The organism is Bacillus sp. FSL K6-0138, assembly GCF_037982765.1.
Lineage (GTDB): Bacteria > Bacillota > Bacilli > Bacillales > Bacillaceae > Bacillus > Bacillus glycinifermentans.
The window spans coordinates 331,129-446,471 of the sequence record NZ_CP150286.1 but is presented as its reverse complement, the minus strand read 5'-3'; the positions used below and the strand labels follow the sequence as shown (position 1 = coordinate 446,471).

Below are 115,343 nucleotides of genomic sequence, written 5' to 3'. Positions count from 1 at the left end.
GATGATCGCCTGAAAGGCCTTGTCTGTCGTGTTTACGAGCAGCCTGGCAAAAGCAATCCGTTCCGTTTCATAGCTGTCCAAAACGGCTTCACCGGCCCGTCTGTGAAACACCGAGGCCAGCTTCCAGGCTAAATTAACGGCGTCACCGATGCCTGTATTCATTCCCTGGCCGCCGACCGGACTATGAATATGGCCCGCATCCCCCAAAATAAAAATGCGTCCTTTGCGGAATTTTTCAGCCACCCGATGATGAACGCGGTATGTTGAAAACCAGTTCACACCGTGCACCTTGACTTTCAGCAGCCTTTCTATGAAAGGAGCAATATCTTCAAATGCAACCCTTCCCCGGCCTTCCTGAACGGACGGCACGATCCCGATGAACCGGTTCAATCCAGTGTTCCTGACGGGGAAAACGATACAAAATTCATCTTCACCAAGGCACACATTCAAATCTGTAGTTGAAGCAGCTTCGCCCGACGCTTCCGCATCGGCAACATAAAAGGTATGATCATACGTGCCTCCCTGAAAATCCAAGCCGCGCCGAACGGTGCTGTGTGCGCCGTCGCACCCCAACAGATAAGAGGTCTCAACGATTTCCGTCTGATCTTTTTTCTTTAGCTCCACCGCAACATACCCGCCTTTATCAACAAAAGAAACGAGTTCTGTCTCCCATTCGACTCCGATTCCTTCCGCTTTAAGCTTTTCAAGCAGAAAGCGTTCGTGTTCATCCTGCGGAAAACTGAGTGCAAAAGGATAAGGGCTTAAACCTTCCCCGATATCCCCAAGCTTGAAATGCCCTTTTTCTTTCCCCTTCCTGCGAATGTGGACCCGGTTGACCGTGATGCCTTTTTTGACCGCTTCATCGGCAATATCAAGCTGGCGGTAAAATTCAAGCGTGCGGGCATGAACAACCATAGCCCGGGACGTCCGGCCCGGTCCTGAATTCTTATCGATGATGCGAAACGGCACACCCTGCCTTGCAAGACAGAGCGCGAGCACCAATCCCGTCGGTCCTGCTCCGATGATCAAAATTGAATTCATTGGCGACCATCCCTTTTGATTACAGATTTTCTTTTATCACCAGCCCGGGAGACAGGTTGGACTCCAGATCGGCGATGATATCCACGGCGCTATTATACGGAGGATCAATCTGCAGCATTTTGCGCAAAACGGCTTTCATCCCTGCGGAAATACAAAGCTCCTCTTCCCAGCTTTTTTCTTCCTTTGTCTTTGGTATATACCCTGAATACAGAAGAAAAAGCGCAAAATGCCCCAACGCGTAAAAATCGCTTTTTACCGAAACCGACCGCATCAGCTTTTTCTCCGGATGCCGGTAAACCGTCTCCCCGGCCTCAGTCAAGCTGCAGGCAAGCCCGTAATCGATGATGCGGATGCCTTCTTTCGATTCAAGAATATTTGGGATTCTCAGGTCGCGGTGAATCATCCCGCGGGCATGAATAGAAGAAACGATTCGAAGCACCTCAAGCAATACCAAGACAGTTTCCCGTTCATCGAAGATGCGTCCTTCATCAAAAATCAAATCTTCAAACGTTTTTCCGTCTATATATTCCATCACGATAAAGCACTTCCGTCCGCTGTCGAGCACATCATACAAGCGGGGCGCAGCTGGAGAGCCCAGTGTTCGCAGAATCTCCGCTTCCCTGTCAAAGGACTTTCGGCCGTCGGATGTCCAGGACTTTGTTCTTCGCAGCTGCTTGACGACACAAGGTCCGGACCCGTCAAGCCTTTCGGCAAGATATGTGATGCCGTAGCTTCCCATCCCGAGAACATCTTTGATTCGATATTGTCCGGAGATCTCCGTCCCTTTACTTAACGGGCGGTCAAACACCCATCTCAGGATCGTTTTCACGTCAGATCAGCTGCTGTAAAAACGATGATGCTTTCGTTTATAGTGATGGTGCCCATGGCCCTTTTTCCGATAATCGCTGCTGCTGTATTTTTTGTATGGGCGCTTTCCGTAATCGCTGCTGCTGTATCGGCGGTAACCGCCGTTTTTCAATGAATTCAACAATTTGCGTAGCAATTCAATCACTCCTTATCCGGTTATTTTATAACATTCGTTCAGCAAACTTTTCTATAGGGGGTTTTCTTCGTTATGAGAAAATTAGATTTTTCATTTTAAATACCTTCTTTTCTCTTAAAGAAATTTTGAATTCAACGGGGATTGTGTCAACATTAATAAATTTCAGAATAGAAAAACGCACTTGTCCGTCCTTTATTTTTGGTGATCTTCAGGATCATATTGCTGCAGAGGCGAAAAAAGGCGCTGACTCCGTCCAGCGCCCATTCCTTACAGCTTCTCTCCGTTTGACCTAATCACGTCTTGATACCAATAAAAGCTTTTCTTTTTGATCCGTTTTAAATCCCTGACGTTTTCTTCATCGCGGTTCACGTAGACAAATCCATATCTCTTTTGATATCCGTTGAGCCAGCTCAATAAATCGGTAAACGACCAGCTGCAGTAGCCGATTAACTCGACTCCGTCGTTCACCGCCTGTTTGCACTGTTCCAGATGTGCGCGTAAATACGCGATTCTGTAGTCGTCCTGAATCGTGCCGTCTTGCTCAACCTTGTCAAATTCGCCCAGTCCGTTTTCCGTAATAAAAACAGGCAGCTTGTAGCGGCTTGATATCCTGCGCAGACCGATTCTGAGACCGATTGGATCAGTGGCCCAGTCCCAATTGGACGTCTCTACATGAGGATTTCTTTTTGTCTTATATAAACCCGGAATACCCGTTTCCTGATTGCTGCCTTTTTGACCTGTAGTGTTCATTTTCCCTTCTGACACACCGTCAAGAGGATTCATTTCATAAGTGATCGTCTGATAGTAGTTCACTCCGACAAAATCCGGTCTGCCTTTCGCCAGCAGCTCAAAATCCCCGTCCTTGACCGTCGGCGCCCATCCTTTTTCCTTCAAATATTGAAAAGGAATATCCGGGTATGTTCCCCGGCAGTACACGTCAAGCCACCAATGATTCGTTAATTCCTCGGCGTTTTCGAAAGCGAGGATATCGCCCGGACGGCTGGACAGCGGATATGCCGGCGAATAGGCAAAGCTGGGCCCGATTTTTCCGTCCGGAACGTATCGGCGGAACGAATCGATCGCCTTGGCATTAGCTAAAAACGCGTTATGATTCGCTTCATAAAACCGCTTTCTGTCCTTGACTCCCGGAGGGTGCATGGCCGTGATAAAACCATGGTTAAAGTTGTAATTTTGTTCATTGAGGGATACCCAATATTTCACCCTGTCCCCATAACGCTTGTAGAGCGTCACACAATATGCGTCAAAGTCTTCGATGATCCGTCTGGATTCGAACCCCCCGTACTCTTCCATTAAAGCCTGGGGAAGATCCCAATGATAAAGCGTTAAAACAGGCTCGATACCGTGAGCCAGCAATTCGTCAATAAGCCTGTCATAAAACCCTAAACCCGCTTCATTGACCTCTCCCCTGCCTTGAGGAAAAATCCTGGGCCAGCTTACCGAGAATCGGTATGCTTTCAATCCCATTTCAGCCATCAAAGCAACATCTTCTGTAAACCGGTGATAATGGTCAACCGCAATATCTCCGTTGCTGCCTTTAAACGTTTTTCCCGGAATTTTCGTGAATACGTCCCAAACCGAGGCGCCTTTGCCGTCCTCGTTCCAGGCTCCTTCCACTTGATAGGCGGCAGAAGCCGATCCCCATAAGAAATGTTTTGGAAATGATTTCAGATCCTGATGAATCATAATGGTTTCACTCCTGTTTCGATGTTTGCACTTTATCATATCTTATGAAACGCGTTTCACATCAAACATCTTCTGAAAACAATTCGGCAAGAAGCTTTTCGCGGTGCTGGAGGAAATATTTCGTTAACGTGTAGTGATCGGTATTCTCATAGCTTACTTCAGAGATGGCGTCACCGTCGAAGCTGAAAATCTCCGCATCCGGATAACCCAATAATATCGGGGAGTGGGAAGCGATGATGAACTGGGCTTCGTTATTGCGGGTCAAATCATGGATGATTTTTAAGAAAGCGAGCTGCCTCGCCGGTGATAGAGCGGCTTCAGGCTCATCGAGAAGGTAAATTCCTCTTTCGTTGAAGCGGTGCTTGAAAAGCGACAAAAAAGATTCGCCGTGAGACTGCTCGTGAAGGGACCGGCCTCCGTAATGGATGAAGCCCGTATTATCCACCTCTTCAAGATGAGTCGCAAAGTGATAGAAGGATTCCGCACGCAGAAAAAAACCGTTCGTTATTTTCGGGAGCCAGGAAAGTCTGAGATAGTCACCCAGGGAAGACTCCGATGCATGCACTTCATATGTATTATTCCTTCCCCCGCCGGCCGTGTTAAATTCGCATTTATCCGCAATCGCTTCAAGCAGCGTCGATTTTCCCGAGCCGTTTTCCCCGACAAAAAAAGTAACGCTTTTCTGAAATGTCAATTCTCTTAAATGTTTAATAGCCGGAATAGAAAAAGGATATTTTGAATCGTGAGGAATTTTTTCTTGAAGCAATGTCAGCTTTTTTAAAAACATAGGCATCACCCGCTTGAACTTTTACCATAACTGTATCATGTCTTCTATCAAAACGAAAAAAGAGGTTTGCGCCTTCAAGCACAAACCTCATCCATTCATATTTTGCGCCGCTGCGAGCGCTCTGCCGCATAAACCGGTCGGCAGGCACATCGGCTTCTGGTCGACGGGGCTTTTCATGATGCAGCACTCAAGTCCAAAAACGTCGCGAAACAAGGATGGTGTAAACACTTCTTCAGGCGCTCCTGCGCTGTATACCTTGCCGTCCAATATGCTGATTAAATAATCGGCGTATTGGGAAGCCTGGTTCAAATCGTGCAATACCATCACAATCGTGCGGCCATGATCGCGGTTCAAATGTTTTAACAGCTCCAAAACTTCTATTTGATGGGCAATATCCAAAAATGTCGTAGGTTCATCAAGCAAAAGCAAGTCCGTACCTTGCGCCAAAGACATTGAAATCCAAGCTCTTTGCCTTTGTCCGCCGGAAAGGGCGTCAAGCGTCCGACTTCGCAGCTCCGCCATCCCCGTCGCTTCTAAAGCCCAATCAACCATTTCATGGTCTTCTTTTGTATGCCTGGAAAGCAGTTTTTTATGAGGGTGTCTTCCGAAATAGCACAGCTCCTCAACAGTAAGCCCTTCCGGTGCTTGAGGCGATTGGGGCAAAATCGCCATTTTTTTCGCTATCTCTTTTGACGGCTGCCGGTGAATCTCTTTTCCGTCCAAATAAACAGAGCCGCTTTCAGGCGCCATGATCCTTGCAAGAGATTTCAATATGGTGGATTTTCCGCATCCGTTTGAGCCGATCAGAACGCTGATCTTGCCCTCCGGAATTTCCAAGTCAATCTCATTGATGATTGTCGATGTATCGTAAGAAAGGGTCAGCTTTTGCGCCGATAGTTTCACCTTCATCATCCTCCACTCACTTTTTTGCAGATTCAGCTTTTAATAAATATAGAAAATATGGAGCCCCTATGATGGCGGTCAATATGCCGGCCGGTATTTCCACAGGCGGCATCAATCCTCTGCCAATGCTGTCGGCTGCCAGGAGGATAATCGAACCCGCAAGCCCTGAAGCGGGAAGCAGATATTTTGATTTTGTCCCGACAAGCCTTCTGGCAATGTGCGGAGCGATTAAACCGACAAATCCGATTGAACCGACAACTGCAACACAGCTGCCGGCAAGGCCGACAGCGACGAATATTAACATAAACCTGAGGCGCGCCGACCGTTCTCCCAAACCGTCGACAAGCTCATCACCGAGCGACATTAAATCAAGCTTGGCCGCTAGGAGAAAGAGAATGGGCAAAAATAATACAAGCCATGGAGCAAGGAGCTTGATCTCATCCCAGCTCCTCCCCCACAGACTCCCGGTGACCCAAATGAGGGCGGCATTCACATCCCCGGGGAACTTGACCATCATATATTGCATGCCGGCGTGGCAGATCGCACCCAATGCGATACCGACTAACGCGATCGTCGACGGCCTGGCATTTTTTTTGCGTACGAATACCATTAACAATACAGCAACAAGACCCGCCCCGGCAAATGCGGACAGAGGCAGGACAATGAGAGGCGCCGCAGGAAAAATCAGAATGACGACCATCGCCGACAAGCTGGCGCCCTTTGTTATTCCAATGACATCAGGTGATGCAAGCGGATTTCTGATCACTCCCTGCAAAATCGCACCGGATACTCCGAGACCTGCTCCGGCAAGCACTGCCAGAATCACCCTTGCAAGCCGGTATTTCTGAATAATGAATTGATAGTCGCTGCTGATTCCAAACAAATTTTTGATCACATCGCCCGGTGCAATATAAAGCGCCCCGAAGCCTATGCTGATGATGACGCAGACGAGCATAACAAGAAAAAGAAGAATGACGATCATAAAAGGATGTTTGATATGAAGACTCTTTTTCATCTTGCATTCCTCTCTTTCCTCGCCAAATATAAGAAAAACGGGGTTCCGAGTATGGCGGTCACGATGCCGACCGGAGATTCATACGGAAATGCGATCCACCTTGCAAGCACATCAGCGTAGACGAGCAGGAGAGCTCCGAACAATGCGGAAAACGGGATGACGAATTTATAGTTCTCGCCAACCAGCTTTCGGACGATATGCGGAACAATCAGGCCGACAAACCCGATCGGGCCGGCAACGGCAACAGAAGATCCGGCCAAAATAAGAATGACCAGGCTGACGAGCATTTTGATCGCTTTTGTATTTTGCCCAAGCCCCTTTGCCGTTTCTTCTCCTAATCCAAGAATCGAAACCGCTCCCGAGCATATGACGGCGAGCCCGACGCCGACAAGCGCAAACGGCAATATGACCGTTACATCTTTCCAGTTGCTCCCGTCAATCGCACCGGTCATCCAGTACAGGACATCACCCGCTGATTCGTTCAGGATGATGATCCCCTGTGTGAATGAAGATAGAAAAAGGTGGACCGCCATGCCGGTCAGTGCAAGCTTAACCGGCGTCATTCCCCCTGAGGAAGAAAAAGAATAGACGATCAAGCCTCCTGCTGCCGCACCGACGAGAGCAAATCCGACGGAGGAAAAAGCGTTCAAATGGGGAAACAGCACAATCGACGCTACCACCGCCAATGATGCTCCCGCATTCACCCCGAACAGCTGCGGGGATGCAAGCGGATTTCTCGTCATTGCCTGCATCAAAGCTCCTGCTACCGCCAGATTGGCCCCGACAAAGACGGCGATGAGCGTCCTCGGGAGGCGGAGAGTCGTGATAATCAGCTGTTCCTTTGAGTGGTCCCACACTACAAGCGATTTCAAGGCATTGGCAAAGCTGATATGAGACGCCCCCACAGACAGGTTTAAACCGATGCCTAAAATAAATAAAATGAAAGCCGTTATCAAAATAAAAAGTCTGTTTGCTGAAACATTCAAATGGCCCACTTCCTTACAGAACCCTGTTGATAAAACAAGAAGAAGCAAGGAATGACTCCCGCTTCTTTTTGGTTTTGATTATTTGCCGTACACTTTTTGGATCAGGTCTTTTGACAGCTTTTCGCTTGAGCTGATTCCGCGGAATCTTGTCCAAAGATCGCGATCGGCGTCATATACTTGGCCGTTCTTCACCGCTTTAAGGTTTTTCCAGATCGGATTGCTTTTCCAGTCATCAACAATCGTATGTCCTTCGTTGCTTGATACGAAAAGAATATCCGGGTTGATTTCGCTCAATTGCTCCAGGCTGACATCTTTATACGCCTCTTTGGATTGCAGCGCGTGCTTGAACCCGAGAATTCTCATAATCTCTCCGTCATATGAGGATGATGTGTGGACGTTAAAAGAGTCGGTCCGGGCAACACCAAGCAGAATCGTGCGATTTTCTTTTTTCGGCAGTTTGCTTTTCAGGCTGTTCATTTGCTTCTGATGGTCTGCCAGGTCTTGTTTCCCCTCTTTTTCCTTATTAAGGGCTTTGGCGATCGTTTGAAATCCGTCAATTGTTTCCTGGTAAGTTGCCTCTCTGCTTTTCAGTACAATCGTAGGCGCGATGCCTTTTAGATCGCGGTACACGTTTTTGTGCCGTTCAGCATCGGCTATGATTAAATCGGGCTTTAGAGAACTGATGATTTCCAAATTCGGCTCGCTGCGGGTGCCGACAGAGGTATATTCAATCGGTTCGCCAACAAGCTTTTCAATCATATCTTTTTTCTTGTCGTCTGCTATTCCAACGGGTTTCACACCCAATTTTGTCACTGCATCAACAAACGAATTCTCCAAAACGACAACCCTTTTGGGCGTACCGCTGATATGGGCTGTCCCAAGTTCATGCTTTATTTCTCTTCCTTCTCCTTGCGATGCTCCGCTGTTTTCTTTTTGGCCGGAGGAGCATCCGGATGCGATGATCAGCATCAACGCTAAAACGCCGAAAAGTACGGTTAATTTCCTGCTGTATTTCAACATCATTCTCTTCCTTTTCCGATTAATTTAAAATGAGAATCATTATCATATATAAAAAATATCTAATTTTTAAATAAAAATCTAGGTTTTTTTAATAAAAAAATTAAATTTAAAGCATTTTTCAAACAAGAAAATATAACCGGGCACAGCGGATCCCAATTTCCAACGCTTATACATTACGCCTGAAATAATGGACGGCCCAGATAACAGCCGCCCGTTTGAAAAAAGAATGAGATTATTTTTTGATATACCAGTAAAGGCTGCACATCTTTATCTTTTAAATCGGGCCATTCACCGGAACCATCGCCGTAAAAATCGTATGATTCAGCTGCCCTCCCGCATGCGGATACGCCTCATGTCCGTTGATCATACAAATATGTTTCAATCCTCCGTATATGGCCCAATATCTTTTTCATTTATTTTTTCCCAATACAAAATAACTTATTGCCTGTTTGCCTTCTATAGTGCTAATGTTTTCTTGACTACACGAATGGCAGGAGGATATTTCAGTGAAAAACGTTCGCATTTATACATTGGTTCTTATCGCAGCGGCATTCGCATTTTTAACCGCTGCGTGCAGCAACACGACTCAAAACGGCCAAAAAACGGCCTGGGAGCAAATCAAGGAAAAAGGGAAGATCGTTGTGGCGACTTCGGGAACCCTTTACCCTACTTCATACCATGACACGGTTTCCGGCAAGGACAAGCTGACCGGCTATGAAGTTGAAGTCGTCCGCGAGGCGGCCAAGCGGCTCGGTTTGGATGTCGAATTTAAAGAAATGGGCTTTGACGGCATGCTGACAGCGGTCAACAGTGGACAGGCAGACGCTGCAGCCAATGATATTACAATGACAAAGGACCGCAAGAAAAAGTTCTTGTTCTCAACGCCTTATAAGTATTCATACGGTACGGCAATCGTCCGCAAGAAGGATTTATCAGGCATCCGCACACTTGATGACCTGAAAGGGAAAAAGGCGGCGGGAGCGGCAACGACCGTTTACATGGATATCGCCAGAAAATACGGGGCTGAAGAGGTTATTTACGACAATGCAACAAATGAACAATATTTAAAAGACGTGGCAAACGGCAGGACAGACGTTATTTTAAACGACTATTATCTGCAAAAGCTGGCGCTTAAGGCAATGCCTGATTTGGATTTGACGATTCACCCCGATCTTAAATATTACCCGCACCAGCAAGGGATGATCATCAAAAAAGGAAATACCGAACTAAAAGAACGGTTCGATCAAACGATAAAAGACATGCTGAAAGACGGAACGATTAAGAAGATTTCAAAACAATTCTTTGGCGGCGCCGATGTTTCAAAAAAACAGGATATCGACTTTACTGACGTCGATGTAGACAAATAGAGGAATGAGACGTGGGCTCGATTCAATGGGAATATATTTTCAATGCAGAATTAGCCGCTAAATCCTTTCCTTATGTCATGCAGGGCATATGGAATACGCTGCTGATTTCGTTTGCCAGTATGTTTTTCGGCCTGATTCTCGGCTTTTTCGTCGCGCTTGGCCGCATGTCCCGGTTCGCTTTGCTCAGATGGCCGGCAAAAGTCTATATCTCATTTATGAGAGGCGTCCCGATATTGGTCATTTTATTTATTCTTTACTTTGGTTTTCCGTACATCGGCATTCAGTTTCCGGCATTAACGGCTGCCTTGATCGGCTTTAGCGTCAACAGCGCCGGCTATATTGCCGAAATCATCCGTTCAGCCTTGTCTTCTGTTGACAGAGGCCAGTGGGACGCTGCAAAATCGATCGGATTTTCTTATTGGCAGACGATGCGGCACGTCATCGTCCCCCAATCGGTGAGAATCGCCCTGCCGCCGCTTACAAACGTGATGCTCGACCTTGTGAAAGCATCTTCCCTTGCGGCCATGATTACCGTACCTGAGCTGTTTCAACAGGCAAAAATCGTCGGCGGCCGGGAATTCGATTACATGACGATGTATATTTTAGTTGCCTTGATTTACTGGGGGATTTGTTCGCTGATCGCTTTGTTTCAGGATTATTTGGAGAAACGGACAGAAGTTTACCTGAAAAGGTAGAAAGAAAGCCGCCGGCCCAAAGCTGGCGGTTCTCTATCCTAAAAAGGAGGCAGTTTTATGAACAGAATCAGGTCAACCCATTTCCATGTAGAGGACCGTTATGTCATAAACAGAAACAAAGCGCAATACAAAACAGATCCTTCAGGACACTTTAAAGCCTCGTATACATATCGTAATGAAACAGATGAGACGGATCATATTCACATCTCGGTAATCTTCGAAGAATACTCTGAACCCGTCCAAACCTTTCAATTGACAGTACCTCCCCGTTCCTCAAAAAACACCCATATCAGTCTGAAAGATATTCCTTCAGGGAGCCGCATCGTCTATATCATCGCCCAGACATCCATATTCGATTTAAAAACTGAACAGGATGATTGGAACACCGAATATGCTGCTGTCTATTATTTTGAATTGATATCTTGCACGGCATCTTCCGGCCAGCTGGAGCGCCCGCCTTTCGTTCAACCCGTCCATCAGAAGAGAAGCAGCGGAGAACAGGGACGGCTGATTTATCTTTCTGACAGGAAAGGAAACCGGGTCAGAAGGTTAGATGATCAACATATGTATATTTCCTTGATCAATGAAGAGACATATAAACTAAAAGGATGCTTATATCATTTTCAAAATGGAGATTGGGAATCGTTTCAGATCAATCAGGATTCAGCTCGCGCATTTTCGTATGAGCTTGAGCCGGAATCTGTACAGACGTACCGAATCATCCTTAGCCAAAATGGATATTCGCGATTTTTTGCCACTGCTGTTATACCCGCTGATGCGCTTCAGGATATTCCAATTACGCCCAGAATGGTTTCCCATTCCGAGCTGTATATCATTCCGTCCAAACATTGCACATAAAAAAGAGCCCGCCCCGCATGCTTCTATAAAACATCTCCTCATTTTTCCACCCGTTTGTTACAATAAAATGGAAAAGGAGGTGATTTTTGATGAAACGTTTTTTGTCGGCAGCGATTTTGACACTGGTTTGCGGATTTTTCAGCTTTGGAGGCAGTGCCGCGGCTTACACATTCCCGCACAAATTAAACATTACGTTTACGGGATCGCATGTGGAACCTATTCCTTACAATGACTCTGACTCGCGAAACTGGAACATAGGTTATAAGTTTACGATTTTCAATGCGGAAAATTGCAAAACGACCATTAAAATCCAGATGATGCACCTGGCCGGCAGATTTATGAGTTTGAGTATAAAAGACTTTGTCGGGAACTGGCCGGATCGAACAGCCCAAGACGTGATTACATCAATGCCCCGCACATACAGGCTGTATTTTGAAAATACGGAAGGCGAATGCAAAAACATTCGCATTAAGGGAACCTACGGCGCCGTTCCCGAAATTCTTGATTTTTCCGCTCTCAGCCAAAAATAGCTTTTTGAAGCAGCAAGCATCCGCCCCAGCCGCATAAACCGAACACGAAAGAAACGGCAAGCGGAAGCGCGGATTTTAAGCAGACAGCTACGATCAGGATAAGCGCTGCGGTTGCCGGAAGCCCCCACAGCACGCCTGCCGCAAATTGGCTTAAATGCTTCAGAGACTCTCCTTGGACCGAAAGCCAAAATAAACTGAGCAGACTGACAAGCGGAAGTGCGGCGACGATTCCTCCGGTCTCCGGCGACCTTCTGGCGATTTCAGTAATAATGCCGATGACAACGGCAGAAACGGCAATTTTAACAATTAAAAACACGATTTTGCCCCCCGGCTTAATATGGAAAATGCCGTTTTCACCATTTCGGTCTCATCCTCATGTAAATGCTCAAGCACCTTTTTCAGCTTGTCCGGATCAAGCCGGGTATGCCGTTTTACGGCAGCTTCTCCTTCAGCCGTTAATATGACATAGACCTTTCGTTCATCCTTGGCGTCCCTCTTTTTTTCAACGAGCTTCTTCTGAATGAGCCGCTTCGCATGCTCAGATGCGGTATTGTGGGATACCCCCAAAAGGCTTGCCAAATCGCCGATTGTGGCGTACCTGTTTTTTTCGAGATGCTGCAGCAAACGGACGGCCTGGTGTGACAGCCCGTCTTGATGCTTATAGTGTAAACGGTAATAAATATCTGTCCAGTCTTTATTGATTGCTTCAATCACTTCGTTCATCAAATCATCACCCTTTTATATCTTACTATACGATATATTCTTTGATCAAGATATAAAATAGCACCCGGCAAATCTTCAGCCGGGTGCCTACATTTTCATTTTAAATGCTTTCTCAAAAACGCCAATTTTTCCGTTTGGAACGCCGGGATAAATTCGTGGCCAAAATAACGGTACACTTTCAGCTCTTTTTCAGTGTTTAGATGATTGTAGGCCGCAAAAACGGTCGATGGCGGCGTGATGGTGTCCACTAAGCCGATTGACATGAGAACGGGCGCCTTCACCGATTCGGCGAGATTCATAATATCAAAATATGACAAGGTGTTCATCGCTTTCCTCTCAATATCCGGGCTGCCGTTCCTTTTGAAAAAAGAGTTGATTTCCAGATACGGCTGGTCTATCGCTGTATCGATCGCCCTTTGGAAATTGCTTAAATACGGATATTCAGAAACGGCAGCTGCCGGAATATCAGACAATGCGGAAACCGCGATCGCCAGTCCGCCGCCTTGACTCGCGCCGATGACGCCGATCCGTTTTTCATCGACTTCGGCAAACCCTTTGACGACCTCGAGCGCCCTTACGGCATCGAGATACACGTATCTGTAATAATACGTTTTCGGGTCAAGGATGCCTTTTGTCATCCAGCCCGGCACGTGTCCGTGAGGGGAGCCGCTCGTATCCTCGCTGCCGTTCTGTCCGCGGACAAGCATCCCGAATGCCGCATAGCCATGCAGCGCCCAGTTGACGATGTCATGAATGTCGCCGTCATAGCTCGCGTTATAGCCGTGATACTTGACGATTGCAGGATGCGGGCCTTTGCGGCCGGGCACCGCATACCATCCTTTAATGTGCGCCCCGCCTATGCTCCGGTATGTCAGCCAGTACACATTCACGCCGTCTGCCGGGTAATCGTACCTTTCAAGCTGCGGTTCGGCTTTTTCTTTTGCAAGCTCCCCCAGCGATTCCTCCCAAAACTCTTGAAAATCGTCCAAAGCGGTTTTTTCTGGTTTATATTGGTATAACTGTTCTAATGGTAAATCATAAGGTTGCTGCACGACTCTCGTCCCCTCTCATCAATTGTAAGAATATTCTATCATAATATTCATCTTTCATTCACGAGAGAATGAAGCATAAAAAAAGGTGATGATGTTTCTGCCCGAAAAAAATCGTACAAACTGTCGCTGAGTCAAGGCCGATTGCATTCGTGACAACGGTCTTGTCTGTCAACGGAGCGGTGAATGCCGCACCGTTCAGTTTTTTTAACGCAATCCGCATCCGTCAGACTTTAAAACAAGGATGCCGTGAAATCGAGTGAATTTGTCGTTCATATGAACGATGAGGATATGGTTTGAGACATGAAATCAGACCGCCGCTTCTCTGCCTGCACATCGTGTGGCTGTTCCCGCCATCCGGGCAGCGCGGCGGACGGGCCAAACCTGTCCGCATTAGCTTGCCTCATGGGAAGACAGCCCGCCAAATACACTCATATCCCCCCTCCATTACAGTTATGATATAATCCTAGTTTGAAATAAAAAATGCAGCCCTCGGAGGTTTTTTATGGCTTCACAGTTTCTGCAGCTCAATTCAATCTTTATCAGCATATTAATAGAAGCAATTCCATTCGTATTGATCGGCGTTTTTATCTCTGGTTTGATTCAAATGTTTGTCACGGAAGAAATGATCGCAAAGATCATTCCGAAAAACCGCTTTCTGGCTGTGCTGTTCGGCATATTCGCCGGCATGCTGTTTCCGGCTTGTGAATGCGGCATCGTTCCGATCGCCCGGCGCCTGCTTTTAAAGGGCGTGCCGCTTCACGCGGCGTCAGCTTTTATGCTGACGGCTCCAATCATCAATCCGATTGTATTGTTTTCGACGTTTATCGCTTTCGGAAACAAGTGGGATGTCGTTCTTTACCGCGGCGGGCTGGCGTTCGCTGCAGCCCTTATTACCGGAATTATCATTTCTTATCAATTTAAAGGAAATCAGCTTCTTGAAGGCGATTCACACCATCATCACGGCCATTCCGGAAAGACATTTCTGAAGAAGCTGGGCGGCATGCTCAGCCATGCGGTTGATGAGTTTTTTTCAGTCGGAAAATATTTGATCATCGGGGCTTTTGTGGCGGCTGCGATGCAGACATATGTCAAAACATCGACGCTTCTTGCAATCGGACACAATGATATATCTTCATCGCTTGTGATGATGGGCTTGTCCTTTGTTTTGTCGCTTTGCTCACAGGTTGATGCCTTTATTGCGTCATCCTTCAGCAGCACGTTTTCTCTCAGCTCGCTCATCGCCTTTCTCGTGTTTGGAGCGATGGTCGATATCAAGAACCTGCTGATGATGCTCGGCACTTTTAAAAAGCGGTTTGTATTTGTGCTGATCGCCTATATCGCCGTTATCGTTCTGGCCGGATCACTTTTGGTGAAGGGGTGAGATCATGTTTCGTACATTCATTTTAATGTTTTTTACGTTTTTCTTTTTTCAGCTTCACGCCTCAGGCAATTTAACGAAATATATTAATATGAAATACGCGTATTTGTCGTATATCGGGATGTTTCTGCTTGCCATTTTGACGGCTGTTCAATTCTATCAGTATATAAAGGGGCGGGATGGGGCGGATTGCGGTCATGACTGCGGGTGCGGACATGATCATGATCACGAAAAACATAAACCGTTCTTTAAAAGAATGTTTATTTACCTCGTATTCCTGTTTCCTTTATTCACCGGGCTTTTCCTGCCGGTGGCGACGCTTGACTCTACGATCGTGAAGTCGAAGGGCTTTTCCTTTAAGGCGATCGATCAGCCAGATCATTACGCCCAAACCCAGTATTTGCGCCCTGATACGAGCATTTACTACGGACAGGAAGACTATGACGAACTGATGGAGAAAGCCCTCAAGGATTATAAAGGGAAAAAACAGATATCGTTAACGGATCATGATTTTCTAAAAGGCATGGAGACGATCTATAATTATCCTGGGGAATTTCTCGGCAAAAAGATTGATTTCAACGGTTTTGCATTTAAAGGGGAATCGATCAATAAGCGGCAGCTTTTCGTTCTCCGCTTCGGAATCATCCACTGCATCGCCGATTCGGGCGTCTACGGCATGCTGGTGGAATTCCCTGATGATATAAAGGCAAAAAATGACCAATGGATACATGTGAAAGGAACGTTGTCATCCGAATACTATCAGCCATTTAAATCCGTCATTCCCGTTTTAAAGGTAAAAAGCTGGTCCAACATCAAAAAGCCGAAAGATCCTTACGTATACAGAACATACTAAAGAAAGCCGGTGCAGCATGTACCGGCTCTTTCTGTCTCTGCCGGAATTGCCTAAGATTTATATCCGGCTTTTTTCATCAGCATCAGATCGATGAACAATTGGCATCTCGTATGAAAATCGTTCAGATCGATCGAGGTCATGTCCAATATTTGCTTAATGCGGTAGTTTAGCGTGTTCTGGTGGATAAACAGCTGTTCTGCGGATTGTTTGACTTTGCAATTGTTCACAAGATAGATTTCGAGCGTTCTTAAAAATTCGGTTTGGCTCTCTTTATCTTTTTCCTTCAAAAGGAGCAGATCGGGATTCGAATAGTGGAGCTGGTCGTTTTTTGCGGCGATTTGGTCAAGGTATCTGAAAAGTCCGAGCTTTTGATATTCATAGGGAATATGCTCCTGGCTTCCGGTGATTTCCGCAGCTTTTGTGACTTGTAGAGCTTCCCTGTAGCTTTTGCCGAGAAAGAGCGGACTGCTGTATTCATTGCCGACTCCGATGAATATTGGCGGCAGCGTTTGTGAGCGCAAATGGGTTAAAAGCCGGTTGATCAGCTCTGATGATGCGGCAAGGGCGGAACGTTTGCGTGACACGCTGCCGACGATGATCGCGATGTTGGAATGATCCTCCACCACATGGCTGATGTTGTCTTTCAGATTCAAATAGGACCTGATCGTTTCTTTCAAATCGTCGAGCAGCTCGTTCTCCCCGTCAATGACTTGAAGCACCATCACGGTAAACACGGAAGGCAGTGCAACATTGGCTTTGTCAGCCGCGGCCTTAAGCTCTTTTTCCGTTTGAAACTGTTCGTGGAGCGCCTGCCTGTAGAGCTCTTCCGCCTGCTCCTCTTTTTCCTGCTTCAGCCGTTTCTGTCTGTAAATGATCTTTCCGACATGAAAGGAAGCTTGATATAGAAAGTCGAGTTCTTCATCAGACAGCTCGTTTTCGATCTCCTGAATCCAAATGTAGCCCATAATCTCGTTTTTATGTTTGGCGCTGACGACCACCCGCTGATTCAGTCCGATCTCTTCAATCTGCTTCACCCGAAAAGGAGTCGGAATGGTTTTCAATTGATCTATGATCCCTTCTTCGACAAATTTCTCAAAAATCGAAAGCGGACATTTTTTGGAGAAAATCGTTTGTTGATTCGCTGCGTCAAAGTGGTTAATGTAATACGAATTATAAGCTAATAGGAAAAAATCCGCGCTTTCCAGTATGACCGGTTTTTTCAGCTCATCGCTGATAAAATCAATGATCTGGTTGATGTCTGAAAGAGAAACAACTTGTTCTAATAGCTCTTCCATATCCTTTCTCCTACCCGTTTTTAACTTAATCATACTTCTCCTTTGCATTCTTGTATAGATATACTTTTTGACATTCGAGCAGCCCCTGCCCAAAGGACAGAGGCTAGGATCCAGAATCACATATTGATATTTTCGAATTGGTCGGCAACGTGCTGATTCGGCTTTGACGTCACGATGCTGACTACATACACGGATAACAGGCTTACTGCGAACCCCGGTATCATTTCGTATAGAAAACCGGAAAGGCCCGCTGCCGCCCAAATCACGACTGTGACGGCTCCGGCAATGATACCGGCAAGCGCACCCCATTTCGTCATCCGCTTCCAATATAAGCTTAAAATAACGACCGGGCCGAATGAAGAGCCGAATCCCGCCCAAGCGTAGCTGACTAATCCCAAAATTGAATTGTCTTTTGACCAGCCGAGCCACAGGGCGATAATCGAAACGACCAGAACGGACAGACGGCCGAAGAAGACCAGTTCTTTATCAGAGGCGGAGCGTTTGAAAATCGTTTTATACAAATCTTCGGTTAAAGAGCTTGAAGTAACAAGAAGCTGGGAGGAAATCGTGCTCATAATCGCGGCTAAAATGGCCGAAATTAAAAAGCCGGTAATGATCGGATGGAACAGAATATTGCCTAATTGAATGAATATCGTTTCCGGATCGTCGAGGTGAAGACCTTTTTTGGAGTAATATGCAAGGCCGATCAGCCCCGTCAGCAATGCGCCAGCGGTTGAAAATATCATCCAGCCCATGCCGATCCGGCGCGCTTTTTTGATTTCCTTTACTGAGGAAATTGCCATAAAACGCACGATGATATGCGGCTGGCCAAAATAGCCGAGCCCCCATGCAAACATAGAAATAATGCCCAGAACGCTCGTCCCTTTAAATACGTTGAGAAGATCGGGATCAATCGAGCGGATTTCCGTAAAGGCTTCGGCAGGTCCGCCGGCTTGTATGAGCGTCACAACCGGAACGAGAATCAATGCGGCAAACATGATGATTCCTTGTACGAAGTCCGTCCAGCTTACGGCCAAAAATCCGCCGAACAGCGTGTAGCATATGACAACGGCCGAAACGATCCATAAGCCGGTATGGTAATCCAGGTGCAAAATGCTGTTAAATAAAACACCGCCGGACACCATTCCGGATGATACATAAAACGTGAAAAACGTAATAATGACGATGCTGGAAAAGATGCGGAGAATTTTCGTGTTGTCGGCAAAGCGGTTTTCCAAAAATGACGGAATCGTAATCGAATTGCCGGCGGCTTCGGTATAGCTCCTTAACCGGGGCGCGACATAAAGCCAGTTTGCCCATGCACCGAGTACAAGACCGATGACGATCCACGCACCGCTTAAGCCGGTGGCGAACATCGCACCCGGCAAGCCCATCATCAGCCACCCGCTCATATCGGATGCACCCGCGCTGAGCGCCGTGACCGCCGGGCCAAGCGTGCGTCCGCCGAGCATGTAATCCGTCAGATTTGATGTCCGTTTATACGCATAATATCCGATCAGAAGCATGCCGATCATATAAATCGCGATTGAAATGATCAATTGTACGTTTTGGATAAGAATCCCCCCAGGATGCCGTTTTTTCTAAATTTTTCGACTTCTCTTTTCTTTTTTGAAGGCAGCCTTTAAAGACTGCCTTCTCTCCCCCCGATTGTTTGCCGATTAAAACATTTCGCTGATCGTCTTCGCCTGCATGTGAAGCGCCAGATAATCCGGTCCGCCTGCCTTTGAATCCGTTCCTGACATTTTAAATCCGCCAAACGGATGGTAGCCGACGATCGCGCCTGTACAATTTCGGTTAAAATACAGGTTCCCTACATGGAACTCCTGTTTTGCCCTGTTGATATGATCGCGATTGTTTGTAATGACAGCTCCTGTCAGTCCGTATTCCGTATTATTGGCAACTTCGAGTGCCTCGTCAAAGCTGCTTACTTTCGAAAAGGCAACGACCGGGCCGAAGATCTCTTCCTGCATCAAGCGGGCTTTCGGGTCCAAATCGGCGAAGATAGTCGGATCGATGAAATACCCTTTTGAATCATCGCCGTTTCCTCCGCTGACAAGGCGGCCTTCTTGTTTTCCAATCTCGATATATTCCATGATTTTGTTATATGACGCCTGATCGATGACAGGTCCCATGTAAACATCCGCACTGTCCGGAGCGCCCACTTTTTTCGACTCCGTGATTTCGATGACGCGTTTGAGCACCTCGTCATACACTTTTTCGTGAACGACGGCACGCGAACCGGCTGAACATTTTTGGCCGGCAAAGCCGAAAGCGGATGTGAAAATCGATTGCGCCGCCAATTCGATGTCACAGTCCTCATCAACGACAACCGTGTCTTTTCCGCCCATTTCCGCGATCACCCGTTTGAGATGGGTCTGTCCCGGATGAACCTTTGCCGCACGTTCATAAATGCGCGTTCCGACTTCCCTTGAGCCGGTAAATGTGATCAGGCTTGTTGTCGGATGATCAACGAGGTAGTCTCCGACCTCAGCGCCGCTTCCCGGAACATAGTTCACGACCCCTTTCGGAAGACCCGCTTCTTCAAGCACTTCGACGAACCTCGCGGCAATGACAGGCGCCGCGCTTGCCGGCTTCAGCACTACCGTGTTTCCCGTAACGATCGGCGCCACCGTTGTTCCCGCCATGATCGCAAACAGGAAGTTCCAAGGCGGGATGACGACCGTTACGCCGGTCGGCGTATACACGTATTGATTTCGTTCGCCTTCACGGCTGTTGACAGGCTTTCCTTTTGCAAGCTCAAGCATTTGCCGCGCGTAGTATTCCATAAAGTCGATGGCTTCAGCCGTATCCGCATCAGCCTCATTCCACGGTTTGCCGGCTTCTTTGACCAAAAGCGCCGAAAATTCATACTTATTGCGGCGCACCTTTGCTGCCGCACGGAATAGTACAGCCGCTCTTTCCGCAGGATCGGTGTATCTCCACGTTTCAAACGCTTTTGCCGCCGCTTGAATGGCTTTCTCGGCATGATCCTGAGTCGCTTTTGATACCTTACCGACGACTTCTTCTTTCTTTGCCGGGTTGACCGAAACGATTTTGTCTTCAGTCTCGATTCGTTCCCCATCGATAATAAGAGGGTATGATTGACCCATCCATTCATTTACCTTATCCAATGCTTGTTGAAACGCCGCCCGGTTTTCTTCTTTCCCGAAATCTGTAAATGGTTCGTGTTTGTAAGGTGTTGTCATTCTCATTCTCCCCTTTTTATCGTTTTATTTCTTGGTCATTCCCTTAAATGCGAAAGCGATGTTGGCAGGCCGCTCGGCAAGCCGCCTCATGAAGTAGCCGTACCAGTCATCTCCGTACGGAAGGTACACGCGCATGTTGTAGCCTTCTTTCACCAGTTCAAGCTGGGTTTTATTGCGCATGCCGTACAGCATTTGAAACTCGAAGCGGTCCTTTCCGATGTTGTGCTCATTCACAATGTCTTTGGTGAATTGGATCATCTTGTCGTCATGAGTTGCGATGGCTGTATAATGGCCGCTAAGCAGCTGCTTTTTAATGAGCTTTTTGTAATTTTCATCAACATCCTTCTTATCCGGATATGCCACCTCAGGCGATTCCTTGTAGGCCCCTTTTACAAGACGGAAAAACGGATTGTACTGGTTGAGCTCCTCCATGTCGCGTTCCGTCCGGTACAAATAAGCCTGTAACACGGTGCTGACGTATTCGTACCTCTGTCTGAACTCCTTAAACAGATCGAGCGTCTTTTGACAGCGAACTTCGTCTTCCATATCGATCGTCACCATCACCTGGTGCTGTTCCGCGGTATCCAGAATGCTGGTCATGTTTTCCCTGACAAGATCAAGGTCGATATCGAGCCCCAGCGAAGTCATCTTTAAGGATACGTGCGACTCAAGCTTTTCCTGGGCGATCGTTTGAATAGCCCGAATGCATTCCTGAGTACGCTCCCTCGCCACTTCCCTGCTGTCCACAAACTCGCCTAAATGATCGACGGTAACCGTCAGCCCCTGCTCATTCAGCCCTCTGATAATCGGTATCGAAGATTCGAAATCCTTTCCTCCGATAATTTTTCCGGTTGCGATGGAACTTCCCCAATTTCTCGCCAGACGATTCAGGATGCTGCTTTTCGATAAGAATAAAAAAAAGTCTCTTGTGATCACTTCCATTATCACACCCCGCCATCTCATGAAATATGTCTTTATATTCTTAATTTTATAAGAGCTGATGGCTGATTCACAATATTTCGAAAAAACAAAAAAGCTGACGATTTTTGTGTTTTTTCCACAATGTTTGACATCTGCCTGCATCATAAGAGAAACTTTTAACCTACAAATTATAAAGCTATACGACAATAGAATTAGAAAAATATTGAAAACGCTTTCTCTTTTACTGAACCATTTCCCGCGAGAAACAAAGAAAAAACCCTTTAAGACATTTCTTAAAGGGAATATATATTATGCCCACACCTCGTCAAGCGTTTCTCTGAACAGCTTGTCAAGCTCTGGTGTCAAGTCTTCACGGCTGATTTTAAACGACTTCGCCGCCGGCTTCAGCCTCTCAAGTTCTTTCTCAATGAAATCGTGAATGATGGGATTTTTAGGCTCAAGAAGGAATTCCTCCCCTTTCTTTTTTCGGTCAAGCAGACGGCCGATTTCCGTTTTAAGCGGTCCATCTTCAACGAGCTCCTCAAGCAGCACCGGAAACTCAATCGGCGGAACCGTTTGATGATTCTCAATCCACCGGCATGCCAGAATGGGGCGAAGAACGTAAAAATACTTTTTGACCTTAACCTGTTCCCTCTCCAGATAGTGGCGGAAGTTTCCTGAAGCCATATTTAAATAATGATACATGCAGGATGCCGGCGAAAAAGCCCTCAACTTAAGCTTCCTCATTTTTTCCGCTAAAGAATAAGCTTCATAATAGATCATTCCTGAAGACAGCCATTCAAGCAGCGGGGGGTTTGATTTCCGGAAGAGCCTTAAGGCTTTTGTCAGTTCCCAGCCGCTGATATCGAGCAAATCATTAATCGGCAGCTCGATGACATCGCGCTTTTCGTCTATGGAAAGATACCAGTCCTTTTGATGAATATAAATAAATCTGACGTCATAATCGCTGTCTTGCGACGGAAACCCCCAGGCCCTGCTTCCGGATTCTACTGCATAAAGGATTTTGACGCCGTATGTAGCTTCAATGTTTTTCAGTTCTTCTTGAATTCGCTGTTTCAAGATAGGTGCACCGCCCGTCTATGTTTTCTTGTTACATTTATTATAAGTTCAAAGAGATGAATAAACGACTTCTTTGACAATTGATTTCTATTTAGAACTTTTACCCGCGATTACATGAGCGGAGTTTCCGGCCATTAAAGTGATTCCTCCGTCATTTCAAACAGCGCCTTTAATACGCACAGCCATACGCAGTTCCGGCAGGACGATTGGTCTAAGGGAGTAAAACATAATCCCGGCAAAAATGAACATGCTTTTCTTGCTGTTGAGGTAAAAGGAATAGCTGACAACAAAGAGAAGGTAAAAATATCATCATTACCTACTTTTTCTGATTATCATACAACCGCAATCGTCACTGCTACATTAGCGAAAACGGTTCAAAGAAAAACGTGGAGGGTGTAGTTTGCCTTTTTGAAGTAACAAAAAGATGAATTAATGTCTGACATGAATTGCCCCAACATTGCAATTGAAGAAATTGAGACACATAAAAATCACTGAACTAAAAGGGCAGTTAATGCATGCGCTGCGTTACACGACTCCAAATGTTGTTAAAAAGGATAGATGAAAACAGATCTTCCCGCCTGTTCATCTATCCTTTTTCAACAATTTAATGCGTGATACATCTTGCGCCGATGATATGTGCCCTTTTTGCAACACTTCAATATACGACTGTTTTCAAACATTTTTGGCAGAAAACCCAAGCTTAATTAAACGTTTGTTTAAGGCTGACAAAGCTCACTGTCCGGCTTCAGCTTGTCTGCAATACAGTCGGCGACTTCTTCGGCGGAAAGATTGTCTGTTTCAATTCTTAGGTGGTGGAAGGCATAAATGCTCTTTCTTTCATTGAACAGCTGTTTTACTTGTTCGATTGAGCGATTGTGAAGAATCGGCCTGTTTTCAAGCAGCAAATCTATCCGCTGCTTCCAATTCTCCCACGTTAAATCAAGGAAAATGACGAAGCAGTGTTCAAGGCATTTCTTTCTAATGTCCTCCTGCAGAAAAGAACCGCCGCCAAGAGAAACGATTTTGCTCTTTTTATGTTCACACATTTGAACAATATATTCTTTTTCCGTCTTCCGAAAAAATGCCTCCCCTTTTTGTTTAAACATTTCGGGAATGCTCATCTGAAGGTCTTTTTCAATTTCTTGGTCAATATCAATAAAATCGCGGCACAGTTTTTTGGCTGCCAGCTTGCCGATCGTCGTTTTGCCGACGCCCATAAATCCGATCAGCACGATGTTTTTTTCTCCCACAGGGGTGGATCTTTTGACATTCATCTCCAGGCTTTACTCCTCCTCGTCTAAAGGAATCAACAATTATATTCAGTATATGACAAATCTGATTTTAATGAAATAGAAGAAGCCCGGGACAGAAACTGAATATACAAAAGAGGCTGAGTTCTTTGCAGCCTCTTTCCTTCTTTATTTCCACCAGTCGTCAAACATTGAAGCAGGCACCTGGCGTTTGTGCTCTGACGATTTGTAGCGTTTTTCAATCGCTTCGGCCACATCGCTTGATACGGTTTTCCCTTCAAGGTAGTCGTCGATATCTTCATATGTGAGCCCGAGCTCTGTTTCGTCAGCCTGCTGAGGTTTTTCATCAAGCAAATCCGCCGTCGGCGATTTCGTATAGAGCCGCTCCGGTGCCCCGAGCTCCTCGAGAAGTCTCCGGCCTTGGCGTTTTGTCAGCCCTGTCAGAGGCAAAAGATCGGCACCGCCGTCCCCATATTTGGTGAAAAAGCCGGTGACTGCTTCTGCCGCATGGTCCGTTCCGATCACCAATAATCCGTTTTGGCCGCCGATTGCATACTGGGCAATCATCCGCACCCTTGCCTTTACATTGCCCTTATGAAAATCTGCAAGCGTCTCGCCCGTCACATCGCGGAACTGAGAGACAAACGAGCTCACCGTCGGTGCAATGTCAAAAGCAAGCGATTTGTCAGGCTTGATAAATCGAAGGGCAAGCTGGGCGTCATCTTCATCCTGCTGGACGCCGTGCGGAAGCCGAAGCGCGATGAATTCCGCTTCCGTGCCTTCAGCCCTCAATTCTTCCACTGCAAGCTGGGCGAGTCTCCCGGCAAGCGAGGAATCCTGTCCTCCGCTGATTCCTAGAACAAAACCTTTTGCTCCTGTTTTTTTCATATAGCTTTTTAAAAATCCGACCCTTTTTTCAATTTCCTGTTTCGGATCAATGGAAGGTTTTACGTTCAGTTCTTTCATGATTTTTTCCTGCAAAGTCATCGGTCATTCCTCCTGATTATTATGGTCTTTTGACTGAATGAGCCGTTTGATTCAAATCTTATTTAACTATAGCACAATTATAGTTTTGAAGTGAATATGAAGGAGCATACACGCTTCTTTCAAAAGAATAAAAAAAGCGCTTGAAGACACAATAACGATTAGATTAAGAGGGGTTGAAGCGATGAAAAAACAAGGAAATTTAAAATGGTGGCAGCTGTCAATGATCGGTGTCGGCTGCACGATTGGAACGGGATTTTTTCTAGGATCAAGCATCGCCATTAAGAAAAGCGGCTTTTCCGTATTAGCCGCTTTTCTTCTCGCTGCACTCGGAACGTTTCTCGTTTTTCAGCAGCTCGCCAAGCTTACGGCCGACCATCCTGTGGAAGGATCTTTTTGCTCTTATGCAAGGGAGGCGTTTGGCGACTGGGCCGGCTTTAGCAACGGCTGGGTGTACTGGTCATCCGAAATGCTGATTATCGGGAGCCAATTAACCGCGATCTCGCTTTTTACGCGCCATTGGTTTGAACAAATTCCGCTGTGGGTGTTTGCCTTCATCTACGCGATTCTCGGACTGATCATCATTTTCACGGGGCGGAGCAGCTTTGAAAAAACGGAACACATGCTGGCCGTCCTGAAAACGGCGGCGATTGTCATGTTTATCATCATTGCAGTCCTTGCCTTATGCGGAATGCTTCCCGGTGAAACGCCTGATGCGCAGCTTCCCGACCGTTTTCATGAAGTGTTTCCGTTTGGCTTCATGGGGCTTTGGACAGGTTTGATTTATACGTTTTACGCCTATGGCGGCATCGAGGTGATGGGGCTGATGGCGATCCATTTAAAGGATCCGAAAGAATCGGGCAAATCGGGCAGTCTGATGCTGGCCACGCTTGCTTTGATTTATGTCGTCTCTATCGGGCTTGCCATGCTCCTGATTCCGATCGGCGCGTTTACTGAAGAGAACAGCCCGTTTATTACGTCGCTTAAACCGTTCCATCTGGATGTGATCATGGATATTTTCAACGGAATTTTCATCATCGCGGGATTCTCAACTTTGACAGCTTCCCTATTCGCGGTGACGACGCTGATGGGAACGATGGCGAAAAACGGCGATGCGCCGGCCTGCTTTTCAAAAAAAGAAAAAGCGAAAGTGTCGTGGCCGGCGCTCGGGCTGACCGTCCTCGTCCTGGCAGCTTCGATCGTTCTGTCCCTCTTGCTTCCAAAGCAGCTGTACGAGCATATGACAACAGCGGCCAGCTTAATGCTGCTTTACAATTGGATATTTATTCTGTGCTCAAGCAAAAAGCTGACAAAACCGAAGCTGAAAGGAAACATTCAGATTATAGGGGCGCTTATCCTGATTTTATTCGCCGTATCAGGTACGCTATTTGAGAAAAACAGCAGACCGGGCTTTTTCGTCAGCCTGCTGTTTCTCGCCATCATCGCAATCGTGACGATGCTGTTGAAAAGAAAAAGGGCCCGCACGCGCTGACGGTCAGCGGGCCGGGCGAATCAGTGCATGAATTCCCTGGTAGCCGAAATATAAGCCGAAGACGATTAACGTAATGCCCGCGATCCACGATGTCACCAGCATCATTCTCGGGCTTAAATACGTTCTGAATGTCCCCGCCACAAAAGACATGGCCAGGTCCCATAAAAAAAGACCGATCAAAATGCCCGAGCTGCACAACAGGAGCTGATATGAAGCATATGTTTCAATCGTCTTCGCCAGGATGCTGCCGTAAATGCCGAGCCAAAACATAATGCTGAGAGGATTTGAAAGCGAAATAACCAGCCCGGATAAGAACGATTTACGGTAGGATTCTGTCTCCCTCCTGCCTCTCATGAGCGAGACTTCCTTTGCTTTGGCCAGGCTCTCAATTCCCGTATAGGTTAAAACAAAAAAACCGAACAGCCATAAAAACGTTTTTAAAAATGGCGCCGTTAAAAACTGAGCAACGCCAAAGTAAATCAGCGCCATGTACAAAACGTCGGCCGTCACGGCTCCTAAACCGAAAAGCCAGGCGTGGAAAAAACCGCCTTTCATGCCCCTGTCGATCTGCGCCGCATTGACCGGGCCGACCGGTGCGGCCAGAGACAGCCCTAAAAACACATAGCTGAGAAAAATGTTCAACATACCGCGCTCCCCCCTTCGCGATAACTTGTACAATGTATTCAAAAAGAGGGACGGTTAGAACACATCAAAAAGCCTTTTCCCAAGTTTTTAGGAAAAGGCTTTTTCCCTATAATCCGAGCTTTGACAGCACAAACGTCCAAATACAGATGATGAGAAGCAGTATGAGACTGTATTTTACCGTTTGGCTGAACAGTTTTGATTCCCGGCCTGTTTCTTTAACCGCCGCAGTAGCAATCGCAATCGACTGCGGAGAAATGAGCTTCGCCATCACCCCGCCGGCCGTATTTGCGGCAAGGAGAAGGGCCGAACTCGTACCGATCTGCGCTCCTGTGACAGCCTGCAAATGGCCGAACAGAGCGTTATTGCTGACAACCGATCCGGTGATGAAAACGCCGATCCAGCCCAGTACGGGACTGACGAACGGGAAAACGTCCCCCGCTTTTGCAAGAGCCAATCCGATCGAAGAGCTTAGCCCGGCGTAGTTAGCCAGGTTGGCAAACCCCATGACAAAACAGATCGTCATAATCGGCAGCCACAATTCCCGGCCTGTTTCCTTCAGACAGGACAGCCCGCCCCGGAAATTGATGTTTCGGCTGAACAAAATCGTGATGATCACCGCAATCAAAATGGCGGTCCCCGTCGCTGAAATCAAGTCAAGCTTCAGCACGGCATCAAGCGGTGCCGCCTGCGCTGCAATCGGCGGGGTTTTCAGAATTTCCTGATGCAGAAAAGGCATCTTTAATAAAACCGTTGTCTGCTTGAGCAAGCCGCCGTCTTGAAACAGCGCTTTAAAAGCTGGAAGGCTCCACAGGGCAATGACGCCCGTCAGGATGTAAAACGGAGACCAGGCTTTTGCCACCTCTCCCCAGCTGTATTTGACAGCGGGCTCCTGTTCGTTCCCGTCTTCCCTGTAGATCCGGCGCGGCTGCCATTTTCTGAGGAACAGCGCGAGAGCTCCCATGCTGATTAATGCCGCCAAAATATTGGCCAGCTCAGGACCGAGCACAATCATTGTAAACGTCTGTACCGCCGTATAGCTTCCGCTTACAACGAGAAGGGCGGGCAGCGTTTCTTTAATGCCCCTGAACCCGTCCAAAATGAAAACGAGCAGGAACGGGACGAAAAATGTGATCCCCGGAAGCATCCAGGCGAGTGTGCCGGAAAGTTCGAGAGGGGTCAAATCCCCCATCTGCGCTCCCGTAATGACCGGTATACCGATCGCTCCGAACGCGCCTGATGCCGCGTTTGCGATTAAACAGAGAGAGGCCGCTTTCAACGGTTTAAAACCGAGTTCCACAAGCAGGACCGCACTGATTGCGATCGGCACTCCGAAGCCTGCGGCTCCTTCCAAAAAAGCATTAAAGCTGAACCCGATCAGAAGCAGTTGAAGCCGCTGATCGGATGAAATGCCGGCAATGCTCGCCCTGATGACCTTAAATTTTCCCGTTTTGACAGAAATCTTATAAAGCCAAACAGCCATCAGCACGATATATCCGATTGGCCACAGCCCGCTTGCGATTCCGAGAAAAACGGCGGAAATCGCTTTGGCTACCGGCATGTGAAAACAGAACACCGCTACAATAAAGCTGACCGCAAGGGTTAAAAATGCTGCGAGAATTCCTTTCATTTTAAACACGGTCAGCGCCAAAAGAAAGAATAAAATCGGCAGGGTTGCAACTAAAGCGCTGATATATTCATTCCCAAACGGATCGTAAACCTGCTGCCACATCGTCATCAGCCCTCTTCTATGTCTTTTTTAGTTAAGCAAAATGAGGTTTTAAAATACCTTTCAGCACGCCTGCACTATGCTTGAATTGCTCTTTTTCTTTTTCGTTCAGCTCCAGCTCAATCACTTTTTTGACCCCGCTGCGGCCGACGACCGCCGGAACGCCGATATATACATCATCTTCTCCGAATTCGCCGTCAAGATACGTGCTGACGGTTAAAATCGCGTCTTCGTTGCGGAAAATCGCTTTTGTGATGCGCGCCAGGCTCATGGCTACGCCGTAGTATGTCGCACCTTTTTTCTCAATGATCTGGTAAGCCGCATTTTTCACATCTTCAACCAGTTCATCTAGCTCTTCCGCTTTGTAGTTCTCATTCTTTTTCAAAAGCTCGCTCACAGGAACCCCGGCAATATTCGCATGGCTCCAGACAGGAAGCTCCGTATCACCGTGTTCGCCGATGATATAGCCGTGAACGTTGTGGGCAGCGGCGCCGAAGTACTCGCTCAGCATGTATCGGAACCGGGCAGTGTCAAGAGTCGTACCGCTTCCGATCACCCGTTCTTTCGGAAGGCCGCTGAACTTCCACGTAGCATAGGTCAGGATGTCGACCGGGTTTGTAGCAACGAGGAAAATTCCGTCAAATCCGCTTGCCATGACTTCTCCGATGATTCCTTTAAAAATCTTAAGGTTTTTCTCGACCAAATCAAGCCGTGTTTCGCCGGGCTTTTGGTTCGCTCCCGCACAAACGCAGACAACATCAGCGTCTTTGCAATCTTCATATGTGCCGTACCACGTTCTTACAGGATGGGGCGCAAATGCTTTTCCATGGTTTAAGTCCATAACATCGCCCATTGCTTTGTCTTTATTTAAATCAATAATCACGAGTTCATCTGTGATTCCTTGGTTAATTAACGTAAATGCATAGCTGCTGCCTACAAAACCAGCACCGATTAAAACTGTACGATTGACTTTTTGGTTAGCCATTATTCATCATCCTTTGCCGTTAGTTTTAATTCTAAGTTGTTTGTGAAGTATTTCACATTTATATTGTGCAATACTTCACATACTTTTTCAAGACTTATGCATTTTTATTTTTGTCTTTTTTGTGTCTCTGCTCATTTTCTCCTTAAACTTAAACATTTTCTGGAAAAGTTACCTTTTGTGTTCATTATTTTGCCCAAAAATTTTACTGATCATCCATTAGTATCCACACGGTGAATAAAGAGGCTGTTTGTACGAGCCCAGGCAGTTGGGCAATATGAAGGCCGGAAAGTTTTCATTCAAAAAACCACATGGTTAGACATGCCTGTGATATATTATTTTCGTTGCACATTTTTGCTGAAGGGCTCAGCTTTCGGCATTCTATTACCAAATACATTCGTTTCAACGGCAAAATCGGTTGGAATGCGATAGAAACACGCGGAGGGTAAAATATGAATCAAAAAACAAAAAGACGCAATGTGACGATTGCATTGATGGTCGCCACTTTTTTGGCGGCAATCGAGGGCACGATCGTCAGTACGGCGATGCCGACCATCGTGAGCGACTTGGGCGGGATTAAGTTGATCAGTTGGGTGTTTGCCGCCTACTTGCTGACATCTGCGATCACGACGCCGATATATGGCAAGCTCGCAGATTTGTACGGGCGCAAGATCATATTTACCATTGGGACGATTATCTTTTTGATCGGCTCGATGATGTCAGGCGCGGCTCATACGATGACCGAATTGATTTGTTTCCGTGCTTTGCAGGGCATCGGGGCAGGAGCGGTTTTGCCGACGACCTTTACCATTATCGGTGACATCTATTCGTTTGAAGAACGCGCCAAAATTCAAGGGTTGTTCAGCGCCATCTGGGGCATATCAGGCATTCTCGGGCCGCTGGCGGGCGGCTCGCTGGTCGACAACATTTCCTGGCGCTGGATTTTTTACTTTAACCTGCCGTTTGGCATCGCTTCAATCATTATGATCTGGATCTTCTTACAAGAGAAATTTGAAAAGAAAAAGAAACACATCGATTACTTAGGGGCTATTACGTTTACGATCGGCATGGCTTCCCTTCTATACGCTTTTATCAGCGCCGGATCAATCTATCCGTGGAATTCGTGGAAGATCATCGGCCTGTTTGTCATCGCGGCGATCGCGCTCATCGCCTTCATTTGGATCGAAGCAAAGTCTCCGGAACCGATGCTGCCGCTGAAGCTGTTTCGCATCCGCGAGATTTCCGTTTCCAACCTGGCGAGCTTTTTAATCTCTGTGATTTTGATCGGCATCACGACTTATTTGCCGATGTGGATGCAGGGAATTTTCGGAGTTGGCGCGACAAACTCCGGGCTGACGCTGACGCCGATGTCGATCGGCTGGCCGATCGGGGCGACCATTGCCGGACGGCTGATGCTGAAGCTCGGTTCGCGTAATACTTCTACGATGGGCTTGGCATTTCTGATCATCGGTTCGACCGGTCTGGCGCTGGCAACGATTCACACACCGCATTGGTTCTTTGTCGCAGCGATGCTGGCGGTTGGATTGGGCTTTGGCTTCTCGATGACTTCCTTTACGGTATCCGTACAGTATGCTGTCGGCTGGAACATGCGCGGAGCTGCCACCGCTTCGAACACGTTTGTGCGGACGCTCGGCCAAACGGTCGGTGTCGCGATTCTGGGAACGCTATTCAATAACTCTATTGCGGGCTACATGACCTCGCACGCGGCAGGAGCAAACAACCTCGACATGAACAAACTGCTGAATCCCGAGACGGCCCGGCACATTCCCGAATCCATGCTGTTAATGATGCGGGAAGGCCTGGTATCCGGCTTGCACAGCATTTACCTCGTCCTGTTCTTCGTCGCAGCGGCCGGACTGATCGTCGTATTCTTCTTGCCAAAGAAGCAGCAGCAGCAAATACAGAAAAAAGCGAGTTAATAAAACACAGTGATCAGCCTTTTAGTCGGGACTGTCAATAAGGATCAGGGCAATATCCTATCCATCAGGGCGCATCATCTGCCGGCGGGCACGATTGCGTAAGTTTAGCTCCAAGCGGCCCAGACCGAAATATGCACACTGATGGCTGGAGTAATTCCGTGACAAGCGGAATATCACGATGTATGACTAAGAAAATGATGGGGACGACCTTGCTCCCCATCATTTTAAATTTTAAAAAATTCAAACTTTTATCTGTGAGTAAAGCTGACAAAAATACTGCCAACCCCCGTTCATTTTGTCATCATAAATTTTAAGAATTTATTGATGGGGAGTGTTGCAAGTGAAATTGGCGGATTTGAGAAAGAGCGGACACGCTCCTTCTCTGCTATCATCTTTTTTGTATTTCGATGTCAGCTTTATGATTTGGGTCTTGCTCGGCGCGCTCGGCGTTTATATTACGGCTGATTTTGACCTTTCGCCGTCCCAGGTAGGATTGATCGTCGCCATCCCGACTCTGGCCGGCTCGGTTTTCCGAATCGTATTAGGCATCTTAACAGACCGCTTCGGCCCGAAAAAAACAGCTGTCTGCGGAATGCTCGTGACGATGATTCCTCTCTTGTGGGGATGGCTGTTCGGTTCTACCGTTGTTGAATTGTATATGATCGGCATTTTGCTGGGGGTAGCGGGGGCCAGCTTTTCAGCTTCCCTGCCGATGGCGAGCCGCTGGTACCCTCCGCATCTGCAAGGTCTTGCCATGGGGATCGCCGGGGCGGGTAACAGCGGCACGCTGCTTGCCACCCTGTTCGGTCCGCGCATCGCTGAACATGCCGGCTGGAACGGTTTGATGGGACTGGCGCTCATTCCTTTAACGCTCGTTCTCATCAGCTACTTACTGATGGCCAAGGAGCCGCCGAACCAGCCTGCCCCTAAGCCTGTAAAAGACTACTTCACCGTCTTTAAAGAAAGGGACACCTGGTATTTCTGCCTTTTATACAGTGTCACATTCGGGGGCTTTGTCGGCCTTTCTAACTTTTTGAGCTATTTTTTCGCGTCACAGTATTCCGTGCCACCGGTGAGGGCCGGGGAGTTCGTCACCCTTGTCGTAGCATCGGGCAGCTGCCTTCGCCCTGTCGGCGGATTGATCGCCGATAAAATAGGCGGCGTGCGCCTGCTGCAAGTTTTGTTCATCGGAGTGGCTCTTTGTATGTTCACGGTCAGTACGCTGCCGTCGCTTACGGTCGTCACAACCGCATTGTTTATCGGCATGGGCTGTCTTGGCATGGGGAACGGCGCCATTTTTCAGCTTGTGCCCCAGCGCTTCCAAAAAGAAATCGGGATGGTGACGGGAATCGTCGGGGCCGCCGGGGGAATCGGAGGGTTCTTTCTCCCAAATATCCTCGGAACGCTAAAACAAGTCACAGGCACTTATTCGAGCGGGTTCCTCACATTTTCCGCGATTGCTTTTATTGCATTGGGACTGCTTTTGTTTGCTCAAACAGGGTGGAAAAAACAATGGAAAGCCGCCGGTAAATCGATTCGAATTTAATAGAAAAGCCGTTATGCGAGTTCCTGGCATAACGGCTTTTTTGCTTAATACGGGCCCCAGCCCGTCAACACTCCGATGCAGATGAACACCAGTCCGATTACGAACCAGATCAAAGCGAGAGGAACCATGAACCTGAGCCATTTCACATAGGGGATGCCGCTTGCGGCCAATACGGCCATCAGCACGCCCGATGTCGGATTGATGCAGTTGACGACGCCCTCGCCGAGCATCACGGCTTCGACGGCAACCTGTCTCGTAATGTTCATCAGGTCGGCAAGCGGGGCAAGAATCGGAATAAAGACAACCGCCTCGCCTGATCCCGAGGAAATGAGAAAATGCAGAAGACCGCTGGCAATATACATGCCGACCGCACCGGCCACAGGGCTGAAGCCGTCCAACAGACTGGCCAGTCCGTTGACAACGGTATCAAGCAGCCTCCCCTGTTCAAGGATAACCGAAATCGTCCTTGCCATACCAACGATCAATGCTCCGTATACAAGGCTTTGACAGCCGTTGATAAACGTTTTAGCGATGTCGTTAGCCTTCATGCCCCCGATCATCCCCGCGGCAATGGAGATAAAAATAAACATGCCCGTATTTGATTATCCGTCCAGCCAAGCTTCAAAGCTCCGTACAAAAAGCCGAGCAGCGACAGTCCGGCTACGGTTAAGATCAGCTTATGGCGCCGGGTAAATGAGGCCTGTCCCATGTTCGCCTCGCTGCCAAGCCCTCTTCCAGGAAACCAGTCCTTGCCGAGAATGCTCGCTTCAGGCGATTTTTTTAATTTTCTCGTGTACAAATAAATGTAGATCAGACTTGAAATGACAAAACACAAGTATATCGCAATCCGCAAACCGAGGCCTGAAAACAATGGGAGGTCGGCGATCTTTTGCGAAAGTCCGAGCGGCGAAGGCGATAATATCGTCGCATTGAATCCGGCGTAGCAGCCGATATAGATGACGGCAGCCCCGGCCGCCGCGTCCCATTTCAACGACCTTGCAACGATAATGCCGAGCGGGATAAAGCCGATGACGGAATTTACGACGACCCCCGTCGTTCCGAGAATCGAGAAAAGTCCGCCGACAATGCAGATGAACAGCAGCTGCTTCGTTCGGAAACGGCTGATGACATGGTGGATTAAGCCGCCGACGGCCCCCGTTTTTTCTAAAATGGCGAGCGCTCCGCCGGTGAATAAAATTAAGAAAATAATCGATGAAGACCCGACCATTCCTTCCTGAATCGCCGTAAAAAAGCTTACAATCCCTACCGGGGACTGATCTACCGCATGATAGCTCCCGGGTACGGCGGTCGTGACTTCGCCTTTTGTCACTCTGTCAAACTCCCCGGCGGGAATGATGTAAGTCGCAAGAGCGCAGACGACAGCCACCATAAACAGCAGCACATACGCATCAGGCATTTTCAATCGAAACGGTTTCTTCTTAGTCGAGGGCGGTGTTTTGACAGCTGGCACGTTCATATGTTCCATCTCCTCTTTACATGAATATCAAAACATTTTTCTCAAATATTCAATTATTCAGAAAAATCTGTACGTGTGCTATATTATAGACAACCTTATTCCGGGGTTTCAATATGTTTTTAATTAAAAGTATTAGATAAAACAATACAGGAGGTTTGACGATGGCATTAACGGACTCTATCAAACAAAAGATGATCAGCATTTTTGAACACCTTCACAATCATCCTGAAGTCAGCTGGAAAGAATACGAAACAACGGCATTTCTCAAAAAGCAGTTGGAAGAAAATCGATGCCGAACACAAACATTTGCGGACTGTACCGGTGTCATCGGCGAAATCGGCGAGGGGTCTCCAGTCGTCGCCGTCAGGGCCGATATTGACGCCCTCTGGCAGGAAGTCGACGGAACGTTTCAGGCAAATCATTCCTGCGGGCATGATTCCCATATGACGATGGCACTCGGGACATTAATGACCCTGAAAGAGCAAACAGAGCTGCCGAAAGGAACGATCCGCTTCATCTTTCAGCCTGCTGAAGAAAAAGGCGGAGGGGCTTTGAAAATGATCGAAAAAGGGATTCTCGACGATGTCGATTACCTTTACGGCGTTCATGTCCGCCCTGTGCAGGAAACGTTGAACGGAAGGTGCGCTCCTGCGATTTTGCATGGCGCAAGCTGCCACATTGAGGGTACGGTCATCGGCGAAGAAGCCCACGGCGCCCGTCCGCATCTCGGGAAAAACAGCATCGAGATTGCGGCGACGCTCGTCCACAAACTCGCCCACATCCATATCGACCCGATGACGCTGCATACCGTTAAAATGACAAAGCTTCAGGCCGGCGGAGAAAGCTCCAATATCATTCCGGGCAAAGCCAGCTTCAGCCTTGACCTAAGGGCTCAGACGAACGAAGCAATGGAAGTCCTTGAGAGGGAAACAGAAATAGCCTGCCAAGCCGTGGCTGACTCATTCGGAGCAACCATCGAACTGCATAAAGAAGACAGCCTCCCGGCAGCCGTTAAAAACGAAGCGGCGATCGCCATCATGGCAGAGGCGATCAGCAGCGTAATCGGCGCAGGGAACCTCGATAAGCCGCTCGTTACAACAGGAGGAGAAGATTTTCATTATTATTCTGTGAAGCGCCCTCATCTAAAGGCGACGATGCTCGGGCTCGGCTGCGGCCTTACACCCGGCCTTCATCACCCGATGATGACCTTTGACAGGGACGCCATGTTTACCGGAGCTGACATTTTAGCCGAAGCGGTGCTGAAGACGTTTGAAAAAATCGGAAATGAAATGGAGGTCAGCATCGGCTAAGTTTACGAAAAAAACCTCTCAGCCGGAGCTGAGAGGTTTTGTTTATTTCTTCAGATCTTCAATGGAGTTGACGTTTTCCATATACTTCGGCACGACAAGCCCCATCTTTACGCCTGTCAGGCTTGTGCCGACGTCGTCATATTTGCCTTTGTACTTAGCCGCGTATGCTCTGTGGGTGTTTGGCAGCCAAGCTGACAGGGAAGCATCCGCGCTGCCGGTTGCAATGGCCGTCCACATCGGCCCTGCTTCGACCTGGGTCAATTTCACATTGTAGCCCAAATCCTCGAATACTTTTCCGACAACGTTTGTGCTGGCAATTTCGCTGTCCCATGCGACATAAGCGAGGTTGATTTTGTCTCCCTTCACTTTTTTGACGCCTTTTGTCCACTCAGCGATCTGATCGCGGTGCTTTTTCACATAGCTGGCCGCCGCTTTTTTCGGATCTGTTCCGTTTTCTACTTGAATCATCACTTCCGCCATGTCATCTTCCGTCCATTTGAACTGGCTGAGAAGCTTAGCCGCATTAGGCTGTTCTTTTCCAAAGCCTTTGCGGGTAATCGTATGAATCTGCTCCGCAGTACCGTACGATTTTTTAGGGTCGTCCAAATATTTCAGATCATATCTCGAGAACATCCAATGCGGGGTCCAGCCCGTGATAATGATCGGCTTTTTTCTGTCGTATTTTTTCTTTAGCGTGGCGGTCATCGCCGCGCCTGACGATTTGATGACCGTCCAGTCATCGAGCTTGTAATCTTTTATCGCCTTATCGGTAAGCGCCATGATTCCGGAGCCAGGGTCGATCCCGATGATTTTGTGATTGACCTGTTCTCCGGCCGTAGCATTCTCATCCGCTGTTGGAGCACAGGCCGCAAGCGAGAAGAACAGAGCGGCGGCAGTGCCGATGCCGATGATTTTTTTCAACATCAGGCATTCCTCCTCGTCTTCTTCACCCGGATATTTTGCGTAATGCGATCCAATGTAATCGCGACAATCACGATTGCGATTCCGGCTTCAACACCTACGCCGGTCTTGAGCTGTGTAACCGCGCTGTATACTTTTTCTCCGAGGCCCGGCGCCCCGACCATAGCTGCAATAACAACCATTGACAGCGCCAGCATGATGCTTTGGTTGATACCCGCCAAAATCGTTTTTGCGGCGAGCGGCAGCTGCACTTTAAACAATCGCTGCGACGTTGTAGAGCCGAATGCCTCTGTCGCTTCGATCAAATCTTCCGGCACCTGCTGAATACCGAGAACCGTCATGCGGATCGTCGGCGGCATTGCAAAAATAACAGAAGCGACAACGCCCGGCACAACTCCGATATTAAAGAAAAAGATCGCAGGAAGCAGGTATACAAAAGCCGGCATTGTCTGCATTAAGTCCAAAATCGGCGTCACAATCCGGCGAACCGTATTTTGCTGGGACGCCCAGATGCCGACCGGCACACCAACAATGATCGAGATGACCACAGATGTGACGACGAGCGCCAACGTTTGAAGCATAGGGTCCCAATAGCCAAGGTAATCGATAATAAGAAAACCGATTAATGTGAAAAGTGCGATCCCCCGCGTACTGATAAACCAAGCGACGGCAGCGAAAATGACGATAAGCAAAATAGATGGAATGGCTCCCAATCCGATGACAATGCCGTCAACGATACTCTCAAGCCCGTTGGCGATCCCGTCAAACACTCCGCCAAAGGTTAAGGTCAGCCAATCAACAAAACGGTCAATGATTTCTGCTAATGGAATTCTAGGCAGTGCACTCATCTTAGTTCACCTCCTCAACGATGACATCTTCTTCAGATGCGCTTTGTTCGTTTGGCAAGTTGATATATTGGTCGTCTCCGGCAAGAGCGCCGATCAATGCGCCTCTTACGACAATGCCCTTCATTCTGTTTTTGTCGTCCACTACGGCAATCGGAATGTTGGCATCAGAGACAAGCTCGAAAATCTCCGTCAATACCGTATCTTCATGAACGGTCGTCATTTCTTTCTGAAGAACGGATTCCAAATCGGCTCCTTTTTCGGCCGCTTTTTTGGCGGATTCTGCAGAAATGACGCCCAACAGCCGTTTATGTTTATCTACGGCATAGATAGACGAGATCCCCAGGTTTTTCATGAGCGTCAGCGCAACCCTCGGACCTTTGTCGATGCGGACCGTTTCGGCCCGTTTCATAATATGTCCGGCGGTTAACACTTTCGATAAATCGACATCTTCTACGAAACGTTCAACATATTCGTTTGACGGATTCATTAAGATTTCTTCAGGAGTGCCGATCTGCACGATGTTTCCGTCTTTCATCAGTGCGATTCTGTCGCCGATTCTGAGCGCTTCGTCAAGATCGTGCGTAATAAAAATGATCGTCTTCCCGACAGAATCGTGAAGCTCGAGCAGTTCATCCTGCATATCTTTTCTGATCAGCGGATCAAGCGCGCTGAACGCTTCGTCCATCAGCAAAATATCGGGATCGTTTGTCAGCGCACGGGCAAGGCCGACGCGCTGCTGCATTCCTCCGCTCAATTGGTCGGGAAATTGATCCTCATACCCTTCAAGTCCGACAAGACGAAGGGATTCAAGCGCTTTTTGCCTTCTCGTTTCTTTATCAACACCCTGCAGTTCCAAACCGTATTCCGTATTATGGAGAATCGTGCGGTGGGGAAATAAAGCAAACTTTTGAAAGACCATGCTGATTTTTTTACGCCGCACCTCGCGCAGCTGTTCCTTTGACATATTTGTTATCATGTCACCATCAATGTATATTTCCCCAGCGGTCGGTTCAATCAACCGATTCAGCATTCTCACTAAAGTGGATTTTCCGCTTCCTGATAGACCCATGATGACAAATATCTCTCCGTCGTATACATCAAAGTCAGCCTGATTGACTCCAACGGTCGCACCGGTTGCTTTTAAAATCTCTTTTTTTGTTTTTCCATTCGCCAGCATCTGCGCGGCTCTTTTTGTCTGCTTCCCGAAAATCTTAGATACTTTATTGACTTTAATTTTTATATTTTTATCTTCTACACTCATTCTATCCCTCCATTTTAAAGCATCCTTTTAACCGTAACATGTTTTTACCGTTTCATTCAAACAGCATATTCAGCTTAAATTGTACAAACTATACTGATAAGGTATTTCCATAGTCAATAAAAGCTATAAATACTCCAAAATCCTCCTATATACTTATAAATCCTCCTTGAGTGATAAAAAACGCAAGAAGTTACAAACAGGCCAAAACGCTTAAACTGAGCCTATTCTCACCAGTTTTGACTATTACCATGCCTCATCATTATAGTATTGCTTCCGATTAACGTTTTATGAAAATATTTATGATTGATGCTTAGAACAAAAAGCCGTCCTTTACACGGACGGCTCCTTCTCTCATGATCCACTCAGCGCGGCCCTTTTCATATTGTTCTGAAGCTCCAAAATGCGCTTGGATCCTTCTTCCCGCAGGCGCTTGTTTTCTTCTTCAATCTGCTTTGTCTCCTGCATTCCTTTGACAATCGTATTCCACGATTGTTCGATCGTTTCAATGTCAATGCTTGGTCTGCCGGACATTCTCGCGATTTCCACGGATTGATTTGAAATGTTTTCAGCGTTGCGCTTCAGCATTTCATTTGTACGGCGGTCGAGTTCGCTCATTGAATCGGCGACAAGCTTTTGCCGCTTAGCCGTAACAGCCTGGATGATGCCGTTTTTGAAAATCGGAATCGTAATGATGAACGCGGAGTTGATTTTTCCGATCAGCTTCGTGTTTCCGCGCTGAAGCAGACGAATCTGCGGCGCCGTTTGAATGGCGACCATCCTCGCCATATCCAGGTCGTAGACGCGTTCTTCCAGCGCCTGAACGCCGCCCTTCAGCGTATCAAGCTCCATCTGCGCCATCTGGTTGCCGCTTGCCGCTTGCGCTTCATATTGAGGGATAAGCTGCTTCAATTCTTCGATTTTCATCTGGCCGGCTACGACGTATTTTTCAAGCTCAACATAATAATTAAGGTTGTTCTCATACATTTCGTCGAGCGTGATCGTCGACTTTGTCATTTCATCCTTATATTTCGAGATCTCGACGTTAATTTTTTCAATTTCACCGCCAAGCGTTTGATATTTTTTAAAGATTTTCTCGATCATGCTGTTTCCGCGCTTGAAGATTTTCGACAGCAGGCCTTTCGGTTCTTCAAAATCGTTTTTGTCAAAGCGGTCCATGATTTTTCCGAGCTGCGATAGCATAGCCCCGGAATCTGTCACGCTGTTTGTTCTCATCATCGAGAGGATGCGGTCTGAGAACTTGGAAATCTCCTGTGCCGGTTCCTTCCCGAATTCCAAAAGCGCCACCTGGTTTTTGACGTCAATCTGCTGGGCGAGGCTTTGCACCTCCGGCTCCTGGCGCAGCTTGGCGCGGATATCCTCCGCTTTTTCAATTGAAATTTCTTCTTTGTCGATGTTAACGAGGCTTGTTTCCGTTGTATTTGCCATTTGGATGGCCCCCTTGTTAGAAAATTTTATTGATGAACTTCCGTACGATTGACGGCTCTTTGAATTCCTGATTAAAGGACATCTCATCAAGCCAATGAGTGTCAAACTGCTGGTCTTCAATATAATGGTCGATACATTTGTAACCGGGCGGATTATAAACGATGATATCGATGCCGATTTCGTTTAACAAGAGCAGCGCCGCGGCGTCCGAACGCGATAATGCACCCGTCTGTTCGGTATGGTACAGAATCAGCTTCGGCACGGTCTGCGCATAGTCAAACGTTTGGATCAGGTTCAACAGCGAAGAAGGGAGATTGACGGCCTGAGTGAACAAATAAAGCTTGACATCCGCTTCGCTTTCGCCGTTTTGCGGCAGGAGCTTTGCGTGTTTGCACAATCTCGAAATGGCCTGTGCGATGCCTTCCTGAATTCCCTCCGGCAAATGCTTGCAGCGCCAAATATTGCTCTCCTTTAGACGGACGGGATCGATTTGCCCCGTCTGATCGAGGGCATGGCTGTAATGGAACTGATAATTGGCTTTTACCTCCTCTGTAAACGGGAAGCGCCTGATCGTATGGGACTCCTTGTACCCGGTCAATGTCTGCAGCCGGTCCCAGTATTCTTTTTCATTGGCGGTAATGCCCATAATCATCGCAAACAAATTCGGAATCTCGACAGTTGCATTGTCCGCCCGGAAATTCGGCCGGATAAACGCGCGTTCTTTCGCAATTAAAAACAGCTCATCATATGTTGTCTTCAGCGTCACGGAGACCGGCGTGTGCTCCCTGAATTGCCAAGGTTTATACATCATGGACTCTTCATTGTGGAGCACGCTGTCCAATTCCTTCGTCGACCGGTATGCCACCGTTGATTTTCGCTGCGGCTTTTCCGTCGGGAACGGTTCAGGTGCCGATGTTCCCGGATACGCGTATACAAAAGAGAACCTTTGATCCGGGTCGATCTCGTTAAATTGATCCTTTCCTTCCGGATGAAAAATCAGTACATCGCACCCGATGAGCATCAAATAATATAAAAAATAGAGCTGGCTTTTCGTGGCGTCTCCGTACCAAATAACGCGCGGCATTCCTTTCTCAATATCGGCATCTTTCAGCCAAGGTTCAAGATGATTCCCCATCCATTTCACAAGATCCAAAAGAATCCTGCGAAAATCGGGGTGATTGAAGCCTTGCTCATGGTGAGACTGAAAAGTTTTCAGCACATCGATAAAAGCTTTTCTCAAATGCCTGTGCATCCCGGGATGGGGATGTTTCACAATAAGCTGCTCTCCGTCCAGAAAGGCGGCAAACCGGTTGACCGACAACCCTTTTTCCTTCTGGTTGATCATATGGATGTGCTGGATGGCCTGAAACCTTTTCTGATCGATCGTCTTATCCAGCGTCTCGCTTAAAACGTGAACGTCCGGCGATTCGTACAGCTCATGCAAACCAATATAGTAATCTGTTTCATCGTGCGGCGTCCCGAGAATCCGGCCCGCAACGTTGGCGATCGTTAATTGGCCGCCTGTTTCATAAGGGGTTCTTTCTGAAAGCGGCTGATGGATCACCTGTTTCCATTCATCATCTTTGATCGGTGTCCTTTGAATATTCACCTGCTGATTCATAGTGCTTCGCTTCCCCCCCTTTTTCCGCTAGATGCTCATTGCTTGTGCCGAAAACGGCGCACATGCCGGCCCGTGTCACAGCATAGGTCGTCCCAAACTTTCTGATCGTTCCTGCGGGGAAATCGTGCACTCTTTTGCGAAGCGTTGATGAGTCGATTCCCCATTCTTCACAGGCCTGCTGGGAACTGAGAATCTCACGGCTGGTAAGATCGATTATTTTAATCATAACTGATCATCCTAGAATATGGTTTGATTTCTTCGTTCACAATGCGCTCTGTGATTTCATCCGCCGCCTTCATGCCCCAATGCGCCGTCGCATGGAGATCAGGGTGGTGATGCAGCACCTCTCCGTGAGCGGGCGAAACACCGCAGTCAGCTTGGGCGATCAGCTCAAAATCGAGCAGCGAATCGCCCGCCGCATAAACCTTATCGATGTTCAGCTCACACTTCAAATAATCGACCGCTTTCCATTTATTCAGCGGCTCCGGGATAAAATAGAGCTTCCTACCTTGCAGGGACGCCTGCCACCCTTTCTCGGCGGCCCACGCTTTTGCATAAGCGGCGTCGATTCCGCTGATGCCTTCTTCGCTCAAAATCAAATAAACAAAATAATGGTGAGCCGTCCGGATTCGTTCCACTGATCGCGATAATGGAAGCTTTCCGATTTCCTCACATATGTCTTCGATCGGCGTGCAAGATTGAAGCCGGCTTTCGATAAAGTTTGACCATTCCCGAATCGGGCGGCCGTTCTTTAAAATGCAGGCTCCATTGGTCGTAATCGCGTATTCAGGAATGACGTCTTTTTGAAAAAACGCAATTCGCTCATATTGTTCTGTCGTCCGGGTCGTAACCGGGATAAAATACATGCCTTGATTGATCCTGCGCAGATTTGCGGCCGTCGCGGCCGATATATAGGAAATCTCTTTGCCGCCGAGGGTTTCGATCAGTTCATAGCCGGCAGATGCGCCGTATGCTTCAATCATTTTTTTTGAATAAATCAATGTTCTGTCCAAATCGCTTGCAAAAGCTTTCATTTGCCCCTCCCGACCGGACGGATCAATCCGCAGCAGCTGTAAGACATATCGGTATATTCCTCAATTGGAACGCCCCTCTCTTCTGCAAGGAGCATGATATGCTTGAGCCTTTGCCTCGAACCGGGCTGAATTAAGATCTTCCAGGGCACTCTCCGCAGCAATACCCTCGTCGTCTCACCCACTCCGGGTTTGATGAAATTCGTGTTATCAATTCCGAAGTCGTTCTGAATGCTTTTAATTGCTGCCAGGCCGCGCCAATCGGGCTCCTCTCTTTTTTTGAGAAACCGCGCGGCCGTTTCTGCGGCTTGTTTTTCAGCGGCGGGAAATTCAGCGGCAATCGTGTCGACATAGAGATTTGAGACATCTTCCTCTCGCAAGTCCGCGTAATATTTCGCGCCGTGAAAATCTTCTTTTCCGATCCATTTCCCGTTTAAAACGGTTCTGCTGACAAGACCCGATACGGTGGAATTCAAACAGGCGCTCGGAATGAGGAAATCCTCCCTCGTTCCAAACAAAGATGAACAATAACCCGGATCGGCAAGAACCGCGAGCTCTGCGGAAAGCTCAGTGCCGTTTGCTTCATTAAAAGTTCTTACTGCACGCGTCAATTCGTTTGTAATCGCACCCTTACCCGTCCAGCCGTCTATAAATGCAACCTTATATCCGGGATGATGACGGAGGATATAGCGCAGGGCGTTTTCGTCAATTCCCCTGTCCCTGATAATCGAGATGCTGTAGTGGGGAAGAGCGATTTCGTATTTACGTTCAATATAGCGTTTAATGAGGACGCCGATTGGCGTACCGGCCCGCGCCAGACTGCAAAGCACGGTATTCAGCCCCCGCGTCTGGACGATTTGTTCAGCGACAGCCCCGACGGCCTCCGCCACTTTGCGTTTTCCTTCTTCAAGCGAAGCGTAAAACAGCTTCATGTACTCCTCGGTCGGTTTATACTCGGCAGGGAGCATTTCAGAATAATGCGTGCCGCCTTGAATCAGGCTTTCCCTTTCACGCGTGCCTTTTTCAATCGAAATGCCTGACAGGTCTTTTAAAAGAAACGTCACATCCGACTCGGGATAGCTCCCCATTCTTGCAGCAACATCAGCCATGACGATCACTCCCTTTGGAAAACGTCACAACGGTGACACTGTTAATTTGCCGATCGCTGAAAATACGAAGCATCGGCAGCAAAGACCGCGCAGAAACGGATTTTTCGATAAATACAAACGCTTCGTCATAACCCCGTTTCGGAAGGTTATAGATAAAATGCTTCACAGTCTCATTTTCCGGGTTTGGAAAGCCGAAGCCGTTCTTAACGGCGTACCCTTCTTCACCAGACGGATGTATCGGGCTTCTTGTCGTTGAATGATAGAAAACGTGTTCACCCATAAGAGACGCGATTTTCATCGGAAGATACATAAATTCGCCCGTTCCCAGGCACAGCACGCGCTTTCCTTTTCGCAGGGCATTGAGTCGTTCGGCCGCTTTTTGACATGCGTCTTCGACTCCGCGCTTATCGCCTGCAGCAAGTCCGAAACGGCCTGTCTCTTTGACAAATGGAGCAGCCCCTGCTTGTTCTGAAAGATGCGGAAGCGCCGTGAAGCAATCGCTGAGGTCGATCCAGCTGACAGAGACGTCTTCTTCGTCACCGTGCGGCCGATCATCGTATAACGATTGGTCAAGCGTTTTCCCTTGAAATGCGACAGCTCCCGATAATAAAGCGCTCGTCGAAATGGTCACACCCAGTTCAGCTTCCGCTTTCCTGAATTCTTCTTTATGTTCACTTGACCGCCAGTCTAATAGAGAAAGAACGGCATACTCCCTGCGCGGATGCTTTTTCTGAATATCCCTGATGATGTTCAGCACCGTCTTGCCGGTTGTGAGTTCATCGTCTACGAGAACCACGGGCCTCCCGGCAGCGGAGAAAATAGGTTCTTCCGTGTAGCAGAGCTGATCAACAGCGTGGGAATGCTCTTCTTCAAACGTCAAGACGGGATCGGCGTCTTTTAACGTTTCTCTCGTCGTATGGATAAAGGAAGCACCTTCAATAGAGTCGTACACACCATGGCCGAGAGCAGTCGCCGTCTCTGCAAAGCCGATGACAATCGGAGAGACCGGCAGCGAAAGCCGCTGTTTTTTGAGAAGGTCGCAGGCCTTTTTCATGCTCTCATGATCCTCTGCCAAAAATCCTTTGATCACTTCCTCCTTTATATCTGTCATCAGGCCGAATGTTCTTTCCGCATACTCGATCGCCAACAGCCCTGAAGCGAGCAGCGGCTTCAAAGGACTTGCCGGAATGTGCTTGCCGAGTACCTTGCTGACAAATAAAAAACCCCTCTTTTTATTGACCCTGGCCGCCATTTCAAATAGCGCCTCGGGAGGAATAGACAGCGGATTGTCGGCAACCGACAGGTCAACTTCCATATGATCCAAGATTTGAAAGCGGCGGTTTGTCTGCCGTAAGGATGTCAATGTAGCTGCGGTTTTCATGATACACCCCGTATATTTCAGATTTTAAAAGTATTTTTTTCGCCCAGCTTAAGTGCGGCTTGATTTCGTTCATCTTATTGGAAAAAGAGCTTTTCACAATGCCGCGCGTGCCGTCGGCGCTTTCGACTATGCTTAAAGCATCCAAATACTCTTCGATTGAAATGACATGCAGGCTTTGCACAGCTCTTATATGGGTCGGGTGAATCACGGTTTTGCCGTGAATGCCGTTGGCCAGGTCAAGAAGCGTTTCATTGATCAATCCGTCCGTATACGGATTGAGACCTTCGTCTGTAAGCCCCTCCCAACCAGAAGTCCGCTGCGGAAAAGAGCCGGCCGTTTTCGAGGAATCTTCAAAATACTCCCAGACGGGTCCGGATATGACAAACTGTAAGCCGAAATAATTGATCATATCTTTAATAAAATCAGCAATGACCCAAATGTCATAAATGGTAGTCTGCGGTTTCCGCCGCAACCCGTACAACCCGCACAGATCGGTGGCGCCGATCCGTATGTTCAGGATGACATCCTGGTAGAAGACGAGCGTCGATTTTAGTTCCTCCAGCGCCTTTCTTCTCGTTTCCATGGCAAGTAAATCCGGGGTTTCAAAAATAGGCATTCCGTACAGTGTAATGCCTGATTCTTTCGACAATTTAGTTAGAGTATCAAGATAGTGCTCAGCATTGAACGTTGAAAATTTAGGAAATACAAACCCGGTAAACAGGTGAAGCGCCCTTCCAAGCTTATTGCCTAATTCAAGCATTTGTTCAGGCTCACGCACGCGGATGAACATCAGCGGAAGCACATCGGGATCTATGTGCCGCAATTTTTGAGCCTGATAAATGATGTCGGCTTGGCTGACAAGATTGTTTTCAGCCTGTAGAACTTCACAGTCGCCGATCGAATCCTCAAGACAGAAAACAACGGAGCATAGGGCGGGATATTTTCGCTTTATGATCATGTCTGCGATGTCACTGCGGTTTCCCGGCACATAAAGCGTAGCCCCGAGCGCATACTCGAGTATGTGTTTCGGGGAGTCCTTCGTCACTATGCCAGGCTGTTTGAAAAAGACATTTTCTTTTTGAGAGGCCGATAAAAAATCAAAGTACTGCAAATGGATCACCTTCTTTAGCTAAAGGACAACGCCTGCCGCTGTTTGACTATGTAAAAAAAGGAGTGGAGCAGGAAACAACCCTTCCACCCCTTCGATTTTCTTTTTATACTTCCTTTGAAGCGGCCGTTTGTTCTTTGACAGCTTTTTGTTTGTTCATATAGTGAATGATAAATGTCGCTGCAAAAGCAATAACCAGAATGATGAAGAATACGCTGTGCGGCATCTCGATGTGCCATACGCTTGCAGCCATTTTCAAAGCGATGATTCCAATTAAAATAAACGCAGTCGTTTCAAGCTCAGGCACTTTATCAATCAGTGTCAGGAAGAATTTCGCGACTGTCCGCATCATTAAGATGCCGAGCATTCCGCCGATTAACAGCACCCAAACTTTTTCAGAAATCGCAAATGCGGCAAGGATGCTGTCGACCGAGAAAGCAAGGTCCATCAATTCTACAGTAATGACGGTAGCCCAGAACATCCCGAACACGCGAACCATCCAGCCGTCTTTTTTAACGGTGTTCGCATCATCATCGCCTTCTCCGATAAAGAAGTGCTTAATGACGAGCCATGCCAGGTATGCAGCGCCGAGCAGCTTGATCCACCAGAATTTGATAAGGATCATGCCGAGTCCGATAAACAGAAATCTAAAGAAATACGCTCCGACCAAACCGTAAGTCAGCGCTTTTTTACGCTGTTTTTCCGGAAGGTGTTTCACCATCACGGCGAGAACGAGTGCGTTGTCCGCCGACAAAAGCCCTTCCAGCACGACCAGTGAACCGATCAGCCCCCACGAGACGGGATCGCTTAAAACCTCAACCCACATTTTCCAGTCGAAAAATGAGGCGTATATTGAAATAATATGATTGAATAAATCCACGTTTGGTTACCTCCTAATGATTGAAAAGGGAAACTGAACCACAAAATCGTGATCCAGTCTCTGTAAAACTAGACTTGCAGGCCGTAATTCCGGCAAAGCGAAGCCAATCCGCCCGAAAATCCGCTGCCGATCGCATTGAATTTCCAGTCCGCCCCGTGGCGGTAAAGCTCACAAACAACCACTGCCGTCTCGATCGAAAAGTCTTCTCCTAAATCAAAGCGAAGCAGCTCTTCATTTGTCGCATCATCGACAAGCCGCACAAAAGCGTTTGAAACTTGTCCAAAATTTTGGCTGCGGCTTTCTGCATCATGAATCGTCACGGTGATGCCGATTTTTTCGACATGGGCAGGAATTTTGGAAAAATCGACGATGATTTGCTCGTCATCGCCGTCCCCTTCCCCCGTTCTGTTGTCGCCCGTATGAATAACGGCTCCGCTCGGGTGCTCCAGATTGTTGTAGAAAACAAAATCATGGTCGTTCACGCATTTATCATCGGCGTCCACGAGGAAAGCGGAAGCGTCCAGGTCAAAATCAGCTCCGCCCGTATATTTGTTTGTATCCCATCCCAGGCCGATCAGCGCTCTCGTCAAGCCCGGATTCGTCTTCGTTAAGTCGATCCGCTGTCCTTTTGATAATTGAATAGCCATATGGTGGAACCTCCTTTACAAAATGTCATGCCGCGGGGAGGCGGCATCGCTGTCCAAAAACGGATTTAGCCGACTTGCAAGCCAAAATCTGTGGCAATCCGCGCCAGTCCGCCCTGGTATCCGGAACCGATCGCAGAAAATTTCCACTCTCCGCCGTGGCGGTAAAGCTCACCGGTGATCAGCGCCGTTTCAATGGAGAAATCCTCAGCCAGATCATAACGGATCAGTTCTTCGTTTGTCTCTTCATTCAGCACGCGGACATATGCGTTTGACACCTGTCCGAAATTTTGCCTGCGGGCTTCCGCCTCATGGATCGTAATGACGAATGAAATCCGTTCGATATTAGCCGGCACAGCGTTCAAGTCGATTTTCACCTGCTCGTCGTCGCCTTCGCCCAAACCTGTCCGGTTGTCGCCCGTATGTATGACAGAACCGTTGCCGCCTTGGGTTTGGTTGTAAAAAACAAAATCTTTTTCCGACGCGCACTTCCCTGAAGCATCAAGCAAAAACACGCTGGAATCCAAGTCGAAATCAGCTCCGCCGTCGTATTTATTGACGTCCCAGCCAAGTCCCACGACAACTTTCGAAAGGCCCGGATTCGTTTTCGTTAAATCGATCTTCTGCCCTTTTGCTAATGAGATTGCCATTTGTATCTCTCCTTATTGTGTTTTTTCGATTAAGCGTAGCGTTTGACGAGGTCTGTTATGCTCGTATCGTTTGTGCCTTCTCCGACGGCAGTGAACTTCCATTCGCCGCCATCGCGGTAAATTTCGCCCGCTATCAGGCTTGTCCGCCCAGAATAGTCCTCTTTAAGATTGTATCTGACCATCTCTTGGCCGTCAGCCCTGTTGACGATGCGGATGAAGGCATTTTCGATCATTCCGAAGTGCTGGCTTCGTTTGACACAATCGTAAATGTTCACGACAAAAACAAGCTTATTGATTTGAGCGGGAACCTTTTGAAGATCCACGATAATTTGCTCATCGTCTCCGCTGCCTTCCCCTGTCAAATTATCGCCCGTATGCTCAATGCTGCCGCATCTGCTTCTCAAATTTCCAAAATAAATGACATTCTTGTTTTCTGTGACTCTTCCATTTTCAAGCATCAATACAGAGGCATCGCAATCCACATTCGGTGCGCCTCCGCCGAAAAGCTTTCCAAAAAACCCGCCGCTCCCTGATGAAACAGGGTCCCAGCCAAGGCCGACCATGATTTTGGAAAGCCCTGCATTTCCTTTTGTTAAATCAATCCGCTGACCTTTCTCTAAAGAAATAGCCAAACCGTTCACTCCCCCATAGAATCATAAATTGTAAGAAAAATATTTGCTGAAACGACATCATTCACGCCAGCGTGATTCATTTCATCATACTACAATCATTCGATCTTTTCATTAAATATACGACTAATGAATCAATATTTAACCTGCTTAACCATATATACGGACTACTCCAAGTGAAGGTTTCACTTTTTTTATAATCTTTTAAACCCAAACCATTGCAAGGGAAAACAGACTTCATTAAAATATATCTAAAAGATATATATCATATAGATACAGAAAGGTGGCAGCCATGTCTAGGAAAAACAATACGCCTTATGCCCTGCTCGGTTTGATCACGGCCGGCTATCGAACGGGATATGACATAAAGCAAATGATCGACAGGAGTTTGAATCACTTTTGGAAAATCAGCTACGGCCAAATTTACCCCTCACTAAAGCACCTGACAGAAACCGGATGGGTGACGGCTGAAGCATCCGCCCAAGAAAATAAGCCCGATAAAAAAGAGTACCGCATCACAAAGGAGGGACAGGAAGCACTGCAAACCTGGCTGGAAGAGCCGATCAAAGAAATCGCTGCGGAAAAAAACGAGTTTCTGCTGAAGATTTTTTTCAGCAAACAGCAAGACCGGCTGTCAACCGCCGAAAAAGTCAGAGAGTATCAGCAAAAGCTTAAAGAACGATATGACGCATACCGCGCAATAGAACAATCGATCATATCGTGTAAGGACAATTCGCGCGATTCGGAGTACTGGCTTTTCACGCTTGATTATGGAAAGCGGAGCACGCGTGCCGGAATCGAGTGGTGTGAAGCGACAATCAGCCGTTTAACAAACCGGGAGGATGAGACAAATGGGAAAAACGATCTTCACTAAGCCGATGACGGCCGACCCTGATGACGAAGTAGTTGTATTTGTGATCGGCATGCGGATCAACAAATGGCACGCCGTTCATAAATGGTGGCCGGTGTTTACCGCCATGTCCCCGATGATCCGCGAGCTTTACAAAAACAAAGATTCCGGCTTTCTCTCTATGGAAACATCGATCAATTTCCGGACGATCTTCCTCATCCAATACTGGCGTTCATTTGAAGCCTTGACTATCTATGCAAAAGAAGAAAAGCACATGACCGCCTGGCGCAATTATTACCAAAAATCGGCCGCCTCCGGAGCTGTCGGCATATATCATGAAACATACACAGTCCCAAAAGGCCGCTATGAAACGTTTTATCACAACATGCCGCTGTTCGGGCTGGCCAAAGCATACGGCCATACACCCGTTACCCGCCGGACAAAAACGGCGGAACAGCGAATCCGGGGATGAGAAAACGCCTGCAGCCTGCAGGCGTTAGTCAATGTGGCGCCGTTTTTCTTTTAAAAAGCTCCTGCTCCGCTGCCGCCGTCAGACGCCGAACCGCCTGCATCATGAGCTTCGCCGCCTGAATAAGCGGCCGTATGCTGCCAGCTTGAAAACGGGTATTGAAGATAGCCGGCTGCAGCCAGGCCGATGACCGGGGATGTGCGGTCAAGCGTGTCTGATGATGTCTTGAACGATGCCTGGAATTGTTTCTCGACCCCGAGAACAATCGCATAGATCATGCTTTTTTCTTTTTCCAAACTGTTCAAAGGTTCGCCTTTTTTCAGCTGACTTCTCCAATAGTGGATCGATCTTCTGTATACAGATGCGCATCTGTTTTCTTTTAAGGAAGGGATCATGGCAATCAGCAGGATCGACAGCACGATAGACCCGCCGTAGGACATAATGGTGTCCGCGCTTTCAGTGAAAACAGATGCGAAAAACAGCCCGATGAAAAACAGAATCGAATACAGTTTAGATTTTGCAAGAACGATGCCGGCCGACAAGCCAAAACCGAAGATGATGCACGCAGTCATAAAACCGATCAGCGGCACAATATCCGCATAAAGGATATTGTGCAAAAGCCCCGTCTGCACGAAAAGGAGGGAAAGCGAAATCATTCTAAGCCAGCGGTTTTCTTGAAAGAACTCTCTGTACAGCGGATCTTGCTTGACGCTTTCCGTCCATTTTTGAACCACGTTTTGGAGAATGATTCGCTTCCGTTCGTACTTTTCCAAGTCTTCCCGCTTTTTGACTTCCTCTTCTGTCGGTCCGCTGAGCGAGTCCAGCCTGAATGTATATGCATTTTCTCCCGTTTTGTCAAAAAGCTTTTCGATGAGCAGCCGATCGGGCTTCGGCAGATCGGCCTTATTTCCGGAAAAATCGAATTGATACGTCTCATTCGGCGCTTTTTTATCGCGGAGAAACCTTTCTTCCGCTTGTACCCTTTTCATGGTGAGAAGCCCCCGCTGGTAAAGCGACAGCAAACCGGAAAGCAGATCGCGGTCTTTGAATGCCCCTTTTCTGTACAAAAAGGCAACAAGCACGGGATCGAACGTTTCCAGCTGTTCGACCGGAACCAGCTTTAGGTTCCTCTTTCTTATGACCGAAAACATGACCAGAACGGCAAGCGCCAAACCGATGAGCCCCGCAGAAATCCATATCAGCCTGTTTGCGTTTCCCATTCGCTCGGCATGTTTGGCATAGCGTATGGCCGTGTTTCTTTCCTCCTTAAGCAAATCGTCATTCGGTTCAATAGACGGATGACGGACTGCCTTTGGCAGTGCATTCTGCGGGAAGTAAATTCTCAGCTCAGAGCTTGTCCCCGCCGGATAAAGAGCGCTTTTATACGTGACAGTCCGATCTTTGATCTCCGCGATCTTCCCTTTTCCTTTTTCGCGTAAAAACGCGTGTATTCCGGAGTCCTTCACCTGATCCGGAAGCTTCACCCGGATCGTCACATGATGATAATCTTCATTTGTCTTTTCATAAAAAGAATGGAACAAAACGGACGTATCTTCAAACTTTTGCGCGGCTTCCTCGACGGTATAGTGGTACCGCACGGTTTTCGTTTCGTCTTTTGAAGCCGCATACACGAAATACGTTCCATCTTCAAACTTTGTTTTTAACGGCCGGGATCCGCCCCGCTTTTCGGAAAGATACGCTTTAAACCCTTTCACGCGGCCGGACGTCTTCTCGGTGAACGACCTTGTCATCCCGTTGAAGGAACCGTGAAAATCGTATGTATACACTTCCTCAACATCCAAATCGCCATTTTCTTTCACCGATGCCTGAATATCAACCTTATCAATCGAAAAGGATTTTTCCGCGTCAGAAAATCCTGAAATAAGAAAAAAAGCACTGAACATCAAAAAGAAAAAGGAACGCTTCATCTTCAGTAAATCCTTTCATTTTTTGTCTCTGCCTTAAATATACGGAAAAGCGGGAGAATTGTTTCAGATGTTCATAGATATGACACTGAATGTCCAAATGTTTTATATAATAGATGAAAATAGATTTTTCAAAGAAAGAAGGATGCCTTTTGTTGAAAAAATTCATCATACTGCTTTCTATCACGTGTATTCTTTCAGCTTGTCAAAAGAACTATAAAGGTGAATATGTCAAATGGGGGGACTCTCTCACAGAGGAAAACAAAAATTGCTTAAAAGAGCATCAAATCCCTTTCAAAGATAAAGGCGGGACGACATATATCCCTGAGGATGCATTTGATGCAGCAATCAATAGCTGTTCTTAATGCGGGCCCGCCGACTCCTCCGAATGACTTCGCGCCGATAAGTCAGGTGACGTCAGTCACAACTGTTCCGCGGGATTCGCAAGAGTTTACTCTTTATGCAAATCTCCCCGCCTTTTTCCTTCCACCCTGACGCACTACGGCCTTCCGCAAAGGCCGTAGAAAAAAAGGTGCAGCATTTCTTCGGTAAAATGGCTGTTTTTCTCAAAAGCCTCTCCCAGCTCTTTTGAATGTTGAATGATCATGTTCATGTACACAAGAAAGCTTTGCGCGGTAATGTTAGAAGAGATCGCACCCGACCGGTGGCCGTCTTCTATCAATTGAAGCATAAGCGGAATGATTTTTTCGTCATATTGCGTTTGAATATAGTCCATCATTTCATTGTCTTCGATCATCAGCTCTCTGATCATCGTGAGCGTAAACTTTTCGCGATTGGCTTCTTTCTTTTGCAAAATGATATGTTCAATCTTTTCTTTCACCGATATATCTTTATTCATGTATTCCGTAAACTCGTCGACGGCTTGGTCAATATAGTCCTTGAATACCTCATGCAGAAGCGCTTCTTTGCTCCCGAAATAATTGTAGATCGTTACCTGCGAAACATTGGCTTTCTTGGCGATGTCCGTGATGCGGATTCGCTTCGGTTCCCACGTCTTCAACAGCTCCAATGTCGCTTTCTTGATCTTCTCTTTAATCAATGAAGCCCTTTTTTCAAATCCGTTCATCCAATCATCCTTGCTGTAAATATTCTCATAATGAAATTATAACATAAAAATATTTCATTAATTTTCATTGACACGCCAGTTGTTCCGAACGTAGAATGAATTATGTAATTTATGATTAAAAATATTTCATCTTTTTCACTTTGGAGGGTGTTCCAATGCTGACAGTTCAAGGATTGACCAAAACATTCCCGAACGGAAAAGGCATATTTGATGTTTCATTTTCCATTCAAAAAGGAGAGGTTTTCGGATTTTTGGGCCCGAACGGCGCCGGAAAGTCGACAACCATCCGCCATATCATGGGGTTTATGCGGCCTGATCAAGGCGAGATCACGGTAAACGGAATGGACGTGCGGAAGCATCAAGGTAAGATTCAGCGCCATATCGGCTACCTTCCCGGAGAAATCGCTTTTATCGAGGGAATGACGGGGAAGACGTTTCTCGATTTCATGGCTGACATGCAGGAGATCAAAGATACCGCGAAGCGCGATAAGCTGATCGACCGCCTGCAATTCGACGTGCATACCCCGATCAGAAAAATGTCAAAAGGGATGAAGCAGAAAGTGGGGATCGTTGCCGCCTTTATGCATAGTCCTGAAGTGATCATCCTTGATGAACCGACATCAGGGCTTGACCCGTTGATGCAAAAAGTGTTTATTGACATCGTCCTCGAAGAAAAAGCGAACGGGACGACGTTTTTAATGTCCTCCCACAGCTTTCCGGAAATTGAAAGAACCTGCGACAGGGCCGCGATCATTAAAGACGGCAGGCTCATCGCCGTAAAAGATATTCACGAGCTGCAGACCATGCAGAGGAAAGTGTTTGAAGTGACGTTTGAAAACGAAGCGGACATCCCGGCTTTCATCGAGTCCGGCCTGCAAATCGAATCGCGTCAAGGCAACCGGGTTAAGGTCGCCGTTTTGGGAAATCATGATCGGTTTATAAAAGAGGCTGCAAAATATCGCGTCCGCCATATTGATGTGTCGACGCAAAGCCTTGAAGAAGTGTTTATGAACTACTATGACAGAAAGGGTGCAGCAAAGTGAATCTCTCCCTGTATAAACAAATGATGAAAACGAATGTGAAAGGCATCATGAGCTATGCGGCAGGTTCGGCGTTTTATATCCTTTTGATTCTCGGCATCTATCCAAGCATTGCAAAAAATACCGGGGATTTTGAGAACATGATCAACTCAATGCCGGAGGGAGTTCTGAACGCCTTCGGGTTTGAAAACGGGCTTGGGAGCCTGGAAGACTTTATGTCAGGGGAATATTACGGACTCATCTTTATCATTATCCTTTCGATCTTTGCCGTCATGCTGTCAACAAAGCTTTTGGCAAAGCTGGTTGACCAGGGCGCAATGGCTTATATCCTGTCAGCACCGACAACAAGGGCAAAGGTCGCTTTCACACAGGCCGCCGTTTTAACAACCGGGCTGTTTATCATTATGGCCGTGACAACCATTGCCGGGTTGGCCGGATATGTATGGATGATCGGGGATGAATACGACTTTCATGTATCCAGGTTCCTTTTCATCAATCTGCTTGGCTTTTTGCTCTTTTTTGCGGTCAGCGGCATTTCGTTTTTCATTTCGGCCGCTTCAAATGACGAGAAAAAAGCCCTCAGCCTATCCGGAATGATTACATTTTTGTTTTTCAGCCTGGATCTGATCGGTAAGCTTAGCGAAAAGACGGAATGGCTCAGAAATCTCTCTATCTTTTCTTTATTCAGGCCCGGCGACATTGCAGGAGACAGCGCCGAAACATTGAAAGCCGCCCTTATTCTTTCAGTCATCGGCTTAGCCGCTTTTTTGACCGGTATTTTGATCTTTAAAAAGCGCGATTTGCCGCTGTAATGCAAAAAACCGCCGTTCCTTTTCAGGACGGCGGTTTTTGTTTATTGTTTATTCAACGACGCGTCTTACGACTCCGCTGAAATGGGCTCTCCAATAAGGGTTGCTCATGGAATCGATGGATACTCCGCGTGAGCTGTTGTCATTCAGGAATTGGCCGTTTCCGAGATAGATTCCCACATGGCCGTTTGTTTTATAAGTGTCGAAGAAAACCAAGTCTCCGCGTTTCATGCTAGACGGGCTGACAGCGCGGCCTTTGCCGAGAAGCGTGTCAGTGTTACCGCCGAAACCAAGCTCTACGCCTGCTGAAGCATAAGCCCAGCGAACGAAAGATGAGCAGTCAAAACGGCGGGCATCGATATCAGCTTGCGTGCGTCCGCCTCCCCATTTGTACGGAGAACGGCCGACGATGCTTGATCCTGTGCTGATCGCGACTTCAATCGCACTGCCGTTGTTGCTTACAGCTGAACCTGAAGAATAGCTGCGTGAAGAGCTTTTTCTTGCTTTGCTGCTTGATGATGAACCGTTGTCAGAAGATCCGTTTGATTTGCTGACTGATCCGGAATCTGATGAAGATTCGGATGTTTTGGCTTTCGCTGACTCTTCCTTAGCTTTGGCGGCGGCTGCAGCTGCTGCTTTTTCATCTGCGATTTTTTTCGCAAGCGCAGCTTCCTCTTTTGTGAGTGAGCCTGATTCTTTTTTCAGGTCGTTCAGTTCTGATTCGGCTTTATCTTTCTTGGCTTGCAGCTGTTTGGATAGGTTGTCCTGCTCCTTCAGCTGTGCATCAAGGTCTTTTTTAAGGTTTTTCAGATCCGCAAGCGTTTTTTGGATCTCGTCCAGTTTCGTATTCAAATCAGACATTGCTTTTTCAAGCTTGTTTTTATCTTTTTCCTGTTCATCAAGAAGGTCTTTGTCCGCATCTACGATCGTTGAAACAGCAGTCGCACGGCTGATGAAATCGCCAAAGCTTTGCGCGCCGAGAAGAACGTTGATGTAGCTTTGCGATCCGCCGCTTTCCTGCAGGCTGCGCACGCGCTTTTTAATGACCTTTGAGCGCTCTTCAATTCTTTTTTCCGTTTCTTTGATTTCTTTTTTCAGTGCGGCCACTTCTTCTTTCAATTTTTTGTTTTCAGCTTCTTTGTCTTCGATTTTGTTGCTTGTAGCAAGCGCTTTTTCATCAAGCTCTTTCATCTTTTGTTCAAGCTTTTGCTGTTCCTCTTGAAGCTTTGCAATTTCCCGTCTTTTGCTGTCGATGCTTGAATCAACTTCAGAACGCTTTTTTTGTACTTCCTGTTTTTGCTCTGATGCGCTTTTCGCTGACGCATTGTCGTTCATAAAGGGGGTAAATAGACCGGCGGTGCCAAGGACCGACGCTAAACCAAAAGCATAAACTTTTTTCTTCACTTTCTACTCCTCTTTCCTTTATGTATTTTTGTTTTTTCATTATGTAAATTCGAGAAAATATTAAAATGTTAAATAATAAATCTTCCAGACTTACGTCCTATGATAAAAATCTTCCAAACTGATGTACAGACGTTATTATAACATCTATTTTCGACAATAGGTGCCAAGTTATATTACATTTATATTTCGTTTTTATTTCAAGACTGTCATGTTTTGACTGATTCTGTTAACAGCTCGTTTGTTTGACCTTGCAGCGATAATTTTCTATGCTGGTTTTACACGATTTGGACGTTCAATTTACAGGAAAGGAAGTCCGAAGACTCATGCTACATCTCAGCATTTTAGACCAGGTTCCGGTGTCAAAAGGATCTGATCCGAATACGGCGCTGAAGCAGTCAGCCGAGCTGGCCGGATTGGCTGATGAATGGGGGTACAGAAGATACTGGTTTGCCGAGCATCACAGTACAAGGGGGCTTGCAAGCACTGCCCCCGAGATCTTAATCGCCCATATTGCAGCAAAGACCTCGAACATTCGCGTCGGTTCCGGCGGCGTCCTGCTCCCGCAGTACAGCCCGTTTAAAGTAGCCGAAACCTTCCGCCAGCTCGAAGCGCTGTATCCCGGCCGGATCGACCTCGGGCTGGGCCGCTCGCCCGGGGGAACCGCAAAAACGCGTCTCGCGCTGACAGACGGAGTAAAGAAGAGCCTGCACGATTTTCCGAGGCAGCTTCGGGATTTGATCTACTATCTGACAGATGACATCCCTTCTGATCATGAGTACGCCGGGATAAAGGCCGCTCCCCTTACGGCTTCATCTCCAGGTCCATGGCTGCTCGGGCTCGGGGAAAACAGCGCGGAACTGGCGGCCGGCATGGGCGCGGGATATGTATTTGGCCATTTCATCAATCCGGAAAGAGGCGAAGGCGCCTTTAAAACTTATCACGAACGCTTTCAGCCGTCCCCTTTCTTTGACAGACCCCATTCTCTCGCCGCCGTCTTTGTCGTCTGCGCCGAAACCGATGAAAAAGCGGAAGAGCTCTGTTTAAGCCAGGATCTTTGGCTGCTTCGGGTGGAAAAAGGGCTGGACAGCCGCGTTCCAAGCATAGAAGAGGCAAAATCGGCCTCCTATACGGCCGCCGATAAGGCGAAGCTTGAGAAAAACCGAGGGCGCATGGTGATCGGCTCGCCCAAAACCGTCAAGCAGAAGCTGCTGGAGCTCTCAGAGCGCTACCAAACGGAAGAGATGATGGTGTTGACGAACGTTTACCGTTTTGAAGATAAAAAGCAGTCTTTTGAAAGACTGGCGGAGCTGTTTTTATAAAAAAGCAAAAATCCCTTTTCAAATGGCTTGAAAAGGGATTTTCAGATTTTAAAACATCCGGTAAACATTTTCGCACTCTTCTGCTCTCGGCTCATAAAAACAGTGCGATTTATAGCGTCCGACATGCGGCTGGTTATACCACTGAGCCGGGCATGCACCCGCCGGCTTGAAGTACCACAAACTATATTTTGCGGGCCAGTACCTTTCCCCGTTTATAGACCTTCTGGCCAAGCGCCTTTCTTTGTCCCTCGCCCTTTGATAAAAATATCCGTGTATTACCGCCTCAAAGGCGTGGGGCTGAAAAATCATCTGCCGAATGGTTCGCAACCCCTTAAAATCCGAACAATTCGCTCTGATGCGGTTGATTCCGACGTTTCCGACAAGAAGCATTCCCCGAACCCCTTCGCCTTCAGCTTCAGCTCTCAAAAGCCTTGCCAAAAGGGTAACGTCTTTAGATGAAGCCTGAACCACTGCCATTTTGCCACCCCCATTTTACTGTCATCTTTATCATATTCTTTTTGATTTAGGTGATGACCATTAAAATCGTTTCACGGCTTATCTTTGACATCCTGTGCGGAATCAGGATATTCTTCTGTTAATCAGAATTGTAAAAAATTGAAATCGGGGTGGTGCACGTGTCAGCAATCGTAAGCCCGGATTGGGTCATAAAGCGGCTGAAGGAAGATCCGGACCGAATGGTTATCGTCGATGTAAGCTTTCACTTATCAAAGCCTGAAGAGGGCCGAAAAGCGTATTTGAAAGGGCACCTTCCGGGAGCCGTTTACGTTGATCTGGAGCGGGATTTATCGGGAGATACCGGAACACACGGAGGAAGGCATCCCCTGCCGGCGCCTGAAACAATAGCGAAAATGCTTGGCGATATCGGCATCGATCACAAGACGGCCGTTGTCGTCTATGATGACAACGGCGGCATGTTCGCCGCGCGCTTCTGGTGGCAGCTCCGCTATCTCGGCCACACAAGCGTCTATGTATTGGACGGCGGCTTGTCGAACTGGGTAAAAGAAGGGCATGACATCACATCAGAGGTGCCGAAGCCCGTTCCGCGCAAATTTATTCCAAAACCTCAGGAAGATGAACTCCTTGATGCAAAACAGGTGAGAGAACGGATCGGCCGCCCGGGTTCGACCTTGATCGACGCACGGGAAAAAGCGAGATATGCGGGGGAATCCGAGCCGCTTGATCATAAGGCCGGCCACATTCCCGGAGCCAAAAACTACTTTTGGAAAGGCAATTTGCGCGAAGACGGCAAATGGAAGAGCCATGAAAAGCTTAAACAGCACTATGCATCATTAAATCCGAAAAGCGAAATCGTCGTCTATTGCGGATCAGGCGTCTCAGCCTGTCCGAATGTGCTCGGATTAAAGGAAGCGGGCTTTAAGAATGTAAAACTGTATGCCGGGAGCTGGAGCGACTGGATCAGTTACGCTGATAACCCGGTGGCGACCGGGGAGGAGTAACCGGAGGCTTTTTGCAGATTAGAAGAATTTTACCGGGGAGAATGATGGAAGTGAACGAAGACATCGTAACTTTTAAATGTCCAGCATGCAACCAGTTGCCTGAGAAACCGAAAATGGAAAGCAGCCAATTTGAAATGGTTGCTTTTGAGGAAGGGATTGAATGGTCCGATTTCACCGGCAATGTGCCTTCTTTGGAGGAGGGGATATGGGCTAGATCCGATCAAGCCCCGGTTGCCGGGGAGGAAAGGATTATACAAGCATCCCATCCGTTTCACTTGGCTATTGGCGAAACGTCCTGGACGTTGTTCATGCCCGCACGCTCCAGTCTAAACGGATGGGACAGCTATCCCTCCGAAATTGATCGGTCCGCATTTGTCCAATTCAGTCTGGAGCATGTCATTGACTGCAATGAAGAAAAGGCATGGGTGAAAATCAACATACACCATGCCGTTTATCTGAAAAACATCAGCTCCATCCTCCCCGCCCGCGATGGTTCGGGGGCTTTGAATTTTTTTCATTCGTTCGATCCTCCTCATGTTTATACCTACGGCGACTGGATCCTGCTGGATGCAAACGCACAAAGTAATTTGGGAGTATGGGCGCTGATACATAAAACAGCCGAACGCAGCCATCTGGCGGCATATGGCGAGTGGGGATTTCATTCCTATTTGGTCTATGGCGGAAATCTGATCATACCTGAGAAGGAATTGGCGGCTTTTCTAAATGCATGAATGCAGCGTTTGCATTCGCCCTGGCTTTTGCGCCGGGCGCAGTTGTCGATGCAATCAATTATCATCCGTTTCTTAAATCATTTTCCCTATAAAAACTTCTCCGTTATGAGCATCGATGAATACGGGCGATATCGGGCGGTAGACGAGCCTGTAATGATCATTTTTTTCCCGTTTGTATTCTCTCTCCCATTGCAGCTTCACATCAAAAGCCTCTGCAAAAATAGCTTTTGCTTCTCCAGCTGAAACAGCGGGTGACGGGTTCATCTCTTTCAGTGTTTCCGGTTCGATTTCGGGCCCGAAAAACCCGATGACGCGACCGTTCGCGCGGTTGATGATAATGTTTGCAAATTCCGCTCTTAATGGCATTCCTTCATATTGAACATCAAATTGAAAATGGGCGTTCTGTCCGTTGTCTTCATTCCCCAAAGGGCGCATGCGGAAAAACTCCCCGGCACACGGATAAAGCCGATAGAGAAATTGCAACGCCCTTTGAAGGCATACTTCTTCGGTCAAAACAGGAGGTCCTTCCGCTTTAATAAAAGAGAACATTCCCTTCAGTTTTCCCGATTGTTTATCTTTCTTGATTTTCAGCGTATTTTGATTGCGCTCTTTGAAAAAGCCTGCCATGGTAAAGTCTGTTGGTTCAGGATCGCCTCCTTCACGCCATACGGTTACAATCGAATCTCCAAAATCGATTTCGCGAATTTTCCGAAGAGAAGAGCTGAAGCCGATCATTTCATTGATATCTGCGTCACGCTCAGCTTCAGGCAATAAAGGGAGCGGTATTGTTTCCGTCTCTTCTCCATCCATTGAGACTTGCAACATTTCAATTTCCTCTGCCGAATCGGCAGGATGGCTCAAAAACGGCAAATCCGCCTCATAAACAAGATGCGGCCGATCGTCTCCCCCCTTGTACAAATTCTGATGAATCTTTTCGATGGCAAGATTCAATTCAACGCTCTCAAGATAACGGGAGATCACCGTTTCCTTATCAACGATCTGCTTTGGAACAGCAAACGAATCTGTCCCGCCGTCATAGCGGAATCTCTTTACTTCTCCGTTTCTTCCGACCGTCACGGAAAAGCCCGTTTGCGGCAGCGGAAGATCGAGAACGGTCTGGGCATATGAATATTGAACAGTGTCTTCTGTCACTTTCTTCTCCTGAAAAACAAACGCTTCCGCTGCATGTGGATAATGGCGTTCGACAAATTGCAGGGCCTTTTGCCGCAGGCGTTCGTCCGGAAGCGTGTCCGTGTATGTTTTAAATGAAGCGTCTTCTTTCGTCAGACTGATCAGCCTTCCTTCTTGATCCAATTCTACTGTAATGCCTTTATCTTGATTGTCCGCATCCTCCCAAACATAAAAAGCCCGGCCTTGTTCTTCTTCACAGCACTCTTCGACCATGAGCCGATAGTTTTCAGGGACAGCACCGATATGATGAGCTTTTTGCTTTAACTGTTGACCGTTCAAATCCAATCTCCCTTTCCTTTTATTTTTCGCAATTATTTATACGAAAGGGCCTTTTAATAGTTTCAAAAAATTGGATTTGATTGATATTCAGATGAATGATGCCAGTCTGACACTGTAATATCTCATCGCTTTAGGTACCCCTTTTATCTCAAATACCCCTTTATAAATCAGCTCCCGGATTCGATATTCGATAAATTCATCGCCGATGTATTCATCCAGATGGCCGAGAACCTCCCCAACGACCCTCGTACAAATGATAAAATCCTTTTTTGAATGGCGATTCTGGAGCTTTGTTGCTCTATCAATAATCAACGCATCGAAAAAGTTCTCTTCTTCACTTTTGATTTTTTTATTTTTCCACGTTCTTAATACGTTTTTACTTCCTGAAAGTTCTTCCCATTCCATAAGATAACGAAGCTTCCCGCCTTGAGACATCCGGGATTTGAAGGCTCTTTTTTCATACAAAACTCCGAGTTTGTCAGGGAGGATTTCGCCTGAATGCCTATAAACGATAGCACCCTTTGAAGATGTATTGAGGTGAAATATATCGTTTGTTTTGTGATGCAATAATTTGAGCGCAAACCTGAGCCCGGTTTGCTCATGGGCATTATCTCCCGCCCAGATAATGACGGGAACATGCTCCTGAATGCCGTCCAGTCGATATATTTCCTCTTCAAAGCGGTTATATTGTTCTTTCAATTCATCATCATAATCGTTGAAGTGCTCTTTCATCCATTCATAGCGCTTCATTCGGCCTTCTTTTGTTTCAAGCCGGGAAAGCGGACCGATTGACAATATGCCGGGGAAGGCGATGATGTCTTCTTGATCGGCTTTCCCGGCTTGTTTGAGCGCCATTTTTAAGCTGCCGGCAACAGAAAGGCCAAACACGATGTGAATGGCTTGAACATCATGCTTTCTTGGCGGCTGATCCCCTCTTTTCTTGAATTCATCAAAAAAATCGATCATCCGTTCACAAAACTCGTCTTTTGGAACGCCCCCATCCTGCTGCATTTCAATCGTTATCAGCATGTTCAGCAAAATGCTTTTCGCTTCCTGTTCGGTTAGTCTGCTAATGTTTTTCTTCAGTTCCTCCACCATGAAAATCTCTCCCTTCGAAAACGCTGTACCGGGTTTATTCTCTCATGTTCCAATAGAATATCAAAACCCGGTTTCCGGTTTTCGAAAAAAGTCCTACTCCAATTGCGAAGGATACAGCGTCATGCCGCCGTCAACAAACAATGTCGCGCCGGTGACGTAAGACGCCTCATCCGAAACGATCCATGCCGCCGCTTGGGCGACTTGTTCAGGTGTTCCAAATGCATTCATCGGAATCTTCCTTAACTGTGCCGCTTTATGGCTTCCCTCCAGATCGTCATTGCTTTCGGTTGCGATCGTTCCCGGAGCGATGGCGTTGATGCGGATGCCCTTTTCGGCATAGTTGATGGCCAGCGTTTCAGTCAGCAGCTTCATTCCGCCTTTGGAAGCCGAATATTGAACGTTTGTCGGTCTCGGAATTTGCTGATGAACGCTGGATATATTGAGTATGCTTCCCTTTTTGCCGTGCTCCAGCATGTATCGAATCGCTTCTTTAGCGCCGAGAAATGCACCTGTTAAATTGACGTCGATCACCTTTTTCCAATCGTCAAGACTTAGTTCGTGCGGGAGTGCGTTTTTGCCGTTGAATCCCGAATTATTCACCATGACATCAATCGTGCCGAAATGTTGAACAGCAGCTTCAAGAAGCGCCTTCACGCCCTCCTCCTTTGAGACATCAGCGCCAACCGCATGAGCGTTTCCTCCGCTTTGTTTAATATGATCAACGGTTTCCATAGCACCGGCGGGATCGCTGTGATAATTAATAATCACATTCATCTTTTCTTTCCCAAACCGTTCTGCAATCGCTTTTCCGATTCCTTTTGAGGAGCCTGTGACGATTGCCGTTTTCCCTTTCAAATCATTGTACACGCTAAAGCCCTCCTTGCATGTCTTCTCGTTTTCTACCATTCTATTACCCTGCATGACCGTTATAAAAACGAAAATGGATCTTTAGCATGATCTTTCTTTAAAATATGGAAGATTCAGAATTATTTTGCTAATATCTTACTTGAAAATAAATAAGGAAGTGATGTTTTGATGGCGAAAAATGGTGTTTCACGCGTTTTCATTGCCGGACTCATTGGAATTTCTATTTTTTCTTCGGGCATTTACTCTGCACAAGCTGCATCATCGCCGCATAGCCCAGTCTCCAGCGACCCTTCGTACAAGCCCGGCTCCACCTATGATCCCAACATAAAAATTGACAATAACGGCGCCTATTCGAAAGCCTTCAAAGGAACCGGAACACCAGGCGGCTCCGTCCAGGCCAAACCGAAAAAAGAATCGCCCGCCGGCCCGCCTTACAGCCCTAAATCGGTAATCGGCTCAGATGAACGGACAAGGGTGACTGATACAACGGCCTTCCCATACAGAGCAATCGTCCATATTTCAAGCAGCATCGGCTCATGCACAGGCTGGCTGATCGGACCGAAAACGGTAGCAACGGCCGGGCACTGCGTCTATGACACGGCAAGCCGATCATTCGCGGGAACCGCCACCGTTTCTCCGGGACGCAACGGTTCAGCTTACCCTTACGGATCTGTTACATCGACCCGCTATTTCATCCCGTCGGGTTGGCAGAGCGGAAATTCCAATTATGACTACGCAGCGATCGAGCTCAGCCAGCCGATCGGCAATACCGTCGGCTATTTCGGATATTCATACACCGCTTCATCGCTTGCAGGGGCAAACGTGACCATAAGCGGATATCCCGGAGACAAAACAACAGGCACCCAATGGCAAATGTCCGGAACGATCGCTCTTTCAGAAACGTATAAACTGCAATATGCGATCGACACATACGGAGGTCAAAGCGGTTCTCCGGTATATGAGAAAAGCAGTTCAAGGACAAACTGCAGCGGCCCATGCTCGCTGGCGGTTCATACGAACGGCGTATACGGAGGGTCCTCTTACAACAGAGGCACCCGCATTACGAAAGAAGTATTTGATAATTTCACAAGCTGGAAAAACAGCGCACAGTAACACCATTACACAACCCGTTTCCTCATGGAACGGGTTTTTTCAGTTTGGAAGTATAAAAGAGCGATGTTTTGAAAGCGTTTCATTTTGTATAATGGTTGGTAAAGGATGTGATGACTGATGATATCTGCACAAATCAAATCGCAATTGATGAACATCGTCGGCCCGGAAAACTATGATGATTCGAATGCAGGACGCCTTGTCTATTCCTATGATGCGACGCCGCAATACCAATCAATGCCTGATGCGGTCGTCGCACCGCGCTGCACCGATGAAGTGTCGCGCATTTTGAAGCTTTGCAACACCCACCGCATTCCGGTTGTGCCGCGCGGCTCCGGTACCAATCTCTGCGCAGGCACATGCCCGACCGAAGGCGGGATTGTCCTCTTGTTCAAGCATATGAATCAGATCCTGGAAATCGATGAAGAAAATCTGACCATGACCGTCCAGCCCGGTGTGATTACTCTTGACTTGATACAAGCAGCAGAAGAAAAAGGCTTGTTTTATCCGCCTGACCCGAGCTCAATGAAGATTTCGACGATCGGCGGAAATATCAACGAAAACTCAGGGGGGCTGCGCGGCCTGAAATATGGAGTGACCCGCGATTATGTCATGGCTTTAGAAATAGTGCTGGCAAACGGCGATATCATCCGCACCGGCGGAAAGCTCGCAAAAGACGTTGCCGGCTATGACCTGACGCGCCTGTTTGTCGGCTCTGAAGGGACATTGGGCATCATCACCGAAGCGACACTGAAATTAATCCCGGCTCCTGAAACAAAGAAAACCGTCCTCGCCCTCTATGAAGATATCGATTCCGCAGCCAAGACCGTATCCAACATCGTCGCCTGCAAAATCATTCCGACAACACTAGAATTTCTTGATCAGCCTACTCTTCAGGTCATCGAAGACTTCGCCAAAATCGGCCTTCCGGTTCACGCCAAAGCCGTCCTTCTGATCGAACAGGACGGCGCAGAAGAAACCGTCAGCCGTGACATCAGCATTATTGAAGAGATTTGCAAAAAGGGGAACGCCGTATCCGTGCAAACGGCGAAAACAGAAGCGGAAGCTGAAGACCTCCGCAACGCCCGGCGCGCTGCGCTTTCCGCCTTGGCCCGCTTAAAGCCGACCACCATCCTGGAAGATGCCACGGTTCCCCGGTCAGCCATTGCCGCCATGGTGAAAGCGATCAACCGCATTGCCGAACAATATGATCTTACCATTTGCACGTTCGGCCATGCGGGAGACGGAAACCTTCATCCGACATGCACGACAGATGTGCGGAACACAGAGGAAATGGAACGGGTCGAACGGGCCTTTGCCGACATTTTCAAAAAAGCCGTTGAGCTTGGCGGCACGATTACCGGCGAGCACGGCGTCGGCGAAATGAAAGCCCCTTATCTCGAACTTAAACTCGGCGAAGCGGGAGTGAATGCAATGAGAGCAGTGAAGCAAGCTTTTGATCCGAACAACATTATGAATCCGGGCAAGGTTTTCGCAAAAGATTCCCGCAAACGGGTGGTGGTGTCAAAATGACGACATCAAAAGAAAAAAAGGCCATTCAGCAGCAGTTTCACGAGCGGATGGATGAAGAAGAGCTGCTGAACTGCATGCGCTGCGGATTTTGTCTGCCTTCCTGCCCGACCTACATAGAATCAGGCTTTCAGGAAAGCCATTCTCCCCGCGGGCGCATCGCCTTAATGAAAGCCGTCGCAGATGGAGTCATTGAACCTGACGAAGATGTCGAACGTTCCCTTGAGCTTTGCCTCGGCTGCCGGGCATGTGAACCCGTATGTCCCTCAGGCGTCAACTACGGCCGCCTATTAGAAGAGGCGAGGGACATCATTCAGCAAAATAAAAAACACCGTCTTCCGGCAAGGATGCTTCGCAATGCAGTTTTTAAAGGGCTTTTCCCGCACCAAAACCGCGTTCGGGCGCTGACCGGGATGCTCGGCATCTATCAGCGTTCAGGGCTGCAGAGTGCGGTTCGGAAATCAGGAATGCTGCGGATGCTGCCCGATCACCTCGCAAAAATGGAAAGCGTTCTGCCTAAAGTGCCGGATCTGAAGCGGCTGAAGAGCCGCCCGAACCTCCTTCCGCCGATCGGCAAGCGCAGGAAACGGGCCGCTTTTTTCTCAGGCTGTCTGATGGATACGTTGTTTTTAGATACAAATATGGCGACCATTAAGCTCCTCCGGCTGTCGGGATGCGAGATCGTCATTCCCGAGCAGCAGGCATGCTGCGGCGCCCTTCACGGGCACAGCGGTGAGAAGGAGCAGGCCGTCGGGTTGGCCAAACGGAACATCCGGGCGTTCGAGAATATAAACGCAGATTATATCGTAACAAATGCGGGAGGCTGCGGGGCGTTTTTAAAAGAGTATGAGCATCTCCTAAGGGATGAGCCGGAGTGGCGGGAACGGGCAAAGGTTTTTTCACAAAAGCTGAGGGATTTTTCCTCCGTCCTTCTGGAACTGGATTTCGGGCAAAACCCCCTCGAGCTTCCGAGCCAAATCGTGACATATCAAGACTCATGCCATTTGCGGAATGTGATGAAAACTTCCGCTGAACCAAGAAAGCTTCTCCGCGGCATCAAAGGCGCTGAATATAGGGAAATGAAACATGCGGAAAGCTGCTGCGGCTCAGCTGGAATTTACAATATTGTCGAATCAGTTATGTCGATGAAAATTCTTGACGCCAAAATGGAGGCGGCAAAAGCGACCAAAGCGGCAACGATCGTCACCGCAAATCCCGGCTGCCTGCTGCAAATGAAGCTAGGCATTGAACGGGAAGGCCTTGGAAACGAGGTGAGAGCCGTCCATCTCGCAGACTTATTATTAGAAGCCGCAGGAGAGCCAAGTTAGCGTCTCGTGTATATTTCTCGGGAAATAAATCGAAACGTGTCTGCCGCTATTTCCGGACAGCAGGGAAGTCGCCGTTCGGTTGTATAAACCGAAGGCCCTTCACCTGTCCGGAATCGTCGGCTTCAAAGCGCACGCTGAATCCCTGGAGATTTTTGATTTGAAATGTCATCTCGCGGTATGGAACAAGCTCGTAATCAGGCTGTCCGGGCAGCGAAACCCAGAGAGTCTTCGCGCCTCTAAGGGAAACGGCCAGTTCTGTCCCGTCTTCCAGCGTATATTTCCCGGTGAGCGATTCGAGAAATTCGGGATCGGACAATTGCTGATCAGGCTTTCTGATAAATTCAATTTCCTTCGCACCTTCCGTCATTTCAAACGGTACAGAAAAGCTGCTGATATATCCGTGCAAATCGGCGTCAAACGAAGACAGCATCGTCGCCCCGGTAAGTTCCAGTTTCATTTCGAATGTATCGTAATGGTAATGCTGCAAAGGCATGACAAACGAATTGTACAGTGCTTGCAATGCTCCGTCCTTAAGCTCTATTTTCAATTCTCCGTAGCCCGGATGCTCATAAATTCCGGCATAGTCCTCAAGAGCATGCGAAGGCTCCGTTCCTTCGATTCTGCTGATATCGGCGGACCGGTCCACTCCCAAGGCCGCTTTCTTGATCTTTTCCGTCTCGCCTTTCAGTCTGCCGCTCCAGTCGATTTCATCAAGGCCGAGCAATCGGTCAAAGATATTGTAGGCAAGCAAATTCGGAAGCACGCTGCCGTTTAAATTCGTCAGGATGACGGCGCCGATGTTTTCGTAAGGCATGAAGCATACCAGCGATGAAAAGCCATCGATATTTCCCCCGTGGTGAATCATATGATGTCCCCGGTAAGGCTCGACAAACCAGCCGAGGCTATAGCCTGCCATCGGAAACTCATTCTCTTTGAACATTTGGTCGCATGATATACACGGCGTATGCAGCTCATTGAGGCTTCCCTCCGATATAATCCCGCTGAATTTGCTGCTGCCGAGATGGAGCCGCACCCAATTGGCCATATCCAGCACATTCGAATTGATCGAACCGGCGGGGCCGATTGCATTAATATTGCGAAAAGGCATTTTTTCAATTTTTTCGTTTTTTTCCTGATGCGGAAGCGCATAGTCTTGAAGCTTCTGCATGTCTTCCACCGAAAAATTGCTTGACTTCATATTCAACGGCTTGAACAGACGCTCGTGAATAAAATCCTCCCACGTCGTTCCGGCGATTCTCCCTGTCAAATAGCCCGCCGTCATGAACATCAGATTCTGGTATTGCCATTTCGCCCGGAAATCGCGATTCGGCTCCAAATAACGAAGCCGCTGAAATATCTCTTCCCTGGAAAAGGGGGAATTGTACCACATCATATCATGCCTCGGCAGGCCTGAACGGTGGCATGCCAAATCCCGCGGAGTCAGCCGTTCGGTCGCAACCGGGTCATGCATCTTGAATTCGGGAAGGTATTCCCTGACCGGCAGATCCCAATCCATTTTTCCCTCATCGGCCAGAATCGCCATACCGGCGGTTGTGAAACCTTTCGTCGCCGATCCGATCGCAAACACCGTCTCAGGGTTCACTTTTAATTTCTGTTCCTTGTCCTTAAAACCGAAGCCTTCCGCCATGATGACCTCATCGTCCTTTACCACCGCGATCGCCGCTCCGGGCACGTTCCATTCCTTCATTTTTTGCAAAACAAAACTGCGAAAGCCCTTCCATTCTTTTCGTGAATGTTTCATATGACAGCTCCTCTCTTTGCCTGGATCCCGTGTCTTTTCCTGATGTGTAAAAATCCGTCCTGTAGGTCATACGTTTGATTTCCTGAATGGTTTCAATACCCGGTCATTCGGAAAAATTTTGTATATTTTTTAAAAGATTTCAGAAGCTAACGTTGAAAGCAAAAAACGCGCTGAAACCTAAGGAGGTATTTATAAACGTGTTTAGTTTTATATGGTCTTTAATTATCGGAGGTATTTTAGGCTGGCTTGCGGGCCTGATCATCAGAAGGGATGTGCCGGGAGGAATCATCGGCAATATTATCGCCGGGTTTATCGGTTCATGGCTTGGATCCGCGATTTTGGGGCGGTGGGGCCCGACAGTCGGAGGCTTTCATATCATCCCTGCCCTGATTGGCGCGATCATCCTGATCTTTATCGTCAGCCTGATTATGAGAAGCACCGGCGGCAGAAAAAGCGGCGCCCAATAAACCAATATTAAGGCGGCTTGGTCAAAAGCCGTCGTTTTTTATTGATTTCATTCACCCTCCATCTCTTATATAATTAATTAGGAATACGAAATGATTTGAAATGGAGGACGTATATTGGAAAAAACGGCGGAAACAAGATGGAAACGTTCAGAAGTGCCGAAAGAGCTGACATGGAAGCTGACGGATTTATTCCCCTCAGATGAAGCCTGGGAAGCGGAACTGCTTCAGATTGAACGCGGCCTTCCGGCAATTGCCGCTTATAAAGGCAGGCTTCACGAAGGAGCAGGAACCCTTTTAGAATGTTTAACATTGCAGGAAAAGCTCATGGAACGCATGACCCGGGCCATGACCTATACCCACCTCAAAAAATCCGAAGATCTCACGAATCCAGTCAACCAAGCAAACGCCTCAAGAACAGCCGCGCTGCAGGCGCGAATCAATACAGCCTTGTCATTTATCGAGTCAGAAATTCTCAGCCTTCCCGAGCATGCAATTGAAGCTTACATAAAGAGCGAAAAAGGACTCGGGCCTTTCCGGAAAATGCTGACAGAGATGCTGGAACGAAAAACCTACAAGCTCTCGCCGGAAACGGAAGAAGCGCTGGCCGCATTGGGCGAAGTGCATGAGGCGCCCTATAAAATTTTTGGAATGGCGAAGCTCGCCGACATGCGCTTCGCTCCGATTGAAGATCAAAACGGACATGAGCTGGCCAACTCCTTTGCTTTATACGAGGGAAAATATATGTTTTCTCCCGACACGGACATTCGCAGAAAAGCCTTCGACTCCTTTGCCGATACATTGAAACTGTATCAAAACACGATTGCCGCAGTCTATGAAACAGAAGTCAAAAAACAGGTCAGCCTGTCGCGGCTGCGCGGCTATGAATCGGTTACCCATATGCTTCTGAAACCGCAAAACGTGACACTCGATATGTATCATAATCAGCTTGATGTCATTAAAAATGAGCTTCGGCCGCATATGCGCCGGTATGCTCGCCTGAAAAAACGGGTGCTGGGCCTTGATCAAATGCGTTTTTGCGATTTGCAGGCCCCGCTGGATCATGAATTTCAACCGAAAACCTCCTTTGCGGAAGCGCGCAGCATGATCATTGAGGCATTGCGCGTGATGGGGACTGAATATGTACAAGTCATGGAAACGGCCTTGACCGGAAGATGGGTCGACCTGGCCGACAATATCGGCAAATCAACTGGAGCGTTTTGTTCAAGTCCGTACGGCGTTCACCCTTACATCCTGATGACCTGGACGGATACGATGCGGGATGTCTTTACCCTTGCGCATGAACTCGGCCATGCCGGCCATTTTCATTTCGCAAACAAACACCAGAGAATCATGAACGTCCGCCCGTCTCGCTATTTCATTGAAGCGCCTTCGACCATGAACGAAATGCTTCTCGCCCAGCACCTTCTCTCGAAAACAAACGATCTGAAAATGAAGCGCTGGGTGATCAATCAGCTGATGGGAACCTATTATCATAATTTCGTCACCCATCTGCTTGAAGGGGAATACCAGCGCAGAGTCTATCAAATGGCTGAGCAGGGAGCCGCTCTTACCGCGTCCGTTTTATCCGGACAAACAATGGAAGTGCTTTCCGAATTCTGGGGCGACGACGCAGAGCTTGACGAAGGAGCAAGCTTGACATGGATGCGCCAGCCTCACTACTATATGGGACTTTACCCTTACACATATTCGGCAGAGCTGACAGCCTCAACGCTCGTCTCGCAAATGATCAGAAAAGAAGGCCAGCCTGCGGTGGACAGATGGCTGAACGTCCTGAAAGCCGGCGGAACGATGAAACCGCTCGACCTCTTAAAGGAGGCAGGCATCGATATGTCGACGGACGAGCCGATCCGCCGGGCTGTCGCATATGTCGGCTCCCTGGTCGATGAGCTTGAAGCGCTTTATGAGAAAAACTAAGAACGGCCGATTTCCGGCCGTTCTTTTTAGTCTCCTTTAAGCAAACATCGGATTTCCTTTCATGCCGATCCATAAATCCGTCTGCTCCAATGCATGGGCCATCCGAAGCAGCCAATGTTCTTTTCCCTTTGGCGCCATAAACTGAACACCGAGCGGAAGCCCGTCTTTTGTAAGATGCACCGGAACGCTCATCGCCGGCTGCCCGGTCAGGTTTGCAAGCTGTGTGAACGGTGTGTATGTGAGGCTCTTCAAAAACATCTCATATACCAGCGCCTGCTGGTCGCTTTTTTCCATGCCGCTTACCTTCATCAGCGCTTCGGCTTCCTTTTGCGTATGGGTCAGCTCGCCGACCTTCGGAGCCTGGTAAGCCGTTGCCGGTGTAACGTACAAGTCAAATTTCTGATGAAATGCCGCCATTTGTGCGGCCGCTTTGTCCCATGAAGCGAGGCTTGCCGTAAACTCCGCTGCCGTCACTTTTTTGCCGGCTTCATTCAGCACCCATGTGACGATTTCAACATCCTCCGCGGTAATCGGCCTTCCGAGCGTTTTTTCCATCCCTGCAATCATCGCTGAAATTTCTCCGCAGTTCATCAAATAATAGTTTTCCATCAAGCGGAGGCCATCGACGTCATGCGCCTGTTCCTCAACATGATGCCCCTGGGCTTCCAGCCATGCGACGGTTTTGCGGACAGCGCGTTTTGCCTCCTCGCTAACAGGCGTCCCGACGGGGGACTCTGTAGAAAACGCGATTTTCAAAGGGCTCTCAGCCCCTTTTTTCATATCTTCCAAATAGCTTCCGGGAAATAACGGTGCTTGAAAAGCAGCTTCAGGCTGGATAACCTGGAGAATGTCGAGCAAAGCGGCACTGTCTCTGACGGTCCGCGAAAGGGCGAAATCGATGGACGCACCTTGCCACTGCCTTCCTGCTCCGGGCCCAACAGGCGTTCTGCCCCGGGTCGGCTTCAATCCGAAAAGCCCGGTAAAAGAAGCCGGAATCCTGATGGACCCTCCGCCGTCGCTCGCACCCGCCACAGGCACGATTCCCGATGCGACCGCAGCTGCCGATCCCCCGCTTGAGCCTCCCGGCGAATGCGCAACATTCCAAGGGTTTCTTGACGGCCCGTACAATTCAGGCTCAGAAATGTTTTTCAGTCCATATTCGGGCGTATTCGTATGCCCGATAAACAAGAAGCCGGCTTCCCTCAGCCTGGCGACCCAATTTGAATCCCGCTTCGGAATATAGTCTTTCAGCAGCTTTGCACCGGCCGTCAAAGGCTCGTCCTTCACCGCCTGCGAAATATCCTTTAAAAGGATGGGTACGCCGGCAAACGGCTGCCGGGAAATATCAATCCGGCTGATGTCATTGACTGCTTTTTCTTTTCTCGTCCGAATCACCGCATGGAGGTGCGGGTTTACTTCTTCCAAACGCGCAAAAGCAGCCTCAACCAATTCTTTCGCCGATACTTCCTTTTTTTTGATAAGCTTAGATAAACGAACGGCGTCATGCGCCATATATTCAGATACGTTCATGCCAGTTCCCTCTCTTCTCGGTTCGCTTGTGTTTACTATTTTGCCCGAGCCGTCCCGGGAATTCAATGGTTTGACTATGATTAAGGAAAAGGAGAATGCTGTATGAAAATCAGAAAACTTCCTTCAGAAAGCCCGCTGCCGCTGGATTTGCTGCTGTCTGCGGACCCTTCGGAGAAATTGGTGAAAGACTACGCCAAAAGAGGACAGTGCTATATAGCCGAAGCCGGCCGGCAGATCATCGGCGTCTACGTTTTGATTCCGACAAGGCCGGAAACGGCTGAACTGGTCAACATTGCCGTGACCGAAGAATGGCAAGGCAGGGGCATCGGAAAAGCGTTAATTAAGCATGCCCTGCAAACCGCAAAATCCCAGGGCTTTAAAACGATCGAAATCGGCACAGGCAATTCAAGCATTTCACAGCTGGCGCTCTATCAAAAATGCGGATTTAGAATTACAGGCGTTGACCGCGATTTCTTTATCAGGCATTATCAAGAGCCCATTTACGAAAACGGCATCGCCTGCATCGATATGATCCGTTTATCGATGGACATATAAAAAGCTGCCGGCTCTGAAGTGACCCCCAAAAGTTAGACAGCTTATTTTCTCAAGTAACATGACTGGCATGAATCCGGTATTGTACTGGGCTCATGCCTTTTAATTTTGCCTTGATCCGTTTGTGATTATAGTAATCGATATATGTTACGAGCTCTTGTTTAAAATGCTCGATGCTTTGAAATTCGTTGAAATGGATAAACTCTGATTTTAAAATACCAAAGAAACTTTCAATGACCGCGTTATCGTAACAGTTTCCCTTACGAGACATACTTTGAATAATATTTCGTTCCTTTAGGGCGTGGCGATACTGTTTCATTTGATAGTGCCAGCCCTGATCGGAGTGAATCAACAGATTTTCTTTATCTGTCAGCTGTTCAAATGATTTTTCCAACATCTCGGATACCAATGAATACGTTGGCCTGGATCCAATTGTATAAGCAATGATTTCGCCATTAAATAAATCAAGCATTGGCGATAAATAGAGCTTCTCCCCAAATAATTTAAATTCCGTGATATCTGTTACCCATTTCATCTTCGGCTTTTCCGCCTTGAAATTCCGCTCTAGCCTGTTTGGTGCCACCGTGCCGGTTTCTCCTTTATACGAACGGTATTTTTTCATCCGTACGAGACATTTCAACCCCAGTTCCTTCATGAGGCGATATATTTTTTTATGATTCATTTGATATCCCCGGTTTTTAAGCTCGTCGCGTATCCGGCGGTACCCGTAACGGCCTTTATGTTCATGATAAATCGATTGAATCAGTGTTTTTAATTTGGCATCTTTGTCTGGAAGACCGAAGGTTTTGACCCAGTAATAATACGTACTGCGCGGAATTCCAGCCAGTTTAAGCAGGGCTTTTACCGGAAATTCAGTCCTTAGTTCAAATACTACTTGGGCCTTTTCTTGTTTTGTAATTTTTCCTTGTTTTGAACTAAGGTATTCAACTTTTTTAAGTAGGCATTCTCCATTCGCAGACGTTCAATTTCAGCCTGCATGGCTTCCACTGATCCTTCTTGCGGTGTTTGTTTCTTCGTTCTTTTTTGATTTTTCTTTGTCATTGACGGCCGCCCCTTTTTCATCGGTTTTAGGGCATCGATTCCTCCGGTTTCGAACAGTTTCTGCCATTGAGCCACCGTAGAAGGTGCTTGAATATTGAAGATGGCGGCTGTTTCACGGATCGACGTCCCATTTTCGATCATATAGTGAAGTACCTTCAGTTTATCTTCTACAGAATAGGTTGTATAGAGTTTTTGAAACGCACTTTCTCCATGGTAATGGTATTTGCGAATCCATACCTGAAACACACCTGACGAAACACCGATCTCTCTGGCGATTGTTTTATGCCCTTCCCTACCCGCAAGATACCTTTTGACCGCTTGTATTTTTTCCTCAGCTGTAAATTTAGCCATAAAAAACTGCACCTCCGATTGTTAGATGGTGTCTAACAATTGGGGTGCAGTTCACTCCGGCAGCTTTTTGCTGATCAATAGTCGTTAAAGTATGTCTGGATTTTTGCAGGATCATTCGTTTTCGTCAGCGCAAGCATCAGCAATATTCGCGACTTTTCGGGATTGAGCGAATTGGAGGCGAGAAGCTTTTTCTTTTCAAGCTCCGGGCTTGGTGTGACAACGCCGTTTTTCGTCCGGCTCGACCGAACGACGGCCACGCCTTTTTTTGCGGCGGCAACTGCGCCGTTTTTCGCCGCATCCGAGATTGAACCGTTTCCGCTGCCCGCGAAGATGATTCCTTTTGCACCAGCTTTTTGCGCCGCATCAAACAAATATCGTCCATCGCTTTGATACCCGTAAATAATATCGACCTGCGGCAGCTTATCGATTTTTGAAATGTCAAAATCGGTTTCCCTTGTGTGTTTTTTCGTGATGTCATTGAAGATATAAATGTCGCCTGCGATAACGCCGATATTGCCCATTTCCTCCGACTTAAATGTATCAGGCGTCGTCGTGTTCGTTTTCGTCACATATCTAGCCGAAGCGATGCGGTCGTTCAAGACGACTAAAGTTCCTTTCCCTTTCGCTTCCTTGCTTGCGGCCACTTTGACGGCATTGTACAAATTGGACGGACCATCCGCTCCGATTGCGGTCGAAGGCCTCATCGATCCGACGACGACGATCGGTTTATCGCTTTTTATGACGAGATTCAAAAAGTAAGCCGTTTCTTCCAGTGTATCGGTGCCGTGGGTGACCACGATTCCGTCGACATCATCTGAAGCGAGCAGCTCATTGGCGCGTTTGCTCAGCTTCAGCAATGTTTCATTCGTCATATTTTGGCTGCCTATATTTGCGATCTGTTCACCGCTGATATTGGCGATATCCTGCATTTCAGGCACAGCTTCAATCAGCGCATCAACGCCTACTGCACCTGCTCTGTAATTGGTTGTTGACGTTTTCGACTTGTCTGCTCCCGCAATCGTTCCGCCGGTTGCCAAAATTTCTATATTGGGAAGACCTTTCTGTTTTTGTTCCGTTTTGGCTGCTGCAGTTTCCGTCTTCGCTTCAGCCTTTGATTCATTTGCCGGCTCATTCGAACTCGAACACCCGGTGATCAACAACAGCCCTAATACAATCATCAGCATTCGTTTTTTTATCATGGTTTTGATCTCCCCTTGCTGTATGTAAGCGTATTTTTTGTATTTTCTCCTTCTGCCTCCCTTTAATACCAGTGTAAATTTTATAAATTTTCTGTCTAATCTTATGGTAGATTTTCTTCTATCCTTTCGAAAAAAAAAGGAGAAAACTCCCCTTGTTTTCCCCTTTTGCTATTGCTTTAAAAGCCTAAATTCTTCTTTTACTTTTTTCAAAAACTCCTCATTCGTCATCAAATCATAAGCGGTAAACGCCATCGATTTCGCACCGAGCATCAAGCCTTCAAACCCTTTGCTGCTCATGGCCGCTTCCCGAAACTCCGGCGTGTGGCATGCATACGGTTCATCACAGATTTGTACATACGGATGGATCGACGGGGCGATCTGACTGACGTTTCCCATATCAACCGAGCCTCCTCCATCCGCTTTTTCGTGGATCGAATCCGGTTCGACGCCTAATTCGATCATGTTTTTTGTAAAGATGTCGGATAGGGCTTGATTCGTTTTCAAATCGTCATAGGAAAGCTCGTAAAAAGATGTTTGAAGACGGGCGCCCATTGCCAGAGCAGCCGCCTTGGCGCAGTTTTTCACTTTTTCGAGCAGTTCGTTGACATAGCTGCGTTCCGCCCCCCTGACATAGAACTGGGCCACCGCATAGTCGGGAACGACATTGGCCGCTTTCCCGCCTTCGGGAATGATGCCGTGAATCCTTGCATCAGGAAGAATATGCTGTCTGAGCGCATTAATTCCGTTGAACGTCTGAATCACCGCATCAAGCGCATTGATTCCTTCATGCGGCGCTCCCGCTGCGTGTGAGGCTTTCCCGAAAAATTCAAATTGAATTGCATCCATCGCCAGCGATGTTCCGCTTTTTTCGTGTCTGTAATATGGATGAACCATCATGGCCGCATCGAGATGGTCAAAGACCCCCTGCTCGGCCATGGTCACTTTGCCGCCTTTTGTTTCCTCTGCGGGCGTTCCGTATACATACACTTTGCCGCTGCATGACGCCATCACTTTGCTGATGCCGATGGCGGCCCCGACGGCCATCGTCCCGATCAGGTTGTGGCCGCAGGCATGGCCGATGTCGGGAAGCGCATCATATTCCGCCATCAACCCGATCGCCGGTCCGGGGCGGCCGCTGTCATATACGGCTGTAAATGCCGTCGCAAGGCCGCATGTGCCAAGCTCTACTTCAAACCCGTGTTTTTTTAATTCTTCTGACAGGATCTTTGACGCTTTGAATTCTTCATGCCCCAGCTCAGGATGGTTGCCGATGTATTGGCTGATGTGAAATAAATCTTGCCGGATGCTTTCAATTTCTTTTTCAATTTGGCTTTTCATGGCGGTGCCCCCTTCTTGTTTTTGATTCCTAATCTTACGAAGGAATTGACAAGCGACTGTGATCTATCAAAAATGATTAAATATATATTTAAATGAATAATAATACATTATAAAGGAGAGCAGCCACGTGAGCAATAATCCTTCCGAAAAAACGGGTTTCCAATTTCCGCACTCGTATGTATTGGATTTTTTCTTTCATCATCCTTGCCGCTTTTGCGTCTTTCTTGATCCCTTCAGGCAAGTTTGAACGGACGGAACAAGACGGCCGCACCGTGATCGCCCAGGGAAATTACAGCCCGTACTGACGCCGCACCCGCCGGGGGTATTTTCGCGTATTCAAAGCCGTATCGGAAGGAATGATGCAATCGGCCGACATCATTTTCTATATGATCATCCCGATTCCAGGCGTACTGATGGCGATGCTCGCGATTGCAGCATTCCGTACGACCGCTGGATCAAGTTCGTCTGGAAGCTGACCGCCGGCTGGCTGCTCGCGACCATCCATCGCGTTGATGACCGGGATGAAGTGAAAGCCCCTCCGGCTTTTCACTCGTTCCTTAACGTAACCTTAAATTTTCCCCGAGCCGTCCTTTTCACCCAAAACGGCCTTCCGCCTGAATTCAGGACTATTGAATCACCAACTGTCTTTTCGAAATACCATTCCCTTTTTTTCAATGTTTCCTCTGATTTCTCAAGATTTTCAGACAATTTTCGCGTATCAGAACTACTTTTCGGATTCCATTTATTTCATCTAAAGGTAATCCTTTTGTTATAGTCTTTTTCACCCAGTCAAACTTTTTGGGAATGCCTAAACCTGAAACAAAGCGTCCAAAATTAGGATTTATAACCTATTTCACAATGATTCTCCAAACCTTAAAATGAGTACTGTTGTTTCTATTTTGCAGAAGAAACTCAGAAAAAAGGAAATTATATAATCATAATTTCACTGTTTGACAAACAAAAAGACCGGGACTTGAGTAAGTTATACATCATAACGACGTCGGCCTTTTGTTGCATGACAATGAAAAAATAATAGAAAAAGGAGATAGACATGCGTAATAAAAAGTTTTATTTAATGTTGCTCTTGATGATCGTAGCCGTATTTTCTGCCGCATGCAGCGGGGGGAACAAAAGTGCAAGCGCTGACAAAGACGAAGCAAAAAAAGCGGATAACGCAGAGATCAAAATACTCAGCACAGAATATACGCTCCCTGATGATTCAACAACAAAATTAGCTGATGGTGAACTGATTTTAAAAGTGAAAGTGTCCGTAAAAAACACGGGAAAAGAGCCATTATCCGTCACCCGCAGATCGTTCAACCTTTATCATGGCGATTCTAAAGTGACTGATGTAAACATTTATGATGCTCAGAATGAAAGATTAACGACTGCAACGCTAAACTCCGATAAATCAGTCGACGGATATCTGTATTACCAAGTTGAAAAAGGGGAAAAGTATCAGCTCGAATATGCGCCTGAAACGTATGGCGACGAAAAAATCGAACCGATTGAATTTGAAATAGACGGCGGCAGCAGCGCCATGCTGGAGTCTGCTAAAAAGCTTGACGACCCGGCAAAAGCTTTGCTTGCTTATACAGACATCACGCTCTTCGGCAAGGATAATGAAGATTTCGAAAAATTGACCGGCGAAAACAAACGGGAAATCGTCACCGATTATATTGAGGGCGGCCAAAAATCCCTTATCAAGTCCATGGGCATCTATAATGAAGAAGATGTCGATAAAAAGAAACTGAACAAACTGATCAGCGCCATCCAAAACGCCTACAAAGATAAAGCGAAAGTCAAAGCGGTTACAAAAACGATGACCAGCGAAGAAGCAAAAGTCGAAGCAACCATTACACCAATCGACAGCTCAGATACGCAAAAAAGAGTCCAAAAGAGAATGGAAGAATACGTGAAAGACAGCGGTAAAAATTATATGTCCCGGGAAGAACTGATCAACCCTACCATCGATGCCATGGCGGAAGAGCTCAAAAAAGTGGAAACCGCCTCAAACGATAAAACCGTTGAAATCACGATGAAGAAGACGAAAGACGGCAAATGGCAGCTTGATCTTACTGATTATGATACCGAGGATTATTTCTCAAGCTTCTTTAAAAACTAACAGCAAAAAAAGCACCGAAAAAAGGTGCTTTTTTTGCTATCGTTTTTCAATGACAATAAAACAAGTGCTGTCAGGCAAAGAAGCTTCCTCCCCATTCACTTCTGTTAATTCAATTTTGGGAATGAGATGCTCCTCATACCCTGCTTGCAAATAATGCTCAAAAACAAGGATATTCGCACGTCCGCCCAGTTCTTTCTCAATACAGGCCCGATATTCAGAAGGCGTGAAATAGCCAAACTGCTCTTGGACTTCATGCGGATACGCCTCTTCCCCCCAAGTATATGTATAGAGAAATTCCATCGCATCATTGACATAAAGTACAGCCGCATCCTTCTCGATCTCAAGAATCTCTATCTGCCGTCCTTTAAAGTCACGGACATATCTTCTTAAGAAAGCCATTCCGTCTGGATCTTTAAAGCGAATCCGGACCACCGCCATCTTGTCCTCTGTCATAATGCCGTCTCTGATGATGATCCTGCCTTTTGGCCTCAGCACTTCAAACGCGCTTTTTAAAGCTTGGGAAATGACCCGGTGATTGAATTTTCTGCCCTCATAAGGAACGTATGAAAACAATTCGTGGAGAATCGATGAAAATACGATCGTATCGACGCTCTCCTTTTCGATATACTCCGGCAAATCCAGCGCATCGGCCTGCTTGACCTTCCACGGTTTATGCTCGCGGACCTTCCGTTTTTGCAGTTCTTCAATGACGTTGACCGATAGATCAATTCCGATCACTTCAGCCTCGGGGTGATACTCCGTCAGCAAATCGAGCATAACGCCTCCGCCTGCGCCGATATCGAGCATCTTTTCCCCGACGGCATAATCGGCAATCTTCTTTTTATAATCTTCAGCGCCATTCATATCTGACAAGTAAGCCTGCTCGTTTTGCAGGCGGTCAAATGAATCTTTCCGAAACTCAAAAAAGTCGTAAAGCAGTACGATCGCCCTTTCGTATAACGGCGATTTCTCAGCTTCTTGACAAAACTCAATCAGCTTCAGCCCGGCCTTTGAGAACGAAAAGGTGACACCGATGATTTCCGAAGCGGCGTCAAACGGCTGAACCGCTAAAGAAACGTGTTCATTAACAGGCGCCTCGCCGCGAAGCAGGTCTGTGACAGACATTTCTTTCAAATAAGCTTCAATAATCCGCTTTTTATAAATATTCGTATGCCGAACGCCTTGATAGTCGCGGTAAATATCCTTCATCAGCGGTTCAAAACTGATATGCCTGACAGACAGGGGATTGACGGAACGGCGGATGAGCAGGAAGATTTTGACGAACTCTTCAAAGCTGAAAGAGGACAGCGCTGACTCCACATACCATAAGTCGACCTGTCCAAAAAGCCGCCGCAGGGCGTTTTCTGCCGAGTGCTTTGTCAAATACGGCTCATAGCGGCTTCCGTCTTCTCCCATATCAATCGCTTGCTGGCGCAGCTTTTTCAGCCTTTCTGCAAACGGCAGCTCTCTTTTTCGCTCACCTTCCGAAAGCTGCGCCACGACCTCGCTCACATCGTGTTTGACCGAATCCCAAAGCGCAGCCGACACGCCGGCGATAATGCAGTTGTTCAAAACATACAGCACCCTCTTCATATCGATGTCCGCCTGTCCTGATGCTTCCATCCAATCGATCAGAGGCTCAAGCTGCCGGTATCTCGATTCCCCGCGAATGTACTGCCCCACAAGCCCGTGCGTCAAAATCAACAGGTAGACAAGCTCCTCCGTATCTTGCCGGTCAGCCAAAAACGGCCGGCTTCGGTTTGCATAGATTTGCGCTGAGCCGATGTTATGAATCGCGAGCTGAAACCCTTTGTCCCGCCATTCCTTTCTTTTATGAGGCTGCCCGCATTTCGCCGTCTCACTCCAGATAAGGACCTCTTCAATAATCGCCTTTTCCCTCTCCGGGATATCGGCTTGCTCTAATATGCAGAGCGTCTTTTCAACATAGAGAAGAACAGGATTGGAAGGCATCTTTTCCAATGAAGGAACGCGCTCCAGATTGACGTTTTTCTCCTCCGTCAAAAAAAGATATTTCAACCATTCGGCATGCCGCAAAACATGCCGGTCCCCATTTTTCAGTTTTTCGATTGCTTCCAAAGATTGCAGACGTCTCATGTAGCTTCCCTCTTTCTATTCTATAAGAACCATCATAGGGTAAATAGTTTCATATAGAAATAGGGCGAAATACACATAGTTTACAGCGTCTGTCCGCTGTCTGCGGTTATGATCTGCCCCGTCATGGCCTCCTGCTCAAGTACATCACAGATGAGCTTGGCGATGTCCTCAGGGGAAGCGAGCCGTTCCAAAGGCATCTGGCGGGTAAGCTGCATCATTTTTTCTTCCCTGCCTTCCCACCATCTCGTGGCCACTGCTCCCGGCGCTACGCTGGAAACCGTAATCTCCGGGGCAAGCGCATGAGCCAATGATTTCGTAAGACCGTGAACTGCCGCTTTTGATACGGCATACGGTAGCGAAGACCCTGATCCGGTCAATCCGGCAATGCTTCCGACGTTAACGATGGCACCACGGCCGTTTTTTTTCATCAGCGGGGCCGCCGCCCTTGCACAGTGGAACATCCCTTTGACATTGACAGCATAAAGCACATCCCAGACGTCATCCGAAGCGGCCTCCAAATCGTCAAGCTGAATATGCCGGGTGATGCTTGCATTATTGACGAGGAGATCGACAGTTCCGAACTCCCGTACGATCGTTTCAATCATATTCCGGACTTCATCGTCCCGGGAAACGTCAGCTTAAACGGCGATCGCCCGTCCTCCTCTTTCAGCGATCATCCGGACCGTTTCTTCCGCCTCCGCTTCTGAACGTGAATAGTTCACCGCAACCGCAGCCCCGCGCTCTGCCAGTTTAAGAGATACAGCCCGTCCGATTCCGGTGCCGCCTCCCGTCACGAGTGCCGTTTTATCTTGAATATCCATTTTGATCCGCCCCTTCCCCGGTTGTTGATGCAAGCTGTGCAATCCCATTTCCAAACGACCAGTTCTCTTTCACATTCTCTGTCACGATAATCATGACATCCTCCACCCGAATGCCTGCCCCGCTGTGCAGGTGTTCTGCGATGCGTCGATACAATGCCGGCTTTTTTTGGATCGGTCTTTGCTTCATTGTGATTTGAATATAAATCAGATCTTTCGTTCGATTGATGTTCATATAGCCCGGATCGAAGAAAAATTCTTCTTCATCGTGCTGTGTAATCACTTGAAAGTAGTCGTCTTCCGGCACATCGATCGTCTCTGTCATCGCCTGATGAACAGAGCGGCTGATCGTTCGAAGCTCTTCCTTTGTTCTGCCCTTTAATAGATCAATTCGGACAAACGGCATGTGATCATCCCTCCTCTTGTTTGATTTATAGTATATATTCCTTTTATGGTTTAGTATAATTGAATCATTTGAACGATATGTTCAATTTTATTGAACCCCATATCGGAGGAATTTGAACATGGATATGAAAGCAGTAAAGACGTTTCATAAAATCGTAACTTGCAAAAGCTTCATTCGGGCGGCGGAAGAGCTGAATTACGCCCAGTCCACCGTGACGATGCAAATTCAAAAACTCGAAACAGACCTCGGAGTCCGCCTGCTGGAAAGGGGAAAAACATTCAGGCTGACGGAAGCCGGCAGGCTCTTTTTTGATCAAAGCCGGCATATCGTCAAAGAGATCGAGCAGCTGCAAAACAACATGTCTGACTTATTGCTCGGTGAAGCCGGCAGCATTCGCCTAGGGGCGGTGGAACCGATCGCAAGCCGCCTTTTGCCCGGGATTTTGGGAGAATTTTTAGCAGAGCATCCAAAGATCCGGATATCCGTCGAAATCGGAAACTCGGCGCCGCTCGCGGAACGGCTTTTGCAAGGGAACCTCGACCTCGCCGTCTGCTCGACGCCGGCGATCGGAACAGACCTTTATTTTGAACCGCTTTTCGCGGAAGAGCTGACAGTGCTCTTGCCCGAAGGACACCCTGCGGCAGAACATGAGCGCGTCAGCTTAAAGGATCTCAGAGAGCATCGCCTGCTCATCACGGCCCACAACTGTACGTATCGGAAAAAAGTCGAAATCGCCTTTCAGGAATTGCCCGGGAGCCAAATGAACACAATGGAAGTCGGCAGCATGACCGCATTGAAAAACTATGTAGCCGCAGGACTCGGGATCGCCCTCGTTCCAAAAAGCATCGCGTCCTCCCCGCCTGCCGGAACTACGGTCCGCGACCTCATTGACAATCCGATTGCCATCAGGTTCGGCATCCTCTGCAAAACGTCGGCATTTCCTCTGAAGCACGCGGCAGCCAAGCTTTATCAATGTTTAAAAGAAAATCTTCAAAGACAAAAAAAGGACCTTCCGAATTGATCCGGAAGGCCCTTCCCAACCTTACGCCTAATTTAGCGGGATCGTTATTTGCACTTGTCCGCCCCCCGTCTCCGCATTCCTGATCACCAGATCGCCTTGATGCAGTTTTGCGACATTAAGGGCAAACGTAAGGCCGATTCCGTAATGTCCGTTTGATGTTCTGCTTTTATCCTCCATGTAAAAAAGCTGTGCCGCTTTTTTCAGCCCTTCAGGAGTAAAGCCATTCCCGCTGTCCGTGATCGTAAAAGTGAGGGAGTCTCGCCGGCAGGCTGCTTCAAAATAAACCTTCCCTTCGTCAGGCGAATGGTCGGCCGCGTTTGACAGAATATTCATCAGCGCCCGCTGAAGAAGCTGGCGGTCAATTGTTGCCTCTTGCGAATCAAGGTTGTGTTCTGTCCGCACGATTTCAACGCTTTTGCTTCCTATGTATGCCGTCATTTCCTGAATCACGCTGTTTACAAGCTCCTTCACTTGAACGCGTTTCAGATCGGCGCGGAACGCTTCCTCTGTTTTTGATATATGGATTAATTGATCGATATATTGCTCGATTTTAATTGCGGCATTCAGGATATAGCCGATATAATCGGACTGCTCCCCGCTTTGTGATGATAAACCCAGCAGTTCCGCATTTCCTTTAATAATCGTCATAGGGATTTTCACATCGTGAGCAAGCGCGCCGATTTGTTCGTTTTTCGATTTTTCCATGTGCCATTGCGCCTCAAGAGATGCCTGAAGGGCATTTTTCATCTCGATAAGAGATTCAATGACATCATCAAATTCCTTGAAATTCGAGTATTCCGGTGAAATATTCAGATTCTGTTCCTTGATTTGTTCCGTTATCGTGTTTAATTTGTCGAAATGCCTTTTTAATTGATTGGCAAAATGCGTTGTCACAATAAAAATGACCGTGATGATCAACATAACCAGGATGCAAATGCTCGTCAGCTCATAGTTTGGAAGATACTTTCTCAATAATGGAGAATGGAATTCAGCCCGCAAGGAATATTCCAAAACGCAATATTCGTCTTTTCGGTCGATGATCAGATAGCCTTTTTGCTTGAAGTTTACATACGGCTTGTTCTCTATTTTTTTCCTCACAATATATAAATCTTTCTCTTTTATCGTCCCCGCGGTTTTCCGCTTCGATTTCTTATCCAAAATGGCGTATGACATCGTATCCGGGATCATGCTGCCTGTTACCTGTTTTGCTTCCTGAAGCCGCGGTTTCAGCTTTTCCGCTTTATGTTCATTATCATTCGCCGGATCAATCAGACCCGCATTCATTCCCATTGTGTTGACAAACAGATACAGGGAGGTAACGGCGGCTAAACTTAAACATAGCGTGATCATGTATACAATCAGTTCTCTGCGCAGCGTCTTTTTTCTTTTCGTTATTCCCATTTGTATCCTACGCCCCACACCGTTTTAATGGGATCCTCATGATGTTCTTTGCATTTTTTTCGAATCGTCCTGATGAATTCGGTGATCGTAGAGTATAAAGCGTCGCCGTCCAACCCGTATACTTCTTCATAAATCTGTTCTCTCGAAAAGGTCCGGCCTTTATGTTGGGCCAGGAACTCGCATATTTTATATTCGTTTTTCGTCAGGTTTAATTTTTGACCGTGAATAAATACTTCCTTGCTGTCAAAATGAAACAAAAACCCGGAAATGAGCCGCCTTCTCTCGTGCTTCTCCCGATTCTCCCTTCTTAAATGCGCATTGACCCTTGCGCTAAGCTCGAGAACGCCGAACGGCTTCGAAATATAGTCGTCCCCTCCCGTCATGAGACCTTTTACGACTGCTTCTTCATCCGTCTTCGCCGTAAGGAATATAATCGGACAGTCTACGATCGGACGGATGAGCTTGCATAATTCAAATCCGTCAATGTCGGGCATCATGACATCGAGCAAAATCAAATCGTATCCTCCGAAAACGTCGAGAGACTCTCTGTTTATTCTATCCAGCGTATGAACCAGATGCTGATCCCGCCGCAAAATGTTTTGAATGAGGACCAGAATATCCTTATCATCGTCTACCGCCAAAATGTTCGCCACTTGCTAATCCACCCTTTATCACTATTCATTAGCCTTTCTTCCTTCCCAGGGGATAAACCATAGGATGCTGGTGATGAATACAGCCATTATAACAAACGTCATCATATATATTCCCGTATTCATTTCCCGGTCGAATAACGGCATATATTCGGCGTCGATTTTCCCAAAATAACGTATTCCGGAAAGGCCTGATAATCTGATGCCCCATGCCCACGGGTTGTATTTCCATATCACGTCGCCAAGCCCCGTATTCATCAGAGCCGTCATAAGAAAGCCGGCGCCTCCCAATAGAACGGACGCTCCTATTCCAAACACACAGCTGACCAAAAAATAGAGCATATACAATGTCACACATCCGGCGAACAGCCATGCCCCGCCTTCCCAAAAAAGAGCATACGGAAGATCGGGCACCTTTAAGACAAACGTCAGCCCGGCCAGGTAGACTGCAATCGCCAAAAAGACGGATGCCGCATTCATCATAAGGAGGAGGGCGATTTTACTGACATACGCAGTCAGCTTTACAGACGTTGCGCCCAGGAGCACTTGAAATTTTCCGGCATGCTCTTCGAGTTGGGCAGCCGTCCCGCACATGATGCTGATGAGAAACGGCAATGCAACCGCCATCAACGTCATATACGATTGATATAAATCAAACGGGCCCGGGTCTTTCGAATAGAAATAAAGCAGAAAAATCCCTGCGTAAATGAACGGAATCAAAAGGTGCAGCCACATAAAAGAGGTGCGCTTCGTTTTTTGGATATCTGCCCGCAGGCACCTCAAAAACAGCCTCACTTTATACCACCCCCCGTTGGTGAAAACGAACGTTTTGTCACGATCATCAAGACTGCAAACAACAGAGCCGCAAGCAGCACCGCCGGAGGAACGACCGCCCAGCTATGCAGGGGATCGCCATTCTCAAGCGGCAAGCCGTTCGGATGTATGCCGATCGCCGGACACATCATGCGGATCGACCAGCTCCACGGGTTTAACCACCATAAAGATTTCGAAGCCGACATAATGCCGAGAATCAAGCTGCCTAATAAATTGACCGTAACGGCAGCGGCAAATCCAAACCTTCTCGCGAGAAACAGACAGAACGGAATTTCCCAGAGCGTGGCGGCCCAAAGCAGCAGACTGGCTGTGATAATGGCCAAATTGACAGTCGCAAGTTGCGGAATAACAAACCCCATCATATACATGAAACCTAAAAATATGACTTGCGAAGCCAATGAATAAATTGCGATCACCGCCACTTTTGCATACCACATCGTTTTCAAGTCGACCGGTGCCGAAAAGACGCCGTTGTAGTTGGACGCTTTTTTCTCCTTTTGGTGTGATGATGCACACATCAATGCGATCATCATCGGCATAAAAATGATCGACCACCAGTTGAATGTACCCGTGACGAAAAAGCCGGCGTTCATCAAAAAGGAGAAACATATATTGATCAAAGGAACGGTGACAATGGCTTTCCTCGCAAACGCCCGTTTAAACTTCAGATGCTCTGCTTTTATGTATTGTCCGATCATTGATCTCCACCGTCTTTCTCACGGTTTGACTTTACGACTTCCATAAAGAGCCGCTCAAGATCGTCCTTCTTATCGATTTCCCCCTGGTACCCAAGGCGTCCTCCGCTGATGATGCCGATATGATCTGCGATTTGCTCCACCTCTGAAAGAATATGGCTTGATAAGATAACCGTGATCCCTTCCCGCGGAAATGACCTGATGAGCTCCCTCAGTTCCTGTATGCCGATCGGGTCCAGTCCGTTAGTAGGCTCATCCAGAATAAGCAGCTTCGGATGATTCAAAAGGGCAATTGCGATCCCGAGTCTCTGCTTCATTCCCATCGAGAACTGTCCCGCTCTTTTTTTTCCGGCATGGTGCATATCAACGGTTTTCAGCACCTTCTCGATTCTGTCATGTGCAAGACCCCTTAGTGTTGCGTGGACTTTTACGTTTTCATATGCGGTCAAATTGTCATAAAGAGGCGGATATTCAATTAAAGACCCTATATCTTGTAAAAAAGACCTTTTCCATGGATGGCCGTCAAAAAAGATCTCCCCTGACGTTGGTTTTAAAATTCCGGTCAGCATTTTCAGAGTTGTTGACTTCCCGGCGCCATTGGGACCGAGCAGTCCGTAAATGCTGTTTTTTTGAACTGTAAGCGAGACATCTGTCACCACTGTGCTTCCGCCAAATTGTTTTTTGAGATGTTTCGTTTCCAACAGGATGTTTCCCATGCCTTTTCCTCTCCCCGTATTTCTTTGATTTCGGAGCGGCTGCGCTCCACATGGTGTCATTTGATATTGTAAGATGCTTTTATCAAGATTTAATCAAGACTGGGAAAACGCAAAAAACCTTCCGATCATGTCGGAAGGTTTTTTGTATCATGAAGGCATCAGTTCAAGATGATGATCAAGGTCATCTTTTAATGCGGCTTCGATATCTTTAAAACGGTTCGAGACGGTCGAAGCGCTGACGCCGTACTTTTTCGCAAGCTTCGCCTGGGATACCGCTTTTTCCGATTTGGATATCGTATTGATGAAGTACTCCAATGCAGCCGCGAATGCCTCGGTTTTTTTAATGCTCGGGGATTTTTTGGCGCAATACGATTTCCATACGCCGATCGCCCAAGAAACGAACGTTTCGGGATGTCCCGCTTCAAGCATGCCTTTTTCAAGGACGAGCGCGGTTTCTCTTTCCATATCGTTCGCCCATTCGATCTCCCGGGGAGCAGGTTTTGATGCAGGCTCTTCTTTTTGGCAGAGCCTCATCAGCAGGCGATGAAAATCTTCCCTCATAAACCGTTCTGCTGCGCCGCCTTCACCCGTAAAGCGTTCCAGCTCTTCTGAAACCTTGCTTTTGATCGCTTCCGCCATCTTCCGCGGATAGATCGTAAATTGCAGGAAGAATTCCGTATGCCCGCCGAGCTGAATCGGAAAGCCGAGCACATACTCGCCGATGAAAGGCCCCTCTCTTTTCACGCTCATTTTGATCGTGACTTCTTTATTTGAGACCGCATCTTCAAAACGAACCGCACCATCGGCGATTTGCTTGACCTGCAGCAAAGCCGGCTCCAGATGCTTCCAGGATTGAACGGCTTCTTTCGTTTGCGATCTGAGGATGGCAGCGCCCTTTTGCCGCAAATAATCCTCAAAGATCGTCAGGCCGCCCTCTGCAAGCGGCTGGGAAAATACTCCCCACACTCCTAAATTAAAGACGCATATTTTTTGCGCCGATTCATCCAAATCTGACAGAAAAGAATATTGATTGAGAAATTGATCAATCGTTTGTTTATGTTCTGTAAACGCGAATTCCATAACATCTTTTTGAATCTGTTTCAGCTCTTGCACAACAACGGCCGGAAATTCCGCCTTCGTATTGCCGCAGCACTTTTTATATTTCAGCCCGCTGCCGCAAGGGCAAGGCATGTTTCTCTTCACTTTTCCCACGATTAAACCTCCGTATCATATACTACAACTTATATATTTTATCAAAACTTTGGAGAGTGGGAAATTGTTAATGAAAAAGAGAAGGATTTAGCGTAATCGTAAATTTTTTGAAATACGGCAAAAAATACCGTCCGATTTGAACGATGCTTTTTATCTCTTTATCTTTCGATATTCCAGAAAACCAATCACCAGCAGCACAAGACAGCATCCGGCCCACTGAATGGCAGTCAGGTGTTCGTTCAAAAACAAGACACCGAAGAAAATCGTAATTACCGGTCCAGCCATCGAAATGACGGCACCCCGTTCCGCTCCAATCCGCTTGATGCCTTCAAGCATGAGCATAAAAGGAATGACCGTCGTTACGACCGCCATGATGACGAACAAACCGTACAGTGAAGGATCGCAGGAAACAAGGTTGACCGGCTCGTCTCCGGCCGCTTGGACCCCCGTGTATCCGACCATCAAAACGCTCGCCGCTGACATTCCGTAAGCATTCATCCGAATGCCGCCGATCCGGTGGACAAGGCTGCCCGATACAACGAGATAGGCGGCATAAACGACCGCTGATAAAATAATCAAACACGCACCAAACAGATTCGCCTTGACCAGCTGTGAATCCCAGCCGCCGACAGCCAAAAACAGGCCGACGTTGACAAGAAGAATGGCGATGAGATCGCGCATGGGCATTATTTTCTTTTTCGCCAGTGCAGACAGGATCAATGCGAAAATCGGATAGCTCATCAAAAGCATCCGCTCGACAATCGCCGATACATAATGAAGCCCGATAAAATCAAGCAGCGGTGACAGAAAAAAACAAAGCAGACCTGCTGTGCAAGCTTGTATGATCTCCCTTTTTTGAGGTTTCGGCGGCAGCTTTGAACGATAAAGGAAACATATCATCCAAAACAGCGGCGCTGCAATCAATTGCCTGTATAATAAAACCGCAGTAGGTGATGCGCCTTGTTCATAAACCCATTTCACAAAAATGGATTTTGATGCAAAACACATCGTCCCAAATACCATAAAACATATCCCCGCAGCGGCCTGAACGCCGCTCTGCTCAACTACGCTCCCCTCAGCTCGTTTCATTTCTCATACTCATCCTTTATTCATCGATATGTTTTTTAATAAAATGCAGCAGCGTATTCCCCTGTGCCGTCAGGATGACGCCTTTTCCCGAGCATTTCGGACATGGAAGCCGGTCTTCCTCGCCGCTGCCCCCGCAATGCGGGCAGGTGATTTCCAAGTCGTCTGTTGCGATCACCACAATGTTCACCCCCATTTAATCTGACATGAAACGGCCACGTCGGCCAGTCTCCTTCCATGGCCATCACCTCCTTAAAAACACAAAAAACCCTCGCCACAAAAGGACGAGGGTCTCGCGGTACCACCTTTTTTAATCGCATCAACGATTCGCTTAGCAAACATACAGAAAAGGAATACCCCTTTTCGATATGTTTCTCTTAATAACGGAGAGAACATTCCGGCCCCGCCTACTTTTTCGTTTCAGCAGGGCGATTCAGAAGCCCATTCCGCGTCAGGGAGGTATCGGTTCACACCGGCCACCGACTCTCTTAAACCTTCGCCACTGACGCGTACTTACTCTTCCTCCACATCGTTTAGCCGTACATGATTTGTAAAAATTATCATACGCTACACATTGAAGGCGTGTCAATCTATTTTCGTTTTGGAACGGACTTTCAGGATGCAGGCGATGAATAAAGCGATGGCGATTAAGCCGAAGCCGTACAATCCATATAAATAGTCATGAACCCCGACATAAAGCAAGGGAAGGAAAAGGCTAAGACAAACGCCGATGAACACGGTATATAATACACGCAGTAAACCTTTATATTTCAGAGCCTCTGATTCCCGATCGGTATAAATCGCCGTTGTCTGAACCTGACTCGCATCAGCCGCAAAATAGTGCCAATTAAACAAACGGGTGACATGCCTCCAGCCGGCATCCTGAAAGATCCGTATATATTCTTCTTCATCCCGGTTTGATGTAGCTTTATAGTCAAGTCGATATACCGTTTCATTTGGCTCCGTTTTTTCAAATAAACAAACAAATAGAAATAACTTTTTCAGCATCCAGCCGTTCATTGCCATTTCACTTAGCCACTTTTCTTCGGCACGATCTTGCCAGGCTAAAAAGAAACGACATACATACTTTCTTTTTTTCATCATTCATTGCCGCCTCTCTTGTTCCTCAAAATGGATTTACTGACTGCCACCAATTTGGACAGACGCTTAAATTCAAGCTCTGCAACCGTCCAGCCTTCATTCGTTAAAATATATTGCTTTCTGCGGTCATCTCCCGTGCCTTCGGTCTTTTGAATCAGGCCCTGCTTTTCAAGCTTGTTAAGCGCCCCATAAAGAGTGCCTGGACCGAGCTTCACTTCCCCTCCGCTCATGCCGTCTACCTTCTGCATGATTCCATAGCCATGGAGCGGCTCGGTTAATGACAATAATATGTAGAACGTCGCCTGGGTAAGGGGCAAATAACGTTCCGGATTTGTTTTCTTCACTTTCACACCTCTCCATCAGCACGACGTTTATCACTTACAAACTTCATGAGCAATGCAGCCCCAGTCATATTACATAAAATACTGCCCCCACACACCATAGCCCACAATGCTCCGCTTGCCCCCGATAACATCATCAACATGAGCAGCGCCATCCCGGTTAGAACAAATGCAATTCCTGTGCGGTATAATCTCATTTTTTCACCTCCGGACTTTTATATCGCAAACCGATATATCGTATGACGATATAATAGCATATCATGTACGGAAAAACAAGGCAGACTCTGACGTTTAGTCTTCTGCCTGTGAGACGGAACGGGCAGAGTTGTTCAGGAAGCTTATTTAAAAGGTATGGACCACTCATGATTAGTTGCTTTTTTAGACTCAAATGAGTAAGATAAATGTATCGAATAACCAAGTAAAATTCTGCATTACACCCAAGTCAAAATGCAGTACAGCAGGAACATGACACACGTAAATTGCATTCCTTTTTTAGAAATGCATAAAATAAAAAAGACCCGACTGCGCCAACAGTCGAGTCATCATACACAAAGCGGCCCGTCAAGGGGCTTGCTCAGATAGCTCTACCGTAGACACTATCCCTTTCACTTGCCAAGGCTTAAGGGAGTGTCTATTTTTCTTTCTTAGACAACACGGCAATCAGCATGCCGAAAGCAATCATTATAGAGATTGTTTCGTATGTTGTCATGATGCATCACCCCCTTTCAAATGGGGATGAGCAAGAAACTCCCTCAAGCGAGCATATAGCTTTTGTGTACAATGAATATTTTACCATAACACTTCAAAAACTGAGATACCTTTCCATCTCGAAAAACAAAATATTGAGGCTGATGCAGGAACTAAAAAAGCCTTATCGCTGCGCAAAAAAATCGCCCCAAAGGAGAGCGATTTTTTTGGTCATGCTTGTAAAAAAGCAGCAACTATTCTGATTTCTTATTCCGCTCAGCAAACACCGCCATCGCGTCGCGCATAAATGCAGCTAAGCCTTCGCCGTATTGATCGATATTTTTTGTGAAGCGTTCATCATCGACATACATTTGCCCGATGCATTTGAATGTCTCAAGCGAAAAGTGATGGCCGGAATTTTGGTTTAAAAAATCATACCATTCTTGAATGGCTTCCTGTGCCTCCTCTGCATCAGGCGCACCGTTTCGAAGGCATGCGATTTTTCTGTAAATAGCGTCAAATTGCCGTTCCACCGCTTTCCGTTCGTCTTCAGACATGGCGGCCATATGGGCTTTCGTTTTGTCAATGGCTTCGTCTCCCCAGCGTTCGCGCGCTTCCGCTTCGTACGGGTTTTGGCTGAAATCGAAGCCCGCAAATTTTTCTTCATTTGTCATTTCTATTTCCCCTTTCGTAAATTGTATCGTTTTATCGATCGTCTCAATCATTTGGTCCAGCCGCTTTCGTTTTTCAAGCAGCATTTTCCGGTGCATGTGAAGCGCTTCATGCCGGTCAAAAGACGGATCCTCGAGAATGGTTTTGATTCTTTTCAAAGGGAAGTCGAGCTCTCTAAAAAATAAGATCTGCTGCAGCTTTTCCAGATCGTCATCTGAATAAAGCCGATAGCCCGATTCAGTCGTCTCCGACGGAATCAAAAGTCCGATTTCATCGTAATGATGGAGTGTGCGCACACTGATGCCGACCATATCGGCAACCTCTTTCACCTTTAGTTTCATAATCTGACCTCCCTTTGATATTGACTATAAAGTATCACGCAACGTGAGAGTCAATGCTTTTAAAAAAAAAAAAAGCAAGCCTCGGCCTGCTTTCATACCTTATATTTGCAACGTGAAACTTCTTTTTTAGTTTTTGCATCATTTCCGTTCGGACGGGAAAGAAAGTGAATCTCATCCTCATCCCAATACTTTCTGGCAGTATATAGATGCGTCCCTTTTTCATCAAAACAAGAGATCATGATAAAATCGTAATAATACTCGAACAACTCTTGATCTTCGTCACTGCATTCACAGTCAATCTGCCGGTATTTTTTTAGCAAATACGCGTCATCATGAATCTTCCAAATCCATTCTTCGCATTCAAACGGCTCGTTATAGACGATGTTAGACATATTGGATGGCATTCCTTAAAAACGGATCATCCAGCCATTCGTCTATCTGGGCTGCGGAAAATCCTTTAGAGACATTCAGATCAATCAGCGTCCCGCCTGAATAGCCGAATGAAGCGGATCTGTCGGGGATTGTGTCCGGACCTTTTGCCAATACATTCTTCAGCTTTTTCAGCATGTTTCCGCAGCTTCTGTCCAAATCGCTTTTCGGGTTTGCGGCGGCTTGAATGACTTTTTCAAGCTTCTCATTTCCGCCGATGATGTCACCTGCTTCATTCAAACTGACGTCCGGCAGAGTGAGCCCTGCCATCGTTTTTAGAAACTCATTGACATGCCATTTTTCGTAAGCGGCTTTGTCTACCGGCTTTCCATTCTGTTCACCGACATAATCCGAATGGCTTAACAGCTCGGCCCCCAGCTCTTCTACCCCATTCAGCGCCATTTCTATTTGCGCTCTTTTCTGATCGTCAAAAGTCCCTTCAACTGTAATGTGATTTTTGCCATCGACATGAATCTGCATGCTTTCATTTTCCGCAAGGGTGATGCCGTTTTCTCTGAGGGCTTTTTCGATATCACTGTTTAAGAGCTGCCTGTTTTCATAGAGAAAATATATTGAAAGCTGCACGCCATTCATTTGAGATTTTAGTGATCGTCCGTTTTTTTGCGCTTCTTCAGCCTCCTTGCTGATGGTCAGCGTATCTTTTTTTGCAGCGGCTTCGGTCTCAGGCCTTTTTGTTTTTGACTGCTGTTGGTTTGAAACAAAATCTATCAGTTTTTCTGTATAAAGTGCAAGTTTAACCCTATCTCGAATATTCATGGGAGCTCCTTTCCAGCTCATCATTTTTTACCAGCCGTATGTTTGATCATATTGGTAGTTGATCTTCAACTGCGGCGATTTCCAAGTTGAACTGCTCCATGCAAGCGAGTAATATCTGGCATTCCATGTCGTTTTGACAGGCAGTCCGTTTTCCAATTTAATATCCGGGAACAATGTTCCTCCAGAAACGGTTTTATGCCAGACGCCTTCTTCTTTGTTTAGTACTTCTCTAAAGGTGTTGCCTAGACTTGGGGAAATCGTTCCTTCTGCGGATACGCTCTTGACGACCGCTCCGTCAGGGACGGCTGAGTCGTTTGCCAGGTTTACTGCAGCCGTTGGAGAGACGGTTCCTTTTCCAGGGCTGGAGATTGCTGATGGTGACAATCTGGCCGTATATGTTCCGCTTTTCATTCTGTCTATAAATTCAAGCCTGTAAAATCCCCATTCATCATATGTGCCGTTTTTCGAGCTGACAACGGCGATATACTTTCCCGTTTCAGGAACATCAAAACGAATGATTTCATTTTGGGTTCCCGTTCTTTCAGAAGCGTCAATGGCAGGGTAGCCGTAGGAATCTTTAAATAAGAAAAGGTCATAGTCTGTACCTGCCGGGATGTTCTTGAGGTGAATGGCGAGCTGTTCCCCTTTTGTGGCATAGAACTTATAAAAATCTTTATCTTTGGCACTATGAATCGTTGCCGAAATCGTCTTATATTTCCACAAACCGATATCATATGCGGAGGCCAGTGAATCATTGGGTTCGTATTCGTCTTCGTATACGCTCGCTGAAGCCGAATACACCGGAACCGATAACAACAAAAGAATGAACATTAACAAACACACGCTTTTTTTCATTTGTTATTGCCTCCTATTCATGTATAAAAGAACTTCCCTTCCTTATATCGGTAATAAAATGTAAGTTTTAAGAAACATTGCGAAATAATAGTAAAACATACCCTCCCCATGTCTGTTCCTTGATCTGGTCTTTCAAAAGTCTACATCGATTTAACTCCGCTGTTTTCTGATTTTTTGAGAATGCGGGACTTACCGGACTCCAAGACTCGCAGCACAAGTACAAGAAACAGCATAATAACCCCTAACACAATCAATATCCAAAATGCCGTTTGAACAGGAAAATCGTCCAAACTCCATCCCATAGCGACCGGCAGCATGGCACCCCCGAGCCCGTTGGAAGCAAGCAAAATGCTTGTCGTCTGCTCTGTCTTCCCCGGGAAAAACTGATTGGTAATGATCAAAGCGATTGCAAACATTCCCGCCATAAACAGACCGGCCAGGAAGCAAAGCGCAAATCCCGCCCAAACGCTGCCGCTCATTGCCAACATGATGAGCGACAATAGACTGCCAATATTAATCATCCTGAGAAAGCGGTGATAGGTCATTTTCTCAGAAACGATCCCTGTCAATGCCCGTCCGATGACCATCCCGGACCAGTAAAGGGTGACCGATATCGCCGCCAAGGAATTAGCAATCTGCCAATTTTCAGCAAAAATGGCCGGCATGAAATTGACGATCGACATCTCACTGCCGCCGTAAAAGAAGAAATAGACAGCCGCTAAAGCAATGAACAGCAAGCTCTTATCTCGATATCTAGTACGAGTCTCGTTTCCCGTCTTCTCCCGGCTTTCTTGATCAGCCATTAATTCATCCAGGCTTTCAAGATTCAGCCGCTTCCAGCCGATCATCAACAGGAAAGCGCTTAATCCGAGCACAAGAAAGGCCAATGGCCATATGCCTCTGCTGATTAAAAAGCCTGATAGCAGCGGCATAAAGAGAGCTCCCAGGCCGTATGCCACTTCCACCTTGCTCATGGCTGCCGCCTGCTTATCCTTAATGGCCGTCAGGATAATCGTTCCCACGCAAGGCTCAACTAACCCTGCTCCAAGCCCGGCTACACCGACAAATAAAAAAAGCAAAGGCCAGGGAGGCAAAAAGAAGATAAACAATTCACAGCTGATCATCGCCAAGCCCAAAAGGACGACGTTTACTCTCCCCAGTTTTTTGACGAACAGAGGCATCGTAAGCACCCCTATTAAAAACCCCATAAACTGCGAAAATACCAATATTCCGCCATTGCTGTAGCTTTGCGAGTAATGTGCCAGAAGCTCCGGCAGGACAGCTCCGAGAATGACGAGGGTAAAAGCAATCAATCCGTAAGAAAAACAACTGATCCACAGCAGACGAGTTTTCATCGTTTGATCTCCTTATCGAAGATTTTTCAAACCAATTATTGTTAACATATCATAAAATTAGCAGACGGACATCCCTGATTTATACGTTAACAAATATTTAACACAATTAATGAAAAAAGCATTGACAATATTTTTCAAAATTCTAATATTAATGACATGTTTATCCTTTTTTGGATATTCAATAAAAATCAGGGGTGGTATATATGGGGACGAAACAGGTTGCAAATCCGGACAGCTTGTATTACAAAGTCGATGATGTTGTGATGGTCAGAGGAGAAGGAATTCATTTATACGATCAGGAGGACAACGAATATATTGATTGTGCCTCGGCAACGTTCAACTTGAATTTGGGATACAGCAACAAAGAAGTGATCGACGCAGTCAAAGACCAGGCGGACAAGCTCATTCATGTCACTTCTTCCTTCCAGACGGATGCAGTCAATCAATTAGCCGAAAAGCTCGTCGAGATTTCCCCGGATAACCTTACGAAAGTACACCCCAAGGTCAGCAGCGGTTCGGCTGCCAATGAAGGCGCTATTAAGATGGCTCAGTATTATTCAGGAAAAAGAGATGTCATTTCACTTTTTCGAAGCCACCTCGGACAAACGTATATGATGTCTGCTTTATCCGGAAATTCGTTTCGCAGAGAGCCGTTTCCCCCGCAGTTTTCTTTCGGACTGCAAGTCCCTGATCCGTATTGTCAGCGCTGCTTTTACAAACAAAAGCCGGATACGTGCGGCATGCTTTGTGTAGAAAGGATTCATGATTTTATTGAGTACGCCAGCAGCGGTAAAGTCGCTGCCATTATCGTCGAACCGATTTCCGGGAACGGAGGCAATATTGTACCGCCTAAAGGATACTTCAAAGCGTTGAAACAGCTCTGTGAAGAGCACGATATCGCCCTGATCTTCGACGAAATCCAGACCGGCTTCGGAAGGACCGGCAAAATGTTCGCCGCCGAGCACTTCGATGTGAAGCCGAATATGATGACTGTCGCCAAAGGACTGGGAGGTACGGGCTTCCAAGTCGCCGCCACCCTCACTGAAGAAAAATATACCGGACTGCCCGGCCATCACCACTCCTTCACATACGGCTCAAATGTCATGGCGTCGGCGGCAGCCTGTGCAACCATCGATATTATGCAGCGGCCGGGGTTTTTAGAAAACGTAACGACCGTCGGAAACTATATTATGGAGTCCTTAGAGGACATGAAACAGGCGTTTCCATTTATCGGAGATGTCAGAGGACTCGGCCTGATGATCGGGGTCGAGATTGTCAAGGATGATTTCGAGCCTGATGTCGAGCTGACCAATTATATTTCCAAACGGGCTATGGACTACGGTTTGATTATCCGGACTTCCCGTTACGGCTACGGAAACGTGTTTAAGATCCGGCCGCCGCTGACCATCACGCTCAGCGAAGCGGAAATGCTTTGCTACAGACTTCGCCAATTGCTGGAGGCGGTAAAATGAGAGACTATATCATCGAACTCGGGACATTTGTTTATCAGAAGCTGAAAGGCCAAAAAGGGACATTGAAAAAACGGATCGTCAACGGCTATTCTCCGGGAGGGGACGCCCAATTTAACATCGATCAGGCTGCTGAAGACGCGGTGCTGGAGTTTATCACGAACAGAGACTGTCCGATCGCTTTCTATACGGAAGACGGCGGGCTCAAGATGTTTGGCGAAAATCCGCAATACATTTTGATCGTCGACCCCATTGACGGAACCCGGCCGGCCGCCGCAGGGCTTGAAATGGCGTGCATCTCCATTGCTTTGGCGGCGTATAAACCGGATGCGAAAATCAAAGATATTGAATTCGCTTTTCTGCTGGAGCTGAAAAGCGGCGCCTATATGTACGGCGATATTTACACCGCCTCCATCTTTAGCGAAGGCTTCGACGGGAAACTGCCGAATATGAGCAGCGTTACAGAATTAAAACACATGTTTTGGAGCCTAGAGTTCAACGGCCATCCCGCGCAATTGATGACCAGTGCATACGGCCATTTGATTGACCTGTCTGCAAATAACGGCGGCGTCTTCGTGTTCAACAGCGCATCCTACTCCATCTCCAGAATTATCACCGGACAAATGGACGCATATGTCGATATCGGCAATCGCCTGCTCAAAGACGATCCCGGCCTGCTGCCCGATTTTCAGAAAGTAGGGAACGGCAAAGTCTTGCATCTGTTTCCTTACGATATTGCGGCCAGTGTATTTTTAGCGAAAAAAGCGGGTGTTGTCATTACCGATGCCTATGGACATTCTTTGGATGACACTCTTCTCACGGATCTAAGCTATCACAACCAGCAATCGTGCATTGCGGCATCGACAAAGGAACTTCATCAAAAACTGCTTGACGAAATCCGCTGGGAAAAAAGGAGGAGCAGAGATGAAAGCGTTAGTGTGGACTCCCTCTGATAAGCTTGAATATTTGGATGTAGAAGAACCGCAAATCCAAAAGCCCAATGAAGTAAAGGTGAAAATATACGGCACCGGAATTTGCGGAACCGACCTTAATGTGCTGAAAGGAAAAATGTATGCTGCACACAATATGATCATGGGCCATGAGTCAGCCGGAGTCGTCGTTGAGACCGGCGAAGACGTCAAAAACGTCAAGCCCGGGGATCGCGTCGTCATTGATCCGACCCAGTACTGCGGCAAATGCTACTATTGCAGAAAAGGATTAACCTGCTACTGCGAGACGTTTGAAGACTGGCAGCTGGGGATCGGGGCGCATGGAACGTTTGCCGAATATTACGTAGGCGAAGATCGGTTTATGTATAAAATACCGGACGCAATGGAGTGGGAGCGGGCCGTTTTAATCGAGCCTCTGTCGTGCGTTTTACATGTGATGGAAAAAGCCGCGATCAAACCGGATGACTCCGTATTGGTTTTAGGCTCAGGGCCCATCGGTCTGCTCGTTCAGATGATGGCCAAAAAAACGGCAAGGCTGACCGTCGCAACGGAGATTGGCAGCTTTAGAGCGGAAGCGGCGCGCGCTTTGTCCGATCACATCTATCATCCTGACGAATTAAACCTTGAGGAAGTTTTTCGCATCAACCAGGGACGAAAATTTGACGTGATTTTTGATGCGATCGGAAATCAGCTGGAATGGGCTTATCCATTGGCTGAAAAAGGCGGAAGGCTAGTTCCCATGGGCTTTGACGACACATATGAAATGAAAATCAAACCGTATCAGCTGCTATCGGGCGGAGTTACGATTGTCGGGACCGGGGAAGCCAGGCAGATCATGGAATCGGCCTTATCCTGCGCCTCGGACATGCCCCGGCTTAAAGAGCTGATCACCGAAAAGACGGCGCTTGAAAATTTTGAACAGGCGATTGACAATCTGATGGGCATTGACCCGATTACAAAAGAGAGAAAAGATATCACGGCGATCAAAACGATTCTTGTTACAGATCCGGATATGATGTAGCAGGAAAAGAACCGGCTCGTTTCCGAGCCGGTTCAGCTTATTCGAAGAATGACTCACTGCCCTTTAGCAGCAAGCTCCCGCAAATCCTTTTTGACGATCTTGCCTAGCCTGTTTTTCGGAAGGCTTTCGGCAAACACGATGTCAGGAATTTTGTATTCCGCAAGGCGCCCTTTGCAGAATTCGATGATATCCCGTTCGCTTAAAGGAGAGTTCTCGTTTTTCACGACGTATGCCCTCGGAACTTCACCGTACATCTCATCTGGAACGCCGATAACGGCCGTTTCGACAACGCCCGGAACCTGCTCGATCACTTCCTCCACCTGATCCGGATAAATATTGTCTCCGCCATATACAATCACGTCTTTATAGCGGCCGGTAATATATAAAAATCCGTCTTCGTCAAGCCTGCCCGAGTCGCCCATGTAAAACCATCCATCCTTCAGTACCTTTTGCGTCGCTTGCGGGTTTTGATAATACCCTTCAAACACGTACGGGCTTTTGACGGCAACTTCCCCGACTTCACCTGCCGGAAGCTCTTCCCGTGTCTCGGGATGGACGATTTTCACGCTGACGTGAGGAATCGGTTTACCGGCGGAATTGACTTTATCCCAGCCCATGTCAGGCCTCCAGACGCTGATCGTCCAGGCTTCGGTGCTTCCGTACCCCTGCACCATTTGGATGCCGCGTTCATGGTATTCTTTAATCAGCCGCACCGGAACCTTTGTCCCGCCTGAAATCAGGCTCAAGATCGATGACAGGTTATACTCGCGCTTTTTCATTTCCTCAAGCATGTAAGTATATACAGACGGAAACGCCATCATCATATGAATGCCTTTTGCTTCGATTTCCTGCAAAATCTCTGCAGGCTCCGGATCAGATAAAAAGTAGAGCCCTACTCCTTCAAAAGCGCCCTGAAACACATGGTTCAGCGAGCTCATATGATACAGCGGATGGCTCGCCAGAAAACGGGTTCCTTTCAGCCGCTTTCCTTTTACATTCACTTCTGTCAAATACGCGGCGAGGCTGCCGTGATTAACCATGCATCCCTTCGGATTTCCCGTCGTTCCGGATGTGAACAGCATCAAAGCTAAATCGTGTTCTGTCACCTGCTCCGTCTCAACCTCGGATGGCCTGTCTTTTAAAAGGCTTTCAAATTGTCCGGTGGTGTCCATTCCCACACCTGCTTCAATCAGGATGCAACGCTCAAGCTGCCGGCGCAGCGGCAATAAAACGTCTGCAAACTCCCGGTCGTAAAAAACGGCCTTGGGCTGGGATTTGTTTAAAATCCCCTCCAATTCGTAGGATGTCAACTGCCAGCTGAGGGGAACGGCCGTCGCGCCGATCTTCAATGACGCCAGCAAAATGACGGGGAAATGGTGATTATTTTTACATAAAATCGCAACATGATCTCCTTTTTGAACACCCGCCTCCAGCAGATAATGCGACAATTGGTTCACCCGCTCGCAGTATTCCTTGAACGTAAACGTCCGGCTTCCTCCGGATAAAGCCGCCAATTCGTCTGAGCTTTCCATATGGTGATTGATTAATTGCTGAAGTGTACCCAAAATATTCATCTCCAATTGTTCATTGTATCTCACAAAACATGGTTATATTATGTGACGTACAAATTCATTCTAAAACAAAAAATATCCATTGTAAAACCATTTCAAGTTGGAATTGTTCTGTTTATTAATTGATAATTAGAGAAAACAATTTGGATTTATTTTCAATCTTAAAAATCTCTTTCTATACGCTTCACTTATGATAAAATTGACCTATGTTCGACTAGTACAAATCAATGAGGCCGCTATACGGAAATGAGGAATCCTTCATGAAGCACCATATCATGGAAGCCAACCTGTTAGACCATGCCTTGTCGAAATTTTTGCGATCTTCAAAGGAAATCGATGAAAAAACGATTCCAAAGCATATTACAAGCGTAAAAGGGTTTATTTTACGGATCATTCACAGACACGGAACTTGTACCGTGAAAAACATTTTGCAGGAAGTATCGCTGTCTCCATCGGCTACGACGAACGCGCTGAATCATTTAGAAAAAGAAGGGCTTGTCATCAGATCAAGAAACACTGATGACAGGCGCACGGTCTGGCTTGAACTGTCCCAGGAAGGAAAACGGATCGCAGCGCAGATGGTCGAAAACCGCCAGGCATTGATTGATCAGCTGTTTGAAAAGCTGTCAGAAGAAGAAAAAGAGACTTTTTTTGCTTTGATTGGGAAGATTTTTACGTAATGCCCGCTTGCATGCCAGGCCATCGATACGATCGACAGCCTGGTTTTCTTTTATTTGAGGCCCAGCGCTTCAAACGCCATGTCCATATGCTCTTTTTTCTTTGTCAAAAGCGCAAACATGGCGATCTCGATTCCGTAAGCGGCCTGCTTCTCGGCAATATGCCGTTTCATCCCCGGCCAGACCCGCCCCCCGGCTTCTTCGTAGAAGCCGATGAGCCGGGCTGTTTCCGTTTCGCCTAGAATCGTCTGATACAGAAGAAAATCTTTAGCAGGATCAGCGACCTTCGCTTCAGTCCAATCCAACAGACCTGTCACACGGAGATCCCTGTCAATCAGAATATGCGGCGGATGCAGGTCGCCATGGATCAACACGGAATGCCTTTGCCAATACGAATCATCCGAAATCCACCTTTGCCACCTTTCCCACAGCATCTCGCTGACTCCAAGCTCTTCCTTGATCCGCTCCATGTCGTCCGCTTTTTTTGTCGTACATCGTCTGGACTCATCACCTGTACACCTGCTTCCTTAGCCGCATGATGATCGATCCCGTGGAGGTCGGCAAGCGTTTGCGCGAGCGAACGGACAAACGGCTCGGCAGGCGGCTGATGCTTCATATTCCACACATAATTCCTGATCTCCATATCGATGACGGCAGCCGGAACACCGGCAAGCATCGGATACGCAATTAATTCCGGCTCATCGATTTGCCATTCCGGAACCTCGGCCTGAAGGCGGCCCCGAAGCATTTTGAGCACTCTTCCTTCGGCAGCGGCCCTTTTGATGACATCGTCCCGCCTTGGCCTTCTCAGCACCCATCTCCTCCCTGATTCATCATCTGCAAAAACGACTTGAAAATCCATGCCCGACTCATTGATCTCCGCACCTTCAGATTTCAGCTGAAGACCGTATGTCTCTGCCAGCCCCAGCATTTGTTCCATATTCAATTCAATTTCCCCCTTATCCGTTTTTCGATCAAAAAAACACAGGCCATCCGCCTGTGCTGTTTTAAAATCGGTTCAAAAACGCAAAAAAAGGGGCGTCCGAATCGCGCCCCTTTCCCCTCATATTAGATTCCATCAAAAGGCAGATCAATCCCGATTACCCTGCACACAGGCAGAGACCTTGCTCCACTATTTAATTAGCGGCAACCGGAATCTGATGTATGCCATATTGGAACCCCTCCGTTCTGTAAAGTTAGGTTTATTTTAACAGGTTTTCCAATAGTCCTCAATACCTTTGACTAAAGATTCATACCGGCTTGACGCTTTAGGTTTTCGAACCAGGCCGTATCCCCTGTTCCATAAGTCTTCTTCTGTCCTATATCTCTCAAAGATCCATTGCTGTAGTCAATCGATAAAATAAAATCCGGAATGGAATCATACCCGGCTTTCGCAAGCTTGCCAAGCTGTGATCCATAGTGAGCCAATGCATAATTGACCGTTTTCTTTTGCACGGGATCCTTTTCAAGCTCTTCTTTATACACATCTAATAAATCGCGGCCGTCAGGCGTTACAAAACGGCCGTCGATGACTTCCAAGTCTTTCACATGATAGCCCGTCACTTCATACATTTCACGGGCTGTTTGGTATTTTTGATACGCATCAGGGGAATATTGGGCAGAATCACTGCTTAAGCTTTTCATGATATGCAAAAATAGTTCTTTGCTGTTTTCGCCCGTTTCTAATAATTTCTCGATTTGATTGATCAGTTCTTCATCGTCTGTACCGCTGACCTTAACTTTATAATCAATCGGCGTAATCGAAATCGTGAGCGTCGTATCCTTTGGAATGTCAATTTGAAACCGGTCCAGCAATATGTGAAGCTGCTGGTTGACCTGGCTGCGCTGATATATCTTTTCATTCTCAGCATCGACCTCGCCATTTAAAGATACATTGCGGAATGCAGCATCTTGCAGGTTATAGCTTTGCGCCTTGCCTTTGAACAGCCATTCCGTTTCATTGTCATATGCAGCCTGCCGCTCCGCTGCTGTTAAATCGCTTCTAAAATAAGGGGAAGCCGGATTTTTATATTTATCCTTTATATAGCCGAGCGGGTCGGGCTTCGTTTTGTTGATCGCATTGATCCTGCTGTACTTTTCATCAAGGATTTTGGTGCAGATGTCGCTCTGTGACTCGTAGGGATTGTTTGCACGAATCACCGTTTCTTCCCCGGTATCTGCCACAGTCCGGTTATTCGCGGTTTGGTACAGTCTGCTGAAGCTCCCGGCGTTGTTAACAATCCTGTCCTTTGAATAGTTCAGCTGCTTCAGCCCTTCAGCAGACGATTTTTCGAATACCGCAGCAGTATGGGAAGAACGGGTTTTGCTTGTTTTAGATGCATGCTCTTTCAGCATGTTTTGGACCATCAGCTGTGTACGGATGTATTGACGATTCAGTCGCATCGGAGCCCTCCTGTTCAACTCTGTCTATTGTTTTATATCGGCTTGATTGTGTTAATGTTAACCTTATCAAACAATTTTTTACACAGAGTGTATAGAAGAACCGCCTTGCATTCGGCGGCAAAATCCCGTTATTCCTGCTCCCCGCTTTTCTTAGTGATCCTCTCCATCACCTCATGCAGCCCTTCAGGCTTATAAAACTCCACCGGAGAGCTCCCCTTTTCAAACGAAATCGTCTCTGCTTCAATGAGCGCGACATAGCGGCCGTTCACTTTCGCAAGATGGATAGAGTCCCCGAAGTCGGCAAGCAATCCTTTAATCTCGGTTTCTCCGAGCTTCATTTTCAGCTCTGCCTCAGGCATATGCTCAATGATCTGTGCGGAGGCTTCGATCACCTGATGGGTGTCGAGCCGCTCTTGAATCTCCCGCTTCTCACTGGCTTCCCAGATTTCCATATCGTGTTCAAATTGCTTGAGCTCTTCGCTGCTGTCTTCAAATGTCTCATATACGTGCTCCTGCACCATGTTCATGACCTGCGACTTCATGATCTCAGGCATCGATTCCCCGTACTCGACGAATTTCAGAAAATCCTCGAAATAGCGCGCGTGCGAAGCCTGGTGGATTTTCACTTCGCTTTCTTCTGTCATTCCCTCTTCAGGCATGTGCGGATATTGGATCGATTTCATGTTTTTTGTCGTGATCGCCATTTCGACCTTGCGGATCAACGACGATTCGTCGGCGATCGAAGCGACCTTCGGCTCAAAATCGCATTTCATGATAAAGACGAATGCATCATCGAAATATTTGCGGGGCACGGCGGATGCTACTAAAAACACGCCGCCGCGGACGGCGCTCGTGTCAAGGTATGTGCGGACGAACTGCTCGCTCAGTTCATTGAAATCTTCTTTTGTTTCAGCTTGCTTTGTCCGATGGAACAGGTTGTAGTTTGGGTTTGAATCAAGCTCATGCCCCGGCTCTGTAATGAAGCGGCCGATTTTCGTCGGCACCTGTTCTGACTTCGGATGGCGGTCCGCTTTCCGTTTGACGATTTTTTTCAATTCCCCGTCTAAGAAATCCTTCAGTTCGCTGTTTTCGAATTCTTCCGTATCAAGTGTCTGGAAGTGTTTAAATTGCTTATTGGCCTGCTCGTCCTTGCCGTCGACTTGTATGACATAAAATGAAATATAACGAATTTCAAATTCCATGATGCGTATTCACCCGGTTTCCTAGTTATTTCAGTTCTTCAAGTATAGGAAAACGCCGGTTTTCCGTCAATGAAGCCAAAATGAAAAGATGACCTCCTTATCACGGGGGCCATCTTTTTTAATCCAGAGGCTTATTCTTTTTATAGTAAAGCGTCACGCTTTGCTTCCGCAGATTTTCAATAATGTCATGATAGCTGCTTGCAAACTGTTCATTATCTTGTTTCATCCGGGTAATCACCGTTTTTCGGTTTTCGCTTTTGTGATCCAATTCTTCTTTGATTTTCGTGATGATCATGCCTTTTTGTCCTTCAATCTCACTTTTTAGCTTCTTGTCAAATTCGTTCAGCTCTTTCAAAATGCTTTTCAGCGGTGCATTCAGACGGCCCGCTTTATCCTTTGCCGAGATGCTGCTTAAAAACATATATGTAGCCGAAACCGTTTCAGTTTCCTCCAATAACGGTTTTACCATGTTCATTGAATCCCCCTATGCCTTAAAATCAAATAATGCTGAGATTTGCTTGTCCTCATCGCATAACTTCTCAATGCTTGAGCGAATGTCTTTCACAAACCGTTTTTTCTCGGAAGTTTGTTTTTTTAATTCACTGATGATGCCGTCACACTCGGGAAGCGGAGCCGTGTGATACGAGTCGTGAACGACGATTTTATTTAATTTGCCGCTTGAAGATGCAAAGCCTGAGGCAAGCGTAAACTGAAAGTCGTATTGGTAGTGCGAGGGATTGGCTTCCATATCATGAATGGCTTTCGTAAGCGCGGCTTTTTTATTTGCGAAATGATCGTGGATTTCGTGGTGAAACACGCGTTGATAACGGTCGATTTCATCTTCGATTTTTGAAATGGCGGCCATCCCCGCCTGATAGATCCTGACGGCCGATGACAGATTGACCTTAATCTCTTTTCCGTCCTTGTCTTTCTTTGAAAAGTATATATCCCCGCCTTTATAGCTGATGCCTTTCTTTTTGGACAAGGCGTTTAAAAGCGGCGTTATACTGTGGCCTTCCGCAATTAAACTGAGGAGGTCTTCCGTATCTGCACCCAGCTGCTTTACATAAGCGATCAAACGGTTAATGCTATCTTGGGATTTATCAAAGATTCCTTTCCATTCAAAGAAATTCAATTTATTATCCATAAGCTGCTGATATAGATTTTTCAGTGTCGATATTTCTTTATCGATATTCCCGAGGTCTTTTTCGATTACTGCCTTTTGCACGGCATCTATATAGCCGTTAGCCTCCAGTTGATCGAGTATAATGTCTTTGTTTTTCATAATTGTATCGACAAACGCCAAAAATTCGGGAAGCTTCTCCTTCACTTCAGCCGCAATGTCATCCGCCATGCTAAAAAAATCCACGACTTTTGCATTCATATATAGCATCTTTTGTTTGGGGCTCTTGATGTTCTTAAAGTTATTGATCAACTCCAAGTCAATGCCTGCCGCTTCTTTTAAAAAACCATTAAGACCATTCTTTTGATAGGCGCCTGAGTACTGTCTCCAGTATTTTTGAATACTTCGCACTTCCTCATCAGGAATTTGATCGATGATATTTCTGATCCCTTTCACATCAGGATTCGTATCCGTCATCTTCACATCGCCAAACGTGATGAAATCGGCCTTTCCGCTGACGCCGTAGAGCGGATCGTCTTTGGAGATGCGCTGGGTGATGTTGGCGGTGACGCCTTTGTCGTTGTAGTATTTGACGATGGCTTTTTTGAGTTGGTTTTTAGGAATTTCACTAATTTTTATTGCGTTAAATTTCCTTTTAAGGTAATCAGTAAGTTTATAGTCTGCTTTTAAAATATGGCCAACACTTATCTGCGCACCGTTTACTCCGTAAATTTCATCAAATTCTCCATCAATCAACTGAACCAATACCTGGTTATTATTAGCGAGAGAATGTCCCATCGCGTAAGTTTTTAAATTATTTGCACCTTGCGTCTTTTCCTTTGCTTCGATAGTAAATTCTTTTGTTGCTTTGTATTGGCTATCGTCCATTCCTAGAAAGAGTCCAAAAAAGTTATATAACCAGTCCCCATTATCCGCGCTACCCTCAGAAATAATTTGAAGCTGGTTAGTATGATGTTTTTTATCTTTAATGTATATGGCTGTACCATCATAGCCAGAATTTTTAATGGAATAATCTGTTTTTTTCAACAGTTCGTTGGAAGTATATATATCAATATCTTTTGGAAGTTCTTTATTCGTTTCTTCTTTATAAATTCTCCGAACGTCTGTCGCAAAGTCCTCTTTTGCTTTTTTAACTTCATTTGCATTTTTTGAAGCAAATCTCTTTTTATAGCTGTATTCTAAATTGATTAAACGCAGTTTTACATTCTCATTTTCAAATAAATTTTTATTTGTCATCTTCCTTCTCCTTCTTCATCTTGAAGGTTATTGAATTAATAAGTTTTTTTGCATTTTCTCTCGCTTTTTCTTCTGTTAGTGAACATGGCTGATCCTCTTTCTGGCAGGCAAATGTAAAATTATATTCAACGCCTAAATAATCCTCTTCTGTAGACTTCACATAGCCAAAATAACTATATGAAAAGTTGTATTTTCTATCTAAATCATCAAAATTATTTTTCATGTAAGCAAAATAAATATCTCTTCCAGACTTATTGCTTTTTTCGAAGTCGCCTTTGTATCCATTTTGCCCGCTTATAATCTTGAGCATTGTTTTAGGCTTATTAACATATGATTGTTGAGAATAATATTTGACTTGAGCATTAAGAACAATATTTGTTTTTTTATCATAGCTATTAAAAGCAATACCTTCTATATTTTCTCCATTGTTGGATGACAGGTCTTCTTCATACTCCCCATCCTCCGGAAACAACATCGTAAACCCCTTCAACTTCGACTCAAGCAGATAGTACCCAGGCTCCACTTCCTTCGTTGAAGCCATGTATTCTCTCGTTTTCTCATCCTGAAACGCCGGAACTTGCGGCAGATCCTTCGGGTCCATGTCTTTCGGTTTGACGGCTTCTTCTTGATTCCCGTTCTTTTGGCTGTCGCTCATACTGCATCCTCCTGTAAAAGCTAGTATTATAGCAAAACACATCATCATCATTTTTTTCATTTTTTAAAACCTCCAAGGGTCCTGATGTTAACGGACTTTCAAACATTTTTGGTGCGATTGACCCACTTGAAAACGATCCTTTCTTATGTTACAACATGGAATAAATTAGATAAATAGGAAAAATGTCCTGAAAACTCTGTCGGCGAGATGGTAGTCAACATAGGAAATAGGCCGAACGGTTATTGTGACGGGGAATAAGAGAGGCCTTTGGTTTGTTCCTTCAGCTAAACAAACTGTACAAAAGACTCATCTGATTTTTTCATAAGAGGTTGTTGATAAACATACCACCAAGCAGTTCCTTTATAGTGATATTAATGTTTTTTCAATCCGAAGCAATATTCACTTATGATCTATACGGAACTATTTACACGAAGTTTCATCAATATAGTTTTGGCTGTGATTCCGTTTGGAGTATCAGATGTTGCGGACAATAAGAGATTTTCTGAGCTTGCTTCTCTTCTTTTATCCCATTATTAAGACCACCCTATAGTCTGTATAGGGTGGTCTTCGATTAAGTCACAGGCGCTGGATTGAACAGACATAAGTCATTATACAGCCCCCAATGTTCGGCCCATGTCTGTCTGCGGCCGCTTGCGACATCGAGGATCATTCGGAAGAGATCCCGGCCGACTTCTTCTATTGACGCTTCACCGGTGGCGATCCGTCCGGCATTGATATCGATCAAATCGTGCCAGTCTTCCGATAACGATTGCCTCGTCGAGACTTTGATGACAGGCGCCATCTCCAAGCCGTACGGCGTTCCCCTGCCGGTTGTGAAAACCTGGAGGTGCATTCCTGAAGCCAGCTGCAGCGTTCCGCAGACAAAGTCGCTCGCGGGCGTCGCTGCAAAAATGAGGCCTTTCTGTTCGGCTCTTTCGCCTGGCGCCAATACGCCGTTTATCGGGCTGCTGCCTGACTTCGCAATCGATCCGAGCGATTTTTCCACGACATTTGCCAGTCCGCCTTTTTTATTGCCGGGGGACGGGTTGGCGCTCCGGTCCGCTTCGCCTCTTTGGAGATACCGGTCATACCAGGCCATTTCCCTGATAAGCGCGCGTCCGACTTCCTCATTTGCGGCCCGCGGGGTTAATAAATGGACGGCATCGCGTACTTCTGTTACTTCGGAAAATAAAACCGTCGCCCCTGCCCGGACCAGCAGATCTGCCGCATATCCCGCCGCAGGATTGGCGGTGACTCCTGAAAATGCATCGCTTCCCCCGCACTGCAGACCGATGACCAATTCAGAAACAGGGCATGTTTCCCGTTTTCGCTCGTTCAGTCTTTTCAAGCGTTCTTCGGCCATATCCATAATGGATTGAACCATTTGCGAAAACCCTTGGCGCTCTTGCAGCAAAAGGATGTTCTCCGAACCGCCGTCCGGCGCGATCCTTGCGGGAAGCAGCTTTTCGCAGCCGAGGCCGATGATCATCGCTTGGCCGCCAAAATTGGGATGCCTCGCAAGATTTTGAATCGTGCGAATCGGAATGGCGGCTTCGGGGGCATGGATGGCAACCCCGCATCCGTACTGGTGGTTTATTGCCGCTACTCCATCGACATTTGGGTATTTCGGAAGGAGCTCTTCTTTAATCCGTTTGACCGCGTAATCAAGAACGCCCCTGACGCATTGGACGCTCGTCATGATCCCGAGGACGTTTCTCGTTCCGGCGCTGCCGTCTTCATTTCGATATCCTTCAAATGTATAGCCTTCAAGAGGCGGCATGGACTTCGGAACCTTTGTAGCGATCGGCAGTTCCTCTAAATCCGGGGCTTCCGGAAGCTCAAGCATCGATTCAGAAATCCATGTGCCTTTTTGAATGGGCTCTGCGGCGTAGCCGATAATTTCGCCGTAGCGGACAATCGCCCCGCCTTTTTCGATATCTGCTAAAGCGACTTTATGTCCTTCGGGAACGCGTTCTTTTAGTTCAAGCCCGCAGGGAAATACGGTTCCCTCCTTCAGTCCCCCGGTATTGACGATGATTGCCGTATTGTCCTTCGGATTCACCTGAATGTAAAGCGGGGTTTCTTGCCGGTTTACTTGTACAGCCATAGTTCAACATCAACTCCCCTTTGCGATTTGTTGAAAGCGCTGTCAAATGAACCGCGGCTGTCTTATATCTGAAGCATCAATTTCCCTTTTCATCTTCGCCTTTTTCTTGATCAAGACCTTTCAGAATTTTGTCGCGCACAAATTTTAAGTGTTCATACATGTGGTGATAGGCTTGATAAGGATCTCTTTGTTCGAGGGCCTTCAAAATATTCGAATGATATTCGACGGTCCGGTCCCTCTCCCTGTACGGAATCTGGCTGTCTATTTTGGCGTGCGTCATCAAGAGTGACTGAATCATTCCTTCCACTACCGGGTTATTCGCGCTTAACGCGATGATCCGGTGAAATTCCTTATCCGCTTCGCCGTAATCGTTATCCGTGCTATTTGCGATTATATCGATCGTTTCCTTCAGCCTCGCAAGCTGGCTGTCATCTATTTTTTCCGCTGCGATCGTCACCAGACCGAGTTCAAGCGCCATGCGCGCCTCAATAATGGCAGGCAAATTGTCAACTGCCAAAGCCAGCATGACATTGAACGGCTGGATGCCGATTTTGTCGTTAAAATACGTGCCGTCGCGGGTTTTTCTTTTGATGACGCCGAGCGTTTCAAGAGAAATTAACGCTTCCCTGAGGACAGGTCTGCTGACGTTTAAAATTTCCATTAATTCGATTTCCGTCGGCAGTTTATCGCCGGGTTTCATTTGACCGCTTGACAGTAAATGGACGATCCGCTCAACAACCTGTTTTGCCAATGTTTTGCGATTTACTGATTCTACTTGTAATGTCTCCATATCTTCTTCCACGGATGTGGTCCCCCTTTCAGTTGCTCATATTGTAAGACAAAATACAGCATATGACAACGTTGATATGGGGACGAATACCGCAGAATCGCTTGCTTTTACCGGACAAGGCTCGGGCGTTTATGGTCAAATGTCCAATTTTCGATCAAAAACTGCATGGCGGCGGCATCGTCTCTTGCACCCAAATTCATTTTGTTATAAAGTGCATGAGCTTTCTCAACCTGTTCCATGTCAAGTTCAATGCCGAGCCCCGGCTTATCAGGGACTTGAACATGGCCGTCCTTAATGGCAAAAGGTTCCTTCGTCAAGTGCTGCCCGTCCTGCCATATCCAATGCGTATCGATTGCCGTTATCCGGCCCGGGGCGGCTGCTGCAACATGCGTAAACATCGCAAGAGAGATATCAAAATGATTATTCGAATGGGAGCCCCAGGTCAGCCCCCAATCGCGGCACATTTGAGCCACCCGCACAGAGCCTTGCATCGTCCAGAAATGCGGATCAGCGAGCGGAATATCCACGGCGTGCAATTGAATGGCGTGCCCCATTTGCCGCCAGTCGGTGGCGATCATGTTGGTAGCGGTCGGAAGACCTGTCGCGCGGCGGAATTCCGCCATGATTTCCCGCGCCGAATAGCCATCTTCTGCGCCGCACGGATCTTCGGCATATGCCAGTATGTCATGCTTGCCTTTGCAAAGCTCAATCGCTTCGGTGAGCGACCATGCCCCGTTCGGATCAAGGCTGATTCTCGCCTCTGGGAACCGTTTTGCCAAAGCGGTGACCGCCTCGATTTCTTTTTCTCCTTCGAGGACGCCGCCCTTTAGTTTAAAATCGCGAAATCCGTAGCGGTCATGCGCCGCTTCAGCGAGACGAACGATCGCTTCCGGTATCAGCGCTTCTTCGCGGCGGATGCGGAACCACTCGTCTTTTGCGTCTTGTTCGCTGATGTAAGGAAGCGTGGTCCGCCTCCTGTCGCCGATATAAAACAAGTACCCGAGCATCTTTACCTTGTCCCGCTGCTGTCCTTCGCCCAACAGCGCCGCAGCCGGCACGCCGAGAAACTTACCCAATAAATCGAGTAATGCCGCTTCCAGAGCCGTTACCGCATGGATCGTCGTCCGCAGGTCAAAGGTTTGCATTCCGCGGCCCTCTGCATCCAGATCGCCAAACCGGTTTTTGACTGACTGCAAAATCGACTGAAACGCACCGATCGATTGATCCATTACAAGCGGCTTCGCCTGTTCAAGCGTATGGCGGATTCTCTCACCGCCCGGCACCTCGCCGGCGCCGACCGCACCTGATGAATCCTTTAAAATGACAAGGTTTCGCGTGAAAAACGGGCCGTGTGCACCGCTTAAATTCAACAGCATGCTGTCTCGGCCTGCAACAGGGATGACTTTCATGCCGACAATCGTCGGAGCGGCGGTGCTTTTTTCTTCTTTTATCTGCTGAATGTGTGAATTCATTTTAACCCTCCTCTTATTGAAGCGCTTACATTCAGATTGTCAAAGATGCATCAGTTTTCGGTATTTCCTCCTTCAGCACGACCCGCTTGATCGGACCGACGAGAAATACATAGCTCAGCACGGCGGCAATCGCATTTGCGCCGACAAACACAAGCGCACCGTTAAACGATCCCGTACTGTCAACAATATAGCCGATGATAATGGGAGTGGTAATCGACGCGATATTTCCAAATGTATTGAAGATGCCTCCGCTTAAGCCCGCGCATTCCTTTGGGGAAGTATCCGAGACGACAGCCCATCCCAATGCGCCGAAGCCCTTTCCAAAGAATGCGAGCGACATGATGAAGACGACAAGCCATGCTGAATCGGCGTAATTGCAGACGATCATGCTGCATGACATCAACATGCCGAGGATAATCGGCGTTTTTCTCGCAGCCGTTAAAGAGAAACCTTTTTTCAAAAGGAAGTCGGAGAAAAGCCCGCCAAGCACGCCGCCTAAAAATCCGCATATTGCGGGCAGGGATGCGACGATTCCGGCTTCAAGGATCGACATGCCGCGCGCCTGAACGAGATAAACCGGAAACCATGTCAGAAAGAAGTAGGTCAAGGTGGTGATGCAATATTGGGCGATATAGACCCCGATCAGCATGCGGCTGCTTAGGAGCTGTTTGATGTAGGGCCATTGCGGTTTTCTGTCCTTCTTCTCTTTTTTTCCTTCATCCATCGAGACGAGTCCGCCGCCGTCTGCGATATAGGCGAGTTCCGCTTCGTTGATTCTTGGATGTTTCTTAGGTTCATAGACCGTTTTCAACCAGACAAAAGACATCACGATTCCTAAAACGCCCATGATCACGAAGACGGTATGCCAGCTGAAAGAATGGGCGAGCCATCCCATGACCGGAGAAAAAATGACCAGGGCAAAATACTGGGCCGAATTAAAGATCGCCGACGCCGTTCCCCGCTCGGAGCTTGGAAACCA

108 protein-coding genes, 4 pseudogenes and 1 other annotated feature (2 of these 113 only partly in view) are annotated in these 115,343 nt (G+C 47.2%); of the genes and pseudogenes, 31 read left to right on the top strand and 81 right to left on the bottom strand.

The window, feature by feature from the left end; all coding sequences use genetic code 11:
• From MHB78_RS02585 to MHB78_RS02545, 9 genes are all read right to left on the bottom strand, one after another.
• Positions 1-1,041 carry the 5' portion of an FAD-dependent monooxygenase gene (locus MHB78_RS02585; protein WP_046132505.1) on the bottom strand. Its footprint begins 456 nt before the window's first position, so 1,041 of the gene's 1,497 nt are visible here — the first part of the coding sequence; the start codon lies at positions 1,039-1,041; its stop codon lies beyond the left edge, outside the window.
• 19 nt (positions 1,042-1,060) lie between these two features.
• A complete protein-coding gene (locus tag MHB78_RS02580) occupies positions 1,061-1,870 on the bottom strand; it encodes a serine/threonine-protein kinase (RefSeq protein ID WP_046132506.1) in 810 nt (269 codons plus the stop codon).
• 6 nt (positions 1,871-1,876) lie between these two features.
• Positions 1,877-2,044: a hypothetical protein gene (locus MHB78_RS02575; RefSeq protein WP_164918135.1), complete on the bottom strand. Its 168-nt coding sequence runs from the start codon at positions 2,042-2,044 to the stop codon at positions 1,877-1,879.
• A gap of 267 nt (positions 2,045-2,311) precedes the next feature.
• A complete protein-coding gene (locus tag MHB78_RS02570; RefSeq protein ID WP_046130913.1) occupies positions 2,312-3,748 on the bottom strand; it encodes a family 1 glycosylhydrolase in 1,437 nt (478 codons plus the stop codon).
• A gap of 61 nt (positions 3,749-3,809) precedes the next feature.
• Positions 3,810-4,535: an AAA family ATPase gene (locus MHB78_RS02565; protein WP_046130912.1), complete on the bottom strand. Its 726-nt coding sequence runs from the start codon at positions 4,533-4,535 to the stop codon at positions 3,810-3,812.
• 87 nt (positions 4,536-4,622) lie between these two features.
• Positions 4,623-5,444 carry an ABC transporter ATP-binding protein gene (locus MHB78_RS02560; RefSeq protein WP_046130911.1) on the bottom strand — a complete coding sequence of 274 codons (822 nt, stop codon included), beginning with the start codon at positions 5,442-5,444 and terminating at the stop codon, positions 4,623-4,625.
• 10 nt (positions 5,445-5,454) lie between these two features.
• Positions 5,455-6,453, bottom strand: a complete 999-nt coding sequence (locus tag MHB78_RS02555; protein ID WP_046130910.1) for an iron chelate uptake ABC transporter family permease subunit — start codon at positions 6,451-6,453, stop codon at positions 5,455-5,457.
• Complete coding sequence (locus tag MHB78_RS02550) at positions 6,450-7,448, bottom strand: iron ABC transporter permease (RefSeq protein ID WP_099047088.1); 999 nt, start codon at positions 7,446-7,448, stop codon at positions 6,450-6,452. Before MHB78_RS02550 ends, MHB78_RS02555 begins: the two co-directional genes overlap by 4 nt.
• 69 nt (positions 7,449-7,517) lie before the next feature.
• Positions 7,518-8,459, bottom strand: coding sequence for a Fe(3+) dicitrate ABC transporter substrate-binding protein (locus tag MHB78_RS02545; RefSeq protein ID WP_046130908.1), 942 nt, complete (start codon positions 8,457-8,459; stop codon positions 7,518-7,520).
• Between the two features lie 506 nt (positions 8,460-8,965).
• Between MHB78_RS02545 and MHB78_RS02540 the strand changes: the two genes are divergently transcribed.
• The 4 genes from MHB78_RS02540 (at position 8,966) to MHB78_RS02525 (ending at position 11,909) form a co-directional block, all read left to right on the top strand.
• Positions 8,966-9,826 (top strand): transporter substrate-binding domain-containing protein, encoded by an 861-nt coding sequence (locus MHB78_RS02540; protein WP_099047015.1) that lies wholly within the window; start codon positions 8,966-8,968, stop codon positions 9,824-9,826.
• Positions 9,827-9,837: 11 nt separating this feature from the next.
• Positions 9,838-10,521, top strand: a complete 684-nt coding sequence (locus MHB78_RS02535) for an ABC transporter permease subunit (protein WP_046130907.1) — start codon at positions 9,838-9,840, stop codon at positions 10,519-10,521.
• Positions 10,522-10,578: 57 nt separating this feature from the next.
• Positions 10,579-11,379 carry a hypothetical protein gene (locus MHB78_RS02530; RefSeq protein WP_052948522.1) on the top strand — a complete coding sequence of 267 codons (801 nt, stop codon included), beginning with the start codon at positions 10,579-10,581 and terminating at the stop codon, positions 11,377-11,379.
• A gap of 89 nt (positions 11,380-11,468) precedes the next feature.
• Positions 11,469-11,909 (top strand): hypothetical protein, encoded by a 441-nt coding sequence (locus MHB78_RS02525; RefSeq protein ID WP_046130906.1) that lies wholly within the window; start codon positions 11,469-11,471, stop codon positions 11,907-11,909.
• On the opposite strand, the gene MHB78_RS02520 is transcribed toward MHB78_RS02525, so the two are convergent.
• From MHB78_RS02520 to MHB78_RS02510, 3 genes are all read right to left on the bottom strand, one after another.
• Positions 11,896-12,225, bottom strand: a complete 330-nt coding sequence (locus MHB78_RS02520; protein ID WP_046130905.1) for a DUF3147 family protein — start codon at positions 12,223-12,225, stop codon at positions 11,896-11,898. The two genes, MHB78_RS02525 and MHB78_RS02520, sit on opposite strands and share 14 nt — an antisense overlap.
• The gene (locus tag MHB78_RS02515) at positions 12,216-12,632 is read right to left on the bottom strand and encodes a MarR family winged helix-turn-helix transcriptional regulator (protein ID WP_046130904.1); all 417 of its coding nucleotides are present in this window, start codon (positions 12,630-12,632) and stop codon (positions 12,216-12,218) included. The genes MHB78_RS02520 and MHB78_RS02515 overlap by 10 nt, the downstream gene beginning before the upstream one ends.
• Positions 12,633-12,727: 95 nt before the next feature.
• Complete coding sequence (locus MHB78_RS02510; RefSeq protein ID WP_046130903.1) at positions 12,728-13,684, bottom strand: acetylxylan esterase; 957 nt, start codon at positions 13,682-13,684, stop codon at positions 12,728-12,730.
• Between the two features lie 110 nt (positions 13,685-13,794).
• Here MHB78_RS02510 and MHB78_RS02505 point away from each other — a divergent pair.
• From MHB78_RS02505 to MHB78_RS02495, 3 genes and pseudogenes are all read left to right on the top strand, one after another.
• Positions 13,795-13,978 (top strand): annotated as a pseudogene (locus MHB78_RS02505) (hypothetical protein); the annotation flags it as partial.
• Positions 13,979-14,186: 208 nt separating this feature from the next.
• Positions 14,187-15,065, top strand: a complete 879-nt coding sequence (locus tag MHB78_RS02500) for a permease (RefSeq protein WP_046130902.1) — start codon at positions 14,187-14,189, stop codon at positions 15,063-15,065.
• 4 nt (positions 15,066-15,069) lie between these two features.
• Positions 15,070-15,915 (top strand): TIGR03943 family protein, encoded by an 846-nt coding sequence (locus tag MHB78_RS02495; RefSeq protein ID WP_046130901.1) that lies wholly within the window; start codon positions 15,070-15,072, stop codon positions 15,913-15,915.
• A 50-nt stretch (positions 15,916-15,965) separates the two neighbouring features.
• Here the strand turns inward: MHB78_RS02495 and MHB78_RS02490 are convergent, their stop codons facing one another.
• From MHB78_RS02490 to nadE, 7 genes are all read right to left on the bottom strand, one after another.
• A complete protein-coding gene (locus tag MHB78_RS02490; RefSeq protein ID WP_046130900.1) occupies positions 15,966-17,210 on the bottom strand; it encodes a PucR family transcriptional regulator in 1,245 nt (414 codons plus the stop codon).
• Positions 17,211-17,326: 116 nt separating this feature from the next.
• Positions 17,327-18,769 carry a sodium/proline symporter PutP gene (putP, locus tag MHB78_RS02485; RefSeq protein ID WP_082094100.1) on the bottom strand — a complete coding sequence of 481 codons (1,443 nt, stop codon included), beginning with the start codon at positions 18,767-18,769 and terminating at the stop codon, positions 17,327-17,329.
• Positions 18,770-18,889: 120 nt separating this feature from the next.
• On the bottom strand, positions 18,890-20,437 hold the full coding sequence (pruA, locus tag MHB78_RS02480) for an L-glutamate gamma-semialdehyde dehydrogenase (protein ID WP_046130899.1): 1,548 nt from the start codon (positions 20,435-20,437) through the stop codon (positions 18,890-18,892).
• Positions 20,438-20,461: 24 nt separating this feature from the next.
• The gene (locus MHB78_RS02475; RefSeq protein WP_173427495.1) at positions 20,462-21,373 is read right to left on the bottom strand and encodes a proline dehydrogenase; all 912 of its coding nucleotides are present in this window, start codon (positions 21,371-21,373) and stop codon (positions 20,462-20,464) included.
• Between the two features lie 294 nt (positions 21,374-21,667).
• The gene (locus MHB78_RS02470; RefSeq protein ID WP_046130898.1) at positions 21,668-22,438 is read right to left on the bottom strand and encodes a nucleotidyltransferase domain-containing protein; all 771 of its coding nucleotides are present in this window, start codon (positions 22,436-22,438) and stop codon (positions 21,668-21,670) included.
• A 716-nt stretch (positions 22,439-23,154) separates the two neighbouring features.
• Complete coding sequence (locus MHB78_RS02465) at positions 23,155-23,712, bottom strand: shikimate kinase (RefSeq protein WP_046130897.1); 558 nt, start codon at positions 23,710-23,712, stop codon at positions 23,155-23,157.
• Between the two features lie 144 nt (positions 23,713-23,856).
• Positions 23,857-24,675, bottom strand: coding sequence for an ammonia-dependent NAD(+) synthetase (gene nadE / locus MHB78_RS02460; protein WP_046130896.1), 819 nt, complete (start codon positions 24,673-24,675; stop codon positions 23,857-23,859).
• Positions 24,676-24,856: 181 nt separating this feature from the next.
• On the opposite strand from nadE, the gene MHB78_RS02455 reads away from it, so the two are divergent.
• On the top strand, positions 24,857-26,164 hold the full coding sequence (locus MHB78_RS02455) for an amino acid permease (protein ID WP_046130895.1): 1,308 nt from the start codon (positions 24,857-24,859) through the stop codon (positions 26,162-26,164).
• A 3-nt stretch (positions 26,165-26,167) separates the two neighbouring features.
• Here MHB78_RS02455 and MHB78_RS02450 read toward each other — a convergent pair whose 3' ends face one another.
• The 3 genes from MHB78_RS02450 to MHB78_RS02440 form a co-directional block, all read right to left on the bottom strand.
• Positions 26,168-26,806: a LysE family translocator gene (locus tag MHB78_RS02450; RefSeq protein WP_046130917.1), complete on the bottom strand. Its 639-nt coding sequence runs from the start codon at positions 26,804-26,806 to the stop codon at positions 26,168-26,170.
• A gap of 109 nt (positions 26,807-26,915) precedes the next feature.
• A complete protein-coding gene (locus MHB78_RS02445; RefSeq protein WP_046130894.1) occupies positions 26,916-28,538 on the bottom strand; it encodes an L-lactate permease in 1,623 nt (540 codons plus the stop codon).
• 31 nt (positions 28,539-28,569) lie between these two features.
• The gene (locus tag MHB78_RS02440) at positions 28,570-29,520 is read right to left on the bottom strand and encodes an L-lactate dehydrogenase (RefSeq protein WP_046130893.1); all 951 of its coding nucleotides are present in this window, start codon (positions 29,518-29,520) and stop codon (positions 28,570-28,572) included.
• 449 nt (positions 29,521-29,969) lie between these two features.
• Between MHB78_RS02440 and MHB78_RS02435 the strand changes: the two genes are divergently transcribed.
• A complete protein-coding gene (locus MHB78_RS02435; RefSeq protein WP_046130892.1) occupies positions 29,970-31,457 on the top strand; it encodes an MDR family MFS transporter in 1,488 nt (495 codons plus the stop codon).
• A 340-nt stretch (positions 31,458-31,797) separates the two neighbouring features.
• Positions 31,798-33,003: a nitrate/nitrite transporter gene (locus MHB78_RS02430; protein WP_046130891.1), complete on the top strand. Its 1,206-nt coding sequence runs from the start codon at positions 31,798-31,800 to the stop codon at positions 33,001-33,003.
• A gap of 44 nt (positions 33,004-33,047) precedes the next feature.
• On the opposite strand, the pseudogene MHB78_RS02425 reads toward MHB78_RS02430, so the two are convergent.
• Positions 33,048-34,480 (bottom strand): annotated as a pseudogene (locus MHB78_RS02425) (YfcC family protein).
• A gap of 161 nt (positions 34,481-34,641) precedes the next feature.
• On the opposite strand from MHB78_RS02425, the gene MHB78_RS02420 reads away from it, so the two are divergent.
• Positions 34,642-35,790 (top strand): M20 peptidase aminoacylase family protein, encoded by a 1,149-nt coding sequence (locus tag MHB78_RS02420; RefSeq protein WP_046130890.1) that lies wholly within the window; start codon positions 34,642-34,644, stop codon positions 35,788-35,790.
• 42 nt (positions 35,791-35,832) lie between these two features.
• On the opposite strand, the gene MHB78_RS02415 is transcribed toward MHB78_RS02420, so the two are convergent.
• The 14 genes from MHB78_RS02415 to MHB78_RS02350 all read right to left on the bottom strand — a co-directional run bounded on the left by MHB78_RS02415 (position 35,833) and on the right by MHB78_RS02350 (position 49,322).
• The gene (locus tag MHB78_RS02415) at positions 35,833-36,714 is read right to left on the bottom strand and encodes a glycine betaine ABC transporter substrate-binding protein (protein ID WP_046130889.1); all 882 of its coding nucleotides are present in this window, start codon (positions 36,712-36,714) and stop codon (positions 35,833-35,835) included.
• Positions 36,714-37,559 (bottom strand): glycine/proline betaine ABC transporter permease subunit OpuAB, encoded by an 846-nt coding sequence (gene opuAB, locus MHB78_RS02410; RefSeq protein WP_046130888.1) that lies wholly within the window; start codon positions 37,557-37,559, stop codon positions 36,714-36,716. The genes MHB78_RS02415 and opuAB overlap by 1 nt, the downstream gene beginning before the upstream one ends.
• Before the next feature lies 1 nt (position 37,560).
• Positions 37,561-38,820 carry a glycine/proline betaine ABC transporter ATP-binding protein OpuAA gene (gene opuAA / locus MHB78_RS02405; protein WP_046130887.1) on the bottom strand — a complete coding sequence of 420 codons (1,260 nt, stop codon included), beginning with the start codon at positions 38,818-38,820 and terminating at the stop codon, positions 37,561-37,563.
• A 351-nt stretch (positions 38,821-39,171) separates the two neighbouring features.
• Positions 39,172-40,266 (bottom strand): toxic anion resistance protein, encoded by a 1,095-nt coding sequence (locus MHB78_RS02400; RefSeq protein WP_046130886.1) that lies wholly within the window; start codon positions 40,264-40,266, stop codon positions 39,172-39,174.
• A 16-nt stretch (positions 40,267-40,282) separates the two neighbouring features.
• Complete coding sequence (locus tag MHB78_RS02395) at positions 40,283-41,887, bottom strand: YceG family protein (protein WP_046130885.1); 1,605 nt, start codon at positions 41,885-41,887, stop codon at positions 40,283-40,285.
• The gene (locus MHB78_RS02390; RefSeq protein ID WP_046130884.1) at positions 41,844-42,113 is read right to left on the bottom strand and encodes a helix-turn-helix domain-containing protein; all 270 of its coding nucleotides are present in this window, start codon (positions 42,111-42,113) and stop codon (positions 41,844-41,846) included. The genes MHB78_RS02395 and MHB78_RS02390 overlap by 44 nt, the downstream gene beginning before the upstream one ends.
• Positions 42,106-42,921 (bottom strand): HAD family hydrolase, encoded by an 816-nt coding sequence (locus MHB78_RS02385; RefSeq protein WP_046130883.1) that lies wholly within the window; start codon positions 42,919-42,921, stop codon positions 42,106-42,108. The genes MHB78_RS02390 and MHB78_RS02385 overlap by 8 nt, the downstream gene beginning before the upstream one ends.
• Entirely contained in the window at positions 42,918-44,027 is a 1,110-nt protein-coding gene (locus MHB78_RS02380) for a cysteine protease StiP family protein (protein WP_046130882.1), read from the bottom strand. Before MHB78_RS02380 ends, MHB78_RS02385 begins: the two co-directional genes overlap by 4 nt.
• Positions 44,020-45,342, bottom strand: a complete 1,323-nt coding sequence (locus MHB78_RS02375) for a phosphoribosyltransferase family protein (RefSeq protein WP_046130881.1) — start codon at positions 45,340-45,342, stop codon at positions 44,020-44,022. Before MHB78_RS02375 ends, MHB78_RS02380 begins: the two co-directional genes overlap by 8 nt.
• Complete coding sequence (locus MHB78_RS02370) at positions 45,332-46,519, bottom strand: HpcH/HpaI aldolase/citrate lyase family protein (RefSeq protein ID WP_046130880.1); 1,188 nt, start codon at positions 46,517-46,519, stop codon at positions 45,332-45,334. The genes MHB78_RS02375 and MHB78_RS02370 overlap by 11 nt, the downstream gene beginning before the upstream one ends.
• A gap of 103 nt (positions 46,520-46,622) precedes the next feature.
• Positions 46,623-47,396 (bottom strand): TerC family protein, encoded by a 774-nt coding sequence (locus MHB78_RS02365; protein WP_046130879.1) that lies wholly within the window; start codon positions 47,394-47,396, stop codon positions 46,623-46,625.
• Between the two features lie 68 nt (positions 47,397-47,464).
• Positions 47,465-48,043, bottom strand: coding sequence for a TerD family protein (locus MHB78_RS02360; RefSeq protein WP_046130878.1), 579 nt, complete (start codon positions 48,041-48,043; stop codon positions 47,465-47,467).
• Positions 48,044-48,108: 65 nt separating this feature from the next.
• Positions 48,109-48,690, bottom strand: a complete 582-nt coding sequence (locus MHB78_RS02355) for a TerD family protein (RefSeq protein WP_046130877.1) — start codon at positions 48,688-48,690, stop codon at positions 48,109-48,111.
• 29 nt (positions 48,691-48,719) lie between these two features.
• The gene (locus MHB78_RS02350; RefSeq protein ID WP_046130876.1) at positions 48,720-49,322 is read right to left on the bottom strand and encodes a TerD family protein; all 603 of its coding nucleotides are present in this window, start codon (positions 49,320-49,322) and stop codon (positions 48,720-48,722) included.
• Between the two features lie 289 nt (positions 49,323-49,611).
• Here MHB78_RS02350 and MHB78_RS02345 point away from each other — a divergent pair, with 289 nt between their 5' ends.
• Complete coding sequence (locus MHB78_RS02345) at positions 49,612-50,193, top strand: PadR family transcriptional regulator (RefSeq protein ID WP_046130875.1); 582 nt, start codon at positions 49,612-49,614, stop codon at positions 50,191-50,193.
• Positions 50,171-50,641, top strand: coding sequence for a DUF4188 domain-containing protein (locus tag MHB78_RS02340; protein ID WP_046130874.1), 471 nt, complete (start codon positions 50,171-50,173; stop codon positions 50,639-50,641). The genes MHB78_RS02345 and MHB78_RS02340 overlap by 23 nt, the downstream gene beginning before the upstream one ends.
• Positions 50,642-50,691: 50 nt before the next feature.
• Here MHB78_RS02340 and MHB78_RS02335 read toward each other — a convergent pair whose 3' ends face one another.
• On the bottom strand, positions 50,692-52,566 hold the full coding sequence (locus tag MHB78_RS02335; RefSeq protein WP_046130873.1) for a DUF2207 domain-containing protein: 1,875 nt from the start codon (positions 52,564-52,566) through the stop codon (positions 50,692-50,694).
• 152 nt (positions 52,567-52,718) lie between these two features.
• On the opposite strand from MHB78_RS02335, the gene MHB78_RS02330 reads away from it, so the two are divergent.
• Positions 52,719-52,928, top strand: coding sequence for a membrane lipoprotein lipid attachment site-containing protein (locus MHB78_RS02330; protein ID WP_046130871.1), 210 nt, complete (start codon positions 52,719-52,721; stop codon positions 52,926-52,928).
• 134 nt (positions 52,929-53,062) lie between these two features.
• Here MHB78_RS02330 and MHB78_RS02325 read toward each other — a convergent pair whose 3' ends face one another.
• Complete coding sequence (locus MHB78_RS02325; protein ID WP_046130870.1) at positions 53,063-53,650, bottom strand: TetR/AcrR family transcriptional regulator; 588 nt, start codon at positions 53,648-53,650, stop codon at positions 53,063-53,065.
• 155 nt (positions 53,651-53,805) lie between these two features.
• Between MHB78_RS02325 and MHB78_RS02320 the strand changes: the two genes are divergently transcribed.
• On the top strand, positions 53,806-54,693 hold the full coding sequence (locus MHB78_RS02320; RefSeq protein ID WP_046130869.1) for an ABC transporter ATP-binding protein: 888 nt from the start codon (positions 53,806-53,808) through the stop codon (positions 54,691-54,693).
• Positions 54,690-55,502, top strand: coding sequence for an ABC transporter permease subunit (locus MHB78_RS02315; RefSeq protein ID WP_046130868.1), 813 nt, complete (start codon positions 54,690-54,692; stop codon positions 55,500-55,502). Before MHB78_RS02320 ends, MHB78_RS02315 begins: the two co-directional genes overlap by 4 nt.
• 48 nt (positions 55,503-55,550) lie before the next feature.
• On the opposite strand, the gene MHB78_RS02310 is transcribed toward MHB78_RS02315, so the two are convergent.
• A complete protein-coding gene (locus MHB78_RS02310; protein ID WP_046130867.1) occupies positions 55,551-56,903 on the bottom strand; it encodes an NlpC/P60 family protein in 1,353 nt (450 codons plus the stop codon).
• Positions 56,904-57,226: 323 nt separating this feature from the next.
• On the opposite strand from MHB78_RS02310, the gene MHB78_RS02305 reads away from it, so the two are divergent.
• Positions 57,227-58,222: an LLM class flavin-dependent oxidoreductase gene (locus tag MHB78_RS02305; protein ID WP_065894148.1), complete on the top strand. Its 996-nt coding sequence runs from the start codon at positions 57,227-57,229 to the stop codon at positions 58,220-58,222.
• Positions 58,223-58,270: 48 nt separating this feature from the next.
• On the opposite strand, the gene MHB78_RS02300 is transcribed toward MHB78_RS02305, so the two are convergent.
• The gene (locus tag MHB78_RS02300; protein ID WP_046130865.1) at positions 58,271-58,699 is read right to left on the bottom strand and encodes a cell wall hydrolase; all 429 of its coding nucleotides are present in this window, start codon (positions 58,697-58,699) and stop codon (positions 58,271-58,273) included.
• A gap of 158 nt (positions 58,700-58,857) precedes the next feature.
• Between MHB78_RS02300 and MHB78_RS02295 the strand changes: the two genes are divergently transcribed.
• A complete protein-coding gene (locus tag MHB78_RS02295) occupies positions 58,858-59,700 on the top strand; it encodes a sulfurtransferase (protein WP_099047014.1) in 843 nt (280 codons plus the stop codon).
• A 50-nt stretch (positions 59,701-59,750) separates the two neighbouring features.
• The gene (locus tag MHB78_RS02290) at positions 59,751-60,431 is read left to right on the top strand and encodes a hypothetical protein (protein ID WP_046130915.1); all 681 of its coding nucleotides are present in this window, start codon (positions 59,751-59,753) and stop codon (positions 60,429-60,431) included.
• 72 nt (positions 60,432-60,503) lie between these two features.
• Here the strand turns inward: MHB78_RS02290 and MHB78_RS02285 are convergent, their stop codons facing one another.
• The 3 genes from MHB78_RS02285 to MHB78_RS02275 all read right to left on the bottom strand — a co-directional run bounded on the left by MHB78_RS02285 (position 60,504) and on the right by MHB78_RS02275 (position 63,866).
• Entirely contained in the window at positions 60,504-61,901 is a 1,398-nt protein-coding gene (locus tag MHB78_RS02285; protein WP_065894718.1) for a YcdB/YcdC domain-containing protein, read from the bottom strand.
• Positions 61,902-61,988: 87 nt separating this feature from the next.
• Positions 61,989-62,999, bottom strand: a complete 1,011-nt coding sequence (locus tag MHB78_RS02280; RefSeq protein ID WP_052948521.1) for a DUF1835 domain-containing protein — start codon at positions 62,997-62,999, stop codon at positions 61,989-61,991.
• A 93-nt stretch (positions 63,000-63,092) separates the two neighbouring features.
• A complete protein-coding gene (locus MHB78_RS02275; RefSeq protein WP_046130863.1) occupies positions 63,093-63,866 on the bottom strand; it encodes a glucose 1-dehydrogenase in 774 nt (257 codons plus the stop codon).
• 165 nt (positions 63,867-64,031) lie between these two features.
• Between MHB78_RS02275 and MHB78_RS02270 the strand changes: the two genes are divergently transcribed.
• From MHB78_RS02270 to MHB78_RS02260, 3 genes are all read left to right on the top strand, one after another.
• Positions 64,032-64,979 (top strand): serine protease, encoded by a 948-nt coding sequence (locus tag MHB78_RS02270; RefSeq protein WP_052948520.1) that lies wholly within the window; start codon positions 64,032-64,034, stop codon positions 64,977-64,979.
• Positions 64,980-65,096: 117 nt separating this feature from the next.
• Positions 65,097-66,509: a glycolate oxidase subunit GlcD gene (gene glcD, locus MHB78_RS02265; protein WP_046130861.1), complete on the top strand. Its 1,413-nt coding sequence runs from the start codon at positions 65,097-65,099 to the stop codon at positions 66,507-66,509.
• A complete protein-coding gene (locus MHB78_RS02260) occupies positions 66,506-67,834 on the top strand; it encodes a (Fe-S)-binding protein (RefSeq protein WP_046130860.1) in 1,329 nt (442 codons plus the stop codon). The genes glcD and MHB78_RS02260 overlap by 4 nt, the downstream gene beginning before the upstream one ends.
• A gap of 46 nt (positions 67,835-67,880) precedes the next feature.
• Here MHB78_RS02260 and MHB78_RS02255 read toward each other — a convergent pair whose 3' ends face one another.
• Positions 67,881-69,596: a serine hydrolase gene (locus tag MHB78_RS02255; RefSeq protein ID WP_046130859.1), complete on the bottom strand. Its 1,716-nt coding sequence runs from the start codon at positions 69,594-69,596 to the stop codon at positions 67,881-67,883.
• Positions 69,597-69,793: 197 nt separating this feature from the next.
• Between MHB78_RS02255 and MHB78_RS02250 the strand changes: the two genes are divergently transcribed.
• Positions 69,794-70,063 carry a GlsB/YeaQ/YmgE family stress response membrane protein gene (locus MHB78_RS02250; protein WP_046130858.1) on the top strand — a complete coding sequence of 90 codons (270 nt, stop codon included), beginning with the start codon at positions 69,794-69,796 and terminating at the stop codon, positions 70,061-70,063.
• A gap of 114 nt (positions 70,064-70,177) precedes the next feature.
• The gene (gene pepF / locus MHB78_RS02245) at positions 70,178-71,998 is read left to right on the top strand and encodes an oligoendopeptidase F (protein ID WP_046130857.1); all 1,821 of its coding nucleotides are present in this window, start codon (positions 70,178-70,180) and stop codon (positions 71,996-71,998) included.
• A gap of 36 nt (positions 71,999-72,034) precedes the next feature.
• Here pepF and MHB78_RS02240 read toward each other — a convergent pair whose 3' ends face one another.
• Positions 72,035-73,528 (bottom strand): amidase, encoded by a 1,494-nt coding sequence (locus tag MHB78_RS02240; RefSeq protein ID WP_046130856.1) that lies wholly within the window; start codon positions 73,526-73,528, stop codon positions 72,035-72,037.
• A 102-nt stretch (positions 73,529-73,630) separates the two neighbouring features.
• Between MHB78_RS02240 and MHB78_RS02235 the strand changes: the two genes are divergently transcribed.
• Positions 73,631-74,083, top strand: a complete 453-nt coding sequence (locus tag MHB78_RS02235) for a GNAT family N-acetyltransferase (protein ID WP_046130855.1) — start codon at positions 73,631-73,633, stop codon at positions 74,081-74,083.
• A 49-nt stretch (positions 74,084-74,132) separates the two neighbouring features.
• Here the strand turns inward: MHB78_RS02235 and MHB78_RS02230 are convergent.
• The 4 genes from MHB78_RS02230 to MHB78_RS02215 all read right to left on the bottom strand — a co-directional run bounded on the left by MHB78_RS02230 (position 74,133) and on the right by MHB78_RS02215 (position 78,580).
• A protein-coding gene (locus MHB78_RS02230; protein ID WP_099047013.1) for an IS3 family transposase occupies positions 74,133-75,493 on the bottom strand; the annotation gives its coding sequence in 2 pieces (ribosomal slippage) (positions 74,133-75,022 and positions 75,022-75,493; 1,362 coding nt in all).
• Between the two features lie 74 nt (positions 75,494-75,567).
• Positions 75,568-76,692, bottom strand: coding sequence for a type II asparaginase (locus tag MHB78_RS02225; protein WP_046129018.1), 1,125 nt, complete (start codon positions 76,690-76,692; stop codon positions 75,568-75,570).
• Between the two features lie 168 nt (positions 76,693-76,860).
• A complete protein-coding gene (locus tag MHB78_RS02220) occupies positions 76,861-78,030 on the bottom strand; it encodes a M20 family metallopeptidase (protein ID WP_046129019.1) in 1,170 nt (389 codons plus the stop codon).
• A gap of 382 nt (positions 78,031-78,412) precedes the next feature.
• Positions 78,413-78,580, bottom strand: a complete 168-nt coding sequence (locus tag MHB78_RS02215; protein WP_157759321.1) for a hypothetical protein — start codon at positions 78,578-78,580, stop codon at positions 78,413-78,415.
• Between the two features lie 501 nt (positions 78,581-79,081).
• Between MHB78_RS02215 and MHB78_RS02210 the strand changes: the two genes are divergently transcribed.
• Complete coding sequence (locus MHB78_RS02210; RefSeq protein ID WP_046129020.1) at positions 79,082-80,155, top strand: DUF5105 domain-containing protein; 1,074 nt, start codon at positions 79,082-79,084, stop codon at positions 80,153-80,155.
• Positions 80,156-80,191: 36 nt separating this feature from the next.
• On the opposite strand, the gene MHB78_RS02205 is transcribed toward MHB78_RS02210, so the two are convergent.
• The 3 genes and pseudogenes from MHB78_RS02205 to MHB78_RS02195 form a co-directional block, all read right to left on the bottom strand.
• Positions 80,192-82,270 (bottom strand): class I SAM-dependent methyltransferase, encoded by a 2,079-nt coding sequence (locus MHB78_RS02205; protein ID WP_046129021.1) that lies wholly within the window; start codon positions 82,268-82,270, stop codon positions 80,192-80,194.
• Between the two features lie 80 nt (positions 82,271-82,350).
• Positions 82,351-83,091 (bottom strand): annotated as a pseudogene (locus MHB78_RS02200) (SDR family NAD(P)-dependent oxidoreductase).
• Positions 83,075-83,494 (bottom strand): tautomerase family protein, encoded by a 420-nt coding sequence (locus MHB78_RS02195; RefSeq protein WP_046129022.1) that lies wholly within the window; start codon positions 83,492-83,494, stop codon positions 83,075-83,077. The pseudogene MHB78_RS02200 and the gene MHB78_RS02195 overlap by 17 nt, the downstream one beginning before the upstream one ends.
• A 118-nt stretch (positions 83,495-83,612) precedes the next feature.
• Between MHB78_RS02195 and MHB78_RS02190 the strand changes: the two genes are divergently transcribed.
• Entirely contained in the window at positions 83,613-84,515 is a 903-nt protein-coding gene (locus MHB78_RS02190) for a LysR family transcriptional regulator (protein ID WP_046129023.1), read from the top strand.
• A 27-nt stretch (positions 84,516-84,542) separates the two neighbouring features.
• Here the strand turns inward: MHB78_RS02190 and MHB78_RS02185 are convergent, their stop codons facing one another.
• The 17 genes from MHB78_RS02185 to MHB78_RS02105 all read right to left on the bottom strand — a co-directional run bounded on the left by MHB78_RS02185 (position 84,543) and on the right by MHB78_RS02105 (position 97,667).
• Positions 84,543-85,916, bottom strand: a complete 1,374-nt coding sequence (locus MHB78_RS02185; RefSeq protein ID WP_046129024.1) for a sensor histidine kinase — start codon at positions 85,914-85,916, stop codon at positions 84,543-84,545.
• Positions 85,907-86,569: a response regulator transcription factor gene (locus MHB78_RS02180; protein ID WP_046129025.1), complete on the bottom strand. Its 663-nt coding sequence runs from the start codon at positions 86,567-86,569 to the stop codon at positions 85,907-85,909. Before MHB78_RS02180 ends, MHB78_RS02185 begins: the two co-directional genes overlap by 10 nt.
• 21 nt (positions 86,570-86,590) lie before the next feature.
• Positions 86,591-87,361, bottom strand: a complete 771-nt coding sequence (locus MHB78_RS02175; RefSeq protein WP_046129026.1) for a lantibiotic immunity ABC transporter MutG family permease subunit — start codon at positions 87,359-87,361, stop codon at positions 86,591-86,593.
• Positions 87,358-88,098 carry a lantibiotic immunity ABC transporter MutE/EpiE family permease subunit gene (locus MHB78_RS02170; protein ID WP_046129027.1) on the bottom strand — a complete coding sequence of 247 codons (741 nt, stop codon included), beginning with the start codon at positions 88,096-88,098 and terminating at the stop codon, positions 87,358-87,360. Before MHB78_RS02170 ends, MHB78_RS02175 begins: the two co-directional genes overlap by 4 nt.
• Positions 88,095-88,811, bottom strand: a complete 717-nt coding sequence (locus MHB78_RS02165) for a lantibiotic protection ABC transporter ATP-binding protein (protein ID WP_046129028.1) — start codon at positions 88,809-88,811, stop codon at positions 88,095-88,097. The genes MHB78_RS02170 and MHB78_RS02165 overlap by 4 nt, the downstream gene beginning before the upstream one ends.
• A 147-nt stretch (positions 88,812-88,958) precedes the next feature.
• Entirely contained in the window at positions 88,959-90,023 is a 1,065-nt protein-coding gene (locus MHB78_RS02160; RefSeq protein WP_046129029.1) for an SEC-C metal-binding domain-containing protein, read from the bottom strand.
• A 150-nt stretch (positions 90,024-90,173) separates the two neighbouring features.
• A complete protein-coding gene (locus MHB78_RS02155; RefSeq protein ID WP_046129030.1) occupies positions 90,174-91,112 on the bottom strand; it encodes a DMT family transporter in 939 nt (312 codons plus the stop codon).
• Positions 91,113-91,128: 16 nt separating this feature from the next.
• A complete protein-coding gene (locus MHB78_RS02150) occupies positions 91,129-91,290 on the bottom strand; it encodes a tryptophan RNA-binding attenuator protein inhibitory protein (RefSeq protein ID WP_046129116.1) in 162 nt (53 codons plus the stop codon).
• A 96-nt stretch (positions 91,291-91,386) separates the two neighbouring features.
• Positions 91,387-91,645 (bottom strand) — a binding site (T-box leader).
• Between the two features lie 49 nt (positions 91,646-91,694).
• On the bottom strand, positions 91,695-92,213 hold the full coding sequence (locus tag MHB78_RS02145) for a DUF2812 domain-containing protein (RefSeq protein ID WP_046129031.1): 519 nt from the start codon (positions 92,211-92,213) through the stop codon (positions 91,695-91,697).
• Entirely contained in the window at positions 92,210-92,554 is a 345-nt protein-coding gene (locus MHB78_RS02140) for a PadR family transcriptional regulator (RefSeq protein WP_046129032.1), read from the bottom strand. Before MHB78_RS02140 ends, MHB78_RS02145 begins: the two co-directional genes overlap by 4 nt.
• A 2-nt stretch (positions 92,555-92,556) precedes the next feature.
• Positions 92,557-92,748, bottom strand: a complete 192-nt coding sequence (locus MHB78_RS02135; RefSeq protein ID WP_046129033.1) for a hypothetical protein — start codon at positions 92,746-92,748, stop codon at positions 92,557-92,559.
• Positions 92,749-93,182: 434 nt separating this feature from the next.
• Positions 93,183-93,260 carry a putative holin-like toxin gene (locus MHB78_RS02130; RefSeq protein ID WP_128748380.1) on the bottom strand — a complete coding sequence of 26 codons (78 nt, stop codon included), beginning with the start codon at positions 93,258-93,260 and terminating at the stop codon, positions 93,183-93,185.
• A 232-nt stretch (positions 93,261-93,492) separates the two neighbouring features.
• The gene (locus MHB78_RS02125) at positions 93,493-94,251 is read right to left on the bottom strand and encodes a MerR family transcriptional regulator (RefSeq protein ID WP_046129035.1); all 759 of its coding nucleotides are present in this window, start codon (positions 94,249-94,251) and stop codon (positions 93,493-93,495) included.
• 92 nt (positions 94,252-94,343) lie between these two features.
• Positions 94,344-94,643: a hypothetical protein gene (locus MHB78_RS02120; RefSeq protein WP_046129036.1), complete on the bottom strand. Its 300-nt coding sequence runs from the start codon at positions 94,641-94,643 to the stop codon at positions 94,344-94,346.
• Entirely contained in the window at positions 94,636-95,457 is an 822-nt protein-coding gene (locus tag MHB78_RS02115; RefSeq protein ID WP_046129037.1) for a hypothetical protein, read from the bottom strand. Before MHB78_RS02115 ends, MHB78_RS02120 begins: the two co-directional genes overlap by 8 nt.
• A 27-nt stretch (positions 95,458-95,484) precedes the next feature.
• Positions 95,485-96,312 (bottom strand): PPC domain-containing protein, encoded by an 828-nt coding sequence (locus MHB78_RS02110; RefSeq protein ID WP_046129038.1) that lies wholly within the window; start codon positions 96,310-96,312, stop codon positions 95,485-95,487.
• A gap of 140 nt (positions 96,313-96,452) precedes the next feature.
• Positions 96,453-97,667: an MFS transporter gene (locus MHB78_RS02105; protein WP_046129039.1), complete on the bottom strand. Its 1,215-nt coding sequence runs from the start codon at positions 97,665-97,667 to the stop codon at positions 96,453-96,455.
• A gap of 203 nt (positions 97,668-97,870) precedes the next feature.
• Between MHB78_RS02105 and MHB78_RS02100 the strand changes: the two genes are divergently transcribed.
• The 3 genes from MHB78_RS02100 to MHB78_RS02090 are packed head-to-tail and all read left to right on the top strand — an operon-like array spanning position 97,871 to position 101,107.
• Positions 97,871-99,139 (top strand): aspartate aminotransferase family protein, encoded by a 1,269-nt coding sequence (locus tag MHB78_RS02100; RefSeq protein ID WP_046129040.1) that lies wholly within the window; start codon positions 97,871-97,873, stop codon positions 99,137-99,139.
• Positions 99,136-100,089 carry an inositol monophosphatase family protein gene (locus MHB78_RS02095; protein ID WP_046129041.1) on the top strand — a complete coding sequence of 318 codons (954 nt, stop codon included), beginning with the start codon at positions 99,136-99,138 and terminating at the stop codon, positions 100,087-100,089. The genes MHB78_RS02100 and MHB78_RS02095 overlap by 4 nt, the downstream gene beginning before the upstream one ends.
• On the top strand, positions 100,061-101,107 hold the full coding sequence (locus tag MHB78_RS02090) for an alcohol dehydrogenase catalytic domain-containing protein (protein ID WP_046129042.1): 1,047 nt from the start codon (positions 100,061-100,063) through the stop codon (positions 101,105-101,107). The genes MHB78_RS02095 and MHB78_RS02090 overlap by 29 nt, the downstream gene beginning before the upstream one ends.
• 53 nt (positions 101,108-101,160) lie before the next feature.
• Here the strand turns inward: MHB78_RS02090 and MHB78_RS02085 are convergent, their stop codons facing one another.
• Positions 101,161-102,672: a class I adenylate-forming enzyme family protein gene (locus tag MHB78_RS02085; RefSeq protein ID WP_046129043.1), complete on the bottom strand. Its 1,512-nt coding sequence runs from the start codon at positions 102,670-102,672 to the stop codon at positions 101,161-101,163.
• A 266-nt stretch (positions 102,673-102,938) separates the two neighbouring features.
• On the opposite strand from MHB78_RS02085, the gene MHB78_RS02080 reads away from it, so the two are divergent.
• Complete coding sequence (locus tag MHB78_RS02080; RefSeq protein ID WP_046129044.1) at positions 102,939-103,358, top strand: MarR family transcriptional regulator; 420 nt, start codon at positions 102,939-102,941, stop codon at positions 103,356-103,358.
• A gap of 50 nt (positions 103,359-103,408) precedes the next feature.
• On the opposite strand, the pseudogene MHB78_RS02075 reads toward MHB78_RS02080, so the two are convergent.
• The 10 genes and pseudogenes from MHB78_RS02075 to MHB78_RS02030 form a co-directional block, all read right to left on the bottom strand.
• A pseudogene (locus MHB78_RS02075) lies at positions 103,409-104,295 on the bottom strand (macrolide 2'-phosphotransferase).
• Positions 104,296-104,597: 302 nt separating this feature from the next.
• Positions 104,598-105,758, bottom strand: a complete 1,161-nt coding sequence (locus tag MHB78_RS02070) for a DUF4885 family protein (RefSeq protein WP_046129045.1) — start codon at positions 105,756-105,758, stop codon at positions 104,598-104,600.
• A gap of 128 nt (positions 105,759-105,886) precedes the next feature.
• Positions 105,887-106,960: a DUF3900 domain-containing protein gene (locus MHB78_RS02065; protein ID WP_046129046.1), complete on the bottom strand. Its 1,074-nt coding sequence runs from the start codon at positions 106,958-106,960 to the stop codon at positions 105,887-105,889.
• Between the two features lie 118 nt (positions 106,961-107,078).
• On the bottom strand, positions 107,079-107,435 hold the full coding sequence (locus MHB78_RS02060) for a hypothetical protein (RefSeq protein ID WP_231947417.1): 357 nt from the start codon (positions 107,433-107,435) through the stop codon (positions 107,079-107,081).
• A 9-nt stretch (positions 107,436-107,444) separates the two neighbouring features.
• A complete protein-coding gene (locus tag MHB78_RS02055; RefSeq protein WP_046129047.1) occupies positions 107,445-109,340 on the bottom strand; it encodes a DUF6792 domain-containing protein in 1,896 nt (631 codons plus the stop codon).
• Positions 109,330-110,055, bottom strand: coding sequence for a hypothetical protein (locus tag MHB78_RS02050; protein ID WP_046129048.1), 726 nt, complete (start codon positions 110,053-110,055; stop codon positions 109,330-109,332). Before MHB78_RS02050 ends, MHB78_RS02055 begins: the two co-directional genes overlap by 11 nt.
• Before the next feature lie 511 nt (positions 110,056-110,566).
• The gene (garD, locus tag MHB78_RS02045; RefSeq protein WP_046129049.1) at positions 110,567-112,102 is read right to left on the bottom strand and encodes a galactarate dehydratase; all 1,536 of its coding nucleotides are present in this window, start codon (positions 112,100-112,102) and stop codon (positions 110,567-110,569) included.
• A gap of 76 nt (positions 112,103-112,178) precedes the next feature.
• Positions 112,179-112,904 carry a FadR/GntR family transcriptional regulator gene (locus tag MHB78_RS02040; protein ID WP_046129050.1) on the bottom strand — a complete coding sequence of 242 codons (726 nt, stop codon included), beginning with the start codon at positions 112,902-112,904 and terminating at the stop codon, positions 112,179-112,181.
• Positions 112,905-112,999: 95 nt separating this feature from the next.
• A complete protein-coding gene (gudD, locus tag MHB78_RS02035) occupies positions 113,000-114,364 on the bottom strand; it encodes a glucarate dehydratase (protein WP_046129051.1) in 1,365 nt (454 codons plus the stop codon).
• A gap of 31 nt (positions 114,365-114,395) precedes the next feature.
• Positions 114,396-115,343, bottom strand: partial view of an MFS transporter gene (locus tag MHB78_RS02030; RefSeq protein WP_046129052.1) — the 3' portion only. It continues 411 nt past the right edge of the window; only the last 948 of its 1,359 coding nucleotides appear in the window; its start codon lies off the right edge, out of view; it ends in the stop codon at positions 114,396-114,398.

Excerpts from the sequence above, each read along its gene's own strand:
- MHB78_RS02570 (WP_046130913.1), bottom strand. The coding sequence starts at position 3,748 with ATGATTCATCAGGATCTGAAATCATTTCCAAAACATTTCTTATGGGGA.
- MHB78_RS02565 (WP_046130912.1), bottom strand. The coding sequence starts at position 4,535 with ATGTTTTTAAAAAAGCTGACATTGCTTCAAGAAAAAATTCCTCACGAT.
- MHB78_RS02560 (WP_046130911.1), bottom strand. The coding sequence starts at position 5,444 with ATGAAGGTGAAACTATCGGCGCAAAAGCTGACCCTTTCTTACGATACA.
- MHB78_RS02555 (WP_046130910.1), bottom strand. The coding sequence starts at position 6,453 with ATGAAAAAGAGTCTTCATATCAAACATCCTTTTATGATCGTCATTCTT.
- MHB78_RS02545 (WP_046130908.1), bottom strand. The coding sequence starts at position 8,459 with ATGTTGAAATACAGCAGGAAATTAACCGTACTTTTCGGCGTTTTAGCG.
- MHB78_RS02530 (WP_052948522.1), top strand. The coding sequence starts at position 10,579 with ATGAACAGAATCAGGTCAACCCATTTCCATGTAGAGGACCGTTATGTC.
- MHB78_RS02525 (WP_046130906.1), top strand. The coding sequence starts at position 11,469 with ATGAAACGTTTTTTGTCGGCAGCGATTTTGACACTGGTTTGCGGATTT.
- MHB78_RS02515 (WP_046130904.1), bottom strand. The coding sequence starts at position 12,632 with ATGAACGAAGTGATTGAAGCAATCAATAAAGACTGGACAGATATTTAT.
- MHB78_RS02500 (WP_046130902.1), top strand. The coding sequence starts at position 14,187 with ATGGCTTCACAGTTTCTGCAGCTCAATTCAATCTTTATCAGCATATTA.
- MHB78_RS02495 (WP_046130901.1), top strand. The coding sequence starts at position 15,070 with ATGTTTCGTACATTCATTTTAATGTTTTTTACGTTTTTCTTTTTTCAG.
- MHB78_RS02490 (WP_046130900.1), bottom strand. The coding sequence starts at position 17,210 with ATGGAAGAGCTATTAGAACAAGTTGTTTCTCTTTCAGACATCAACCAG.
- pruA (WP_046130899.1), bottom strand. The coding sequence starts at position 20,437 with ATGACAACACCTTACAAACACGAACCATTTACAGATTTCGGGAAAGAA.
- MHB78_RS02465 (WP_046130897.1), bottom strand. The coding sequence starts at position 23,712 with ATGAATGTCAAAAGATCCACCCCTGTGGGAGAAAAAAACATCGTGCTG.
- nadE (WP_046130896.1), bottom strand. The coding sequence starts at position 24,675 with ATGACTTTGCAGGAAAAAATCATGAAAGAACTGAACGTAAAACCTTCC.
- MHB78_RS02455 (WP_046130895.1), top strand. The coding sequence starts at position 24,857 with ATGAAAAAACAAGGAAATTTAAAATGGTGGCAGCTGTCAATGATCGGT.
- MHB78_RS02445 (WP_046130894.1), bottom strand. The coding sequence starts at position 28,538 with ATGTGGCAGCAGGTTTACGATCCGTTTGGGAATGAATATATCAGCGCT.
- MHB78_RS02440 (WP_046130893.1), bottom strand. The coding sequence starts at position 29,520 with ATGGCTAACCAAAAAGTCAATCGTACAGTTTTAATCGGTGCTGGTTTT.
- MHB78_RS02435 (WP_046130892.1), top strand. The coding sequence starts at position 29,970 with ATGAATCAAAAAACAAAAAGACGCAATGTGACGATTGCATTGATGGTC.
- MHB78_RS02420 (WP_046130890.1), top strand. The coding sequence starts at position 34,642 with ATGGCATTAACGGACTCTATCAAACAAAAGATGATCAGCATTTTTGAA.
- MHB78_RS02415 (WP_046130889.1), bottom strand. The coding sequence starts at position 36,714 with ATGTTGAAAAAAATCATCGGCATCGGCACTGCCGCCGCTCTGTTCTTC.
- opuAB (WP_046130888.1), bottom strand. The coding sequence starts at position 37,559 with ATGAGTGCACTGCCTAGAATTCCATTAGCAGAAATCATTGACCGTTTT.
- opuAA (WP_046130887.1), bottom strand. The coding sequence starts at position 38,820 with ATGAGTGTAGAAGATAAAAATATAAAAATTAAAGTCAATAAAGTATCT.
- MHB78_RS02400 (WP_046130886.1), bottom strand. The coding sequence starts at position 40,266 with ATGGCAAATACAACGGAAACAAGCCTCGTTAACATCGACAAAGAAGAA.
- MHB78_RS02395 (WP_046130885.1), bottom strand. The coding sequence starts at position 41,887 with ATGAATCAGCAGGTGAATATTCAAAGGACACCGATCAAAGATGATGAA.
- MHB78_RS02390 (WP_046130884.1), bottom strand. The coding sequence starts at position 42,113 with ATGATTAAAATAATCGATCTTACCAGCCGTGAGATTCTCAGTTCCCAG.
- MHB78_RS02385 (WP_046130883.1), bottom strand. The coding sequence starts at position 42,921 with ATGAAAGCTTTTGCAAGCGATTTGGACAGAACATTGATTTATTCAAAA.
- MHB78_RS02380 (WP_046130882.1), bottom strand. The coding sequence starts at position 44,027 with ATGGCTGATGTTGCTGCAAGAATGGGGAGCTATCCCGAGTCGGATGTG.
- MHB78_RS02375 (WP_046130881.1), bottom strand. The coding sequence starts at position 45,342 with ATGGAAGTTGACCTGTCGGTTGCCGACAATCCGCTGTCTATTCCTCCC.
- MHB78_RS02360 (WP_046130878.1), bottom strand. The coding sequence starts at position 48,043 with ATGGCTATTCAATTATCAAAAGGACAGCGGATCGACTTAACGAAGACG.
- MHB78_RS02355 (WP_046130877.1), bottom strand. The coding sequence starts at position 48,690 with ATGGCAATCTCATTAGCAAAAGGGCAGAAGATCGATTTAACGAAAACG.
- MHB78_RS02345 (WP_046130875.1), top strand. The coding sequence starts at position 49,612 with ATGTCTAGGAAAAACAATACGCCTTATGCCCTGCTCGGTTTGATCACG.
- MHB78_RS02340 (WP_046130874.1), top strand. The coding sequence starts at position 50,171 with ATGGGAAAAACGATCTTCACTAAGCCGATGACGGCCGACCCTGATGAC.
- MHB78_RS02335 (WP_046130873.1), bottom strand. The coding sequence starts at position 52,566 with ATGAAGCGTTCCTTTTTCTTTTTGATGTTCAGTGCTTTTTTTCTTATT.
- MHB78_RS02325 (WP_046130870.1), bottom strand. The coding sequence starts at position 53,650 with ATGAACGGATTTGAAAAAAGGGCTTCATTGATTAAAGAGAAGATCAAG.
- MHB78_RS02320 (WP_046130869.1), top strand. The coding sequence starts at position 53,806 with ATGCTGACAGTTCAAGGATTGACCAAAACATTCCCGAACGGAAAAGGC.
- MHB78_RS02305 (WP_065894148.1), top strand. The coding sequence starts at position 57,227 with ATGCTACATCTCAGCATTTTAGACCAGGTTCCGGTGTCAAAAGGATCT.
- MHB78_RS02300 (WP_046130865.1), bottom strand. The coding sequence starts at position 58,699 with ATGGCAGTGGTTCAGGCTTCATCTAAAGACGTTACCCTTTTGGCAAGG.
- MHB78_RS02280 (WP_052948521.1), bottom strand. The coding sequence starts at position 62,999 with ATGGTGGAGGAACTGAAGAAAAACATTAGCAGACTAACCGAACAGGAA.
- glcD (WP_046130861.1), top strand. The coding sequence starts at position 65,097 with ATGATATCTGCACAAATCAAATCGCAATTGATGAACATCGTCGGCCCG.
- MHB78_RS02260 (WP_046130860.1), top strand. The coding sequence starts at position 66,506 with ATGACGACATCAAAAGAAAAAAAGGCCATTCAGCAGCAGTTTCACGAG.
- MHB78_RS02255 (WP_046130859.1), bottom strand. The coding sequence starts at position 69,596 with ATGAAACATTCACGAAAAGAATGGAAGGGCTTTCGCAGTTTTGTTTTG.
- MHB78_RS02240 (WP_046130856.1), bottom strand. The coding sequence starts at position 73,528 with ATGAACGTATCTGAATATATGGCGCATGACGCCGTTCGTTTATCTAAG.
- MHB78_RS02235 (WP_046130855.1), top strand. The coding sequence starts at position 73,631 with ATGAAAATCAGAAAACTTCCTTCAGAAAGCCCGCTGCCGCTGGATTTG.
- MHB78_RS02225 (WP_046129018.1), bottom strand. The coding sequence starts at position 76,692 with ATGATAAAAAAACGAATGCTGATGATTGTATTAGGGCTGTTGTTGATC.
- MHB78_RS02220 (WP_046129019.1), bottom strand. The coding sequence starts at position 78,030 with ATGAAAAGCCAAATTGAAAAAGAAATTGAAAGCATCCGGCAAGATTTA.
- MHB78_RS02210 (WP_046129020.1), top strand. The coding sequence starts at position 79,082 with ATGCGTAATAAAAAGTTTTATTTAATGTTGCTCTTGATGATCGTAGCC.
- MHB78_RS02205 (WP_046129021.1), bottom strand. The coding sequence starts at position 82,270 with ATGAGACGTCTGCAATCTTTGGAAGCAATCGAAAAACTGAAAAATGGG.
- MHB78_RS02195 (WP_046129022.1), bottom strand. The coding sequence starts at position 83,494 with ATGCCGTTTGTCCGAATTGATCTATTAAAGGGCAGAACAAAGGAAGAG.
- MHB78_RS02190 (WP_046129023.1), top strand. The coding sequence starts at position 83,613 with ATGGATATGAAAGCAGTAAAGACGTTTCATAAAATCGTAACTTGCAAA.
- MHB78_RS02185 (WP_046129024.1), bottom strand. The coding sequence starts at position 85,916 with ATGGGAATAACGAAAAGAAAAAAGACGCTGCGCAGAGAACTGATTGTA.
- MHB78_RS02170 (WP_046129027.1), bottom strand. The coding sequence starts at position 88,098 with ATGATCGGACAATACATAAAAGCAGAGCATCTGAAGTTTAAACGGGCG.
- MHB78_RS02165 (WP_046129028.1), bottom strand. The coding sequence starts at position 88,811 with ATGGGAAACATCCTGTTGGAAACGAAACATCTCAAAAAACAATTTGGC.
- MHB78_RS02155 (WP_046129030.1), bottom strand. The coding sequence starts at position 91,112 with ATGAAACGAGCTGAGGGGAGCGTAGTTGAGCAGAGCGGCGTTCAGGCC.
- MHB78_RS02145 (WP_046129031.1), bottom strand. The coding sequence starts at position 92,213 with ATGATGAAAAAAAGAAAGTATGTATGTCGTTTCTTTTTAGCCTGGCAA.
- MHB78_RS02135 (WP_046129033.1), bottom strand. The coding sequence starts at position 92,748 with ATGAGATTATACCGCACAGGAATTGCATTTGTTCTAACCGGGATGGCG.
- MHB78_RS02130 (WP_128748380.1), bottom strand. The coding sequence starts at position 93,260 with ATGACAACATACGAAACAATCTCTATAATGATTGCTTTCGGCATGCTG.
- MHB78_RS02125 (WP_046129035.1), bottom strand. The coding sequence starts at position 94,251 with ATGAAACTAAAGGTGAAAGAGGTTGCCGATATGGTCGGCATCAGTGTG.
- MHB78_RS02120 (WP_046129036.1), bottom strand. The coding sequence starts at position 94,643 with ATGTCTAACATCGTCTATAACGAGCCGTTTGAATGCGAAGAATGGATT.
- MHB78_RS02115 (WP_046129037.1), bottom strand. The coding sequence starts at position 95,457 with ATGAATATTCGAGATAGGGTTAAACTTGCACTTTATACAGAAAAACTG.
- MHB78_RS02110 (WP_046129038.1), bottom strand. The coding sequence starts at position 96,312 with ATGAAAAAAAGCGTGTGTTTGTTAATGTTCATTCTTTTGTTGTTATCG.
- MHB78_RS02105 (WP_046129039.1), bottom strand. The coding sequence starts at position 97,667 with ATGAAAACTCGTCTGCTGTGGATCAGTTGTTTTTCTTACGGATTGATT.
- MHB78_RS02100 (WP_046129040.1), top strand. The coding sequence starts at position 97,871 with ATGGGGACGAAACAGGTTGCAAATCCGGACAGCTTGTATTACAAAGTC.
- MHB78_RS02095 (WP_046129041.1), top strand. The coding sequence starts at position 99,136 with ATGAGAGACTATATCATCGAACTCGGGACATTTGTTTATCAGAAGCTG.
- MHB78_RS02090 (WP_046129042.1), top strand. The coding sequence starts at position 100,061 with ATGAAAGCGTTAGTGTGGACTCCCTCTGATAAGCTTGAATATTTGGAT.
- MHB78_RS02080 (WP_046129044.1), top strand. The coding sequence starts at position 102,939 with ATGAAGCACCATATCATGGAAGCCAACCTGTTAGACCATGCCTTGTCG.
- MHB78_RS02070 (WP_046129045.1), bottom strand. The coding sequence starts at position 105,758 with ATGCGACTGAATCGTCAATACATCCGTACACAGCTGATGGTCCAAAAC.
- MHB78_RS02065 (WP_046129046.1), bottom strand. The coding sequence starts at position 106,960 with ATGGAATTTGAAATTCGTTATATTTCATTTTATGTCATACAAGTCGAC.
- MHB78_RS02060 (WP_231947417.1), bottom strand. The coding sequence starts at position 107,435 with ATGAACATGGTAAAACCGTTATTGGAGGAAACTGAAACGGTTTCGGCT.
- MHB78_RS02055 (WP_046129047.1), bottom strand. The coding sequence starts at position 109,340 with ATGACAAATAAAAATTTATTTGAAAATGAGAATGTAAAACTGCGTTTA.
- MHB78_RS02050 (WP_046129048.1), bottom strand. The coding sequence starts at position 110,055 with ATGAAAAAAATGATGATGATGTGTTTTGCTATAATACTAGCTTTTACA.
- garD (WP_046129049.1), bottom strand. The coding sequence starts at position 112,102 with ATGGCTGTACAAGTAAACCGGCAAGAAACCCCGCTTTACATTCAGGTG.
- gudD (WP_046129051.1), bottom strand. The coding sequence starts at position 114,364 with ATGAATTCACACATTCAGCAGATAAAAGAAGAAAAAAGCACCGCCGCT.